Below are 115,343 nucleotides of genomic sequence, written 5' to 3'. Positions count from 1 at the left end.
GCTGCTAGATATATGCTCAAAGAAAAACTTGGTTTTGAACCTGAGGAATTATATGCAGAATATAAAGTACGCTATGACGGTGACATGAAAGAATATGGAGGTAAAGGTCCTGGTTTTTCTGGAACTTATGATAGATCTGGCTGGGGTAACAGACCTGGTTATGGTAGAGCAGGATGGTCTGCGAGAGGCGGTGTGAATTGTGATAATCAGCCTTATGCAAAAAACTCATGGTATGTTTATCATACGTATACCAACTATGATGCTCCTAATTGCCCAGGTAGTACCGACTACAGAAAGTGTAATCCTTTTCCGCATACTGTTTCTAACCCTGGATCTCAACCACACGCCAGTAAGAAAACCTGGGGTTCTGGATTAAACTGGGGAAATAAAGGAAATATGCAGTTCAATCGATGGTATAGTGTAAAACAATATATAAAATTGAACACGCCTGGCAAAAATAACGGAATACTAAAAGTTTGGATAGATGGACAGTTAGCGAATCAGTATACCAATATGAACTTTAGAAGAACTTCTGACCTGAAAATATATGCATATTGGTTTAATTATTACAATGGTGGTTCAAACACTATCAGAGAAACTGGTCACGTAAGAATAGATGACTTTAAGCTATACGGACCTAACGGTCAAGGTGGCGGTGGCGGTGGTAATGGAGGAGGTAATACTGTTTCTGTTACAGGAGTAAGTATATCTGATAGTAACGTTATACTTAATGTAAATCAGACCAGGGATCTTAATGCAACAGTAACACCTAGTAATGCTGCCGATAAATCTGTTACCTGGTCATCTAATAATACTTCTGTAGCAAGGGTGAATTCTAGTGGTTTAGTAACAGCAGTATCCCAAGGATCCGCTACAATTACAGTCACTACAAAAGATGGAAATAAAAAAGCAACTAGCAGAATTACAGTAAGAGGTACTACACCTCCACCACCACCTCCATCTGGAAGTGATATCGTTATAGAAGCAGAAGATTTTATAAATACAGGAGGTACATTTAATGATGCAAGTGCAGGTGGACCAGGACTCGGGATGAATGCTAATGGTATTGGTGTTAATTATGTCAATAACGGAGATTGGTCAGAATATACTATCAATGTAGGAACTTCAGGAAACTATAGTATCACTTATCAGATTTCTACACCTTCTGATAATGCACAAGTTCAATTGCTGATTGATGGTAAAATAGTTGCAACAGATAATGTACGAAATAATGGCAATTGGGATAATTATACTGCTTTAGTATCTTCAAGTACAATTGCGAACTTGAGTTCAGGGAGACACACTGTACGTGTAGTAGCCTCTGGATCTAATCCATGGCAATGGAATCTAGATAAAATTATTCTGAAAAGAATTAGTGGCAATAATGGAGGAAGCGGTCAATCTGCCACAGCTACATTATCGCCAATTCATGACGTATACTTAGAGAATTCTAATAGAAAAAATATTAATTTAATACGTATTGAAAAAGGCAAAAGAGAAGGTTATTTCTTGTTTGACACTTCATCAATTAATGGTAAAATTACTTCTGCACAATTAGAATTAACGTGTACTTCTGATGCTGGAAACGGAAGTATCGAAATCAAACAAGGTAATTCTGTAAACTGGACAGAAACTAATTTATCCAATTCTAATAAGCCATCTGGTAATAGTACGCTAGGTAGTCTTAATGAAAGTTATAAATTGAATACTACGTATAAATGGGATCTTAAGAATATTAATAATAAAGGAAATAAACTTTGTTTAATAGTTACTCAAAAAAATGGGAATGACGTTGCTTTTGCTTCCAAAGAAAATGCAAATTCGATACCAAAATTAAAGATAACATATACAAAAGGAACCAGAGATAATGACCTGAATTTTGATAACAGAAAGTCTTTTGTATATCCTAATCCTTTCTCAGATACTTTTACCATAAACTTATCAGGTCAAGATTATAATACAATAAGAGTCGTAGATATACACGGAAAAATTATACGTGATAATGCTATCTCACCAGATGCTAAAATTCAAAATGAGTCTTTATTTATAAATCTACAAAATGTACCAACAGGTATGTACTTTATAGAACTTTTAGGTTCATCAGAAAAAGAAATCCTTAAAATTTTCAAAAAGTAGATTTTTATTTAGATGACCTAAAAGGGAAAAATAGTATTTATTATAGAAGTAGAAGTGGTTTAAACAGAAAAGTTTAAACCACTTTCTATATTATAACAATTCATTTATCACAAAACAACAATAAATGCCTAGTGTTTATAGGATTATTAGTTTTATATAATCATGAATGAGTCCTTCTTTTTTTGTACTTTTTTTATTGTATTATAATTGTGTCTTTGTATTTAAAAAGCACAAAAACTCATAGCACATAAATTTATTAAAGCAGGCGATGATAATGATTTTGAAGACTATAAAAAGATATTCTAGGGCAGAGGAGTTACCAAATCAAAACGATTCATTTGGTCAGGAGGCGCTTCTTAAGATTATTTGTACATCGTATGCTAAAAACTAATACAATTGAACCTACGGGCAATGAAAACTGGACAACAACAGTCAAGTGCTTTTTAAATAAAAATGGAGAAGAATTTACAACCTCTCAACTTCAACACGCTAATGGAGAAAGCTATTTTCCACTTAAAATTGGATTTGAGAAAAATATTGCCTAGAGAATTGCAGGATCAAGATCAAATATTAAACCAACGCTATTCAAAACTAGAGCCAATTTAAAATGTGACTAATTGCAATTGAATTGATTTTTAGATTAAATACTATGGAACAATTTAAAAACATCTTTTCTATGGGCTTTGCTTACAGGGATTTTTTTCTCTCCAAGAAAAAGCATATTTCCTTCAAAACCATTAACTAGATCAATATTTACGACATAACTTCTATGGGTACGTAAAAATTGATTAGAGGGTAATTCGGCTTCAATTTTTTTTAATACCATTGAGTACATAAATCGTCCAGATTTAGCATGTACTGTACAGTAATTGCTATCTGCCTTTAAAAAATAGATATCTTTAAAAGGTACCCGTTCAAAATGATGATCTTTTTTTAAAAATATGCTGTCTTTGATTTGTAATACTTGATTATCAGGAGCATTAAAATTTCTACTTTTAAGGAGTTCTTTTTCTGGCGTTTTTTTGGAAAAATTTAATAATGCTAATTCTATTGCAGTGCTTACTTGTCTGTCATTAAATGGTTTAAGAATGTATGCATAGGGGTATACGTTCTTCGCCCGCTCAATTAATTGATTTTCTGAATGCGAAGTGAGAAAAATAAAAGGGATATTATACTTAGCATTAATTAGTTCAGCTAATTCAATTCCGTCAAGATTTCCCTTTAATATAATATCAATTAATATGATATCGACATCTGGATTTTCGGCAATTAATTTTAGGGCCTTGATGGCAGTAGGGGCAGTGCCTATTACTTCATATTCAATAGCCGTTAATCTATTAGAAATATCTTGAGCTAATAAAATCTCATCTTCTACGATTAATATTTTTACTTTTGGAATTTTGGGAGTCATAATATTTCTAGGGTATATTATAAAATTATGTTATTTTCAGGTTGATATCCCAATGCGTTCCCTTACTATTTTTTTGTATTATTACCCCTTCTAATTGTTCAACCAAAGAAGTGATAAGTTTAATCCCAAAAGAATTGTTTTCTCCACTTTTTTTAATATCAAAACCTATTCCATTATCTATTATTTGTATATGTAAATAATCTTCGACTTCTTTTAATACTATTATCTGAAGTGTCGGATGCTTTGTTTTTTTATAGGCGTATTTGAGTGAATTTGTGACCAGTTCATTAATAATTAGCGCTAATGGGATAGCCACATCTACATGAATTCCAATATTAATAATATCAAAATGAGGATTAAACTTTGCATCATATCCATGAAAAAGCCCTAATACCAATTCTTCTAAATATTCTTTCATCATGATTTTAGTATCTACACCTTCCTGATATAATTTCCTGTGTACAAGTGATAGCGCTTCTACTCTATATTTTCCAGAAACAATAGCATCTTTTGCCGGGTGCCCTGTAAGTTCATGACTTTGAAGATTAAGTAAGCTCGAAATCATCTGTAAGTTGTTTTTTACGCGATGATTCAATTCTCTTAACAATAATGCTTTTTCTTGTTCTCGTTTGGTAATAATTTCTTTTTGATCAGATAAAATAATATTAGTCCTTTTGATCTTTTTATTAATACGATAAAGCAAATAAGCAAAAAGAAGTAATATTATCACTCCTATAATTAATGAGACAACGGCGAATTTTTGATTCGTATTGATGGTATTAAGAAGTGCTATTTTAGATTCTCGCTTGTCGATTTCATAACCGGATTTTAGTTGCTCTATTTTTTGAATATTCTCCTTGTTAACAAGACTATCCTGATAGGTTTGAAACATTTTTTGATACAGCAGCGCTTTTTCATATGCTTGTCTTTCTTCATAAAAAGAACGGAGTATCGCACTGAAATCTCTAATTTGTTCTTTTAATCCTGCTTCTTTGGCCATTTTCATGGCTTCCAGATATTTTTTTTCGGCAAGTTCAGGTTTCTTCTGTTTGCTATAAATTTCTCCTAACTCGGCCAAATATATTGATGTTGAGTATAGGTCCCCTAATTTCCCGAGAGTAAGAATAGCTGTATCTAAGCTTTTTTTTGCAATACCAAATTCGTTTTGGGCAGCGTATACCATACCTAAGTTGCCAAGAGAATACCCAGAAATCAATTCATTTTTTATTTGATCATTATATTTTATTGTTTGTCGAAAACAAGTAGTAGCACTATCCAAGTGCCCTGCCAATCGATATGCTTCTCCAAGGTTAAGGGTTGTAATAGCATAATTCTTTAAATTGTCAGAATTGCTATAGATATCCAAAGATTTCTTCAAATATAGAATAGCCATTTTATACTCTTTATCACTAATATAATTACTGGCCAATTGTGCATAACTGGCGGATTGATGTTCTATTAATTTTAATGATTCATAAATTTTTAAAGCCTTTAAAGAGGCTTCAAATGATTTGCTGTTATTTCCTAACCTCCTTTCGACATGACTAATCTCTTCAAGAGCATTTCCTTGTAATAAAGGATCTTTTATTTCTGCAGCAATTTTTAAAGATTGTTTAGCTAAAAATAATGCTGTATCTAAATCTTGATGGTTAAAAGCAAGTAAACTTAAACTTTTTGACCGTTCCTTTTTTGATAGGGTTTTCACCTTTAAAACGGTAATAAGGCTATCAACAATTTTTGTGGTTTGAGAAAAAGATGTATTAAAAATCAGAAATAGAGATAGAAATAAAACTTGTTTAATTTTAATACTATTTTTATTCATTCTAAGATCAAGTACTAGAACTTATTTTCATCAAAGGATCGATACTAAAAAAAAATGACTTGCCATTAGGATTCGTATAAGAAAACAAAATTGTATATAATAAATCATATCCAACAGTAATGGTATCGTTAATAGTCAATGAAATACTACAAGCAGTACTGCCATCTGATGAAGAAGGGGTTATAAAAAGTGAACCATCAGGTGCTTGAGTAAATTGAGGTTCTGTAGTGTTCTGAAAAATTGAATCCCAAGAAATATTAGGGTCACTAGACTTACTCCCATTTTGAATTTTTATATAATAAAGTTGAATTTGTTCACCCTTAGTAACATTTTCAAGTTGTAATGTTATCTTAAATACGTCACTGGGACAGAACTGAGGTATCCCTTTAATATTTTGTTCTACTAAGCTATCTATTGAAATAGGTGAGGACATTGTACCAATTTTGGTATTAAAATGATTCAAAGCTCTATGCATTACTTGCGTATAAAGACAAAACGTTACTTCACTAGGACTCGTGGGATTAATACTATCTGGTTTTATGGTCGTTAGATTTTCCATGATGTGTGTGAGATTTAAGAGTTTAAAACTTCTATTGCTATAAGAAAGGAGTTAGATTTGTTAGAGTAAATATAAGACATTAACACTTATCATTATATCCATATAAAGTTTTCTTAATTTCTTTAAACGGAGTAGTATCTCGGTTTAATTATCTATTCTATGAATGTTTAGGATTTTCGACTGCTTTTTTGTGACGGCCTCTTTGTATTTAAGAGCTTGTTTAAAAACCTTACTTCCTGAAAACAAATATTTTAAGAACCGTGAGCTTACTTCAAATAATTAAAATATCTCAATATTCTCATCATTTCAAGTGTCCTCAGAACCTTAAACTATTGATTTTCAATTTGTATTCTTTTTAAACATACTCTAAAATAGATACGAAGTTAACAAGAAGTTTAGTTTTTTGAAAAATAATAATTTCTAATGAACCAAAACTAAAAATAAACGCTAGTCTAAACTTGAATAAGCTTTTATAGATTCTAAAATTAAACTGTACTAGAACTTATTTTCATCAAAGGATCAATACTGAAAAAGAATTTAGCATTGTTTTTGAGAGTATATGAAAACAAAATGGTGTAATATAAATTATATTCTTCGTCCCCAATATTATCCTGAACAGTTAACGAAACGGTATTTTTATCATCGCCTGATTTATTAGGAGCAACATAAAGTGAATTATCAGGAGGTATGGTACATGATTCGTCAGATGATATGTTTTTAAAAACGGAGGACCATTGAATGGAATTATTTCTTCCAGACTTAATTATATTTTGAAACCAGATATAACAGAGTTGAATTGATTCTTCTTGCGATTCCAAAACAAACTTAATCTCTTGATTAGAGGTAAATTTTGGTATGCCTATTATATTCGTAATTACTAAACCATCTGTAGGCAAAGGTTCGCTCATTGTTCCTTTAGTGGTTTTAAAATCGGTGACAACTTTTTTTAATGTTTCAGAAAGAAGAACAAATATTAATTGTTGGGGATTAGTGAGGTTAATAGTATCCGGTTTTTTTGTCATTATATTTTCCATGATATGTATAAGTTTTAAGAAGTTAAAATGGCGTATGACTATTTTATGAAAATTTGGTTTGGTTGATTATTCAAAGTATAATGTATTACTATTTATTAGTATAGGGTTATAAAGTTTTCATAATTTCTTTAACCCGTACTATGCTTTAAATCTTAATGAGAACATTCTAATACGATTTGTGATTAAAAAATTCGTATAAATTCATTGAATTATTTTTTCTTTATGCAAGGCAAAAAAATCAAGCATAGCTATAGCTACGGTTTATTTTTTAAACGAAGTAGAAAGGAAAAAGAAACGATGAATATGCGAAATTTTTAGTTATAAATCGTATAATACATAATCTGTCTTAAATTCCTGACGAATATAGATGTTTACTAAACCGTACATACTGGTTACGTTTTTCATTCTTAGGATCTTATATGTCATACTTTGAAAGTAAAAATGTAAAACGTTTTACTCATTTATAAGTGATATACACTCAATATATTAGTCCATTCACTCATTACTTTTCTTTTTAGGATGATAATTGAACAAATTTGAACCATTGTTAGACAGCAATTACAGGATAATGTATTCAAAAAATCAAAATAATATGGCACAGAAAGAGATAAAAAAGGATGTTAGTTTTGAAAGGCTTAATAAGTTTCTTAGGCAAAACAAAAAGATCGATTGGCAAACGATAAACTTAGTTGATAAAAAAGTAAACGACACCCTTAATTGGAAGGGGGTAGAAGATAGTCAAGAAGATGTGTTAAAAAAAGTAAAAGGGTATCAACGGATGGTAAGAGTCTTAGGAGAAGATAATCCCAAAATAATAAAAGCGCTCCTAAAAAAAAATATTCACTCAGCGATTCAAATTGCAGCAATGACTCAAAAACATTTTATAAACGAATGTTCAAAAATTTTTAAGAATGATGATGAGTATATAAAAGAAGTACATAAAAAAGCGGTGGCTATTAGAAGCAAGTTATTAGTGCGATATGTAGAACATACCCAAAACAAAGAGCCTCATGTACAGCAAGTAAAAACCTTGTAAGTATTAGCTAGACGATACTGTTTATTTTTTTCTAATAACTACTCCGCTAGAATAACTTTCACAGTAATCCCCAATTAATTTATCCAAAATATTTAGGTCAATAGTGTTCTCCTTTTTAGGAAGGATTAGGATTCTTTTTGCCCGATTTAATTTTAAAATATTTATATAAGATGTATAATAACAACGACTTACCAGATTATCAAGAGCTTTTTGGTGATCTAGATTTTAAAAAAGGCGAAGATGCCAGATCTGTTTATTCTCCTGCTGCCTATCTGGCAGATTTATTACAATTAATGGAGGACGAGTTTAATGAATCAAATACAGGTGTAAATAATCGTAGATCTGATATTAGAGAAATATTATTAAATGAAGAAAACACCTATACCGAAGTACCTTTTCTGAATATAGCAAATGAGATTTTAGAAAAGAAAATTGGTAGTAAAACAACAGAGGCTGAAAATAAGGAAGAGGTATATCAAAATATCTTACCCAATGTTAAATATCCTTTTAATACCCCTTTTAATCTTAGTGAAGAAGAAATAAAATTATATCTAAAATATTTGGGCATTTCTGCAGAAGAGTTGCATAAGCTGTTTGCAACTAATCAAGAATTCGATACTGTAGCAATTGTACGCGAGTATTTAGGGTTATCATCAGAAGAATGGGAAATCGTTATTGGGTATAATAATCATGATGGTGATGAAATAGAGGCTTATTATAATTACTCTGGAACTTCTTTTATATCAGTAATGTCTAATGTAACTTCTTTTATGGAAGCTACAGGGTTAACAGGAGTTGAAGTTAGAGAATTACTATTTCAAAAACTAGAGGATAAAGAAATTGAAGCGGGATTAGCATCAGGTTTTTTTATTAATAGAAATGGTAGTACCTATGCTACTTTAGATGATACCGAAGAAATGATGGTATACCAAGATGGTGCAAATCAAAAACCATTAGATTATGCATGGTTTAAACGCACTAACGTGTTTATTCGTCTCGCTAAAAAAATAGGGATGAGCTTTACAGATCTAGATACCATCCTGAGAGTTTCAGGAAAAACAGAACTCAATCTAGAAACATTTCATCTTATAGCTGTTGTTCAAAAGCTTCAAAAGAAAACAGAACTTCCTGTTACTATAATAATGGGAATCATTAGTACTGTCGATGAGGTAGGGCATACCGATCAAGACGAGCCTCAGGACGTATTTAATAGTGTTTTTAATACTAAATATGTATTGCAAGACGGCCAGTATATTGCTAGTGATCAGAATTATCTGATTCCTCAACAATATATTGATGAGGGGTATTCTGAATTGACGTATCATGATGATTTATTCTCTGAAGACAATGACACATTTAGAAAACGAATAACTCATGCATTGGGAATTTCTAAAATGGATTTGGAAAAAATCGTACAAAGATTAGATGATGCAGATGTTAATAGCAATCTATGGATGAAAGCAACTTCTAAGAAATTCTTATTGAGTTTCTTATATCGTTTTGTAAAACTTTCCGAAATACTGGATGTTACTCACGAAGAAGTATATACACTTTTTGATGTATTGGAGCAAGATTTTAGCATAGTAAGATATAGTCAACACACTACTTTAATTAATGAAAAACCAAGTACTCAAAACTGTTACGATATCTTTTTAGAAGGAAGCATAGAAGATAGATTGTGGTTGATACAAACCTTGAGCGCCATTGCAGAATGGATGATGGAGTATGATTTTACGGCAGATTTACTTTGGTATATTACTACAGGAAAGTTTAGAACCGAAAAAACAGAGATAACAGCCAAAGAACTAACCATTTCTCAGTTAGATGGATTGTTGAAGGCATATAAAGAAGTGACAGCCAGTTCTGCCATTTTTCAAAAAGGAGTATTCGATACGCGTAGTGCTTCTGTAATTTTTAAAATACTAGAGCAGCATGATCATATGATGTGTAAACCAGCACATAAAATGATTCATGATCGTTCAGACAAAGCACAGAAAGTGGCAGAGAAAGCTATCCTGGCCTTGGGAAAAGTACATCCTACGGATTTTCAAGGATTAGGATTAGAAGAACCATTGGTAGAAAAAATTAAAAAGAACCTTACCTATAAAGGATATGTAGCAGAAAATGGTATTATTAATATCGCAAATTTACCAGAAAAAGCAGAAGATTTTAAGTTAGAAACTGATTTTGGGTATTATCTGGAAAGTGTATATGAGATCATTCATAAGATATATAAAAATGAGGAAGAGAATATTCCCGAAGAGGATGAGGTGTCTTTTTCAATATATCTTTCTGATCTACGTTCCTTACCACTTTTTGAAGAAGAGCTAGAAGAATTATATGACAATCTGATCTTTAATCATTATATCGACGAAGAAGGAGTTGTTAAATACAGTAACTTTTTCAGTGATCCAGAAAACTTTAATTATTTCGATGTAAATACACATATCGCTGAGCATTCAGAAGAGGTCTATAAATTATTAAAAAAACAGACAGAACAATTCAAAGATACCCAACTAAAATTAACTACGGGATTGTTTGACGAACTCGAATTATCAAAAGTAGAATTAGAAGACCTTATGTATAACCTTACTTTTAATGGATATACCAATGAACAAGGTTTAGTAACGGATAAAGAAAAATTATTATCAGAGGATATTGAGAGCTTCCGTATAGCATTGCATTTCTATCCTAAACGGAAAGCGATTCTAAAAATTATTCAGGATAAAGTAATACAGGTTCAGAAAACGCACTTAGTGACCAATACGAAAACCCTTAATGGAATTGCAGATATCATTATATCGGGTTGGGCTTTTCAGGATTTACAAGGAGATTATCTAGATGGAAATATGATAGTATCTGAGACTAAAAACTTCTTTTTGGATACCGAAAATCAAAATAAACTCATATTAGGTTATTATTTTGAAGATGCCACAGGTGCGGCAATTTTTCAAAGAATGCAAAGTATAATCAAAATAGCCGAAACCTATCAGTTTATAAATACACCTCTAGAAAATCTAAATTTTTCTCCTCAGGAGCGTAATGAACTCACTAGTTTATTAATTGAAATTGGGGTCTTATCCAACACTCGGCATATAGCTCAGGATAAAATAGATTATTTCTTAAACTCTAATAATGCCAATGTTTTTAGTATTACGGGTTTTGAAGATTTTAATAAAGAGATATTTTTTATTTTACAATCCATAAGTAAAGAGGTAAAAGCAGCTCACCAACAGATTATTGATGCGATTATAGATCTAGAAACACGCCAAGAAGATGTGTTGTGGGAACAATTACAAAGTATTTTTGGATTAGATAAAGAAACATTAATGATTGTTTCTAAGCATGTTTTTAAAGGCAAAAAAGATATAATATCAGCTTGGATGACTCCTATAATGGAGACGGCCAATTCTTTAGGGAAAATAACAAAAACACCAAAAAATAGAGCTTTTACGACTTCTTTTCAACGTATTCGTCAATATTCTGTACTGGCTAGCAAACTACAGTTAGGAGCAAAAGAAACAGAGATCGCCTTTAAGGATCAGGATCTAGTAGCTAAGTATTCAGAAAATTTAGAATTACCAGAAGGCGTTACTTCTATTGATGCTTTATTAGAGACCGAAGAATTTATGTACCTGTTTTCTAATTCAGAATATTGGACCTATAGAGCTATGGATTACGCACTTATAGATCGATATGGAATCGATCTGGATAAAGAAGAAAGCTTACAAACCGAAGAAGAAAAAGAAATTATTGATCTCTTAGAAGATGATAAAAGATTACGAGATCAATTAGAAGAAGATCCGATTCGTAAACTATTCAAAAAAGAAGGTATTCTGGATATAGATGCTGCTTTTATGGATAAAAACGGAAATACCTATATCATAAGTGGTGATCACTATCATTTATGGATAAAAGAAGGGGGTAGTTGGACAAAAAGAAAAAATGAATTTGGTAAGGTAGACAATGCTTTTACAGAAATAGGCAAGGTAGATGCATCATATGTAGATCCACTAGGTCGCTTATTTTTATTTGCAGAAGATATGTATGTTCGATATTCAGATGCTAGTGCTTCTGTCATTGATAGTGGATATCCTAAAAAAACTAATGCACATTGGAAACATGAAGGCTTAGGTATTAATTTGCCAGAAATATTCCCAGATGGATTAGACGCAGCTTTTGAAGGTCTAGATGGTGAAACCTATTTCTTTAGAGGAAACAAATTTATAAGCTCTAGGGATGAGATTATTAAGGACGTTGCAGAACATTGGGGAAAATCTAAGTACGATTTTAAGGATATTGATGCTATAGATGCAGCCTTTACTCATAATGGGATTACTTATGTTTTTGTAGATGATCAGGTAACTGCTTATATGGACTGCCTCGAAAATTATGAGGTTCGCGAGTTAGAAGGTTTTCCAAAACGTATACAGGATTGTTTTGAGGGGGTTCCCGCTGATTTTATTAATGGAATTGATGCCGCTTTTGTAGAAAAAGAACAAAATGGAGATGTTTATGGTAGTGAAAACAAAATACATTTTTTTAAAGATGACCACACCGTAGCATTTGCAATGGATGTTATGGGATCTATAATAATTGATATTGAGGACTCATTATCTTTTGAGGGTATTTCTACAATAGAATCTATAGAAACAATTGATGCTGCAATGGTAGGTCTGGATGGGTATACCTATATCTTTAGTGATACAAATTATATTCGATATAAAACTGGAAACTATAAGCAGGTAGATGAAGGATACCCCAGATTAATTTCAGAAGATTGGGAAGGGTTAAAAACAATCAAAGCTGCTTTTGTACTAGATGGAAAAACATATGTTTTTGGTAGGAAAGGTAACAAACAGGTGTATGTAAGATATTCTACCAAGGATTATAAAGAAATAGATAAAAAAGAAGAAAGTAAAGATTCTTATATCACACCTATCGGTAATTTGTTGGATGTAGACGAAATAGAAGTATTCCCAGCTGATATAGTAGATAATTTCTGGAGTCTTCCTCAACATTTGTTAGATAGAGGATTTAAAAAACCTGATGCTATACTTAATGCGCATGATGGTAAAACATATCTATTTTCAAAAAAACAAGTGATAGAATTTGATCATATCAATCGTTGGTGGTCAGAGCCCAAAAATATCTATAAACAATGGCCAGAGCTTCCTTTAGGAATTACCAAAATTGATGCCGCATTGGCAGGAAAAGATGGAAAAACATACTTGTTCTTTAACAATCAATACATACGGTTTTCGGATAAATCCGCCTGTCATATTGATCATGGATATCCCAGAACAATTAGTAAGTATTGGGGGTATGTAAAAAATAATCTGATCGAAAATTGCAAGGTCGATGCAGCAGTCACTTTGTTATCTAGAGAAGATGATGAAGATTTAGAAGGATATGATTTAGAAAAAGTAAAGACAATCCATACCTATTTGTTTTCTGGAGATCAATTCTTCAGATATAAAGAAGGAGATTATAGTCAGGTAGAATCTGGGTATCCCAAACCCCTAAAAATGCTTAAAGAAGAACCACGTTTTAAAGCACTCCAAGATCATATGCCTAATCGCGTTAATGCCTTGCTGGTAGATGAGCGAACAGTATATCTTTTTGATGGGACAACCTGTCACGTAATCTCAGAAGAGAAAGAAGAAAGAGGAGAAATATATACCAAAGGTGAATTTCAAAATATTAAAACAGCACTGATCGAAGAAGGAGCAGTATATACACTGAAGGGAACACAATGGGAACATATTTCTGCTCTGGAAGGAGAAACCATTAGTAAAGAGGATAAGTTTCCAAAACTTCTTAATGAAGCCCCTATAGATTTTACAACCAATTTGGATACCGTTTTACAAGGGGCTGATGGCAATACCTATTATTTTAAAGGTGAAAAATGTTATAATACGTTGTTAGAAACCGAATATTATATCAAAAACCAATGGGGCAAACCAGAAAATGCCATTTATGAGACAGAACATATTGATACAGGGTTTGTAGGTAGAGATGGTAATACTTATCTATTTAGTGGATCTCAATATTATACCTATACAGGTGATAGCTATATAGGAGTTACTATGGAAGAAGCTCCAAGGAGAATCTTTAAGCATTGGGCAGGACTTACAGAAGTAGCATTTGCCTATGTTATGGATAATAAAACCTATTTGTTTGAAAAAGAAGATGCAGACGGTAACTTTAGATATGTCATCTATCATACCGATGATTACATATTAGAGCAACCAGAACTATACTATGGAGACTTTTCTTTCTGGGGAATTCCACAAGCACAGCAACGAGCGGGATTCAATACTTTTGATACGATATTACAACATGGTGATAACTTAATCTTTATTAAGGACCAACATTTTATACGATATCATCTTCTTGAGCAAAACTGGTCATATCCTCAAGAAATTCAATTATTATATCCAGGGATTCGTTTTAATAAAACGACATTTAAGAATATCCAAACAGCCTTTAAAGGAACAGATGGTAAAATGTATTTCTTTGACGAAGCCTGTTTTGTGGTTGGTGTGAATAATAACGATGGTACCTATACGTATTCTAAAGAGGATGAAGTCGCTTATTATTGGGGATTGTTTGAGAATACCTTACACGATCATATAGATGCTGCTTTGGTACACCAAGGGGTAACCTATCTATTCTCAGGTAATCAGTATGTTCGATATTCTGGTACTATATATACGTCAGTAGATGAGGATTACCCAAAACGAATTGATAAGCACTTGCGTGAAGAAACTCCTTTTAAACACATGACAGAAGAGTTTCAGTACGAGTTGGATAAAATTTATGAAGGCACTACATCAGGAATAACTGCTGTAATCACAAATAACCGTAATACATATGTTTTTATTAATGATCAATTACATGTTGGTAGCGTAAACGAATATGATGTCTTTACTATATCACAATTGCAAGATCGTTACAATGCTTTTAGAGATAAAGGACGAATCGATGCGGCTTTTGTAAAAGATAATAAAACCTATTTGTTTTGCGAAGATCAGTATATCGTATATACAGGAAATAAATATCATACTATAGATGCAGGCTATCCAAAATTTATTGAAGAAAGTTTGGCTACAACATTAGGAATAGCAGATCTACCAAAGAATTTTAGATATGGTATTGATGCAACCTATGTAGCGGATAATTCGGTAATCGTTTTTAGAGATGAAAACAGATACGTTTTGGGTAATACCATTAGTACTCAGGATATTTCTGATTACGTTGAGGTTGACAACAATTTTGAAGGCAGTACTACTATTGATGCGGCTTATGTTGATGACCAAGGGAAATTATATGTATTCAAAGACAATCAATTTATATGCTATAGTGATACCGATCAATTATTTAGTTGTGAGGATGAGGCATCAAAATTTGTAGATCCCTCATATCCTAAACTTATAAAAGACCATAAGTTACATCTTCCTAATCAATTTAGTTCAGGGATCAATGGAGCTTTTACCTTAGAAGATAAACTATATACCACTAAGGGGAATCTGTATGCAGTGTCTAAAAAAGGTAAGATGTATGACCATCAAAACTTCTACCCACAACGGTTTGATAAACGATGGGGAGATTGGTCAGATTATCTGGTAATGGATATTTATCTTTTGGCCAGATTAATGGATCTTAACAACCGGTTTAGTAGTAGTGAAGAGACCTTGATTAGTGTATTGTCAGATCGAGGCTATACCAAAGAGCCCTATTATATGCTAGCTGAGATTTTTGGATTTGATAAAGAAGAAATTCGTTGGGTAAAACAGCAAAATGCCTTCTTGTCACCAACCAATGCTATAGAGCAAGACATTACAATCGAAACAATTATTAAATTATTTGATATCCTGTCGACAACAGAGCGTATCAAAGTAGATGTTAAAGCACTATATCAAAATGTTTGGCAAGTATTGTATGAGGTAGGCAGAGATGTTAAAAGTGCGGCTGCTAATATATATGCAATGCTCGCAGAGGTAGACTATAATGATAACTATGTTACCTTATTTGATCAAATAGATAGAGAACTCAATGTAATCAAACGTGATGCGCTCGTACCCTACGCAGTAGCGAATGATGATGAGGTCGAAAACACACGAGATCTCTATCAAAAACTGTTGATCGATACACAGATGGAAGGCGATGCCACCACTTCTAGAATCAAAGAAGCAACAATGGCGATCCAATTGTTTTTTCATAGATATTTCCTAAACTTAGAAGAAACTGAGCTCAAAGGGAACCTAAAAGAACACGAACGAGAAGCGCTCAGACAACAGTGGGAATGGATGCGCAATTATAGAGTTTGGGAAGCCAATCGAAAAGTATTTCTATATCCAGAAAATTATATTAGACCAGAATTACGTGACGAAGATCAAAAAACACCAGCTTTCGAAACCTTAGAACAGGATTTGATGCAAGAAGAGATCACAGAAGCCAGCGTAGAACGTATCTATAAAAAATATCTGGATGAGTTTACCGAAGTATCGCGATTAAAAATTGTCGGAGGGTACTTATATGATGGTGTAAGTATTGATGAAGGTAATAGTACCGAGATAAATAAAAGACTGGTCGTCTTAGGCAGAACAAAAACAGATCCATATCGCTATTATTATCGTTTTGGAAATTTCATTAACGGTGAAACCAATAATAATAGTTGGGAACCCTGGGAAGCTGTTAATATTACCATAGAATCTGATCGGGTCTATCCAGTATATGCGTTTAATAAAGTATTTATATTCTGGACTCGGGTAGAACCAGTGCCTAATGAGGATACCAGTTCTACTACCATAACCGATAATGATGATGGTACGACCCATGAAATATCATCAGAAGAAGGAGAAAACAAATACACAACACGTATCTACTATTCTTATTATAACCTGAATAAAGAATGGATCCAGCCACAGTTGTTAAAGACTAGCTTTGAAGAAGATGTAACAGGTAATGGCGACCTGGTTACTATAGATCACTTGCTATCCAATGGTCAAATCGTCGATGTAGAATTATTTGTAGAACACTCTAGTAAATTGGGAGATGAGGATCATGATAATATTATAATAAGTTGCAAGTATACACGTGTACTAGTAGATAATTTTATTGACTCTGAGCTTTTAGGTTTTCCAATTTTTTACCCGTTTCTCAAATCCGTAACCAGGGCATTTAACCTTACTCCAGAATTGTATAGCCAGAAAAATACAGATCCGGTTGATTTTGATACTAAAGGTAAGGAGACTTTTGAGCGCTTGTTTGATGAAGGAAGTATCGAAGATGATAATGTAGTGACATTACATACCTCAGAAGAATCAATCGATGCACCTTGGTTTGCTTACGACCATAAAGGAGGTAGCTTTTTATGTAAACCTGATATAGCAACACTAGACTTAAATAATTGGCCTGTTAACATAGGTAACGCACAAAATAATGACCAAACCCCAGGTATCAGTTCAATTGATGCAGCCTTTAGTGATGGTAATAACGACTATTATTTTTCAGGAGAAAATTATTTTCTTAATAATAATACCGTAGGAGAGTCTATTGAAAGCAAATTCGGAAAAATTAAAAGTTTTACCACAGTATCCGCTGCCTTTACCCATAATGATTGCGCATACCTGTTTGATAATTCACATTTTGTTAAGTATACAGATGATGACTATGATACCATAGAAGAAGGTTTCCCAAAAGATAATAATCTAAGCATAGTACTCCAGGAACTCGGAGCAAATAATTATAACGGAATTGATGTCGAAGGGTACGTGGTTATTTCAGCGTATAATATCCAAGATGAAGTCTATTTTAACGTCGAAAAGAACGGTGATTTCATGGATCTGAGATTAGATAGCAGCGGTAGCCTTACCGAGAATCCATTTGTAGACACCACTACACCAGCAAAAGAATGGAACTCAGCTTTAGCATTTTCGTATAGTGGAGATCAGTACGTTATTGGATTTTTATTCGAAGACGATGCACAACGAGTACATGTATATAAAAACGGAGTTAGACAAACCTTTACTCAGGGAGATGAGATTACCGATAGTCCAGAAGTTTTTAGAGAAATTACTGCAGTCTTTTCAGGAGTCGAAGGAGACGATCATCTCTATATATTTAGCAATGATACTTATATTAAAATAGATAAAGATAAAGATCAGGAAGTCATTAATACTATGATCTCTGACTGGTCAGATGAAGAGTCACCAATTGACGAAGACTGGAAAAAAGGAAACAAAAATAGTTTTGATACATACAAAATAGATGCAGCCTATATCTCTTATGATAAACTTTTTCTACTACTCGGTGATCAATATATCAGGTTTACCATAACCTCAGGGACAATAGATGACGAAATGGATTCGGGATATCCAAAATCACTACCAGATGGTATTCAGGATTTGGGTGCAGCTTTTTCCTTAGGAGGTAATGTTCACTTTTTTAAAGAAGATCAATACTATACCCTTTCGGGTACTGATGAACCAGATGCATTAGAGAACCCAAAACCTATTAAGGGAAATTGGGGTAATATTCCGAAATCCTTTAGAAAAGATATGGACGCAGCACTTAATCGAGGTTCAGAATTATTGTTTTTTAAAGGGAACGAGTACATCAAATATGAAAATATAGGAAACGATAATAAGGCAAAACCATTCGAAATAGAAGAAGTGCATTACGAAATCATTCGTTTAACCTCGAGTACAGCTAAGGATTTTAATAGGCTTCTTTTTACAGGAAGTATAGATGCATTATTACAACTCAGTACACAACAGATCGATGAAGAACCTGCTTTTAGTTTTGAAGATAAAAACGCCACAACTATTAAGGTAAAGGATAATTATGTACAATCATTACCTGTAAGTTCACATATCGATTATAATAGTGCTAATGGTATATATTATTGGGAAGTGTTCTTTCATGCCCCTTTCCTAATAGCAATGTCACTTAATACAGATCAAAAATTTGAGGAAGCCAAAAAATGGTATGAACACATCTATGATCCAACAGCAGCAAAATACTTTTGGAAATTTCTTCCCTTTCAGGCAGTGGATATCGATGCACTGATAGAACCTGCAAAAGTATTAGTAAAAGAGCTAAATTCTACAGCCTTAGAAGGTAACATCGATAATTTAGCGGCTGAACTAAAAACATATGATGATGAATTTTTAGGAATGAGTACTGAGCATGCTATTAGTGATCTGGAAGATTTTTTAGATAACTCGGTATATTTGTCTGAGGCTTTAGAAATAGTAAAAAATGCAATCAATGATGATACGGATTCAGAAAGCCCGGAACAACAGTTATTAGAAATTTTGCAACTCATCCAGCGCCTGCCAGAGAATTATGCGTTAATGCAAAATACAGAGGAACAGATCACGAGTTATCTTAATGACCCCTTTGATCCACATGCAATAGCAGGCTTACGTCACATTGCATACCGCAAAGCCATTGTGATGCATTACATCGATAATTTGCTGGATTGGGGAGACATGCTTTTTAGACAATATACGCGAGAGAGTATTAATGAAGCACGAATGCTTTATGTGCTGGCCTATGATTTACTTGGTACAAAACCAGAAAATTTAGGAGAAAAAGCACTTTCTGAAGATCAAAACTATGAACATTTGGCTCATAATATTGGGGAAGATACGTATGATTTTCTATTCTTATTAGATTTAGAAAATGACGGCGAAGCCATATATGATAGCTTAACTTTTGCTGGTCAGCAACACGATACGCTGGCAACGCTTAATGCTTCGGTAATTAATCCATATTTCCATATTCCCGAAAATCAGGTTTTTATGGAGTATTGGGGTCGGGTAGAAGATCGTTTGTTTAAGATCAGGCACACCCTTAACATAATGGGACAGAAACAACCCTTACCACTCTTTCAGCCACCGATCGATCCTATGGCATTGGTTAGCGCAATTGCAGGAGGAGCAAGCCTGAGTAGTACATTAAGTATGTTGTATACGATGGTGCCACATTATCGCTTTAGTTACATGATCGAAAAAGCAAAGGAATATACCGAAAGAGTATCACAGTTTGGAGGAGAATTGCTTGGTACCATCGAGAAAAAAGATGCCGAAGAGATGGAACTACTCCGAAACAAGCAAGAAGGTTTGATTCTCGCATTAAGCACACAGATCAAAGAAGATCAAATCAGAGAAGCCAATTATCAGATCAAAAGTTTAGAAGAAAGTCTCGATGGAGCCAAAAACCAGAGAGATCATTACCAACGACTATTGGATAATGGGATGCTAAGCGAAGAAGAGGTTCAGATTGCACTGATGATTACAGGTACCATATTAATGGGAACCGCAGCAGCGCTAAAGATAGCATCAACCATATCGTATTTATTACCTCAGGTATTGATAGGACCCTTTATTGCAGGTACTCAGGCAGGAGGACGCCAACTAGGGGATGCTTTAGATAAAGGAGGAGAAGCTCTGGAAATAACAGGAGAAACCCTGATGACAGCTGGCGAAATTGCAGGAATCTATGCACAACATAAGCGTTCAGAAGAAGATTGGGAACTACAAAAAGCTATGGCCGAGAGTGAGATCAAACAATTAGAGTACCAGATTATGGGGGCTCAAATCCAAAAAGCAATAGCACGACGAGAGTTACAAATCCATGATCAGGAAATCAAGAATAACAAGGCAATAGAAAAATTTATGAAACAAAAATTTTCGAACCTCGAGTTATACAATTGGATGAGTAGCAAATTATCAGGCTTGTTTTATCAAACCTATAAAATGGCACATGATATTGCTAAGAAAGCAGAAAAAGCCTTTGTTTTCGAAACTGGAACCAAAGAAGCCGAAATACAGTTTATTGGAGGAACCTATTGGGACAGTCAGAAAAAAGGATTACTCAGTGGAGAAACCCTTGGTGTAGATCTTGCCAAGATGGAAAAAGCCTATATCGAACAGGATAGCCGTGGGATGGAGATTACCAAAAATATTTCTATGCTAGAACTCGACCCACTCGCTTTTATCCAATTAAAAATGAAAGGAGTATGTGAGTTTCGATTAACAGAAGAACTATTTGATCAGGATTTTCCAGGGCATTATAATCGCCAGATGAAAACCATTTCCTTAGCCTTTGATATTGGCGAGGGTAAAACGATTAATGCTACCCTCACACAGTTAAATAACAAACTGGTTATGGAACCAGATCCTAAGGCAGTAAAATATTTACTAAATCCTAAAGGAGATCAACCATTAACCATACGTACCGATTGGAAAGTAAATCAACAAATAGCACTATCCTATGTAGATCAATATACCGAAAACAATGGCATGTTTGAGCTAAGGTACGATGATGCACGCTATTTACCCTTTGAAGGTACAGGAGCCGTATCCCTATGGCGATTAGAACTACATGGTAAATCGGGGAGTTATGATATCAATGATTTGTTAGATGTAACCATTAAGCTGCGATATACTGCAGAGCAAGGAGGAACAGCCTTTGCCAATTCCGTAAAAGGAGCTTTAAAACCATACAGAGCCACCAGTTTCTTTGATCTTGCATATACCTTCCCTGAGCAATGGAATGAGCTTATGATAGGAGAAAGTAATACTATGGAACTCACCTTTACCAGAGATATGTTTCCTGGTATGACAGGAAGCAAAGTTATGGGAGTTATGGTCCGTTATCAATATGAGGATGGTGGTTCGGCGACTTTTGAACTCAACGATGAGTTAAAACTGACCAATAACCAATACCTCGAAGCCTCGAACCTAAACATTGCCAGAAATGGATCCAACTGGAAATTTACCGTCAAAGGGGATAAATCACAGATCACTAATGTAGAAATGGTGGTCATTTACAAAGCCAAAGTTTAAGGTTTTAAAAAGAGCAGTATAATTTATCTCTTTCCTAATAGATTGTAAACTCTTACAACTCGATTTCAGGAACACTTCAAGATCGTGTTTTGGGCAGATCTGCCCAAAACCGATCCCTGAAATCTGTAGGTGAAACAGGAAGCAATACCCTTAAGTAAAACCCTAATAGTTACCCAACAATAGCTAAAAATGATACACAAATGAAACCATCCATAAAAAGAAGAAAACAACAACCCAGATTAAACAGGTTACTAGGTATAAAACGGAACCCCAAAGCAGGAAATATAAATAGTCCTGAGCATAAAAATCGCAGAAAAGCCCGAGCAAAAAAAGTAGCCAATGCCAAGATAGTATTACGACCACAAAACCCTAAAATGCCAATATATGATGTGCTAAAAGGACGAAATGTATATCTGACCACGGACAGCAATGGCAAACAACGATATGTACCCAAAGAGAGTCAAGCTACTGCCAAAGAGAAGGCAAAGGGGCTTTTTATTAAAGATAGAACGGTTATTAAAAAAGGCAAAAAAGCACTGAACAAAGATGCGCAACCTAAACTAGATAGTACGGGTAGGAATACCTATCCCGTAAAAGGAGAAGACGATACAACACAGTACTTACCCAAGGAAAGTGATGCTACTCAAGAAGAAAAAAATCAGGGGCACTATGTTGAAGAGAGCTCTTTGAACTCACCAGTGAAAGCTAAACAAGCCAGCGAAGGAGGACTACCGATTCGTGACCTTGGCAAGGGCAGAAAAGTATATGCAACACTATCAGAAGATGGAGATCAAATTTTTTTACCCAGAGAACGTGATGCCACTCCTTACGAAAAAAGGAAAGGACTTTTTGTAACTAACGAGAGTGCGGTAATGCAAACTAAAGGTAAGCAAATGGCAGAAGGAAAACCTATTCCTGACCTGGGTAAAAACAGAATGGTATATCCTACAGAATCGACTGATGGAGAAGTTGTTTTTTATCCGCGAGAAAGCGAAGCTACACCCAATGAAATCAATAGTGGGCAGTTTGTAACCGATGAAAGTGTCAAAGACCAAACAGAAAAAAAAACAAGTCAAAAAGAAGAGGCAAAGTATAACAAAGATAAAAACCGATTTGAGTACCCCTATGAAAATCAAGAAGGAGAAATCACCTATCTACCCAAAGAAAATGAAGCTAGTGAAGAAGAAAAAGCCAATGGCCAATTTGTAAATAGCAAAAGCACAGAGAATCCTGCTGATCAATGGACACTTATAGTCAACGGAAAACCTAAGTATGAAGCTGATCGTTATCTGTATCCAGTTACAGAAGCAGCGGGAAACCTGGTATACTTACCCATAACAACAGAAGCAACTCAGAGGGAGCTAGAAAACGGCTTGTATCTACCCTTTGAAAGTATAGAAACTTCTGATCGAATCATAGATCGTGTAAAAAGAACGCAACGACTGTATCCGATAGATCCAATTAGTATAAGTGATGTAACTGATCGGGATAGGCAGTTATATCCCAAAACTGATCCAAATGATGAGGTACGATACTTGCCCAAAGCTAGTGAAGCCACAGCAGATGAGATTGCTAACAAACAATTTATACCAGATGAAGAAACAGATCCTGCCGCAGCCAGACGGGACCCGGGTAGAAAACCCTTTAGCGAGGCTAATGATGGCACAATTTTGTGGGATGGTAAAAGTTTACCAGCGCCTACAGCACTACAACAAATAGCACTATTAAGAAGTTTAAAACCCAATTTTGACCCACAACATGGGCGCATGTTATATCCCATAACTAATACCGATGGGACACAACGGTATATACCCCTGATCGAAGATGCTACGGTAGAAGAAGTAATGCAGGGTAACTATGCAAAATTTACTACCGAGCAACCTTTGGAAGATGTAATACAACAACACCTTGATGAACAAACCTATGAAGTAACTACTGGGAAGATCAGCGCCATTGCCATTGCTGATTTAGAAAAGGTTTTTACAGAAGTACCGCTTAGACTAACTAGTAATACGGATTTAGAAGAGCTATTGAATAATGAGAATTCCTTGCAGCAGCAATGGACCCTATTGACAATCAATTAAACTTTAAGATTATGAGAAGATTAAAAATAAGAAACAAAGCAAGAATTAAAGCAGAAAAAAGAGAAGGCTCAGGTTCTGAATCTGAAACAAAAAAAAGAAAAAGATCTAACAGCGATATAGGTAGTAAAGTTTCTAAAAAGAAGAGAAGGTTAGAACAAAATTTAGTTTTTTTCAATAAAGCAAGCGAAGCAATCAATAATGGAAACGTCAATGATTTTTTAAATGCAGTTGAGAGTGTAATAGCCAATAAAGGACTCAAAAGTCAGGCATATAGCCAATTGACCATTGACAACCCAAATCATCGTAGAGTCCTTATAAATTTAGAAACGCGAGGACAAAGAGTTGCATGGATAAATAGTTTAGGAAAAGGAGGAAGAGCACTTCAATTAGCAGAACTCGATGCCATTGGTGATAGCGATAAAATAAGAGAGTTAGGATTAGAAACTCTTTATATTCAATTAAATAGTAAAGTAAGAGTTGATGATGCAGGAAAATCAGGGGGAGTAGGAGCTCCAGGATTTACAACAATCAATATTCAAAATGCTGCTAAAGCAACTGCAAAAGATATAAGAGTACACATTCGAGATCAAATCTTAGGAGATAAAGGTGAACAAGTACGTCAAAAAATAAGGAAAAAAGGTAAGATTTCCTCTGAATATCAAAAAGGATTAGATGATGCAGCTGCATTAATTATGGCAATAGAGTACCCAGTTAATCATTTATTAGAGGGAGAAATACATGCTGTCGGGGTAGCCAATGATGTATTGGCAGGAAGTCTTTATAACAATAAAAAACACGCAGCACCCTATACCGATCTGGCTATTGATCTTGATCGTATCATAGAAGATAAGAAGTTAGGTGATGCGAATGATGTCGCCTCTATTATTGCATATTATGCAGGTTTCACAGATGTTCTTCCAGAGGGAATTACTACAGAAATATTACAATCCATAGAAGGAGCTAAACTAAGAGAATTTGCAACAGTTCAGATTACAGAAAAAGGTAGGGAATTAAAGCGTATTCAAGAAGTAGGAGAAGAAACAAAAGATGATCTACAACTAGTTGAAAAAGCCTTAATAGCGGCTGCAAGAGATGGTTTTACAGCGACTTATGCGCAAAAGAATAACAAGAATGCAATTTTTGCCAATAAAGGAGGGCAAGATGCTTTACGGGAGAGATATGCAGCATAAGCAAAAGAGGAGACAGAATAATAATAAAATACCCCCCAGTACTAAAGAACTAAAAAAACTACTAAATGATCAGGATACTTTGCAGCAGCAATGGAGGGTATTAACAGTTATTTAAAATTTAAGATTATGACAAGAATAAAAGGAAAGCGTAAAAGAGAACAGGAGGCTGATAATGAAGAAACAAGAGAGGTAAAACGACCTCGAAAATCAACCAGAGATAGAAGACCTAAAGCCGAAAAGGCAAAAGATAAAAAAAGTAAAGAAAAAGAGGAAGCAACAAAGATTGAAGATTCCATTCTGAAAATACGGTTATTAAAAGATAGAAGAAAAGAATACAGAAAATACTCAATTGAGAAGAATAGAGATATCATAATAAATTTTAGAGACACAATAAAGCGAAGCTGGGCAGATTCTTTATCTCCAACAGAAAGAGCATTGGTTAGGGAGCAGATTGAAAATGATGAGGATTTTATAGAAGGTCGAATACCAGAGTTAAGAAATCTTAATCTCCAAATAATATATTCACAAGGCAATAATAATGATTTTGCGTCAAGTGGTGGAGTAGGCACTCCTGGGATGTCAAAAATTAATATAAGTGTTGCTAATGCAGTAAGTGCATTGGAGGGGGTAGCACATATTAGAGATAAAATTTTAGGTAATGAAGGTGTGGAGATTAGAAGATTACTTAGATCAGGAACAGATGTAGAAAAGAAAGAAGCGCGTGAGATAGCAATAGGCTTGATTCGAAGGATACAATACCCAGATACACATCTGCTAAAAACAGAAGGTAGAATCAAAGAGGTACATGCAGTGGGATTAGGCAATGATGTGTTGGCAGTTCGTCTCAGTGGCTTAGATGAAGAACAAAGACTTACTGCAGCTCCTTATGATAGTATTGCCCTTGAAATAGATGAAATAGAACGTTGGGATAATCAATTAAAAACAAGGATTATAGCATATTACGCTGGATTTCAAGAAGCTTTACCGGATGGAGTAACAATAGAAGATTTAAACTCAGAAGATGGTGCAAAATTAAGAGAATTTGCAACTATACAAATAGCAGAAAAAGGGCGTGAACTTAGAAGAGTTGATGAAGCTAATATAGTTCCTGTAGGTGAAAAAGGAAAAAAAGAAGAGATCGAAGACAAAAGAATTGTTGAAAAAGCTTTAGAAACAGCAGAGATTCGGGGATTTGACGAAGTTTATGTAAATAATGCAGACGAATTAGCAGTTTTTGCTCAAAAAGGAGGACAAAAAAAGTTACGAGATGTTTATGGTATTACTGAACTAGAATCTATGGATTTAACTTAGGTAAAGGCTGCTTTGACTTGCTAACTCGCTACCGCTAGTCTGCGACTAGTGGCGATAAGAGTGAGCAGTACATGAAAGATGTTCAGATTGCAACAGTGAAGTTTATAACCCTCACTACCATTAGCTAGCACTACGAAGTTTGCAACTTCCTAGTGGTTTGTAATTCGCTACCGCTAGTCTTTGACCACTGGCAGTAATAGTGAGCAGTACAAGGAACATATTCAGATTGCAACTAGCTCTGCCAAGTTTACAACATTCGTTACCGTTAGGCTGTGACTAGTGGCAGTAAGAGTGAGCCGTATATCAAACATATTCAGATTACAATTAGCTCTGCAAGTTTATAACCTCATAAGTTGATAATACAGATTGTAACCCGCACCAAATTAAGACATATAGCTATAGACTAATATTTAAAATTTTAAAAGGATGAGACGATTAAAAATAAGAGATCGGAGTAAAAGAAATATCAGAGAAAGGCAACGTAGAAGAGAAATAAGTAATCTCGAATCTGATATACAAAAGCTAAGAAGAATACATGCTCCTATACGAGATATCCGCAGCTTAGAACGTAAGATAGAAGCTCTAGAAATAGAAATCGGTGATAGAGTATCTGTTCAGCGATCAGACCAGTTAGCTCTGGTAAGAGCAGAAAATGCTCAAAGGATAAGAAGAGAATTAAGAGATACTGCCCTAGAGGTGTATGACACTGTGGACCCATTTATCAGGATGGCGATGGAAATATATCCTATAGAAGAATTTACAAGATTAAGTGATGACCAAAGAATAGGATTTTTAGGAGGACTTAACAGCAAATTACCCAATCTACAGGCAATGATTCAAAAAAACGGGAGGGGAGTACAAATTGAAGGGAATATCTTGAGCCAATCACAACTCAATGAGTCTTTTATATACCTGAATCCGGATTTTATAGGACAGGCAGTACGATTGTTTAATGGTCAAATGGCACAATTCAATTTTCTTCATGCTTCGGGGTCTCCAGTCACTTTAATTACCAGTCCAATGGGAGTACTTACCGATCCGAAAACCGTAAGAGGCTTTCCGGTTCCTCAGCTATTAGATTCAGAACAAACCCTTCAGCAGTTAACTATCGAAGAGGTGATCAAGGAAACAGATTTAAGCAAATTTATGAAAGCTCAGGAACTATTTCAGAGTCAAATCAAACTCATGGATGGATTAGATAGTTCGGGTAGCGAGTATGAGTTTGCTTCCTTTTTTCGGGAAGGGAAAAGATATTCTGAAGAAGAAATCATACCCTCGCATCAGGTACTGGCAAGTTCCAGAAAATTCGGAAAATTTGGATTAGCCTGGAAACTAGAATCAGACTCAAGAAACACATTAGAGTTAGTTGCTCCACCATTAGTATTTCCTCGAGATATCAAAGGAAAAAACAAACGCGAAGAAGTTAGCGGTAAACTCGTAGAAGTCTTGCAAACAGTCAATAAAGGCGATGAACCTTTATCTCTTGAAACTGTTATGTTAAAATTGGCAGAAGCCGGTCTGGGAGAAGCATGGGAAATCAAACGACCAGAACTAAATCTGGTGGTCATTAAAAAACAAAAGTCTGGTGATACTGTATATGTTCAGGAAAATGTCTCGATGTTCCCGACTGAAATAGGAGATCTTCTTATCCAAAAAATAGAAGGCTTCGAAAGCAGTTCTCTGGAAGACCCCATGATTACGAGTTTAAATCGAATGACCAATAGTATCTATAAGGAACTTACCCAAAAAACTGGAGATGATCCTTCTGTAGCCATGAAAAGAGCCATTGCTGTTTTTGCCAGGTATGTAGTAAACATAGCAGGAATCCCGGGCATGTTAGAAAGACAGGCAACCGGAATACGAAGAGATTCAACCCCCACCTCAATCAAAGAAATACATGGAGTCTGGATAAAAACAGATGCTTTAAACCTGATTAAAAACTTTTTTACAAATAAAGAAGATCTAGATCGATTTAAGAAGGTAATTGATGGAGGAATAAATCCTAAGGTGTTTGATGAACTTGTTGTGACCAATCAGGAAAAGGCTAAGTTTTTTCAGCAAGCTTTAGCACAGGATTTAAGCCGTGTAGGTGGTCCAGGGTTGGTATCAAAAAAGGAAGCCCATTTCAAATTTTTAAGACGGAAATTATTAAACAAAGAAATTAATCATAAGGAAATATCTGAAGTTAAGCGATTAGGAGATAAGATACTCGAAATTAATGATGCACTTTCTATTGAAGAAGCCTTTAATCTCACTGGAATAATTTTAAAACATTCAAACTCCAGGTTAACCAGAGGACGAATCGAATTGGTAGTTGCTAAGTATAAAGAAAACGGAAGAGTAACTCCGGAAGATATGGCGACCATTTCGACCTATGATCCTATCGAAAGAATAGAAGAATTTCATGGGATCATGTTTGGTGAGCTAAAGTCCTTTACCCAAAGAATACAAGAGATGGATGGTACTCGGGAGTTTGTTCCGCAAGAAGAAGAAACCACAGCCAAGTTTTTAAGTGAAGTATATGGTGACGGTCGGGGAGTAAGAAAAGGAACACGCTTACCTGCTATAGCAACCAGTTCGGGAAATATGTATGTGGTAGAGTTAAGATAAGATTAGGAAAAAACATAATACTAGTAATGATTTCTGTAAGAATCAGTAATAAGAATGCTAATCAAGAGAAAAACTAATAGAATAACAGATGAAAAGAACACAATCTTGACATAGAAAAGACCTGCTTTGCGAAGTTTGCAACTTCGTAGTAGTAACAGTATCTAGGAGCTAATAGTTACAGTTTTGCAGAGCAAGGTCTGCTAATTTTCATTTGAATTTACTTTGATTACATGCTGATTGGCAATCCATATAGTATTGAGCAGGAAGTAAGAAAATACCACGAAGTAATACCATCTAAATAGTAGAACTTAAAATTGAGCCCAAGCAGGTTTATTAATTTAGATTCTATCTCTTCAAAAAAAAATAAAGGAAAATTTAAAATAATTAAAAATGAAATTCACAACACAACAAATACAAGATGTTTTAGAAAATAAAGGGTATCATTTTTTTGATAAAAATTTACCATTTAATTTAAACATCATAGGGGTACGCAGTGTTAATGATCTTGCAAATAACTTTGATGATTGGTTGTATGTAGTCTATCGTGATAACCTACAAAAAATGATTACAAAAGAATTCTCTATCACTACAGATCCAGGAAGGTATTGGCTTAAAAATCCATTAAATATAAATGGCACTGCTATTTTGGTGCCAGGACAGTACAAAGGATCCCATCGTATAGGATTACACCAAGGAAAATATGAAGCTTTAAAACAAGTAGGCAACGTACGTGTTTGGAGAGATAATGATCGAGACAACGCACTGCACAAAGAAGGAAAAACCTATGAAGGTATATTTGGAATAAATATTCATCGTAGCAATGCCAATGGTAGCGCTACTGTTGTAGAAAAATGGTCTGCCGGATGCCAAGTATTTAAAGATGTACAGGATTTTAATTTCTTTATTGAAATCTGTAAAAAATCTGCCAGTATTTACGAAAACTCTTTTACATATACACTTTTGGAAGAAGCAGATTTTATGAATTAATAGAATACTAACTACTAGTACAGATTTGTAATGCGTACTCTACCGAATAAGAAAATACTGCAAAGTAACAATTACAATTGGGTTGGGTTCTGCTTTCTGAATCTATTGAAAATTGGGAACCAAGACGGACGGCTAGATGCCTTTGTAACGACCGATAAGGATTTTATTGAGCAGTTTGCAGGCAAAATTGTTGAGGATAGTACTACGGCTTCACCCGATATTTATCAGTATCTCATCCAAGATTTATCAGAAAATTTTAAATCCAAATTGGATCAACCAGGTATTGATCAGGCTTTGTTTAGTATCTAATGATGAAGTGTGCAATGCATAAAAACTTATAGCATTGATTATGCCGTGGTTTAAAACATCTATAATGTTGATATAGAAAACAGTATAAGAATAATAGAGACCAAACATTCTCTTCTTTATAGATGAAACTAGACTCAATATAAAAATGTATACAATCCATCCCGTAAAAAACAAAATCGGAATACAAACAACTTAAAACAAGATTAAAATGGAAGAACTAAACATATTTACAAGAATCTTAAATCAATTTGGGCATTATATCAATCAATTGGATTGGGGGTACATTTTTACTTTTATGATTATGGCGTATGCCAGTAATAAGATAAATACAAAAAACAAGATCTGGAAGTGGGTTCCTAAGTACATGTCGGTAAAATGGTGGCCTGTCATAGTTGGTCTATTATACGCTTGTGCACTCTTTTTTGTGAGGGATCATACATTTATCCAAGGAGAGATGCTTTTTAAATCCTTTGTTTTTGCAGTAGCATTTCAACATACGATTCTCGAGAAGTTTTTCAGTTTGTTGGAAAACAATAATTCCCACCAAAATAAGGATACCGGTAAAGGGACAAAATAATAGAATCAATACATATCGGGCATTTTGAAAGATTACATATCCTTTGAAGTGTTGTTAGAAATAGATACGAATGTATTTGATGTATCAAGCCTAGAAGCTGGAGTATATTTTGTATAAATAGAAACCAATAGAGGAAATATGTTGAAGCGATTAATAAAAAAATAGAGAATTTTTAGAAATGTGTTTACAAAGGTTTTTGATTTTCTGTTATTTTACTAAGTAATGTATAAATAACTGATAATCAATTATAATTTGTTCGATTAATTCAAAAATCCGGCTCGGATTCGTAAGAAAAACCTTAAAATAGATGCTGTTTCTTACAAGAGTAGTGTTTTGAGAATTGGTGGTTTTATTGAACTTCAGGTCAGAAACCAAGTAATAAAAGCTGTCAAGTTCAAAAAAGCGGTTCATTTTATAAGTTTACAATTAGTAATAATACTTTTAAACTCAGTATCTAAACTTATATTAGTATACTGAGTTTAATTTTCAGATATCAAGCGTAGATACATCTACCAGTACCATTAGAACAACATCTACCAAACTCAATGAGTGTACGTGTTTGTCCTGGAGCGAAACATGTTGTCACAGCACATTTTGGTCCAACCTGAACGCAAACTCGAGAGCCTACTTGCGCTCCACTACCTTTTGATAAGATCAATTCTTGTTTAGTTAATTTTTTAACACCTTTTAATTCTAAGAGATTTTTTAACATAATATTGAATTTTAAGATTATTGATTAATAAGATAACCCTAATTTATTATTATATATCTTATATCGTGGACGAACGTTTTGATTTAGTGGACTAATGTATTTTTAATGAGGATCATGGTTATTGTTAGAGTTTTTAAATATAATAATCCTGATGAGTTTGAAATAGAATTTTTGGTAAATTAGTATTTATTCTATGGGAGAAAAGGTTCAATGTTGTTGACTCCCATAGAATAAATACTAATTTGTGAAACATTACGCTTCTCTTAGAGAATCATAAAAAAGAACGTTACAACAAAATATCAAAAGTTCAATAAAACGATGGAAAAGAAAGACGTAGTACTAGCTAAATTAATAAAGGATCTAAAAAAGATATCTAATATTTGTCAAGAAGTTAAATCAACTCAGACAGATCTTTATACTTTAAGCAAGGTTAGAGAGATATCAAGTATATCGTTATTAGCGATCGATGATATAGAAATGTTAAATCTTTAAGTTAATTCAACTAAAGTCTAAATAAACGATGAAGAGTATTGAAGAAAAAATTGAAGATTTAGAAGATGAAGTTTTTCGTAAAGTCTCTTATTTAATTTTAAAAGATCTTGAAAGATATGGCCCGGAAAAAGTTGCCAATGAAATAAATGAAGGCTCACAAGGAAACTATTATGTAGTTCCAACAGATGAAGGGGTTCGTGAGTGTGTAAGCAATTTAATTAACAAAAAGTTCAATTAATTGATGAATAGTATTTTAAAAAATAAAATTGTCGAGGTTTGCAATACTAAGATAGCTTCCAAAGGAGATAATGTAGGTCTTTCATTCTATGCTTTTTTCACTAACAAGAACGATAATCCTGAATTGTTGATGGAAGCTGCAACTTGGTGGATTCAGGATCATAGATTTGATCATTTTGAAAAAGCTGTTAAGATTAGGAACATAGTCTTAGAAGAAAACGAAAGTTCGGTAAACCGATGATTAATGGATGAAAATAAAATGATTGATACTTTAATAAATATTTCGAAAATTGGAATACGAAGCATCTTTACGGTAAAAAAATACGGTACAGAAATTTTAGAAGAAGATTTAGAGCTAATACTATTTATAAGGAATTATTTATACGATTTATAACTAAAAATTTCGCATATTCATCGTTTCTTTTTCCTTTCTACTTCGTTTAAAAAATAAACCGTAGCTATAGCTATGCTTGATTTTTTTGCCTTGCATAAAGAAAAAATAATTCAATGAATTTATACGAATTTTTTAATCACAAATGGTATAAGATAGGGTATTTTCATTTTCAACTGTTATATATATATAAACAGTCTTAAAACCTTTAATAATATGAAAACTAAACCTTATTCATTTTTATTATTACTCAGTTTTTTATGTGCGTGTTGGATGTCAACAGCACAAAGAACTCTTAATAAAACAAAAGAAAAATCTCTTAGGGCTTATGGCTTAGAGAACGTAAATACTACTTTATTATCCAAAAAAGATGGAAACGATAACGTATTAAATTCCAAGCTCATCCTTAAAGACCAACAAATCAAAATTTTCGCTCGACCAAATTCTGATATAAATTTATTATATAATGAATTGAAATCTTTAGGTATTACAAAAGAAAAAGTTCACAAAAGTGGTGTTACTGGTTATATCCCCATAAAAAGTGTGAGTAAACTAGATAATTGTAAATATCTAAAAGTTGCTATGCCTTTGTTTCGTCCTAAAGTTACAGATCAAAAGGATTTGCAAAAAAGAAAAAATGAAACACCGCGTACTCATAAAATAGTACCTCAAAACTCAAAAACATTCAATACTGGTATAATAAGTGAAGCAGTACAAGTTCTAAGAGTTGATAATATTAGAGACAAAATGCCTAACCTTGATGGGACAGGGGTTCGTATCGGTATCATATCAACAGAATTTAACACTAATGATTTAGACCTTACTTCTTCTATTTCAAATGGAGATTTACCTGGAGCTAATAATCCCAATGGATACACTCAAGAGGTTGTTGTTATATCAGATACAAAAGGGAGTGTTTCTGGAATCACTGATCAAGGGAGAGCCATGACTGAGTTAATCCATGATATAGCTCCTGGGGCTCAATTATATTTCTACGGTACTGAAGATTATTTTGATTTTACTGATGGTGTACAACAATTAGAAGCGGCGGGTTGCGATATCATTATAGATGACCTTGCTTTTTCTGAAGAGCCTTTTTTTCAAGATGGTCTCTTAACCCAATCCTTAGATAATTTTATAGCCAATGGTGGGCATCATTTCACTGCAGCAGGTAATTATTTTAACGATGGATATGAAGCTTCTTTTAATTCAGGAAATTTTACATTTGAAGGTGAGAATGTACAGGCACATCAATTTAGCAGTAATCAGTTTGAATTAGGATTAGAAGTAAATAGCTTCACCTCTTTAGTATTGCAATGGGACGACCCTTCTATTTTTGCCGGATCAAATAACCCAACTCCTAAATCAGATCTCGATTTTTATCTATTGAATGAAAATAATGAAATCTTAGCAAAGTCTGAAACAGTGAATGCTACAACGGGAGCTCCTTTAGAAATGATGTATTTTGAAGAAAGTACTACTCCAGGAAACCGAAATACCCCTCCAGCCCCAGTTGCTTATAAATTAGTAATTATTAAGAGAGCGGGTCCTGACCCAAGTAGAATACGTTTACTGGATTTTGGCAATGGATCTATAACTGAAGATGTTGCAGGTATAACACCAGCTAATTTGGTAGGGCATGCAAATGGAAAAAATTCTATTGCTGTAGGAACAGTTAACATGTTTAATACTCCTTTTTTTGAGGAAAAACTAGCCTTGGCTAATTATTCTGCGGTCGGTGGTGTAAGCATCACATTAGATGTTAATGGAAACAAAATAGAGCCAGAGTTAAGGAATAAACCAGATTTTTGCTCTATTGACCAAACTAGTACTTCTTTTTATGGACTTCAGTTTCCCGGTGATGATGGTTTTTTATTCGGAGGAACCTCTGCAGCAGTAACAAATTTAGCAGGTTTGGCGGCATTAGCATTACAGCAAAAACCCAATCTTGAATCTGACGAAATGAAAAGCCTACTCATCAAATCTACCATAGATATGGATGGTTTTCGTACCCCGGATTTTGATAAAGGTTTTGATTTTGAAACCGGATATGGTTTTGTCGAAGGAGATACATTTATTGCCAACCTTTCTGACATACCTTCAATCTATAGAGTAGAAGTCGTGAATGCCCAAACTAATGAGGGGTTATTTCAGATCAATGCTGGTGATACGATTGATTTAGCCAATACAGGAGATGGTGCTCGCTTAAACATTAGAGCATTGACTTCTTCTAATACAGAAAGTGTACGATTTAAATTATTTGGCTCTCGTTATCATAGCAGGATAGAAAATATAGAACCCTATGCTGTATTTGGCGATATCGATTCGAATTATAATGAATGGGATGCTCCAATTGGTTCTTTTAAATTAATTGGACAGCCTTTTAGTGATGATAAGGCCAAAGGAATTTCTGGTGAGAAAGAAATTATTGATTTTAAAATAAAATACTCTGGAAAAATATCTGGTTATAATGTGGTTAGTCTACAAGACCCAACTAAATCATTCCCATTAGAAGAACAATTAGATTTAGCAGCTGTAGATGATTTCTTTACCCAAAATCTCGATGAAGAATTTGACGGTAGATTTTCAATACAAGGGAACATTCCGAAAACGCCTAATCCTTTTTCTCCTTTTTTCCCCGAAGAGGTTATCACTAATTACTTTAATCCAACTCCAGATATACAGGTTGGTAATGCCCGCTTTTACTTATCTGGACCAGAGTTTAACCTAAACAATGATAATGCCGCTCCTTTTAGCATTTTTAATGACAATTCTGATTCGACAGAATTTTGGATAAATCCCAAATTAGGAACCTATCGTGTATTTTCTATTCTGTTTGCCAGAGAGAATGACTTTAGAACTAGAGGTACTACAAATAGTTTTAAATTTGAAGTCATTGATAGTAGAATAAATAATTCTAATAAAGAGAATGATATACCAAATTTTCAAAAAGAAATCTCAGTGTATCCAAATCCTTCAAAAGATCAAATTAATGTATCAACTCTGAAAGATATAAAATCACTTGCCATATATGACTATACTGGCAGAAGAATATATCATAAAGCATTGAAGACGAAACTAAAAACTAACAAGCAGAGTATCGATATTTCTCAACTTAATAGTGGACTATATGTAGTAAAAGTAGTAGATAGAAATGATAAAGACTATAGTAAAAAATTAATAGTTAAAAAATAATCCTAACAACTAAAAAAATAGAACTAACTCGTTCATATTTATTGAGAATAAGGTTTTCATTTGATCTGGATATAGCTTACTTTTTTTGAACGATTATGAAATCCTTCCAGATTTTGATACTGGTTAAAATTATAAAATCCGAGTTATTTTTATTCTTTTCAATATAGTATATTCATTGGGGGACATATCCCCCAATGAATTTTATGTACTAAAGCTGTTATAATCTTCTCTCCAAATATCAACTTTACTTGGGTCTCTCCCATGGAAAAAGAACTAATTTGCGTTAAGGTATTCACTGTTTGGGGTCACCTACAATGAAAGTCATACGATTTGTGATTAAAAAATTCGTATAAATTCATTGAATTATTTTTTCTTTATGCAAGGCAAAAAAATCAAGCATAGCTATAGCTACGGTTTATTTTTTAAACGAAGTAGAAAGGAAAAAGAAACGATGAATATGCGAAATTTTTAGTTATAAATCGTATTAACACTTATTACAGATTAGATTAAAAAAATGATGAGTAATTTTATGGCTATAAAAATTCAAACAACAAATGGCAGGCATTATAATCGTTTCGTCATTGGTATCGAAATTATTATCATAATAATTGATGCTAAAATAAGTGGTGCAATTCCTTTTATTGGCTCTAAAGTTGTTTTTGTTTTATAATATTCTGGTATAAATTGATTCCAATTTATAGTATCTGCATGCTGACTTTCAAATATTTTTGGGTAGAAAAATAATCTTAATTTTTCATGAAATGCATTGGTAGCGTTCAGATATTCCATTTGTTGACTCATACTAGTTCCTGCCAATTGATTAAAAGTTAATTGCAGATGCATATTAGGAATTACAGACGCGATTTGGCTGCTAGTGTGTTCGCGCAATTTAATCTTCTCATTAAAAGCATCCCGTTGTTTTTTTGAATCGTCGTCTCCCATCTGCTGCATCGCGTAATACCATAACCAATTGAATCCGACTGTAGGATATCCATATTTCTTAAATTGCGGATAATGTTGATAAAACTTCTCAATAGTAGCTCTTTTGTCAGTGTCCCATTTAACGTGATAGCCATCTCTTTGTGCTATTGCGGTGCTCAAAGCTTCTGGAATGGGGTATTTTGAAGTTACATATGCATTGATTCCAGCCGGTAAAAGAATAATCAATACCAACCAAACAGATAAAAGTAATAATGCATTAAAACCAGAAGGTTTTTTAAAACTTATGACAAAAAAGCTAATTGTAAACCAGAAAAATATATAAAGTACGGATAATCCGAACATCCAAAAAAAGTGAATATCCAAAGATGAGTTAAGGACTAGTTTTGCAATAAAAAAAAGAAAGATCAATACTACATATAATAGCATCATACGTACCAAAAGTTTGGAGATAATAAATCTAAGTTTAGATTTTGATTGAATAGCTACCAGCCTCCAGGTACCTGTTTCGGTTTCTTCAGAAACTACATTAAAAGTCAATACAATTACCAATAATGGAAAGAGGTAAATTATCACAAAAGAAAGGTCGAGATTGCCGGATTGCAAGTTCATTGGGTTTACCAAATCGGTATCATACTTTTGGGCTTCAAAGGTTTTGATTGTAATTCTTTTTACCGTTGGATGTACATCTGATTGCCCAATTGATAATACAGCTAATGGATTTAAGTTATTGATATAGGCAAAATTCGCATAATATAACAATAGCCCTAAATCATCATTATGTAGTGATACTTGTCGGTCAAAATGTTGCTCTTGATATGTCTTTACTTCGGCAATTGCATCTTGTTGTCTTTCTAAGTGTTTATTGCCAATGATGATTCCTATTATGCCTAATACTGTTATTAATACCAGGCTGATCCATACTTCTTTGGATCGAATACACTGTTGTAAAAATAATTTATATAACCTCATATTGCTTTTGCTTTTTTTGAAATGAATAGTATTACTCCTATCGTACTTATTGCCCAAAACAGGATAGACAGTAATGCAAAAAAAGCTTCTTTCATAGAATTAGAAAACGTCATGGGTTCATGTTTAAAATCCTGAAAATCTTCCCAATGTTCATGCCCAACTACATGAGCTTTCCCTTCAGAACCACTTTCTTTTTTGGGACTGATATATTCCATTTGCAATTCATTCATGGTTTGAGCTAATTTATATCGATAATCATCTGCTTTATCTTGAAAATCGATATAAGATGAAAAATCGGTACCAGCCATCGTCATTGATATTAATTTTATTGCGGTAAAAGGGTTCACAAATGATGAAAATCGAGTTACATTATTTTGATTTTTATAAATATCAACCAACTTAGCTTGATGTTTTCTGTACAAAGCAGATGTTATTTTCTCCCCCTCACGCATTACAAAACCCGAATAATTAAATGGCAGGTCAGTTACCTTAGTTACCTTATGAACTGTAAATACAGAGTCTTTTAAGTGGTTATAATGTGGGTCATTAGGATTGTGACTGTCACCTTTTTGGATTGCATCTTTTTCGATAGCAGATTGAAATGCCAATTTACTAGGAATAGGAAACCAGTAGTTTCCCATAGCTTGTGTAGATTTTGGTAATAGGATTACTAACAATAGCCAAATTCCCAATAATCGCAATAAAGCATTTTTGGGTGCATTACTGCTGGTCGATATGACAACCGTAATAGAAGATATAATAAAAAAGAATACCAAATAACTTGTACCAATTATGAAGAAGCGTAACCATCTAAAGTCATTTACTACTGAATTTTCGAATAGCAAAAGAGCAATAATTACTACGAAAAGAATGGGGATTAAAAACAGTAAAGAAATCGCAAAAAGCCCAATAGATTTTCCAAATAATATCTCTTTCCAGGTAGCACCTTGGGATAAAAGTATTTTTAAAGTTCCATTCTGTTTATCTCCTGCAACGCACGAAAAACCTGTAAAAAATAAAATCAAAGGTAATACCAGTTGTAGTAATAATGCTAAACTCAATTCACCAAATCGTAGCATGCCTGTAGAAAATGTCGCTTCAGAAAAATTAACACTATTTTGCCGATGTGCTTCTAAGAAAACTGTGTTTCCCGTAAAACTTTCCAATCCATAATCAAATATTCCCAAAGCAGGGTGTGTGCGAAACGCAAAAGTTCCAAAATGTGCCATTCTGTGTGGATGCTTATCGGGATTTGCTTCCCAACTCTGTCTTGCCTTAGTTTGGTGTTCTTGCCGAATATTATTTTGTGTGATATGATTTTGTATACCGCTAACAGCCGAATAAGCTGTTAGCAGTATAAAAATTAGAAACAATGCATAAAAACTTTTGGGAGCTGTCGCATTACGCCAAAAGTGGACTGCGAATAATCGAATGTTTGCCCATTGCATCTTTTTAGAATTTATACGTTGTAGTTAGTAATACATTTCTGGGAGCTCCCGGAAATAATCGGGTTGCATTTAATGCTCCATTCCAATACGTTTCATTAAACAGATTATTAAGTTTTATAGCAATCTGCATGTCGATGCCCGTTGGGCGATAATAAACGGCTGCATCAAAAATTGTATATGATGGCAATAATAATCGATCTCCGAACCAAGAAAAACGATCTCCACGGTATTCCGTACCGAAACCTACACCTATATTTTTAAGTGCGCCGTGCATAAAATCATATCGACCCCAAAAATTGGCACTATGTTCTGGTGCTCCACCAATGCGCTCACCTATTAAAGCAGGATCATCATCTTCTATAATTTCTGCATCAATAAAGGCATAAGAAGCACTTAGCTGAAGATTAGATAATACATATCCGTTAACGTCTAATTCAAATCCACGACTTCGTTGCTCTCCTCTTTCTATCAATATGGACTCATCATTTGGATCTTGCTGTAATAAATTCTTTTGCGTGATTTGATATAATGCGGCGTTCATCGTAAGTTTTCCTTTAAAAAACTCTCCTTTGGTACCAAATTCTATATTATTACTTTCCAGAGGATCAAAGCTGGCAGGAGTATCGGCAAAAAAGAAATCACCTGTAAATGGTGATAACGTTACGGTGTTTGATTGCGGCTGAAAACCTGCCACATAAGAACCATATACGCTAATAGCATCAGTAGCTTCATACGTTATACCTATTCTAGGAACAAAAGCTTCATTTTTAAAGGATCGTTCGTCACCTGACTTATAATCAAATATATCTTCATACCAATCATAGCGTAGATTTAACAGTGTCGAAAATTTACCAATCTTAAATTGATTTTGAATATAAATACCGTTTGAAGTAGTAAGGTTTGCTGGAATTGCGAATTCAGAGATGATATAACCAGAAGTTTCTCTTGCTGTATTATTAGGATTGGCAAGATCGAAATGATCAACATTAGGCGTTGGAGCAGTTACACCATCAATTTCTATAGTTTCGAATTGATCTGCTTCAGCAGGATTGAATGAAGTCGAAGTACCATTCAATCTTCGGTAACGACGAGCACCATTAGAAGCTCCACCAACAGTTCGTTCCCATCTGCTACCATCATACCCAACCAGAAGCTTATTGGTAAAAGTGTCATTTTCAAAATCAAAATTAATATATGCGGTATAGTTATCCGTTATCCAAAACTGCTGTCTTTCTGTGTAGCGCAGTTCAGCAAGGGTTGGAATTGCATTCCCATCTATGTCTACAGCTGCAGAACCTGCCACGCGGTGCTCTGCAAGGTCTTCTTCCCAGGTTTGTTTCATATAAGAAGCATTGAATCCTATATTATCAGTAATCTGCTTACTAAAATTGCTAATCACCATAAACTCTTTTGAAGCATAAAAATCATTGGCGGCAGCTACATTTGTGGCAATGTCAGTACTATTTAGATCAAATTGACCATTGATAGCTCCAAAGAGCGGTTGACCACGATCAAGATTTCCTACTCCATTACTGTATATCATTTCCACATTAAGGGCAGTAGTATTATTAGGTAAAAAGGTGATAGAGGGTGCTATTAAAAATTGATTGTTTTGTACCAGATCTCGAAAAGATCTAGCTTCTTGAACAGCAGTATTAAAACGGTATAATAAGGTTCCTGAATCATTTAATGGTCCTGTAAAATCTGCGGTTGCTCTTAAGGTTCCGAAACTTCCCACTGTGGCACTTACTTCACTTCTTTTTTCTTTTAAAGGTTTTTTAGTTACTAAATTAACCGATCCACCAGGATCGACACTTGAAAAAGTTACCGAAGACGGACCTTTAATAACTTCTGCTCTTTCTATATGAGATGTAATAGGTTGTAAAAAATAATACTGTCGTGTTCTTAAACCATTAATGAGCTGACCATCCTCGGCTTGTATAATACCTCGAATATTAAAATGATTGTAGAATCCTGTGTGTGTAACACTACTAGCAGTTTTTATAGCATCTGCTATCTGAAATGCCTGACGGTCATTAAATAATTCTTTTGTGATTGTAGAAACTGCCTGAGGTAGTTCCTTATTCTTAATCGCTATTTTGGTGGATGAAAAAGAGTAATCACTATTGTAATCCGTTCGAGCACGACCAACGATTTCTACGCTTTGAAGCTGCTCCGTACCTTCTTCTAACTGAATAGTTTCTATATCATATGTAGTACTGTTTCCAATTTCTATAGTGTTTTTATAAGGCTGAAAACCTAAATAACGTACTTCGATAGTATACGTTCCCGAAGGAGCATTTATTTCAAATTGTCCTGAGTTATCTGTAAGTTTCCCGAAAGTGTTGGTTTTGTTTTGTAACGAAATTGTAGCTCCCGGAATCGGAATATTTTGAGGGTCGACGATGGTTCCTGTTACCTGTACTTGTGCAAAAGTCGTGTAACTAAATAAAAGAAATAAAAGTTTGGGTAATAATTTAATAAATTTCATTATGATAATTGATTTGTTCTACGTTTAGATAGTTTTTAAGTATAAATCTTGTAATTGAGTTGCATTGATAGTATCTGTGCTTGATGTGTGAACTAATTGACCTTCTTTCATAATACCAATTTTAGTCCCTACATTTACCGCATTAAAGATGTCGTGAGTAGCCATAAAAATTGCTTTCCCTTCATTGCTAAGTTCTTTACATATTTTGGTGAATTCTAATGTTGCCTTGGGGTCTAGTCCAGAAATAGGTTCATCCATAAAAATGTAATCCGCGTTTTTAGAGAGTGCGATGGCGATTCCTACTTTTTGCCGCATTCCTTTAGAATATGAAGACAATTTTTTTTGATGCGCCGCTTCCTGAAGCCCCGCTTTTGATAAAAAATTGGATAACTCAGCGTTCACGTATTTGAATCCAGCTAATCTACTGAAGAAATTCAGGTTTTCAAGACCAGATAGGGTACCATATAATTGAACTACTTCTGGAATATAAGCGATCATTTGAGTAGTTTTAGTGCTGTTTGGTTTAACGGTGACACCATTAACCTGAGCTTCACCACTCGTGGGCGCTATCAAGCCCAGGAATAGATTAATAGTCGTAGTTTTACCAGCTCCGTTTTGGCCAAGTAAGCAAAAAATCTCTCCTTGGTCAACTGATAAATTCAATTGGCTGAGAGCTTGGTGCTTATCATAAGTCTTAGTGAGGTCTATAGCTTTAAGCATGTGTTTAGTTTTAAAAAAAAATGGCAATCATTTTAAAAATTTTTCTTTCATTTTAATTTGATTTAAGAATCAGATGGATGAGCACAACAATTCTCATTAGTACAACTACAATAATTACGATTACAGATATGAAGAACTATCAGGGCAATTGAAGGGATATAAATTGCAGCTTCCATAATCTTTAAAATCTGAAATTTCTCATTCAGAATTATACCTGCTAGTAGTATCCAACTACCCCATAAGGAATATTTCATCCATCGTTTGGATGTACGAGAAGCAGCAACAAAGATGGCTATGCATGATACTAATAGAAAAACTAAATCTATCATTTGCCACCATAACAAATACTGCTTTCTCAATCCAAAAGTACTTGCTTGAATGGTGAAAAACAGGGGTGTCATCAGACAATGAATGAGGCATAATCCGCTGGCAGTGACGCCTAAAATATTAGGGTATTTAGTTCGTTTTACAATGGATATCATAATTAAAATAGTTCTCTTTTTTTGTTTTTGCTGATTGCTTTTGATTGGTGTTCAAAATCCTTGTTATTACGCTTCACAAATTGGATATCAATTATTAAGGCTTCAAGGTTATTTTGCGAAGTACTGTATTAAAAGTTCCGGGGATCAAAGTTCCGGTCTCATCTAATAATTCTAATTGAATTGTAATTTCTCCCATAGGAAGTCCTTTGATCACGTGTGGAACCCATTCTGTAATCATAAATTTCTCCCCATGTATAGTGGCGCGAACCTTATGTCCATTTTCCGAAAGTGTTGTGTTTAGCACAAAGAAGTCCAATAGAATCTGTTCCGCATTTTTTCCTTCATAGGTTCCTTTTGGACGGCTGTAAATAAGTGTTGGGGCTTCCATTTCTAATCCAAGAACATCTTTAGGATCATCCCCAACAGTTAGTTTACGGACAACAACCGAATTACTGTTTTTTACTGATTCGTGATAGGAACGGCTTAAAAAAGCTACCAAATGATGTACTCCTTTGGGTATTTCTTTTTTAAAAATTGGTTCATAATGTGCAGAATAGGGTTGATTGTCTAAAATAAAATGAATATGCTGACCTTTTCCCGAATTCGCCAATTTTTGAGGATTAGGTCCTCCTGTCTGTGCTCCCAATTCGTAGTTTTCTACTTTAAAAGAAAAATCCATCTCTCCTGCTTCAGCCACTTCTATGTGCTTTGGGAGATCCAATATAAGAGAGGCATCGACATAGGCCGGAGAACTTTCTAATTTTTGCAATGTAATTTTGGGAGTAGTTGTTCTTGTTTCAATTTCGGTATCGTCTGCTATAGTTTCTTCCTTATTGGCAGCTTTCTTATCCTGTTTACAAGCTGTAAATATAAAAAGAAGAGCTACTAAAGCTATGACTATATGTTTTGTGTTTGTATTCATTTTGTTTTAATTAGTATTAGATTTTTTTTAAGGATTATTTTTATAGAGTTTAGTTAAGTTCCAAATAGATTCAGTACCCTGATTGGTTATGATCAGGTTTCCTAGTTCAGTATTGCTATCATCCTCAGTATTAAGTTGACAAATGATCTTGGTAATTCTACTATATGCCGCTGTATTCGAGGGCTCTATATGGATAGTAACATCACCTCCGGCTATCGTAAGAACATTATCTTTGTTTTCTAAAAGCTTACATCTCAAATATCTCAGCTCTTGTGCAATACGACTATAATCATCTGGGGTGCAGCTTAGATAAATCTCTTTGATTCCATGGAAAAGTTTTTGATTTTCGTACGTATTTTGAAGAAAAGCTTCACGAGAATATGAGGGATAATGCTTTCCATAAAGACTATCTAAGAAAGCAGGATTGTAATACCCATACCAGGTATGTAAAGAAGTGCCCGGGCTTGGAGTGTAGAAAGCTTTAAACCAGGTATGCTGATGATCACCAAAGGGCATCTTTACCGTTTCGTTGGCATATAAAAATGAGTCATTTTCAATTTTTAATTCGGGTTGCTCCCCTAAATGGAAGTGTTTGTCATTGTCTTTTAAAGAAAAACCAATACCGCTTTTACCTATCGGTTCGTTGTATTTGTTGTTTGGACCAAGAATTTCTATGTAATGTTGGTAGCCTCTTAAGAAGCACGTAGTAGCGTGATTATTTATAGGAGCAAAGTTCGGGAGTCCCAAATCCAGAGAAGCATAGGTCTTTTTTAATTGATTATCAGTTGTTAGTTTTGCATACGTAATACTATCTACAACCACGTATAGATGATCTAACAACACTTTAGGTAAAGCCTTGCGGAAAACCGCATCAATTTTTTCTTTGTTGATAGGAGAAGTACTCTCTGATTGCTTTGTTTGCTTTTGGCAGGAAAAGACAAGAATACTGCATAAGAATAATAAGCTTACTCGATATAACATACTAAATTATTTTTTGTAACATGGTTTTTTGGAATTAGAATACACTACATCTGTTAGAAAGTTGATTAAAATGCGTTCCCTTTACTATCCTGAGGTCATAGCCGTAACTAAAATTGTAGCAGCAATCCCGAACCCTGCCCCAGAAACAAATAAGTTCCATTTAGAATGCGCACCCTTTATTATTTCTGTATAAACCCATAAGGAGATCATAAAAAGTAAAACGATAAAAATTTGACCAGCCTCGATACCCAGGTTAAATAGCAGCAAGGGCATAATAATACTGTCGCTAAAGAGCATAAATTTAAAATTGCTGGCAAAGGCCAATCCATGGATGAGCCCAAAAACGAGTGCAATTGCATATTTTAGTTTAGCGTCCGAAAAAGTGGCATACCTCTCATAATTAATGATATTGGCTATTGCAGTTATCATAATTGTAAAAGGAATAAGCATGTCTATTAGTTTAGAGTTGGCTGGAATGACATCCAAAGCACTTAGCACGAGGGTTCCACTGTGACCTATAGTAAATGCTGTAATAATGACTAATATCTGTCTCCATTGTGTTAATCTAAAGGCCGCACATAATGTCATGACAAATAATAAATGGTCATAGGCATTTATATCCACAATATGATGCCATCCATTATAAAAAAAAGAACTCAAAGTATTCATTTGTGTATATTTTAGAGATCAATAGGTAAAGAATAGTTAGTAGACATAGCTTCAAAATAGACTTCTTCTACAAAATGAGGAATACGCACCGTAACCAAGTTAGTTTGTAAAAAATCGAATTCTTCAAAAAAGAGTCTATTTTCGACACAAAGTTGATCCCCTTTTTTAATGGTTGAAATGTTTTGCGAAAACTTGAGAATGCATACATTATGTTCTTCCAGAACTTGTGATGTTACATATTTCAGAGGAAATTGTTTTCCATTAATCGTGATCACATAATATTTTTTAAAATAACTTTCGATGCTCTTTTTATCTTCATTTGATACGTTTGTAAGATTAATGTCCTTGTTGAATGTATAATTAATACTATTCATGAGATCATCTATAAAGACTCTACATTCTATTTGTAGTTCTGTTTTTTCGGCATTGTATTCAATTAATGAAGAGGTGAGTTTAATTGGGTGTGAACTTATAAAAGAGGTACAAAACAACAGTACTCCTAATGTTATTAATGTCCTATAAAATTTAAATTTCATTTTTGGATATATTTTAGTTATTTGCATGGGATGAGCTGTACTAATGTTTCTACAGTTGTTTCAAGTGCTTTGGGCGAGGTTCTATCTGGTTGATATACGATAGAAACCTTTTTTGTATTCAAATCTAAAATAGATTGCTGCACTCCTTCTTGATATTGCAGTCCTTCCTCTATAATCTTTTGGCATTTTTTACATCTGGCCTCAGGAACGTTAATGACCATCAGGGAATTATCATTTCTTTGAATTAAAACCCTTTCTTCCTTTTCAGTAAGATTACATGAAGTACCTAGTAATATTAGTGCTATGATTGCTTTTTTCATAAGACTGTTATTTGATCGTATTTTTTTGGATTTTTTTAATAGTAGATAGTCAAAAGCCTTACAACTGGTAAAACTAATGACAGACAGAAAATCTATTACAACGGTAAATGCTAACTTGTGATTAGAAGATTTAGTTATGACGAGGTTTACAAATTTCTAATTAACCAGAAAAGATAATTACGATACTGTAGAATATCATAAAAGACAATGGTTTAAAAACCACCCAAGTCCTACAATCAATAGCAAAAATCTTTGTAAATATTAAAACAATTACCCTATAAACCCAGGAGGAGGTTTATTATAGATACTTTCTGGGAGTGTAATACTGTAATTTGATAGTTCGTAACAAAAATTGGTCTTATACCTTGAAATGTCAATTTCAGGTTTTTGTACTACTGCTTCAAAAACATCATTAGTAAAAGGCGTCAGATCATTGGATAGAGCTATTATTTCGCATAATTCGCAATGTACTTGATCATCACCATCATCAGAAATATGAGAAAAAACATGGAAATTACCTATTCTAAGAAATAGAAAGGTAGAAAGGAAAAAAAGAATACTAATATTTTTCCATATGTTCTTTTTCATTTTCCAAATATAGGAATTAATATAATATTGCTGGCTTTAGAATATGATAAAGATTGTTTTTTAGAAATCTTTAAGAAACGAAAGACAGTCAAGATTACAATTCAACTAGTTTTTGTTAGAATTATCAAAAATAATTCTAAAAATCTAGTATCGGAATATGCGGTTTATATACATTTGAAGAATAAACTTAATTAATCATAAATCATGAAAACACTTAGTAAATTAATCTTAATTGCAGCAGTCTCTTTATTTTTTTCCTGTAAACAAAATCCTGCAGAAACTCCTGAGCATAAGGCTATGGTAACAGAACATAATGAGATGGAAGCATCTCATGAAAAAATGGAAACGGAACATAAGGCAATGAAAGACGACCATAATGAAATGATGGAAGCTCATAAAACTATAGAAAACGATTCTATTCATATACTTACAGAACAAAAACATCAAGCGATGTTAGCTGAACACGGTAAACTTATCGAAAAGCACCAAACTTTAATTGATGGACATACAGAGTTAGAAAAAAAACATAGTACTGGTGAAGTTACATTAGAAGAAATGAAAACGGAACACGAAGCTATGAAAAAAGCACACCAGGAAATGGAAAATCAGCATCAACGTTTAGCTTCTGAACATCAAAAAATTACCGAAGAGGATAAAAAAATGCTGAAAGAAGATAAGGAAAAAGCAACAGCAGAAGAGGCTAATCAAAAGTAAACTGCTTCGGAGCAAGCTGCGAGGCATGTATTGAGAAACAACATTTTGATTTCGTGGCAAGCCTCCTTTAGCATTTTAAAACCCTATTATCGAGTAAATACTAATAGATTATCTATTAGAAAAAAAGCCTGATAAAATTTGAAAAATCGTGCTTTATAGTAAAGTACGATTTTTCAAGTACTGAAATACATTGTTCGTATGGATTCTTGGGCTTTAATTAATTTTTTATAGTAACTACCTTGGGACAAGTCCTTGAGGCATTTATCGAGTAATACTATTTTCGATTTCCAGACAAGCCTCCTTATATTATTTTACATCTTGATTATAGAGGACATTTAAACAATAAATTATTGTATGACTTATTTCGAAAAAGATACATATTTCATTTTACTGTATTTATGATCAGACGCTATATGCTATGTATATGATCTCTTAATGAGCTTTTTTTATTAATACCTATTTTTTTTCGGAGTCTATATCGTGCTTTTTTAATGCCTTCTAGTGAGATATTAAGAATTTTTGCAATTTCTTTAGAAGATAAATTGAGTTTTAGAAGTGCCATAAGTCTCAATTCGTTTGCAGTAACATTGGGATACTTTTGCATCACAATGGTATAAAAGTCCTGATGTACCTCTTCAAAACATTTTCTGAAGTTGTTCCAGTTTTCGGCATCTTTTTGCTCAAAATTAATAGTTTGCAGAAGTTTTAAGTATTTATATTGTAAATCCTGGTTTTCTGAGTATTTGATATCTTTGACTTCTTGTTTTAAGTTCTCCAATACCGTATTTTTTTTCACAATATGTAATGCGTGTGTAGTTAATTCTTTATTCCTGAAATCTAATTCTGCTTTTAATTTTTTTCTCTCTAGCAAGGAACATTTTATTTTTTTCTTGAAACAAAACAGTTTTATGCTTAATATGAGTATTGAAACAAGTAATATGATTACTAAAAGAATAGGCTGTAGTTTTTTGTTTTTTGTTTTTTGTCTGAGAAGATTAATTTTCTTATCCTTAGAAACGATCTGCTGTTCTTTTTTTTCATTTTCATATTCAGCCTGTAATTCACGAGCTTTTTTTTCGTTTGCCAGATTTTTCAGGCTATCTTTTAATTGAATTAAATTTTTATAGTACAGTACTGCATCTTTTGTATTTCTGTTTTGTTCTGCAATTTGTGCCAGTATGATGAGGCTTTCTTTTTCTCCATCGAGATCACAAATGTTTTTTGTCATATCTAGTGCTTTTAGTGCATAAATTTTGGCAGAGTCTAATTGATTGGTTTTTACAAAACATTTGGCAAGTTCATTAATAGTAAAATTTTTTTGTTTATTATCTCCAGCAGTGGTATAATTATATAAAGCTTTTTTTTGAAAAATTAGCGAGCTACCATAATCCTGCATTTCATAATAAGTAGCACCTATCAGTGATTGGATATACGCAATTGTTTTTGGGTTGCCAGTTGTTTTTCTGTATACAAATGCTTTTTTAAAATATGTTAAAGCTGTATCATACTGTTTTAATCCATTATAACATGTTCCTATATTTAGAGTAATAGAACTCCTCAGGATTTGGTTGTTTTTTTCTAATCGCAATAATGCCTGATCCAGGTATTTCAGTGCTTTTTTATATTGCTCTTGTTTGATTAAAACAGTACTGATGTGTATATAGGATCTACGGATTCCTTCTGTTTTATTGTAACGTTCATACCAACGTAACACATAGAGGTAACACTCAATTGCTTTTTCATATTGTTCAGTACGTTTGTAAGAAACCCCTTTGTTTTCTATGGATTTAATAAAAGAAAGAGAATCGTTGACCTTTAAGAATAAAATTCCAGCTTTCGTTAAGCTTTCAATGGCTTCAGTATACTGGTCTGTATGGTTGTAGATAGCTCCTATCTGATTTAGAGAAGAAGCTTGTCCCCATATATGTTTGATATCTTGGTTAATGCGATAGGATTTATTGAAGTATACTAATGCTGAGTCATATTCTTTTTGATAATAATGGGTAACTCCCATACAGTTATTAGCTCCAGCTATACCGCGAGAATTCTGTAATCGTTTGGCAATAGAAAGCGCTTGGTGAATATAACGTTTTGCGCGAGCAGGATCAGAAATTACATATTGTATACCTAAATCATTATAAGCCTTTAGTAAAGTCGTGTCTCTTGTGTTTTTATTTGAAATAACGCGATGAAGACTATCCGTTATTTGCATATTTTGTGCCGGTAGGATGTAGTGTGGAAGTAGTGTGAAAAAAAGAATATACCAAAATAAAGGGATCCTCATATTATAATTGGGGTAGTTTAAAGGAAGGCTAAAATATAGTTTTAAGCTAATATGTCTGAGAGATTAACATATTAGTAATAGTAAGATAAAGTATACGTATTGTTTTCTTTGATATAATACTTTCCTTATGAAATGATCATAAGGAAAGTATTACTAAGATTCTAACTGGAAATCAGGAATTACTATTCTTTTGCACAATTGTTTTATGAAAGAATTAGTTACATCATTAGTTTTCATTTCCAGCGTTTTTCAAACTCATAACTTATAGTAAGTTAGTAGTATAACATAGACGTAATTCAATTCATCGCATAAATTATATGAAATACATAACTATTAACATTTTGCTCTGTTATTTTTTGAGGTAATCAGAAAGAGAACATTATTTTGTTAGTTCAATAATTTATAGCTTTATGCGATGATTGAGATGTAAGTACCCTAAGGCAGTTTACTAATTCTTTATGAGTTTGGTGATATGAGATAAACCGTTTTCGAACTGAATGGTAAGTATATAAACCCCATTTAAGTCTAGAAGGTTGATATAAGCTTCTTTCTCAATCCCCTTTTTGTAAACATAGTCTGAATGAGATAAAATTATACGTCCATTAAGATCCGTAACGGTCATTGTAACTTCTCCTTCATGAAGGGTTTTATACCGTACATTAAATGTTCTTTTACTCGGGTTAGGGTATGCGGCAATACCTGTAGCTTCTACCTCTGTTTTTAATTGTTCTTCCCGGGAATCTGATGCTATATTGTCCTGATCAGTACGGGTTTTATTTTGTAAAATAGATCTGCTACCTACAGAAATATTAGGTACCGTTTCTTCGCAAAAAGTTTTCATATGAGTTTCAAAACCATCTGTGTCTTTGGTAATAATATAGTCATCATTCCAGATTGGATTATTTTTACCATTGTATTCATCAAATATAGAAGCACCGATGCTGGAAGCCTGATCATTTAGATTAAATCCAGATACCGTATCAAAATGAAAATCGGTATTCACACTATAGGATTGTCTTAGAATTTCCCCATTCTGCTGTCCACTTTCTCCAACTCCAGAAAAGCCATAATATTCTACTTCCAGATTAACAATTATCCATTTTTTTAATTCATTTTTTAATTCATCAGCTTTGCCAGTGTATGCTTTGATATTTTCTAGCATAGTAGTTGTGTCTAGCAAAGTGGTAATATTAAAATCGGTCGGAAGTTCTTTTATATCCTGATTATCATTTGTAGGTATGATGAACATCCTGGAACGTCTGCTATCTGTAGAAACCCCTTCACGGTTATAGGTTGTAACTACATAAGATGCTGTGAAGAAACCTGTTTCAAAACCAGTAACCTGATCAATATTTGTAGTAACATATGGCTTTTCTTTTAGCCGAAGATTGGCACCTAAAGTATCATACTGATTTTCTACGACGGTAATTCCTACTTCTGGTGTGAATAATAAATTAAAGATCCCCAAAGGCTCATTATATAAAGGAAAAGAACCTTTACTACCATTCCCAAATTCTATAGGAGCTTCTTCTGCATTTATGGATCCTGGTGTAGTGATGATGACATCATTAAGTATATTGGTAGAAATAGTTAAGGTACCGGTTGCTGCCAATTCAGAGAAAACAACACTTGGTTGGGGATCAGGAAAACTCAATGGAATAGTTTTATCAGGTTGATCCGTAAGATTATCTAACCGGATTTTTAGAGCTTTTGCAGTCAAGGCACGCCCGGAACCTTTCATTGCCGTACCTGAAGCATCAATACCTTCTCCTACCGCTTTTAGAGGAGCTCCTGTATTTAAGAACCCCCAATCAGTTCCTTCTCCTACCGCTTTCATGGCTTTGCCTGTGGCAGATAAAAAATCTCCGCTAGACATTGTTACGGTACCTTGATATTGTAGTTGTAATGCTTCACGTTCCCATTGTTCTACTTTTTTACCAGGCAATATAAATTCTGTTTCATTACTCCATTCTCTATTGCCCCATTCATCAAAATTGTTAAAACTGATATCTCCCAGAGTCTGCACCTGTTCTCCAAAAGGGGCATCCAATACTCCTGTTAAGAAATTATCAGTTTGTGCCATAAAATCATCATATACAGGACTTCCTGCAGGGATACTTCCTCCTAACGTTTTTCCTACAATTTGTAGATCACCTTTAGTAACTTTATCAACTTTTATTTGCAGATTTGATTCAAAGAAACATATACATGGGTCATAATTAAAGGTGAAATCTGCATAGAAAAACTGACCGGTAGAAGAGGAGTTTAATACTACAGTTTTAGAATATGCACCAGAACTCAATGTGCGTTCATCTAGTGCTTTTCCCTGCAAAAAACTAGACCACAATCTTGGTTTACCATAAGTGCCACTAATTGTATTACTTACTTTATCTATTAGAGTTACCCGAAGGTTATTAGCAATAGATGAATTATTGATATAAATAAATATACGTAGTTTCCCTGTAAAACGATTATAAAACATCATGTAGGGTTCTCCACGTAATTTACTATCTGGTTTTGGTTTATTATTTTCGTCATATCCAAAATCCATTTTAATTAATTCCCAACCATCGAGAACGCTAAAATCTTCACCTCCCAGGTAGGTTCCGTTTGCGCTCTGTTTAGAAGCAATTGCACTAAAACGAGGATTGTCTTCATAAAATGGACTCGTTACACTTTCTGTAATTACGGCTCCATTGCTCTTATATCTTAATATATAATCTTCTTGTTGCCAGTCAAATAAATTTGAAGGCTTGTTAGGGTCTGGAGCGTGTGAAAATTGAGGACTGGTGCTATATGTGTCCGGTAATTCTTTTGTGCCAAATTCTTTACCACTGATCACAATGGCACTTGCTATATAAGACAATTGTACAGAACCGTTTCTTATTTTGGCAAGTAATCTGGAAATATTACCGTCATTATTGTTAAGTAAGATTGGTGTTGGTACACCAGTCATTTCTTTGGTTTTATCTCCTTGTTTCGCAATTAATTTACCTTGTTTGTAACCAAATAATATTGGTTTGTCTGTCTCAAAGCCAGTATACTTGACTTGTCCCTTATTAAAAAGGTAAATATCACCACCATCATCCACACTGATACCCGCAATAAGTTTTCTGGATCCAGAAGATTGTATAGCATCTTTGGTATAGTGACTGTTTACATAATCTAATAAACCAATGCTGGCGATTGATTCATTTTCAAAAACTACTCTAAACATTTCATCATCCCCTTTTTTATTCAGAACGGTGATAGCGCCAGAGCCTATGATTGCTGAATTGTTATCAGGATTAATTTCTTCACCTACTACCGAAATTCGGGTGGCTGTTTTATCCTGTAATATATTTTCTGTGTGATTAGCAGAGTCATAGAAAGGAATAGATAGGTATGAGTTTTCGAAGAAATTTGCGATTTCATAATTAAAAACAAAAGGAGTGGTGTCTTCTTTGGTAAGCTTGTTCAATGCAATACCAGAAGTAGTGTAATGCCAATAGATATCAGTATTGGATATGCTTCTTATTAGTGCATGTCTCTTTTGTTGAGTAGTATAAGGAATTTGCATCTCAAAAAAATAGCCAGGATCTATATATTCATCAATTATTTCATTGGAAGCAGTTTTGTCATTCGTTTTTAATTCTAATTGGTATGTATCAGAATCTTTACTACCCACAAAGAGCCACTGTGTTCCATCTGAAACACTTACTATAGAAAAACCTTTATGGATATAGTCTTGTAGCAGCCACCATAGTTGTTCCTTGTTATTTTTTTTTGGCGGTACTAATGAGAGTGTAATACCAGTTCTTGTCAAAACAAAATCAGTATCATCTGGAGAAATTCGTACTATTCCTCTTACAGATTGATTTCCTTTAAAATCTGGTCGATCAAAAGAGGCTATATCAATATCCTCTGTATCGGGTATAGGAAATATATCAGGCTCTATTTGAATAGGAATTTGTCCGTGTATCTGATAACAGCAGGCAAAAACTAAGAAGAGCCACGATAATTTAATATAAATTTTCATAATTGTCGATTGCATTTAGTTTTATTTTTTTGCGGTTTCTAACTGATGTACTCTTTCCTCTAGTTTTGAAATTAATTCTTGCTGAGTTATCAGGTGCAGGTACAATTCTTCAATCTTTTCTACAGATAGTACACTTATTTCTTTAAGATCTAAACCATTTTTTATCACCTCTTTTTCAGAAGGCATGCCAGGTAAATGCTGATTGGCTTTTATATATTTTTTGATGTCCGATAATGATGTTAGCTCGTAATCGTTTGCAAAAACATAATCAGGAAAAGAAGAAAGGTCCGTAATAAACGCACTTGCTTTTACCTTACCATTTATGTGTAATTGTTCTTTAGGGTTGTCAATACCGCCAATACCTACATTGCCTTGTAAGTTTACATATAGCGCATGAACTCCTATAGGGTTTTTTACTGAAAAATGAGATTCTTCTGTATTATTTAGTGCTATTTCTAATCCTTTATAGGTACTTAACTGTTGTACTTCTTCAGTATTTGTAAAAGTAAGATTTCCTTTTAATGATAGTTGCGCTTCGCTTACAATATCATTTTTAAAAGTAGTCTTACCATGAAGTATATTTTTTTGATTCCAGGCATCAAAAGTAATATAACCAATATCATCTTTTCCACGAAAAATATACTGCTTATCTCCTGTATTATCATAGTCAGCTTTAAAATTAAAAGCTGCCCAATTGGATATACTACCTCCTTTCATCCTCAGATTGGATTTGTCATTTAACAGTAGTTCATGTCCATCAATACAAGCAGCTCCGCCAGTAAGATGCAGTTTTGCAGTAGGATTAGTAGTCCCAATTCCTAACCACCCTTTGCCGGTCAAACGCATTTTTTCGGATACATTTCTCCTAAGATTACTCCCAAAACCAAATCTGATATTCGAATTTTCGAAATTTGAACTGTCCCAATTACTTACAAGGTATAAATCCCCCCAGTCCGTAAACATGCCATCTCTTGTAGCTACAGCTCCTTCTTCAAGTACTTCTAGTTTTATGTTTTTATTCCAATTGGATCTTTTACCCCAGGCTACATAAAAGTTTGAATCCCTCTTTTTCTTTTGTTCAGTATCAAATAAAATAATGTTGGTTTGCTTTGCTTCTGTATATTTTGTGCCACTACTGGGGAAAGGCCCTATAGGTCCGATTTGTGCTACCAAAACTTTTAGTGGTGTGCAGCATAATAAAGATAGAATTATTAAATGTTTCATACTAAATAAGGATTGTTTTTTGGTTGTTTTTTTGGTTTTCATAATTGTGTATTTATATTTTTTTGATGAGTACCCCAAACCTATAAGCATTTACCTTTATAAAGGAAAAAAGAAGGTGGACAAAGAGTGGACAGTTTTGTAATAATTTGATAGTAAGATTTTTAAAATCTAGCTAATTTTGACTTCTTATTTTTTAATATGACCAAAATGTATAGACTGGAAGTAATATTGGAGCATACTTAAAACAGAATTAGTAGCGTTATACTTCTAAAATGTAAATAGTATGAAAACACAAACTCTTTTATTAGCCGTATTTCTATTATGTATATGTGCAATTTCGGCGCAGGATAAAGTATTAGTCTTTACCAAAACAAATGGTTTTGAACATCCGTCAATTGGAGCTGGGGTAACGATGATTACTGATTTGGGTATTACCAATGGGTTATGGACAACAGATGAGACTGATGATGCTAGTAGTTTTACTACCAATAACCTTGCGCAGTACAGTGCCGTGATATGGTGCAATACTAGCGGTAATGGTTTGCTCAATGCTTCACAACAACAGGCTTTTGAACAATATATAGCGAATGGAGGCGGTTTTTTAGGTATCCATGCAGCTACAGATACTTATCGAGATAAAAGTTGGCCTTTTTATAATGATCTTGTTGGTGCAATCATACAAAGAAATCCGAATCATACCAGGAATAATTTTAATGCAGATATGACCGTAGTAAGCTCGCACCCATCTGTTGATTTTTTGGGAACTACCTGGAACAAATCTGAGGAGTATTATTATTGGAGAAATAATGGTGGACAACTATTTGATGGCAATATAAACATTCTGATGGTAGCCTCTACAGGATCTAATGATTATGATGAAGCGAGACCAATCTCCTGGTATAAAGAGTATATGGGAGGACGTTCTTTTTATACCGCATTAGGTCATAATTCCAGCGATTATACAAACAATGCGAATTTTATAAAGCATATAGAAGAAGGAATTAAATATGTGATTGGGAATACGCTCAGTGTAGGAGGTGTAACTGCTGAAATACCTTTTGAAATAAATCAAAATCCAGTGAGTACCGTATTAAAATTATCCACCTCGGTTGTTACAAAGGAAAAATCATTAATGATCTATGATATCAACGGACAATTAGTATATATGAGATCGATACCTTCTTCTATCGCTTCTGTCGACATAAATCTTGAAAAATTATCTAAGGGGCTATATTTAGGGAGACTGATTTCTGGACGTCAAGAAAGTAGTTTTAAGATTATCAAGGAGTAATACCATCCTGTCTTAACATTACGCATCAAAATTTTATACTTCAATAGAAAAAGGAAGCATAACGGCTTCCTTTTTCTTTTTGCTTAAAAAAATAATTGTATTTTATTTGAATAATTTTAAGTTCAACATGGTGCAAAACATAGGTTTAGGCTACTTCTTTTTTGATCCAATATGGATCTTTAATCCATAAGGTGCTTTTCATCCAACTTCCTGTAGCTTCATGCTTCTTTTTATAAGGATCTGTATTTTCTTTTATAAAATCTAATATAGATTGTGTTACCTGAATGGATTCACTTTCAGAGAGAAAAATGTAATCACTACTAATTTTTGTAGCTTTTGTATCTTCTTTGTGCTCTCCTGATACCATACTAATATCGTTTGTAAATTTATATTCTTTTAGGTGTATGGTTTTAGAATTACTACTGGCAAGGCAAGCAAGACTCTGAAAACAAAAGATTAATAAAATAATGCTGGTAATAAGTTGATTTTTGATGTATAATTTTGAAGTTTCCATGTTGTCTATATTTTTAGGTTATTAAGGGGATTTAAAAATTGAAGTTTGTTAAATACTATTTAATTTGGGTATGGGTACTAATTATATGACGTATGGTTTTTTTTATGTGTTATCTAGAGAACCGGATTCCAGATTGTATTTTCTAACCAGGTAGTTAAGTCTTTTAATTCACTTTTATATTGTGATGGATTATAGTCATTTTTGCCTTCTGCAACTATAAAAGTGATATCACAACCGATCTCTTTAGCATAAGAAACACTTTTGTAAGCTTTTTTTATCGGGAAATATCGATCTTTTGTTCCTTGTATAATATAAATAGGAGTTTTGATCTTACTAGAAAACTTAAAATTAGAAGCCATAAGAACAATGGATGAGAACAAGAAGCTCTTACTTTTTCCTAATTTTGTAGCTTGGATTGCACCATTGCTGTATCCTATTAGTGTAATTTTTTCAGTGTCGATAGAAAATGTCTTTCTGGCAACAGTAATAAAATCGACTATTATATTCTCCAAAGCTTTTTGGTTCGTCCTTTTCCAGGATATTTTTGGGCTAAAAACAATTCCTTTCTTATTTTTCAAACCAGGTAATATGAGACTGTCTCTGAATTTAGTGTAATTTTTGGTTCCTAGTCCGCCTGGTAGTACTATATATAAAGGTAGTTTTTTATCAGTAATATTTTTCGGGATAACAAGATCGTATTTTTTATTATAAATTGAATTGAAAATTGCCATTTCTAGACCCTGACGGTCATCTATAGTATTTGCAGTAGTTATAAATGATAAACAAATGCTGAATAAGAATAGAAATTTAATTTTAAAAGAAGGCTTTAGAGTTTTCATAAATATTAATTTTACTTTGGTTACAGTGTAAAAGTAGTAGGATTAAGAGACTTAAAATCAGGTTTCTCGTTTAACGAAGATTTGATGTCGTTGAATGGTAAGTATCCTACGGTAAACGGTTTTACAGTAGTTTAATTGCGTATATTTTCCCTTAAATTGTATCGTAAAACCGATATTAAAGCTAAAAAAAGAAGAACAACAGATAAATAGAACTATACAATGAAGCTAATACAAATAGAGGCGACTCAATATTGAGATGCATATGAAAGAAAGAGAAAAGAGTTTTTATAAGCAATCATCTATGCAGCCAAACTTTATTTTCTAACCACGGTATGCTCGATTTTAATACTTCAGAATATTCACAAGCCTTAATATGAGTTTTTCCCTGAGCTTCTACAAAAGTAATATCGCAGCCTAATTCTTTTGCGGCAGCAATTCGCTTTCTAACTTTTTTTATAGGGAAAAACATATCTTCTGTTCCCTGGATCACATAAATTGGGATGTCTGGTTTCTCTTCAACCTTACAGTTAGAGGCCATTAAGATCATAGCAGAAAAAGTACTAGAATATTTTTTGGCATATTGCCAGCCAGCCAGTGCTCCATTACTATATCCCACCAATACAACTTTATTAGGATCTATTGGCCAATATTTTTTGGCAAGTTCGATAAAATCAAGAATTCTCTTTTCTAAATGATCCAATGTCCAGGTACGCCACGCTCCCGATGGGCTAAATATAAAACCTCCGGCATCTTTTAGTCCCGGAACAACCAGACAATTACTGAATTTTGTATAGTTTTTACTACCGATACCTCCATGAAGAACAATAAAAAGAGGTACTTTTTCTTCTTTCCTAATTTTAGGAATGGTAAGGTCATACTTCCATGTAGATTCGCGATCTTCAACGTTAATTGTTCCAATGATATTTCCAGGAGTTAAAGGTATGGATCTAAAAGAAGCTTCATTAATACTTGATACATAGTCAAAAGAGCTTCTGTTGCCTAATCCACTTTTACAAGAAAAAAAAGAAATTAGCACGAACAGACATATTGAATATTTAAAACATGAGTTTCTCATAATGCCATATAAATATACGGATTGAGTCGCGATTTTATGGAGCTATTGACAGAGTGTTCATAAAAAAATGAATGTAGGCGAAAATTATCTGAGTTAGGATTTCGAGGGTTGTAATTTAATTTTATTTTTGCCTATGCAAAATAACGTACTCATTTTAGATTTTGGATCACAGTATACTCAATTAATAGCAAGACGTGTAAGAGAGTTAAATATTTATTGTGAAATCCATCCCTATCATAAATTACCAGGTAATTTATCAGATTTTAAAGCTGTAATACTTTCAGGTTCACCACTTTCGGTAAGAGGAGAAGATGCCGCACATCCTGATTTATCAGGAATTAGAGGAAAAAAACCACTGTTAGCAGTTTGTTATGGAGCACAATATTTGGCACATTTCAGTGGAGGAGAGGTAGCCCCTTCCAGTACACGTGAATACGGAAGAGCAAATCTTTCCTATATAAAATCAGAAGAGCAATTCTTTAGTGATATTGCTATAGGATCTCAAGTATGGATGAGTCATAGTGATACTATAAAATCACTTCCTACCGATGCGGTATTACTGGCCAGTACAAGTGATGTTACCAATGCGGCATATAAGATAGCGCATGAAGATACATATGCTATTCAGTTTCATCCAGAGGTGTATCACTCTACTGATGGTAAACAATTGTTGGATAATTTTTTGATCAAAATTGCCGAAATACAACCAAATTGGACGCCTGATTCTTTTGTGGATACAACCGTGGCAACATTAAAAAAGAAGTTAGGAGATGATAAAGTAGTTTTGGGATTAAGTGGGGGTGTGGATTCTACCGTTGCAGCCGTATTACTTCATAAAGCAATAGGGAGTAATCTTCATTGCATTTTTGTAAACAATGGGTTACTACGCAAAAATGAATTTTCCTCTGTATTGGATCAATATGAAGGAATGGGGTTAAATGTAAAGGGAGTAGATGCTTCGGCACGTTTTTTGAATGCTCTGGCAGGAGAAAGCGATCCAGAAGGAAAACGTAAAATAATAGGTAAAGTATTTATTGAAGTTTTTGACGATGAAGCGCATCAGATAGAAGATGCAAAATGGTTAGCACAAGGAACGATTTATCCTGATGTGATAGAATCTGTATCCGTAAACGGGCCTTCTGTAACGATCAAATCGCATCATAATGTAGGAGGATTGCCAGATTTTATGAAATTAAAAGTAGTGGAACCCTTAAGAATGTTGTTTAAAGATGAAGTAAGACGGGTAGGAGCCTCTATGGATATAGATCCAGAGCTGTTAGGAAGACATCCTTTTCCGGGGCCAGGTTTGGCAATTCGAATATTAGGAGACATTACTTCAGAAAAAGTTAGTATTTTGCAAGAAGTAGATGCTATCTTTATCAATGGATTAAAAGAGAATGGACTTTACAATAAAGTATGGCAAGCAGGTGCTATTTTATTACCTGTGCAGAGTGTAGGGGTTATGGGAGATGAACGTACCTATGAAAAATGTGTTGCATTAAGAGCTGTAGAAAGTACAGATGGAATGACGGCAGATTGGGTAAATCTTCCTTATGAGTTTTTACAAAAAACCTCTAATGAAATAATAAACAAAGTAAAAGGCGTTAATAGAGTAGTGTATGACATAAGCTCAAAACCGCCGGCAACAATAGAATGGGAATAATATTCTAGCGTTTAATATAAATTATTTGGGGAATCAGGTATTATAAAGATTAGTATATGAAAAAAGTTTTGATGTTTTTTTTAGTGTTGGTGATGACTCATATTAGTTATGCGCAGCAGTATAAAAGTCATAAAGTTATACAGGGAGAAAATGTATATAGGATCGCAAAGCGGTATAATACAACTCCAGAAGCAATTTACAGGATAAATCCAACAGCAAAAGAAGGGATCAGTGAAGGACAAATTCTGGCGATCCCTGTGAGCGATGATCAGGAATATAATACGCATATTGTAGGAGAAGGTGATACCGTATACAATATTTCCAAAAAATATGATACAACACCAGAAGCAATTTATATATTAAATCCAGATGCTGTTAATGGAATCAATTTAGGGCAAATCCTAAAAGTTAACAAGCTCGAAAAAAATAAAGAAAAGGATGTAGAAGATACTTCAGGTAATGTAGCAGATGCTGTATTGGATAGTATAAAACCATTAGAAGAAATACGTAAAATTATCACTTTTAGAACGCATAAAGTGAAAAAGAAAGAAACTTTATATGGAATAGCTAAGCAGTATGGCATAGCGATAGATGATATTAAAAAACATAATAAAAGGCTGTATTCTGAAGGGATTCGTAAACGAGATAAGCTCAGAATTCCAATATATGAAAAAACCGAAACAGAAACTGTTTTAGCAGGAACTCCAATTGATACACTGAGTAGTAGAATCTCTTCAACTACAAACTATACAGTAAAGCCAAAAGAGACTAAATATGGTATCGCCAGAAGACATGGTATTACCATTGCAGAATTAGAAAAGTTAAACCCGGGAATGAGTCCAGATCTTCCAATTGGATTAGAGATTACGGTGCCTACAGTTATTTTTGTTCCTATGGAAGAAATAATTGAACCTGGATTTGAGTTGTACGAAGTGCGTCCAAAAGAAACAGTGTATAGTATTCTTAAGCGCACTAATATATCCTCGGATTCATTGTTTAAAATGAATCCTTATGTTAGGGATGGTCTGAGAGCAGGAATGGTAATAACACTTCCGCAACAAAATAGTAGAGATTCTTTGGCTATAGATTTTGAAGAACGAAAAATAGATATTCTGGAAAATATGTTGTCTAATTTTAAAACAAAGAAACTAGCAATTATGCTACCTTTTGGCTTAGATACATTAGACCTGAATGCAAGAACAGAAACAGAAGAATATATTAAAGGAAGAAGAGGACAAGGAATAAGAGTTGCACTTGATTTTTATAAAGGTGTTCAGATTGCTGTTGATTCAGCAAAAACGAAAGGACTTAGTGTAGAGCTAAATGTTTTTGATACACAACATAAAAATAACGTTAACTATATAAAAAGTCTAATAGATCAAAATAATTTTGATGAAGTAGACGCTGTCGTTGGTCCATTGTATCATACCAATGTAGAGGCCGCCGCAAAGGAATTAAAAAAATATGACACACCTGTCTTTTCTCCAATCTCTAAAAGAGAATCTAAGCTATACAGTAATTTTTTTCAAACCAGACCTACCGATGTTATGCTTCAGGATAAATTGATATCATATGTAAAAAAGGACTCTGTAGATAAAAATATTGTAATTATTGTACAGCAAGGGAAAAGATATGAAAAGATAAAGAATAAATTGATTTCAGAATTCCCTGATGCCAAAATAGCTAAGGTAGAAGATGGAAATTATGTGTACGATGTAAATCTAAATAAGGTGTTAGCAAAAAATAAACCTAATTGGGTTTTTCTGGAATCTAATGATGTTGCTATGATTAGTAATGTTACGGGTGGACTCAATGCCAAAGCAGAAAGCCATCAGGTAACCTTGTTTACTACTGATAAAAATAATGCTTTTGATGATGATTCTGTTAAGAATAACCACTTGTCAAAATTACATTTGCATTATCCGTCAATTGATAAAGAATATGATAATTATGATACCGAAAAAATGACCTCATTTGTGGCGAGGTACAAAAAAGAATATGGAACGATTCCCAGCAAGTACACAGTTAGAGGTTTTGATATTACATATGATATCTTAATGAGATTGGGGACAGCAGATGATATTTATCACGCGGCATCTTTTGAAGGAACAACCGAGTATGTAGAAAATAAATTTAATTATGCTAAAAAACTATCCGGAGGATATTATAATAAAGCATCTTATATCATTAAGTTTGACGAAGATTTAAAGTTAACAGTGATAGAATAAATTTATTTTCGATATAAATTTGGAATGTTTTTTTTATTTTTAGACCATGTTTTATTTATTATAATTATTTTAATACTCGTATTCGTTTTTTTAAAACCTTGGTACAGATGTTGATATACTAGATTTGGGATAGTTGAATATTAATGAGTACCTGTTTTGTTAAATAAAACTACTAACACATATGTGTAGATTTGTATTAGTATTTCTGTAATTGGAATAAATAAGATTATTTTAGAAAAGTTTTTTAGACCTCGCCCCGAGTCTTTAAGCTTGAATCTCAAAATATAAAAAACAACTTTTAGCTGGGCATAATTATTGCAATTATGAGTAAATTTTTTACCATTCTTTTAGTGTTAATTTTTGCTGATCATGGATATGTAGAGCGTTTTTCTTATGCAGAAAAAAGCAAATTAGATTGGTCTGATTTTAGAGGAGAGCCTAAGTCTAATAGTAATTTTGATGCTAGTGTTAATACAGGTATAACATATCAATGGTCTATTAGTAAAGAAGATTACGGGAAGATAGAATTAAAATATGAGGTTGATAGTTTTTGTTACCCATCACTATCCTGGGTGAAAAAAGGTCAATCTACAAACTATTTATTGTTGCATGAGCAATTGCATTTTGATATTTCAGAATTACACGCTAGAATTATGAGAAAGAAATTGCAAGAGTATAAGCCTGATAAGAATGTTCGTAGAGATCTAAATAGAATGTATAAAAGAGTAGAGCGGATGAGGATTAATATGCAAGAGCAATATGATATAGAGACGGATCATTCTAAAAATAAAGAAAACCAGATTAAATGGGAAAAGAAGGTTAAGAACCTAATGTGGTACTATAGGGAATATGCTAAATAAGAAATTTTTTTATGGACCTTCAACCGCAGAGAGAATTTTTGATTAAATTATCTAATACTAAAATGCCCTTTGGTAAATATAAAGATAGATACCTTATAGATTTACCAGAGCATTATATCGTTTGGTATCATAATAAGGGCTTTCCTAAAGGAGTTTTGGGTCAACAATTACAAACAGTTTATGAATTGAAAGTAAATGGATTAGAATATTTAATACGAAATATTAAGAAATTATAACCGCTATCTTTTACGGTGATTTCCAAAATTTTTCTAGTGATTTCGTTTTTTCTTCCTTCCCTCTTGTTTGATTGCTATTTACTATTGCAAAATATAAAAATGCCTTAAAGCGAATATGAAAAGCATATTTTTTCTTTGGATTAATTGGATTTGATGAATCATAAGAGAGTCAGTCAGTGAAATTCTGATAAGAGTTTTGCATCAAAAACAGGCATTTTGAGCTTGAAAATCTATTCTCGATACACTTTTTTTTTCGTCAAAGCACTATTATTGATTTGTTTGTATAAATTGTTGTTTTACAGGTGATTGATGGGTTTGATTCTTTGGTTATTCTGATGCTGTACTTCAAGATAAGTTCTATAAGAAAAATGCGTTAAATTTTAAATTTAACGCATTTCGTATATCAGCTTTGTGATTTTTTTAAGAAGTAGTTTCTGGAATTTTGGAAAAAATATCTACATCCACCTGATTATTCGTGAGATCTTTAAATGTTTCGCGTTTACGGATCAGATGCGCTTTATTTTCATGCCACAGTACCTCTGCAGGACGATAGCGAGAGTTGTAGTTACTAGACATAGAGAAACAGTAAGCTCCAGCATTTTTAAAAGCTATCATATCTCCCTCAGTAATTTCCGAAATTCTTCGATTGGTAGCAAAGGTATCTGTTTCACATATATATCCCACAATAGAATAAAATCGCTCTCTTCCAGTAGGGTTAGAGATGTTTACAATATCATGATATGAATTATACAGCATTGGTCTTATCAGGTGATTAAAACCACTATCAATACCCGCAAATACAGTAGAAGTAGTTTGCTTTACGACATTTACTTTGGCTAAGAAATATCCAGCCTCGCTGACAAGAAATTTTCCGGGTTCAAATCCTAGCGTTAATTCTTTACCATACTTTTTACAAAAAGCATTAAAGCGTTTAGTGAGTTTTTCTCCAAATTCTTCAATATTGGTTTCGATGTCTCCGGTTTTATAAGGAACTTTGAATCCGCTTCCAAAATCTATAAAATCAAGATTTTTGAAGTTTAGTGCAGTCTCGAATAAAATCTCACTGGCATATAAGAATACATCAATATCTAAGATATCACTTCCGGTATGCATATGAATACCATTGATATTCATCCCGGTATTTTTTACAATTCTTAGAATATGAGGGATTTGATGGATAGAGATCCCAAATTTGCTGTCGATATGTCCTACAGAGATATTACTATTTCCGCCAGCCATAACGTGAGGATTAATTCTGATACAAACAGGAGTATCAGGATGTTTAGTCCCAAATTGCTCGAGGATAGAAAGATTGTCTATGTTTATTTGTACTCCCATAGCAGAGACTTTCTCTATTTCTTCTAGTGATACACCATTAGGAGTGAAAATAATATTATTGGGTGTTACCCCGGCCAATAACCCTAATTGTACTTCCTGTATTGATACGGTATCTAATCCTGCACCCAACGAATTCATTAGTTTTAAAATCGCAAGATTAGATAATGCCTTGACAGCATAATTAAGTTTTACATGTTTGACTTTCTTAAATGCGCCCGTAAGGCGTTCATACTGTGAAACAATTTTTTCGGAGTCATATACATAAACCGGACTCCCAAACTCTTCTGCGATTGCTAATAAACTTGAGTTTTTCATTGGATTTTACAATTTAAGCCTACGAAATTATCAATAAAATTAGAGATATCAGCCTTAAGTATGTAAAAAATCTATTTATTGAATAGATTTTAAGTTTTTTAACGCGTGTTTATGCGGCGTAGCAGTAGTTAATTAGTATTTTTAAAATAAAAATGTTACCACTTTTCCCATTAGAATTAGTTGTATATCCAGGAGAGCGATTGCCTTTACATATTTTTGAAGAAAGATACCGACAATTAATTGAGGATTGTGAAAATGATGGTATCTCTTTTGGGGTTCCTGCATATATTAATAAAAAATTAGAATATGGAACAGAAGTAGTACTGCAAAAAATAGAAAAAAGATATCCCAATGGAGGAAGTGATGTAGTTTGTATGGGTAAAAGAGTATTTAAAATTAAAAGTTTTTATCCAGAATTATCAGGAAAATTATATGCCGGAGGAGATGTAGAATATCTTGATGATAAAGAAAATGGTGTAGAAGAACTTCAGGAAGAATTACTCAGAAATATTACTTTATTATACATAGAATTAACAATAGATAGACCTCCGGTTTTTGATATCCCCTTTATTAGTTATCAAGTGGCTCATAAAATAGGACTGGCTTTGCATCAGGAATATCACTTGTTGAAATTGCGAAGTGAATTAGAGCGACTTAATTATCTTATAGGACATCTAAAAATAACAATCCCCGTAGTAAAAGAAATGAATAGAGCAAAGGAGGTTATTAAAATGAATGGGCATTTTAAAAATTTTGACCCTTTAGATTTTGAAGATTTCGAATTATAACTACAATATTTCATTTTTCCTTCAATATTTTGATCATATTTTCTAATAATCCCAAAGCTGTTTTCTTAAAACGTTTTTTAGTCTAAAAGATTGGCACAGGAACTTCACTTTTCCTATTTTTGGAACTCCTATTCAAAAGGGTAAAAAATAAGACTATGAACTTACACGAATATCAGGGTAAAGAGATATTAAGCAGCTTTGGTGTGCGTATCCAGCGCGGTATTGTTGCACAAAATGCAAAAGAAGCAGTTGCAGCTGCAAAACAATTAACTGCAGAAACAGGTACTGGGTGGCACGTTATCAAAGCACAAGTACATGCAGGTGGTAGAGGAAAAGGTGGTGGAGTAAAACTTGCAAAAAACCTTCAGGAAGTAGAAGAAATTGCAGGTCAGATTATTGGGATGAACTTAATTACTCCTCAAACCTCTGTAGAAGGAAAAAAAGTACATCAGGTATTGGTAGCAGAAGATGTGTACTATCCTGGAGATAGTGAGCCAAACGAATTTTATATGTCTGTATTATTGAACCGTGCCACTGGTCGTAATATGATTATGTATTCTACAGAAGGAGGAATGGATATAGAGACTGTTGCAGAAGAGACGCCACACTTGATTTTTACAGAAGAAATAGATCCTTCAGTTGGATTATTGCCTTTTCAGGCAAGACGTGTTGCATTTAATCTTGGTTTGAGTGGAGGTGCTTTTAAAGAGATGACAAAATTTGTTATGGCTTTATACACAGCTTATGATAAATCAGACTCTTCATTATTTGAGATTAATCCGGTTTTAAAAACAAGTGATGATAAAATTATGGCAGTAGATGCTAAGGTAACTATCGATGATAATGCCTTATATCGCCATAAGAATTATGTAGATATGCGTGACATCCGTGAGGAAAATCCAATCGAGGTAGAAGCAAATGAAGTTGGACTTAATTATGTAGATCTTGATGGTAATGTAGGATGTATGGTTAATGGGGCTGGTTTAGCAATGGCAACTATGGATTTAATTAAGCAAGCTGGAGGAGAGCCGGCAAATTTCCTGGATGTTGGAGGTACTGCAGATGCCAAGCGTGTTGAAGAAGCTTTTAGAATTATCCTGAAAGATGATAATGTAAAGGCGATCTTAATTAATATTTTTGGAGGTATAGTTCGTTGTGATCGTGTTGCACAAGGAGTGGTTGATGCATATAAGAATATGGGTGATGCCATCAAAGTGCCTATAATAGTCCGTTTGCAAGGAACGAATGCTGACATAGCAAAAGAGCTTATTGATACTAGTGGATTGGATGTACAGAGTGCTGTTCAGTTTCAGGAAGCTGCAGATAAAGTACAAACCGTACTAGCATAAGAAACTAATTTATTCTTTGTTATATAATATGAAACGACCTATTTATTAGGTCGTTTTTTTTGTAAAAAAATGATTCGATTTAAAAAGATTTAAGCGGTGGGTTGATATAATACGATTTATAACTAAAAATTTCGCATATTCATCGTTTCTTTTTCCTTTCTACTTGGTTTAAAAAATAAACCGTAGCTATAGCTATGCTTGATTTTTTTGCCTTGCATAAAGAAAAAATAATTCAATGAATTTATACGAATTTTTTAATCACAAATCGTATAATATAGAAGCGTAAACAAAAAAGCCTGATTTTATAAAATCAGGCTTTTTTGTTTAATTCCTTGATCTCTTGGGGTATGGAGGTCTTTTGTATTCCTTCGAAGGGTTTTTCTTTAATGCTTCGAGGGCTATTTCAATTGCTTTTTCTAATTGAGGGTCATTCCCTTTGATAATCTCAGAAGGCAATTGTTCTACTTCTATATCAGGAGCTACTCCAACATTTTCGACTATAAACCCATCTTCGGTCCAGATAGCTACATTAGGTGCAGTAACACTAGCCCCATCGATAAACTCAGGAAAACCTAATACGCCAACCAAGCCGCCCCAGGTTCTTTTCCCAACAAGCGTTCCTACATTAAATTTTCTGAACATCCAGGGAAGCATATCTCCACCAGAACCGGCAGTTTCATCAATAATCATGACTTTGGGCCCCTGAATTGAAGCACTGGGAGTCTTAAGATCTTTACCATATCTAAAGTTCCAATGCGATTGATAAGGATTTAATAAAAGATTGATGTAGTAATCTGCTATTTGTCCACCACCATTGAAACGTTCGTCTATAATAATTGCCTTTTTATTGGCCTGCGGGAAGAAGTATCTTTTAAAGTATTGATGACCTCTATTCGCTGTGTTAGGGACATATACGTATGCAACCTGGCCATTAGTTGCCTGATGAACTTTCTTTAGATTCTTTTCTACCCAATCACGATTTCGCAAATTATATTCATTTGATATAGGGGTTACTTTAATTATTTTAGAATCTTTGCTATTAGGGTTTGGTCCTACAGTAAGTTCTACTATTTTATCTGCTGTATTTTCAAAGAAACTGAATATGTTGTCATCGCTTAGTATATTTTTTCCATTTATAGCTAATAAATAATCACCTTCATGAACCTGGATTCCTGGTGCTGTCAATGGAGATCGTAAATTGGGATTCCAGTTTAGTCCACCATATATTTTTTTGAATTGATATCTATTGTTAGAAATCAGATAATCAGCTCCTAGAAGACCACCAGAGATACGTTCAGGTTTATTTAGCCGTTCTCCTCGCCCTTCTAATCTATGATGTCCTACAGATAGTTCGCTGCACATCCACTGTATTACCCGGTTTAAATCATTTCTGGAAGATAGGTGTGGTAAGAATACTTCATATTTCTTTTTCATTTCATTCCAGTTAGCCCCGTGCATTCCAGGGTCATAAAAATAATCTCTGTTAACTCTCCATGCCTCGTAAAATATGTTTTTCCACTCTTCTAAAGGATTTATTTTTACCTGAATCGAATTCGTTTTCAGTATTCCTTTTCCAGTTTCAGGCTTTTTACCAGTATCAGTAATTCCCCAGCTATCATCTTTTTGGTATAACATCTTTTGACCATTGCCAGAGATGATATAGTTGTCAAGTGACATTACTACATCGTCTTTACGCTTTATGATGTCATACTGATGTAGCATAGAGGGTTTAGATACATCACTATTATTAAAGGATATATAAAGAACTTTGTTTTCTTGTCCGGATTCTAATCCATAATAACTTCCTGCTTTTATAGGGAGATCAATAATACGATTTTGAATATTTTCTAGATCAATTTCTAGGTCTTGATCATTTTTTTCAGATTCCTTAGTATCATCGTTTATATCGTTTTTTTTCTTTGTATCATCTATCGGCTCCTCATCACTTTCTTTTGCAAAAGGAGATAAAATATCATTTCTTAAGGTAGCTAAGTATATTGAATTAGTTAGAGACATATCTTGATTGGATTGATCAAACCAGTTGACTACCGGGCCGGCATCTGTCGATGCAAAAAAATAGATATACTTACCATTGGGGTCAAAAACTGGATTAGTAGCATTGCTTAATCCATCACTTATAGGATACGATTTATTGTTCTTGATTGAGTATAAAAATATTTGCTCAAAATTGGTGTCAATAATTTTAGAATACAGCATCCAGTTGGCATCAGAAGACCAATCGCCAAATAAATTCCTAAAAGCCCCAGGGAAATAATATTCGTCACTATTAATTTTAGTAATTTTTTCTGAATCAATATCAAGAATATAAAGATTTCGACCATTATCAGAAAAACTTATTTTTTTACTATCAGGAGACCAATTGGTATAAGCATAGAAACCGGTGCCTGGGACTTTAATTTTTTGAGTACTTCCTTTGCCGTCTTGCGGTTTTATATGTAATTGATATTCTCCGGATTCATCAGAGAAATAAGCAATATGTTTTCCGTCTGCGGACCAGGCAGGGTATTTTTCGTGAGCGCCGGGACTTGTTGTGATGTTTCTGGGGTCTCCTTTGTTTTCGGGGACGGTGATAATCTCACCTCTGTAATCAAAAACTACTCTTTTTCCAGAGGGAGAAATGTTGGCAGATCTTATGTGATCTCCACCTTTTATATAACGTTCTCTCAATTCTAAAAGATCTGTAGCAATGCCAATACTAAGTCTCGTATTGGTTTTTTGTTGAATATTATAGATGTGAAGGTATCCTGACTGTTCAAAAATAATTTCGTTTTGTCCGATTGAAGCATTTGTAATTGGAAAATCATCGAATTGAGTCAATTGATCAATTCCTTTTGTTTTGGTATTATATGAAAATAAATTAAATTCCCCATTTCTATCACTCAAGAAAAATATATCATCTCCTTTCCACATAGGCTGTACATCGTTACTTCCTTGGTCTGTCTGGGGGATTTTTACAATTGATTTATCTTTAAAAGAGAATAACCAAATATTGGCAATCGTGCCTCCTCGATAATTCTTCCATTGTTTAAAACGATCTGGAATAGGGGTGTAGGCCATATAGTTTCCATCAGGTGAATAGGCGGCGTGATAAGCATTTGGGATTTCTAATTCTTTCGGAAACCCACCCTTAATATCTACCTGATATAATTTAAGTAGTCTATTGGTAAATGCTGTTCTCAAGGAATTAAAAACTACTGATTTTCCATCTGGAGTAAATTCGACTACTCTGTCAAAACCTGGGTGCCAAGTCAGTCTTTTGGGGATTCCTCCGGTTACCGGAATTGTAAAAACATCAATATTTCCATCATATTGGGCGCTAAAAGCGATTAGACTTCCGTCAGGAGAAAAAACAGGATTGGATTCTATACCCTCATCTATAGTGAGCCTTCTGGGCTGCGTTCCATTTTTATTTGCTATCCACAGATCATCTGCATATATAAAAGCTATGTGTGATTGACTGATAGCAGGTTGTTCCAGCATTCTGGTGTTTTCAGGGTCTATAGCAGTAGATGCTGCTGAGGATAGTAGTGAAATTAATAGAAATGTGTGAATACTTAATTTTTTCATGAACGTGTAAGTGATAAATGATTTTGTGGCTAAGAAGATAAAGAAAATTATAGAATAGCCTGAGCTTCTATTATTTTTTTATTCTGAAATTAAGCTGAAAAGCATAATTTTCTCATATCATAGAAATTACCTTGATTTTTATTTTTAATCGAAAATTAGCTGAAATTTGACCGGATGCGGCATTTTTTGTAGTCTATAGTAACACTACAGACGAAAAAAGCAACGAAATATGGACGAACTTCAACCATTTTTCAGGAAATAGTAAAGTCAAGATGAGATCATCAATAAATTCAAATAACAAGTGGTATACCAGCAGGAGATTATTTTTGCCGTATATGTCAGTTCGATGCACAAAATTTATGGAATTATTACCAATAATGGTGTGCGTATTTTTTTATGTAAGTCTCGTAGATATTTTGAATAATTTTCATGTCCTTGTCAGATAGATTAGAAATTTCACTGGCAGAAATATTCGATTTTAATTGTTCTTTGTTGGATGCTCCTGGTATGACACAGCTTATCTGTGGATGATTTAAAATCCATTTCAGTGCCAGTATGGGTAATGATATATCTGGAAATTGTTGTTTGAGTAATGCTACAACCTTTAATCCTAATTGATAATCAACTCCGGAAAAAGTTTCTCCTTTGTCAAAGACTTCTCCATTTCTATTGAAGCTTCTATGGTCGTCTTTGCTAAAGGTCGTTTTAGAATCATACTTTCCACTCAATAATCCACTTGCCAGTGGAACTCTTGCGATGACTCCAATATTTTTCTTCTTAACTTGTTCAAAAAACAACTCATTAGGTCGCTGTCTGAATATGTTAAAGATAATTTGTACAGTGCTCACATTATCATATTCTATTGCTTTTAATGCTTCCTCAATTTTTTCTACACTGACCCCCAGTGCTCCAATTTTTCCTTCAGATAATAGTTTGTCAAACTCTTCAAATATTTCTGGACGATAGTAGACTTCTGTAGGAGGGCAATGTAGCTGAATAAGATCTATTCTTTCTACAGCAAGGTTTGTAAGGCTATTTTCGACATAGTTTCTTAGTGCCTTTGGGGTATAGTTTTTATTTATATGTGGATGGATAAAGCGACCACATTTTGTGGCTACATATATTCTTTCTGATCTTGATTTTATAAGTTTGCCAACAGCTTTCTCACTTTCTCGATTACTGTATACATCTGCAGTATCGATAAAGTTGATTCCATGATCAACTGCAGTATTTAAAATATGTTCTGCATTTTTGTAATTAAATTCTGAGCCCCATTTACCACCAACTTGCCAGGTGCCTAAACTTATTTCTGAGATGTTGTAGTCTGTTTTTCCTAATATTCGATATTTCATGAATTGTTTGATTGAATTATATAGTTAATGCTTACGGTAGCAAGATCCGAATTTGGGTACTTAGAAAAGTATGTACTATCACTTGTTAGTCCTGCTTCATCAATGATTTTGAGAAAAGCATCTATTTCTAAAATATACTGATCAGAAAAACCGTGAGTGGTGTTGTACGCAGTAGCTGCTGTTTTTCCTATGTTTTTTGCTATTAGAGCAGGAGAAATTGTATGAAGTTCAATAATGATTAATCCAAACTTAGCAATATGTGGCGCCCATTTAATAAAATGATCTTTTAGGTTTCTTTCTACATCGTCATTTTGTAGAAGTTTTCCTCTGTATACAAATGCACCTGTAGAGCTACTTGGAGTGTTTAGTTTTGAAATAGGTTCGCTCCACACTCTGTTGTGATCCAAAAAGGTTCTTACGGATAAAAGATCTCTTAATTGAATTGAGTAATTCTCTTTTAAATCTTTTTCTATAGCATCGGGATTGCTGATATCTCCCCAGATTACTTTTGCCCAGATATCAGCCTGAATTAAGTTGGTTCTGGTAACTTTTAGGGCAGCTTTATTATAGTCAGCGCCGACTAGAAATAAGGGATTGTTATCCAGGTGTTTACCTCTTAATGTTTTGGATTCAATTACATCAAAAAGGTGTATCAAAAATGCTCCATTTCCACATCCCATATCCAGAATCCCCTTGGGTTGTTGTTCTATTGGTTGGTTGAATAAGCTAATAATAATCTCATCTATCTTTTTGAAATATGTAGCATGTGCACCACCGCTTCCCCAAACATTCATTTCGCGATCTACGTGAGTTTCATCCTCCCCATTTTTAGTATTCCACAGGACAGTGGGATCACCAAATAAGAGGTCATTTATTTTTCTAAACATCGGAATATAAGAGACCGTAACTCCATATGAGGTAGCTCTTTTGGCAAAGAATAAACCTTTTTTGGTAAAGGTATACTGTTGATTCTTTTTGGTAAACCAGCCTAAATAGCTCAAAAATGATAAGATTACATCAAAACTTTCTGGAGAGCCGTGATATTCATCGGCACTAAATGAAGCTTCCATAAAATATTTATGAAACATTCCTCCCATTCCCAGATGTACAATTGTAGGGCCGACCAATATACCTTCTATATGCTTTAGTATTTGTTTTTGAATAGTATTGGTTATCGTATCATCAGAAAGAGTAATATTCATCTTTTTTTGATAAATAATCAATAATTTTTCTAATTTATAAAAAGGATCTAACTCAAACTTTCTGGGATGGAATTTACCAGAATATTCTAAAAGATCAACAGTGTCTTGATATAGGTAAAAAAGATCAAAAGCTATTTTAGTTCGTTCATTAATAGCTACATTTACTGAGTTTTGAGTTATTTCATAATTTAACCATCCCTGAGAAGATAGCGTTCTTAGTGCTACGGTAAGATATCCTTCGTTTCCATTAAATACTTTAGCAATTTTTGATATTGTAATAGTCTTATGAAGAATAATATAGTCTGTTATTTTTGCTCTGAACAAGGCGAATGCCAGTGGAGCAACTACAATACCATCAAGATGCCTGAACAATTCTTCTCTGAATATTTGTTTCTCTTGTTTCGTAAGCATGCTTAAAAGGATAGTTAAAAGAAATGATTTAATATCTCTAAATTAAGCATTTATTTTTAGGTGCAGTATACTATTTAGTATTCTTGTGTATTGTATTCTTGTCCTTTTTTTCTGGCATTGGACCTCTGAGGTGGATGATTAATCCATTTAAGAAGTTACGTAACACTTGATCACCACATTCCATATATTTTGGGTGGCTTTCGTTTCTAAACATAGCTCCAAGTTCACTTTTGGTGACCTTAAAATCAACCAGAGTACAAATTTTTACAATATCGTCATCACGAAGTTTATGTGCAACACGTAATTTTTTGAAAATATCATTATTAGTTAATCCCATAGAAGGCAAAGGTAGTTCTTTTAATGGCTTAAGAAAAAAAAATCGGTTATGTTATATACACCTAATTTGTTTGTATGATATTTGCATGCATTTGCCTGATAATATCCCAAAATGATTAGTTGTTGAATTTTTTTTAAAAGAGATGCATGTATAGTAAAGAAGAAAAATTGAGTTTGCTTGCTGAGATGATTGAGTTTGCTAAAGCAGATAAAGAAATAAAAGATGAAGAATATAATTTTATTCTGGCGATAGCCTTGCAGCTGGGGATAACAGAAGAAGAAATAGGAGATCTGGTGAGAAATAATGCTGCCAGAAAACATCTCCAGCCAGAATCACAGCGAATATTACAGTTTCATAGATTGGTATTGTTAATGAATGTAGATAAGGAAACCTCTCAGTCCGAAATTCATAAAATTAGGGAAATGGGGTTAAAAATGGGGTTACGACCTGAAGCGATTAATACTGTGTTAAAAGAAATGCACAAGTATCCTGACAAGGTAATCCCTCCAAAAGAATTGATGTCAATATTTGCACGTTTTTATAATTAGGATAATAAATAAATTACGAACTCATCTTGACTTTTTTCTATTTCCTAAAAAGTTAAGATGAATTCTATTACAAAAAAAAGACGTTGAGCAGAACTCAGCGTCTTTTTTTTGTGGTAATTGTCATATATCTATATGTTTTTTTGACAAAAAGTCATATTTTTAATAATAAAAACGACATTATGTCTTGTTTTTTATATTGGAATTCTAATTGCTAGCTATTATTTGAATTTAAAATTTAAAATAACTTAAAAAAAGATATTATGAGTTTAGTTAAAAGAACAGACAGATTACCGTTTATCCTTGAAGATATTTTTAATACAGATTGGTTTGGAGGCACATCCAGTGTTAGCAAAATTGGTCTTAATACACCAGCAGTTAATATCAAAGAAACAGATGACAGTTTTACTATAGATTTAGCAGCTCCAGGTTTGACAAAGGAAGATTTTGTTATAGAATTAGATACTAATGTATTGCTTATTTCTTCTGAGGTAAGTAAAGAAATCAAAGAAGAAAGAGAAACATATACAAGAAAAGAATTTGGCTACAGTACTTTTAAGCGTTCATTTACTTTGCCAGATACTGTAAAGACTGTTGATATTTTAGCTTCTTATGATAATGGGGTTTTATCAGTTAAATTACCTAAAAAGGAAGAGGCTAAAGTACAGCCTAAGCGATCAATAGAAATTTCATAAGTTGATATTTGAATTAGTTAGTTAATGTTACGTAAAAGAGGGTGTTTTTTTTTAAAAACACCCTCTTTTTGTAGACTAAGTATTTTATTGAGCTGTCAAAAATAATGCAAGAATACTTCCGTTATTTTTTAAAATATTATTTCTATAACTTATTACCATAATAACAATCCTTAGCGAGCGCTTTAGAATAACTTGTTTTTGTTTTTAAATCCATAATAAGATAGATTTCTTTTTTTAACTTTATTTCTATCCGATCTTTTTTCCAGTAGATTTTAATGTCTTTTGCGGATAGACTTTTAATATAGCTATGTTTGTTAGCATAAGTAGCGGTAAGTGGCGTAGCATTTCCATTTTTAGTGGCTTCCTTAGGGTCGATTTCCATTGATTTTGGATCTATGATCGAGCATAAAAAACCATCAAAATCAATTCCTTCCATATTAGGTTTTAATACATATGCCCATATAGAATATTCATCTTCTTCTATCATTAGCGTTCTTCCTGATTCTGAATCTGTAGAAGTAATGAATATTTTTTCAATTGTGGTTTCTGATTTAATTTTGGAAGTATCTATAGAAAATACTCCTGCAAATAGCGATAGTAATATTAGCTTCATTTTAAGGTGTTTTTAGGTTTATCTAACTATGTGTTTTTAAATCAGAAATTGTCAATAGAAGAATGTATAAAAATACTATTAACGTAATCAGCCCAAAAAATAGAGAATTATGTATTGGTGTCTCCATAGCAATACATAAAAGTAGAAGTGTGTGGTTACGAAAGTAAGAAATTATTCTGTAGATAGTATGGTAATAAATGAGATTTATTTGTAAGTTTTTTTACCATAATTTACAACGTAAAATCCTACAAATCTGATAATTAAAGTTGAGATGATAACAAGAGAATTATACATTCATTTTTTATTCTGAAGATTAAATACGATTTTGTTTTTACTAATAAGAATGTACGTTACGATAAGGTTTGGAACCCAACATAACCAGGCAACGATTCTATAAGCAATTATAAAATCACCAATAGAAATAGAAAGAATTGGTAACCATATCCGTAGTGTAACTGCTGCAAAACATGCGGCATAACTATAATACATCATTTTTTGATGTAGTAGGATTTCTCCATTTTTGATATCTACGTATGCTTTTATTGTAGTGTATAACCATACAACTCCAAGACATATAAATCCTAGAGATACTATGATACCTCCAGTGGCAAAGAATCCTATGTATATGCCTGACATTCCGCCAAATATAGCATTTACTACATATATATATCCTATTAACTGATGTAGTTTTGGTTTTTTGATTCTTACTTTATGGTTGAATTGTATCCAGCCGATTAATAGTGCAATCCCACTAAGGATAATATGAATATAAAAGGCAATATTCCAGATTGTATCAGATAGAAGTTCTGTGTTTTTGGACGCTAGTAGTCCAAAGGTTCGATCTACAAAAAAATAAGCTAGAGGATATAGACCGACTAAAATAGATAATAGCACAAAAACTATTGTAACAAACCGTTTCATAAATTAAACAATATTTAAATTAAGGACACTTTCAGCGCAAGCCAGCACTGCCTCTTCTACAGGGATAGGTTCCCATTTTAATAATATTTTAGCCTTGGTCGCATCTACTTTTCTTTGAGTACCTAATTCTATCAGAATTGGTTTTATTGCTTTGTCGAAATTCGAAAATATACGCACAGCAAAATCTGGTAGAGAAATTTTGGGTATTTTCTTGTGTGGATATTTCGCTCTGAGAATAGCCGCAACATCATTAAAATCCAGAAAGCCTGCAGCACCAATAAAACGCTCACCAGCTGCTTTTGGTTCTTCCATAGCTTTGATATGCAATTCGGCAATGGAGCGTACATCTACCATCTCGAATCCTATTTTCGGAATTGCCGGAGTACTGCCATCCAGACATTTTATTACAATATTAGCAGAAGTGCCAAAATCTTTTTCTAATACAGGCCCCAGTATAGCTACAGGGCATATTGTAGACAGTTCTAATCCACTAGTATCATTTTTGATAAAATCCCAGGCAGCTTTTTCTGCAATAGTTTTACTTCTGAAATAAGGAGTAGTATCTTTTTTATTGCTAATATCTGTCCAATCATTTTCATTAAAGGTAAAAGACCTTTTTGATTTTTCTTTTCCATACACAACAGCTCCAGAAGAAGAAGTAAGCACAACTCTTTTTACTTTATTATTAGCAGCAGCTCTAAGAACATTTAGAGTACCTGTTTTGGCTGGAATAATCAGATCATCTTCTTTTTTTGGTAATTCTCTGGGAAACGGAGATGCAATATGCAGGACATAATCCATTCCCTCTGTAATAGTTTCCCATATCTTAGTGTCCATCAAATCTGCTTGAGCAAAACTTAATGAATCGATATAGGATACACGATCAGAAATAACTTTTTTAATTTCTTCTGCTCTCTCCATATTTCTTAATGTTCCAGTTACTTCATATCCTTTATTGAGCAATTGGATGGTGGTATGAGATCCTAAAAAACCAGTAACTCCCGTTACTAATACTTTTTTTTTGTTCATTTGATACTAATATTTTTTGATTTTATAAATCCAGCCATTTCTTAAAATTGGAAGTTCTTTCTCTGGAAACAATTACTTGTTCATCTTCTTTTGGATTTAGTTTTAATAATAATCTACTGTTGAAATAGCTATGAATTTCTAAAACAGCATTTACAGATACCATAAATTTTCTGTTGATTCTAAAAAACTGTACAGGATCTAAAATTTCTACCAGTTGATCTATTGAATATTCTATAGGAAACTGTTGTCCAGAATGCGTGTGTAAAAAAATAAGACCTTCATGAGATTTGAAATAAGCGATATCTTCAACACTAAACGTATTGAATTGATTTCCTACCTTGATCATAAATCGTTTCTTATACTCTTTATGAAATAGGTTTTTGATTTTTTTAAATTTTTGTTCATCAAAAACCTCATTAGTATTTACTTTAGTTTTTCGGTATTTATTCAATGCATTTCTAAGATCATTTTTATCAATGGGTTTTAGTAAATAGTCCAGACCATTATACTTAAAACCTCTAATAGCATATTCATTATAAGCAGTAGTAAAAATTACAGGAGGGTGATTTTCCAGCATGTCCAAAATATCAAAACCATAACCATCATTAAGTTGGATATCTAGAAATATAAGATCTGGTAATGGGTTTTTGTCAAACCATTGTTTACCGTTTTCTACAGAGGTAATTTGCCCAACAATCTGTATTTCAGGAGCAAGCTCTCTAATTAAAGAAGCTAATCGTCTGGAGGCTATATTTTCATCTTCTACTACTACTGTGGTCATATTAAGGGAACTTTTGTAATCGCAATTTCTTTTATGTTTTTAGGAAGTAATGGAATGGTTACTTTAAAAAAACTATTGCTGCTTTCTACTAATACATTTTGATTGGTATAAAATGAATATCTCTTTTTAATATTTTTAAGACCTAATTTAGTTGAGTTTTCTGTTTCTTTTCTCATATAGAGATTATTCTCAATAAGTAAACTAGTATCATTCAAAGAAATGATGCTAATTTTTAATGGTTTTTCTTTAGAGAAATAATTATGTTTTAATGCATTTTCTACTAGCATTTGTAGTGAAAGTGTGGGGATGTTGTAATCTTTTGGGTGTATAAATATTTGAGATGTGATACTTAAAGCTCCTTCATGTCGTATATTCATCATAAAAATAAATGAATCCATAAAATTCAATTCTTTTTCTAAGCTTACCAGATCTTCTTCTCGATTGTCTAAAATATATCGGTAACAGGAAGCTAATCTAGATACAAAATCTGATGCCAGATCTCTGTCTTCATACATAAGCGAGGTTAATGTATTGAGACTATTAAATAGAAAATGTGGACTTATCTGATTTTTCAGTGATTTATATTTAGAAGTCATGACTTCTTTCTGTAATGCAATCATCTTATTTTCTATATCTTTTTTTTGTTTCAGAGAATAGTAAAATAGATTAAAAATTATTACGGTAAAACCAATTAGTGTGGCTCTAAGGAAATCAATTCTAAACCGTAACCATGGTGTATCCGCATTGATTTTACAAATGTGATTAAACTCAAAAATAGCCAGATAGTATATGAGAGCAGTAATTGGTATGACCAAAAGGATATTGATAAGTAGAATTCGTGTGCCTGTAGTAAGATCAAGACTTTTGTCGGTTTTTGATAAACGTCTTACTAACCAGTCATTTGTTTCCCAGGCGAGCATAAATAGGAAAAAGGCACTAGTATAATAAAAGATATTCGTAGGGCTATAAAAATCGTGATTTTCATCGTGTATAATGGTGAATTTTATCAATGTATATGCTACATTGATGATAAGAATACGAATACCAAATTTTTTTATAGTAGCTATTTTTACCACCTGGATACTATTAGTTTACTCGATAATCGAGATTTAAATGCTCCGAGGCTTGCCTCGAAATCAAAATGTTTTTTTCAATAAATGCCTCGTGGGCTTGCCCCGAGGTAGTTTACTAATTATCGGATTAAAGATACATAACTAAAAATCAATTTATATTTTGTATTCTGTTGAATTGTCAAAACAACTTCTGAATCGTATTATCAATCATTTAACCTGAAAACTAGCATGAATAATTCCTGTTTTGTCAGACTCAATGTTGATTTTAGCAGTTCCAATAAAAAAATGATCAACTCGGCTATTTTGGTTTTATATATAAAAGATAAGAATGCACATTTGAAAAAAAAAGTGCTAGTATGAAAAAGCGTATTCTTTTATTAATTGCCATATTTCCGATTATCATTAATGCCCAAACGGGAGTGATAAAAGGGTTGATAACTGACAAGCAATCTGATGCGCCATTAGTCGGCGCTACAGTAGAATTATTAGCTATCGGAAGTGTCAATGGAGTGATTACCGATATCGATGGTTACTTTACATTGAATAATGTACCACTGGGACGACAGGTGATTAGAGTAAGTTATATTGGTTTTGAATCTATAACCTTACCTAATATTGTAGTAACATCCGGTAAAGCTGCTGTTGTAAATCTATCTCTTATCGAATCATTTGATCGGTTAGATGAGGTGATTATAACCTCTGAAACGGCTAAAGCAAAAGCGATCAATAAACTAGCTTCTGTATCTGCGAGACAGTTTAGTCTGGAAGAAGTTACCCGTTTTTCTGGAGGTAGAAGTGACGTAGGACGACTGGCAGCTAATTTTGCAGGAGTATCTGCTCCCGATGATAGTAGAAATGATGTTGTTATTAGGGGGAATTCTCCTACTGGTTTATTATGGAGGTTGGAAGGAGTGCCTATTCCCAGTCCTAATCATTTCAGTACGTTAGGTACCACAGGAGGTCCTGTATCTGCATTGAATCCTAATTTATTAAAGAATTCTGATTTTATCACATCTGCTTTTCCTGCAGAATATGGAAACGCGATTGGAGGAGTGTTTGATTTAGGTTTTAGAAAAGGAAATATAGATAAGTATGAATATACGGCTCAGGTTGGTATTTTTACAGGAGTAGAAGGAATGGCAGAAGGTCCTATCGGTAAAAATAATGGTTCTTTTTTGATCGCAGGAAGATATTCATTGGTGGGGATATTAGGAGTAGGAGCAGGAGGAACATCAGCAACACCTAATTATAGTGATATTTCTTTTAATCTTGATCTGGGGAAAAGCAGGCTGGGCAACTTTTCATTGTTTGGAATACTAGGATTTTCGGATATTGATTTCATGGGTGATGACATTGATGAAGATGATCTTTTTGCTGCAGAAGATGAAAATACTTTTGTAGAATCACAATTTAGTGTCATAGGATTAAAACATCGTGTTAATATAACAGATGCATCGTATTTAAAAACAATTATCTCAGGTTCTTTTACCGGGAATGATTTTCTGGTAGATCGGTTTATTAATAAAGAGACAGAAAATGAACGTATTATAAGGTATACTGAAGTAAATAATACTGAAACCAGAATAACATTTTCTACATTTTTTAATACAAAACTTAATAATAAGAGCACTATACGTACAGGTGTTTTATTTGAGAATACAGGTGTAGTGTCTTTATTGAGTGATCGATTAGAACAACCTGATCTTAATGGTGACGGAGACCCTGATCTATTTACTTTTCGTGATATTGAAGAAAACTTGAGTATTGTTCAGCCTTTTATACAAGGACAGTTTCGGTTGACTAAAACATTAACTTTTAATGCAGGAGTTCATGGACAATTTAGTTCATTGAATCAGCAATTTGTAATAGAGCCCAGAGTTGGTATAAACTATAAAATATCCAAGAATCATCGATTAAGTTTTGGATATGGTTTACATCATCAATCCATCCCCATCCCTTTATTATTTCTCAATGAAAATGTAAATGGAAGATTGACACAAACCAATAGGAATCTCGATTTTGTGAGAAGTAATCATTATGTATTGGGCTATGATGTTACAATAGGAAGTAATTGGAGAAGTAAAGTAGAATTGTATTATCAAGATATCGATAATGCAGCAGTTGAACCGTTTTCTTCTAGTTATTCATCACTGGTTGAAGGAGCTGATTTTGGTTTTGATACTAGTCGTGTATCTCTTGTCAATCAAGGAACAGGAAATAATCAAGGTATAGAAATTACATTGGAACGGTTTTTTAACAAAGGATATTATGGACTATTAACTACTTCTTTTTTTGAAAGTGAATATAAAGGAAGTGATGGTATTGAGCGTAATACGCCTTTTAATAATGGATATGTTGTAAATCTATTAGCAGGAAAAGAATTTGTAATAGGAAAAACGAAGAAAGATGTACTTTTCTTTGATACCAAGCTTACTTTTTCTGGGGGTAGATATTTTACTCCAGTCGATTTACAGGCTTCTCAGGCGGCAGGTTTTGAGGTGTTAGAGGAAGATTTAGCCTTTAGCGATCAGAGTGATGCTTATGTTAGATGGGATATTAAGTTTGGCTATAAGATAAATAGTAATAAAAAGAAACGTTCTCATCAGCTATATATAGATCTTCAGAACATAACAGCGAATGAAAACCTGTTTACACGTCGCTATAATCGATTGACGAATGAGGTCAATGAGGTTAATCAAATAGGATTCTTTCCTGATTTCGGGTATCGATTTGAGTTTTAACAAAAATATTATAAATTCATGTACAATTAGAAGTAATAAGTAACGTTTTTGGTTATCTATGGTACGGCTTTCTATTGGGCTTTTGAGGGTTTTAATGTCGTTATGATGGAGATTATGGATAGCCAATTAAATGATATAGCGTATTTGATTCAGTTTAGAGATCGTATAAATACGAATGTTTCGAGAAAATCAGTCGCCTGGCATTTAGATCATAGCCTAAAAGTAATTAATACGATATCAGAAGTTTTAATAAGTTCAGATCCAGAGCGTTATCAGCATAGGTTTAACTGGATACGTTTCATCCTGTTTACACTTAGATATATGCCAAGGGGCAAGGGGAAATCTTCAGTATTTGTATTACCACCGGATAAAATTAAAACAGAAGACCTTTTATCCCAACTGGAAATAGCCAGGAATCACCTTGATCAATTAGAATCATTGGACAAAAACTCGAATTTTATTCACCCGTTATTCGGACAGCTTAATAAAAGGCAAACCAGACGCTTCCTAAAAATGCATACAATACATCATTTGGGAATTGTGATGGATATCCTGAAAAGTTAGACGTATAGTAGTTATAAATCGTATTATACCATCCTGATTTAAAATTACCCCTTAAAATTTACTCAATAATAGAGATTTAGATGTTAATCTAAAGGAGGCTAGCCTCGAAATCGAAATGTTTTTTCCCAATCAAAGTCTCGGCTTGACCTGTCGTAGTTTACTCAATAAAGCGGTATCTCTTTACCTGATACTTATGAATAAATTCAATTCAGAATTGATATTATAATCTACAATAATACTAATCATAAGATATTATTTTTTGAGTTGTTTTATTACAAAATCCATTTCAATATCTTTTTTGTCAATCCAATCATCAAGTGTTGGTTCTATAATAAAATCAGGGATTGTTCCACGTCCAAAATTTTTATTCATATCTACAGCATTGGTATATTTCTGAAGTGGGATTGTAATCAACATATTGGCATAAATTTCTGACACAGGCATCATTCCACTTGTATTTCCCTGAAAACCTCCACCACTTTCCTGACCTACAATAGTGGCTTTTTTGTTATGAGATAGGATCGCTACCAGATCACTACAGGAGGATATGCATAGACCATTGGTAATTATGTATACATTTCCTGTATAATTATCTTTTGCAGGTTTTTGTAATTTATAATAATTAAACTCCTTTGTAAGCCACGATCTAGCTCCTCTCCAATGATATGTACTATCTTTTTGTATTGGTTTTTTAAAAAAAATAGTGTTGATGCCTTTGATTTCTATGGCTATTTTGTCTGTAACTTCAATCTTATCCCAATACTTAAAAGGCTGATCAAAAAAATGAGAAGCAAGAAAGGCAGCATTGCCATCTGTTCCTCCTGAGTTGTAACGAATATCTATAATAAGGTTTTTTACTTTCTTGTTCCGTAAAATTTTAAAGCTTTCTTTTATGAATTTTTTATAATTCTGCCCGTTTTTCTTTATAACCGTTTTAGCAAAAGAGTGAATTGTAAGAAAAGCAATAGAATCTTTAATTTTAAAATCTAACTGTTTTTTATTTACTAAAACAGACTCTAATGAAGGAAAAATTTCTTTTGAAACACCTTTTACAATATGTTTTTCAATACTGTTATTTAGTTTTATTTCAATTTCATAATCCTTATTTAATTCAATTATTGATTGATACCAGAAAGCAAAACGATGATTCAGCAGAAGTGTTTTTAATGTTTGGTTAACTCCATCAGATGGGACTGCCAGTAACATTTTATTTATTATTTCTGAAATTGGTTTACCATTTATAGAGATAATTTCACTTTTAATTGCTAAAGATTTTTTGTCTGAATAATCTTTGGTAATGAATACGTGTTTGTCTTTGTCTATAAAAACCGTTATCGGAATTAATTTTGATTCTTTAGTAATATAAGTTTTATAGTGTTCTGATAAGTCGACAGAAGTATGTAAGCACCCTATTTTTGCAAATAAAGGTTTAAGTTTTCTATAATAGGCCAATGTAGTGAGTGAATCTTTGATTGTATAATTCGTAGAGTCAATTATAAAATTAAATCTTTCTTTATTAGTATATCGATAGAAACCAGGATGCGCTTTGCTAATTTCTGACATCAGCTTAATTGTCCAGGTTGTTAAACTATCTACAGAAAATTTTTCTTCTGGATTAAATTGTTTGTTTTGGGCATTAAGTTTTTCCTGATTGATAATAGATACTATGCAAGAGATCAACAGAATTTTGATTAATTTTTGTAGACACATTCTCAATTCGCAGTTATGATTACTGATAATGACAATGTTTGTTCCAAATTGTTGCAAATAGTGCTACAAGCCTCATATTTTGCGGTATAAATATATTTTTTCTATTGATCCATCCTTTTGTAATACTTCTTTCTCTATTTCTGCACTCCACCCAGGAATATCAAACTGATGTGTTGCAATTCTGGCACCTGTAGGGAGTTCATTTTCTAGTTTGCGAGATAATACACCAAGTACACTTCTCGAAAAATAGAGGATTAAGGCATCAGCTTCAGAAATATCAGCCTTATAAATATCTTCTATCTTGATTTCTATTTGATCCGATAGCTGCGCATCTTTTATGTTTTTATTAGCATCTTCAATTGCTTCGGGTAGTATTTCATACCCTATACAAGTTACGTTAGCCATAGCACAGGCCATTATCAATTGTCTGGCATCCCCACAACCAAGGTCAAAAACGGTTTCCCCATCTTGTAATGCTAATAGGTCTAATTTGTGCTGTACAACCTCAGTAGGAGTAGGAGCATAGGGATCATTTACCGGGATAAAGGAATAATTCATATTTTTAAATTCAGATATCTTTTAAGCGAGTGTTTTTATGAAAAAATAAAAATGCTATTTTGTGGTTAACTGGCTGTTAGAAATTATTTCTCGAATCCAATCATTAGGGATCATATCTATCGTCAGGTTAACACGTTCGCTATCTCCAAGATTATGTACTTTATGAGGATCACTAAGTCGCAAATACCAGCATTCTCCAGGCTGCATGGGCACTGGAATCCCGTTTAGAAAAAACTCAATTTTGTCCTTATTAAGAATAGGAATCGTAAGTCGAATTACAGATTTAGAAATTTCTAGTGCCAGGGTAGGATCTGTATGTTCTTGAACCACAGCGCCAGGAGCCAGTCTTAATAAACGAACTAAGGTAACTTGTGTGTGTTCCCGAAAAGTATCTACAACACGCGTTAGGTATGGAGATGTTTTTAGTTCATTGGTGTCCAGCCAGTGCGTCCATGAACCATCGGCATAATCATCTGCGGGTGGAGGAAAAGGCAGTGAGGTGTCTACCAGATGTGCGGGAGACCGTAAAGGAATTGCATCATAATACTCAAAATGACCAAGTTTTAAAGCCTCAAATTCTAATAGCATTTTAGTTACATCAAAAGAAAATGGTAGTTTAATTCGGTCTTCGTATTGTGTTTTCGGACTGGCGTAGTGATTCATTATCTGGTGTCTTTTCATAGATAGAAAAATACTAATTTCTATGTTTTTAATATGATTCAATGAGTTGATAACTAAGATAGTAAAAAGGTAGTGGAGATACTGAAAAATATACAAATATTTTGCAGACGAAATAGCGGATTTTTTTTATGGCTTTACGAATAAATAATAACTTTTTTGATAAAAACAATGCTTTATGATGTAGTTAGTGGGCTTTAAAAGAGGATAATGAATCTTATGGAGTTCTTTTTGGTAATCAATTTTTTTATCAAAATAATTTCTCTCATTTGTCTGTCAAAAAAACAATAAAAATTAAATAATGAAGATTCCATCAAGGTAGATGATAGCAAACATTATAAAGAAATAATTCCGGATTCTTCTAGATTAGTTTTTATTTGAGAGAAGTTTAAAAAATGAATGTATGACCATTAACGACTGAGCCATCTATTCGATTAATTACAGTTTTTCGCTATTCCGTCAATAACTTTCTCATATGATTTTTTGATTGCATATCTGTTTTTAATAGCTTGGCTTTTTTTGCTGATTTTTTCGCGTTTTTACAATTTAAATTCCCATTTATATATAAGTCAGATGAAGGTTTGCATAGGCCTTTCAATAGTCAGATTCACATTTGATCAACATATCTTTCAAAGTTTTTTCGGCACTTTTAAAATGAGATTCTAAAATAAATATTCTTGACTTATTAATATGACCTGGCCAATAACTAAGATCTTGTTTTATACTTTCATTATAATAATTTAAGGCCTTTTGACGGTTTTCTTCATTTAATGCAATTGTTCCAAGTTCATTTAATATAATAGGGCTTTGTTCGATCTCTAGTGCCTTTTTTAAATAGGTTTTTGCTGAATCCAATTTTCTTTGTTCTAGTAGTTCAATACCTTTATTGTAGAAGTTAATTGCTTTCAAGTTTTTTACCTTTTGGATTATATGCTTTGAATGATCGTGTTTTTTTAGAAGCTTATTTGATTTGTCAGATTTACAAGATACTAGTACGAATAGAGAAAACAGTAATAATAAGTTTTTCATATGAATTTCTGTTTAATTTTTAGCGTTATATATATGTCATAATAACACAAAATGTTACCATTACTTTTATGTTTTTTTCTGTTAATTACTATTCTTTCCTTCCTATAAAAATTGCGTTGTTGTAAAATGAACTAATCCCTCAATCCAACACTTGCTTCATAATGATATATCTGTTGTGCATATGTCTAATAATACTTATAGTTTTCATAGAAAAATGCCACAATACAGGGTTTAGTACATCAATATTGGGCTTTGACTACTAATATAATGAGAACCTTATGAATCGAATAGTTTGCGTGCAGTGAATAGCATAGGGCTGAGCTCTCCTTTGTACAGATGTTTTTTTTGCAAATCATCAAAATCAATCCTTTAATGATAATTCGTGGTCGTTTGGAATATGGTATTGATTACACAGTTTCTTTATGGAAAAATAATCGTCAGGTTTAATATGTGCCCAATAGCCGCTACCCAAAAATTTAAAAAAGTAACGCTTATCGATATGTTTTTGAAAAAGATTTACTTATTTCTAAATAATGGTTATGTTTAGTTTTATTATCTATTTGCTCGATGATCGAGATTTAAATGCTTTGAGGCTTGCCTCGAAATCAAGATGTTTTTTTTAATACACGCCTCGTGGGCTTGCTACGAGGTAGTTTACTGGTCTCAAATTTGAGTGAAAGCCCTGCAGTTTCATTGCGGCACTTTAGTAATGCGAAAAAATCTATATCTTAGATTTGATGGATTCAAAAATAAGAAAAGGGACTCATACAGTTATTCGATTGACCTGTCATATAGTTTGGTCTACTAAGTATAGGTATAAAGTGCTTCGAGGAGATATTCAAATTCGTTATAGAGAACTTTTGATTCAGATTTGTGAAGCAGAAAGTATTGAGATATTGAAAGGTTTTGTTGGTGTAGATCACGTTGATATGCACATTGAATATGCTCCAAAGTTGAGTGTTAGTTATATAGTAAAACATTTAAGAGGAAGAACATCAAGGAAGTTACAACAAGAGTTTTCTAGTATACGAGATCGCTATTGGGGTAAACATTTTTGGGCACATGGTTACGGTGTTTGGAGTAGGTGAAACATCACAGATGAGATGGTCAATGAATATTTGGAACATCACAGGCGAGATGGTAGTGATAATTCCAATTTCATAAAGGAATAGGCAAGAGGGGACTTTAATCCCTAGTAAAATCAAACCCCTGCACTTTAAGTGCAGGGTGGTTTAGTTTAAGCTTTCCTTTTATTTTAAAACCTAAATTATATTGCTTAGTTATAAAAGAATATATGTTCTACCGGCGTTTTGATATTTTCTTTCTGGAGTAGCACATCTAATACCTAAAACAGAAATAGGTAAGGTGTGTTTTTTTGCAATGCAATTTAAAAAGTAGCACAAAGGTAAGCTCATTATTTTAAGAAATCTTCTTGCTCATACGCTGGGTTAGGATAATTATAAAACCCTTTGCCTGTAGGAATACCGAGTTTTCCTTTACTAATAAAGTTTTCCTGTAGTTCTTTGACTATCATTTTGGAGAGCTCATCTCCAGTATCTGCTAATATTTTGTTGATATTACAGATAGTAGTGATCCCTACCACATCACAAATACCAAATGGTCCCATGGGAGAACCAGAAGCTTTTATCCAGGTTTTATCTATGGTTTCAGGATCTGATATGTTATTTACATATAGATGCAGAGCACTTCGAAGGAATGGAGCTAGTAACGAATTAAGTATATAACCTGATTGTTCTTTATGGATAGGCAATGCTACCATACCGATCGCTTTAGAAAAATCTACGATAGCCTCAAATACTTTTGGGCTGGTTGTAGGATGCCCCATAATTTCGGCAGTGTTATGTTTCCAAATTAAATTAGAAAAGTGTAATGCAAGAAAACGTTCAGGTCTGCCAGTTTCTTGTGCAAACATGCTAGGGAGTAATGTAGAAGAATTAGTGCAAAAAATACTTTTGAGAGGGGCAACCTTGGCTAGTTGTATGTAAAATTCTTTTTTTACTCGTATGTTTTCTGGGATGGCTTCTATAACAAGATCAGCATCCTTTGTTGCTTCTTTTAGGTTTGTAGAAAATTTGATACGAGCTATTGCAGCATCTACTTCTTTTTGCGTAGCACTTATATCTTTTTTGTAAGTTTTACTCAGGAGTTTAAATTTTATTGTGGCTTTTTCTAAAATTTCATTGCTAATATCATAAATAGTGACATTAAATCTATGAAACGCAGTTTGAAAAGCAATTTGACCGCCCAATACACCTGCTCCACAAACCGTAACATTTTTGATATTGATTGTATCCATTTTATGATCTATAAATGTAAAGTTGTTAAAAAAGACTATTTTTTGTTATGTATTAGTTTTTATCTCGCAATACTCTAACCATTTTAGAGGGGCAGTGAGTCTGTGTTTGTTGAACTCCAAATGAATTACTCTTCTCCTTTTGTTATTAACTGTTCTGCCAGATGCGTGTAATAATAACGGCTTCATGAGCATAATTCCACCTTTTTTGACTGTACAAAGGTATTCGTTTTCTGTTATGCAGCTTTTAGAATTAACACGAATTACCCCTTTTATACGATTTATAACTAAAAATTTCGCATATTCATCGTTTCTTTTTCCTTTCTACTTCGTTTAAAAAATAAACCGTAGCTATAGCTATGCTTGATTTTTTTGCCTTGCATAAAGAAAAAATAATTCAATGAATTTATACGAATTTTTTAATCACAAATCGTATTAGATGTGATGTAGGAATTACTTTTAACGCGCCATTATTTTCATCAGTATCGTCTAGATGTATTCTAATGGTTATAGTATCCTGTAATATTTTGATTGGTGGTTGTACTCCATTTTGTCCTTTTTTTAAAGTCCAGTTCTTATAACTCTCTACAGTCTCTTTTTTATCTACAGAGATACTGATATCCTTATGATATCCAACAAACCAGTTTGATGCTTTTGGTTTGTCAAAATAGATAGCTTTTGTAAGAAAGTAATTGGATTCAGAAAGATAAGATATTAGTTCTGTCAATTTTTTATTGAATACCATTTTGGTGAGTGCTGGAATTTTTTTTATGAGTTGACGAATTGCAAATAGCTCTTTTGTTTTTAAAAAAGAATTCCCTGTTTGATTTACATTTTCTATACAGCTTAGCATTTGGCTAATTTCTCTGTCTGAATATATATTGGATACTATAGCGTATCCGTTTTCTTCCAATGCCATTTTATTTTTAAAATAATTCAATTTGCTTTATATCAGTCACTTAAAAAGTGGTTGTTTTATGTGTTATAAACCTAATAGTTATACATACTCTAATCTAAACATTTTTTGTAAAAATAGTACATGATCAATTCAATTTTTTGAGAGAACCAGATGATGGTTACTTTACTCAATTCCTTTTTGAAAATATTCGAATAAATGGCAGTAATTTCCTGTTTGAGAAAAAAAGCAAAGTATATTTCATAGCCTGTAACTTCTTTTGTTTTTAAGTTTCACAAAAAAGAGGGAATTCTAATGGGTATTTTACATCAAGAACGATATTAATCAGGAGGTATTAGTATTCATATTGAAATGTGACAATGGATCTGTAACTATAAGAGCTGCGATATTAAGAAACAAAGTTTGAAAAAATAAGAGCAAGATGCAATCTCATTCAGTTTTTTTGAGCTCAAAACCATATGATTTGTGTACTATTCGGTTTAAACTAGCTATTTGTCCGCAATGCCACATGGTATGTTTTATATTCCAGTCGATGGCTTCGAATTTGGTTTTAGCTACCGGGTGTTCGACTTTTCCCGGAACCAGGTCAGAAGTAAGATCTTTTTGCGATAAAGAATTAAGTACTTCTATAGATTTCTTTTCTACAATATCTAAATGATTGCGTAATTCTTTTGGACTTATTTTTCCAACCACTTTTTTAGGAGATGAGTTAAAAGTATATAACTCTAAATACTTTTGTAACGAAAGTTGTTTTAATACATCTTCCTGATGTCCCTTTATCACCAGAATTGAATGATAATAGATGCTTATAACCAGATGTCCAACCTGCCAGTTTATATTTGAATCCAGTACATCAGCTATTGAGTTCCATTTTTCATCAGGTGTGGTATCAATCAATTTATGAACCCATAAATATGTATCTAATGTTTGTTTACTCAGCATTTCGATTTTATTCATTTTGACTGCATATTTTTAAATAAAATTATTGATGTAAGGTAGTTTAAGGTAACCAGAAACCATAAATAACCGTGTTTTTTTTAATAGAATAGGTTTTTGTTGTAGAAGTGATTCGATTTTTTTTCAATTCGTTATAAAAACATGCTCTTTTTGACTCAATTTTCAGCTTTTTCTTACTTCGGGACACTGCTATGAGGTGCAAAACACATTTCAATTGATCAAAAAACGACTATTTTTCGCCAGAATCAAAGAACTATAAATCACTTCATAAATTCACAAGTTTTCGATACGATATTCTATCAAAAATCACTTAGACCTAACGTAAAGATCCGTAACACGAACTCACGCTACATAAATCTATATTATTTATACACTTTAAATTTCTAAAAATAACGTGAAATTCCCTTATTTTTTTAAAAGCACTAGAAATTCTTAATAATATCCAACATTTGTTTTGCTGTATTACGGATGTCCTCAAGAGTGTTATTTTCGTTTAGAGTTGTTAGTTTTCCGCCAACACCAACACCCTGAATGCCTGCTTCAAACCAAGCTTTGATATTATGTAGTCCGATACCACCTACGGCAAATAAAGTAATGTTGTCCAGAGGAGCAGACACTGCTTTATAATAAGGAATCCCAATATTCTCGGTTCCAGAAGGGAATAGTTTGACCACATCTGCACCCGCCGCTTCTGCCTCACATATTTCAGAAGGAGTAAGAGCTCCCATCAATACGGGTAATTCATGTAAGTGAGCATATTTGATAACTTCGGTATTCGTATTAGGAGTGACTATAAATTGTGCACCCGCATCCACTGCTTGTTTCGCTAATGTAGTATTAGTAATAGTTCCGGCTCCCACTAATATATCAGGATATTTTGCTCTGGCTTTTTTTATCTCTTCCATGAACCCGACGGTATTAGAAGTTATTTCCAGTGCTTTAATTCCTGAAGAAGCCAGTGCTTCAATAATCTGATTTACATCAGATTGTACCTTTGATCGGATAATGGCAACAATCTTTTCTTCTAAAATAAGTGTTAATTTTTCTTGTCTGTTCATCTTAATACGTGTCCTGAAGTGTGACCATCTGCAATGGCATTAATTTCTGATAGTGTACTTGTGTGCTGATCGCCATAGATGGTATGTTTAAGAGCAAATGCTGCGGTACCAAATTCTATGAGTTGCTGTGGAGTCCATCTTTTTCCTATACCGTGCAGGCATCCCGCTGCAAAAGCATCACCTGTACCAAAACGATCTAAGATATCTACGGTATATTTTTTGGATATTGAGCTGTTATTTTCAGTATAAAATACTCCCTGAAGCTCATTTTTACTTGCTGAGAGATGATTTCTAATGGTAAATGCATATTGTTCAATTCCGAAATGTTTTTTAGCAATGTTGATAGATTCTAAAGTAGCTTCCAGAAGATGCTGAGTCTTGGGTTTAATACCATATACATCATCCAAAACACCAGAGTTTCCAAAGAGAATATCGGTCATTGGCAAAATTTTATCAAATATAATACGAGCTTGTTGAGCATCTTTCCAGAGTTTACGACGGTAATTCATATCAAACCCAATGAGTATATTATGTTTCTTCGCTGTTTCTACACATTTGATAAGTTCTGCAGCGCATTGATCTGAGAGGGCGGCTGTAATGCCAGAAATGAATAGGTATTTCTTGTCTCTAAAAATAAGATCCCAGTCAAATTCTGATGTGCCTATCTGGCTAAAAACAGAACCGGAACGATCATAAATAACACTTGAGGGGCGTATGGAAGCGCCAATCTCTATAAAATAGGTGCCAATTCTTCCTGAACCTCTTATAATATTCTTGGTATAGATACCATATGAGTTTAGTGATTGTATGGCATGATCTCCAATAGCGTGATCAGGAAGTTTGGTGATAAAAGAGACATCGTTTTCCAAAACGGCCAGAGAACTGGCTACATTGGATTCTGATCCCGCAAAATTCACATTAAATTGCTCTGTAGTACGAAGCTTTTCTCCATGTAAAGCCGGAGTAAGTCGCAGCATTATTTCTCCAAAAGTTACAAAACTCATAGTATAAACGTATTACCAATTGGTAAATGAACCATCTTTTTTAGATAAATGGGGGACTTCTTTGATTTTAAATTCTGATTGAGAAGCAAGTTCTTCATTAAACTCTACACCAAGTCCCGGCCCATCAGGAATCTTATAGCAAGCTCCTTCTATAACGGGTTGAACAGGGTAAAATTTTTCACTATTGGTACCACACCATTCTACGGGAGTATTGATTTCTTCTAACCAGGCTACATTGGCAGAAGCTGCCAGCATATGTATGGTAGCAGCAGTACATATTGGACCTAATGGATTGTGAGGCATTACATCAATATAATTAGTTTCTGCCAGAGCAACGACCTTCATAGCCTCTGTTAATCCACCAACATTGCAAACATCTATGCGGGCATATTGTGTTATATTATCCTTTAGATAAGGCCAAAACTGCCATTTACTTGCAAATTCTTCACCTATTGCTAAGGGTACTTGTATCATTTTTCTCAATTCCTGATATACTTGTGGATTTTCATCTCTTATAGGTTCTTCCAGAAAATCCAGCGTACCTAGGGGCATTCTGTTTATAAAAGATACAGTTTCTGGTATGGTGAGTCTATGATGATAGTCCATACCAATCGTCATGGCATTTCCCATTTCTTTTCTCAGTGCAGGTAACCATTCTGTAAGATTAGCAATTGATTCTCTGGCTACATAAGGTGCTGATCCTTCACTGGCTTCGTATAAGCGTATGGCAGAAAATCCTGCTTCTTTTAGCTTTTGTGCTTTGGTAATCAATTCTTCCTTTGATTCGAATTTTAAGGAAGCAAAGCATTCTATATGATCTCGCTGTTTACCACCTAATAATTCATATACAGGTACTTCTAATAATTTTCCTTTTATATCGTGTAAAGCAATATCAATTGCAGAAATTGCAGCCGTTAGTACGCGTCCTCCTTCAAAATACTGACTGCGATACATTTCTTGCCAGAGTGCTCCAATTTTTCGAGGATCTTTTCCGGTTAAAAAATGAGCGTAGTGTTTTACTGCTCCTACTACGGCAAGCTCTCTGCCGCTTAATCCGGAAGCGCCCCATCCATAAATACCTTTTTCATTAGTCTCAACTTTGATAACTAATTGATTACCATTTTCAACCCTAACAGGAAACGTTTTGATATCGGTTATTTTAATCATAAATCTAGCTTATTCATTAGTAGGGATTTCAATTCTTTCTACTTTACCAACAAGAAAAATATAGGCAAGAAAACCAATTATGGCAATTATTCCTATAAAGAACAATGCTGGTTCAAAATTACCATCTTTGGCTAATATTCCTATGGCAATAGGAACAATTACAGCAGATAGTCCTCCCATTAGATTAAAGACACCTCCTATAAGTCCTATATGTTCTTTTGGGGCTATGGCAGAAACAAATATCCAGGCAATACTGGCGAAACCAGTACCAAAAAATGCAAGTGTTAAAAACATAATAGTAATTTGTGGACTAGTCGTATAATTGGCAAATATGATTGATGACGATAATAAAAGCCCAGCCAGCACTGGTGCTTTTCTTGCAATTTCTTTAGATACTCCGGATTTTATGAGTTTGTCTGAAAGTAAACCTGAAATGATAACACCCAGAAACGCTCCTAAAAAAGGAACAGATCCCATAATTCCTGATTTCATTAAATCTATTCCTTTTTGTTCCTGAAGATAAGTGGGAAACCAGGTGAGGAAGAATATAAATGTTGATCCCAAACAAAATTGACCAAGATACAACCCCCAGAGTTTTTTATAAATAAATGCATGTTTTAGATCCTTCCATTGAAAAGGTTTTGGCTTTATTTTGACTTTAGCTTCTCCTTTTTGAATATGATCAAGCTCTTCCTGATTAATTTTTGTATGATTTTCCGGATCCCGATAAAATAAGTACCAGACTACCGCCCAAACAAGCCCCACAATCCCTGAAAGAACGAATAAACCTCGCCAACCTAATTCACCTTGTATATATGCCAAAAGGGGTGTCAGAAAAGCTAAACCGATATATTGTCCTGAGGTATAAAAGGCGATAGCAGAGGCTCTCTCTTCTTCTGGAAACCATTTTGTGGCGATTGCATTATTTATAGGGAAAGATGGTGCTTCAAAAATACCAATACTAGCTCTTAATCCTATTAACCCAGCAAACGAGCTAATCAATCCCTGTAACAAGGTGGCGATTGACCACAAGGTTAAGATTATAGCATAAAGCAATCGTGCTCGTATTTTATCAACAATGACACCTCCCGGAATTTGTAAACTGGCATATGTCCATCCAAAGGCAGAAAAAATAAGCCCCATTTTAACTTTATCCAGGTCTAACTCCTCAGAGAGGGCAGAGGCGGCGACAGATATGTTGGATCTGTCTAAATAATTTATGACTACTGATATAAATACTAACCCTAGTATTCCGTATCGTTTACGGGTCGGACTGGTGGAGGAACTTACAATTTTATTATTCACAGGAAAAGAGAAAATATTCAACAAAAACTACAGAAGCAATTTAAACTAATAATAATTCATATTGACAAAATAAGTAGTTTAAGTAATTATTTTTGTCATTTAGAAGAAATATAAGCACGTAGAGTAAGAATTAATTAATTTTTTGATATTTGATTTTGATACGCATAAAAATCAATCTCTTTTATTATTCTTTCTTTTTCTTCCTCAGATAACCAGCTGGCTTTAAAACTATTCTTGACAAGTGTAGTTATTTGCTTCCTGGAGAGGTTGAGTGCTTTGGCAGTTTCCAGATAGTTTTTATTTATATATCCTCCAAAATATGCAGGATCATCAGAATTGATGGTTACCAATAAATTTTTGTCCATCATCTTTTTTATAGGATGATCTTTTAGGTCTGTTATTACTTTTAATTCCAGATTAGATAGAGGACATAAAGTCAATGGTATTTGTGAAGCAACTAGCTTCTGTACTAACTGTTCATCATCAAGACAGCTGTTTCCATGATCGATTCTAGTAACCTTTAGCAAATCCAATGCTTCCCAAATATAGGTTGCAGGACCTTCTTCACCAGCATGCGCAACAGTTTGATATCCTTCTGCTCTGGCTTTGGTAAATACACGCTCGAATTTTGAAGGAGGATTTCCCAATTCAGAAGAGTCTAATCCTACTGCGGTAATCCATTTTTTATAAGGGATTGCATGTTCCAGAGTTTTAAAGGCTGATGATTCATCCAGATGTCGTAGAAATGACATAATTAATTTATAACTGATCCCCAATTTTGATATTCCGTCTTCGAGGGCATTTCGAATTCCATTGATCACAATATCAAAAGAAATTCCTCTTTCTGTATGTGTTTGCGGGTCAAAGAAAATTTCTACGTGGGTTACATTTTGTTTGTGTACTTTGGTTAGATATGCCCAGGTAAGATCATAAAAATCTTGTTCCGTTATTAATACACCAGCGCCTGCATAGTAGATATCCAAAAATTCCTGAAGGTTATTAAACCTGTACGCATTCTTTACTTCTTCAATAGAGTTGTAAGGTATTTCTTTATGATTCCGCTGTGCAATCTTGAACATCAATTCAGGTTCAAATGTTCCTTCTATGTGTAGGTGAAGTTCTGCTTTGGGAATGTCTTCTATAAACTTTTCTATTGAAGTGGTGTACATATCGATTTAGTGTTTTAGTTTTAGCCTATGTCTATATAATACAGCTGTATTTTTATAATGAGAACTTATACTTTTTGATCCTGAACCTTGGCTTGTAGCATTTTAATTTCATCTCTGAGCCTGGCTGCAGTCATAAAATCCAATTCTTTTGCAGCTTTTTCCATCTCTTTGCGTACATTTCTTATACGAGTTTCTAATTGTTCTTTTGTGAAGTATGCAGTTTCTTCTTCTGCAGCCTGCAATGTTGGGGCAGTTTCAAACTGATATGGCTCTGCCTTTTTACCAGCCAATGCGCTATCCATCGATTTTTTAATAGCCGTAGGCGTGATACCATTTTTTGTATTATAGGCAATTTGTTTCTCTCTGCGATAATTAGTCTGATCAATAGTTGCTTGCATGCTTTTGGTAATTTTATCGGCATACATAATAGCTTTACCATTTACATTTCTTGCTGCCCTTCCGATTGTTTGGGTAAGGGATCGATTATTACGAAGAAACCCTTCTTTATCAGCATCCAGTATAGCTACTAATGATACTTCCGGAAGATCCAGTCCTTCTCGCAGGAGATTAACACCTATGAGTACATCAAAAAGCCCTTTTCTCAGGTCTTGCATGATCTCTACTCGCTCAAGTGTATCAACATCACTATGGATATATCTACATCGGATATCAATTCTGGTTAGATACTTAGTCAATTCTTCTGCCATCCTTTTGGTTAGTGTAGTCACAAGAATGCGTTCGTCTTTTTCAATACGGCTATGCATCTCTTCGATCAGATCGTCTATTTGGTTAAGACTTGGTTTTACCTCGATAATGGGATCAAGCAATCCGGTAGGTCGTATGATCTGTTCTACATAGGTTCCTTCACTCTTCTGTAGCTCATAATCTGCAGGAGTTGCACTAATATAAATTACCTGATTTTGTATTGCTTCAAACTCTTCGAATTTTAAAGGGCGATTGTCCATTGCTGCCGGAAGGCGAAAACCATATTCAACCAGATTTTCTTTCCTGGATCGGTCTCCTCCATACATAGCATGGACTTGAGATACGGTTACGTGACTCTCATCAATAATCATTAAAAAATCATCAGGAAAATAATCGAGTAAACAGAAAGGTCTGCTACCCGGGTCTCTGCCATCAAGGTATCGGGAATAATTCTCAATACCCGAACAATACCCTAATTCTTTGATCATCTCCAGATCAAAATTAGTACGTTCTTCGAGTCGTTTAGCTTCCAGATGTTTTCCTATTTCTTTAAAATAGTCAACTTGTTTTCCTAAATCTAATGCAATTTGGTCAATAGCACCATTCAGTACTTCCGGAGAAGTCACAAACATATTTGCAGGATAAATCGTTAACTGGTCATACTTTTCAATTACATTATTAGTTTGTATATCGAATGATTCTATTTCTTCGATTTCATCCCCAAAAAAATGTATTCTAAAAGCAAAATCTGCATATCCTGGAAAAATATCTACAGTATCTCCTTTTATTCTAAAATTCCCTCGGTTAAACTCTGCTTCTGTCCGGGAATATAAACTCTGAACTAATTTATGTAATAGAGCAGTTCTGGAAATAACCTGATCTTTGGTAATAGAAATTACATTTTTCTGAAATTCGATAGGATTACCAATACCATAGATACAGGAGACGGATGCAACTACCAAAACATCTCTTCTTCCTGACAGCAAGGCAGAAGTAGCACTTAATCGTAGTTTTTCAATTTCATCATTGATAGAAAGGTCTTTTTCTATATACGTTCCAGATGTAGGTATATAGGCTTCGGGTTGATAATAATCATAGTAAGAAACAAAGTATTCTATTGAATTCTTAGGAAAGAATTGTTTAAACTCTGAATAAAGTTGTGCTGCCAATGTTTTATTATGCGCCAGAACTAGAGTAGGACGTTGCACTTCTTTAATAACATTTGCTGCAGTAAATGTTTTACCAGATCCGGTAACTCCCAATAAGGTTTGGTACTTTTCACCATTCTCTATGGCGTTAACTAGCTGCTTTATAGCGTCTGGCTGATCTCCGGTGGGTATAAATTCTGAAACAAGTTCGAACTTCATTATAATCTCTTTCTTTTTATGAATAAAGATACTGAATACTGCCAATAGATTTTATACAATATGAAGTTTTAGTGAAAGTTTATCGTATTAGAGAAAAGCTTCCTTTACGAATTCTACCATCCTCTAGTTGTACCCGAAACCAATATTGCCCGGAAGGCATTATTTGTCCGCCATAGGTTCCATCCCATCCGTTACTATTAGGAGTTAATTGTTTAAGAAGTTTCCCCTTGCGATCAAAAATATAGATTATAGAATTGCCTAATATCTCTGTCGCTATTCCCTTAATATTCCAGGTTTCGTGAAAACCATCTCCATTAGGGGTAAAATATTTAGGAAATCCAATGACAGCAATATCTTCTGTAGCTTCAGGTTCACAGCCATTTTTATCCCGAATATATACACGATGAAATCCAGGAGGTACATTTGTAAATGTTGGACTATCCTGATAATTTTGTATCCCACTGTTATTAAGCGTAATAGCATATTCATAGTTTCCTAAACCTGTAACATTTATAGTAACTGTATTGTTATCAGAAGCATCATTAATCACAATCTCCTGAATCGTTGCCGGAGAAGAGAGGTTTACAGTAACAGTTCTGTTTTTTGAACAATTACTAATGCTATTGGTAACCATAACGGTATAGTCTGTATTCTGAGTAACGATTATACTTTGTGTAGTTTCTCCACTGGGCATCCATAAGTAATCAAAGTCGTTAATATCACCTGATTGCAGACCAGCATCAATTGATATACTTTCACCTTCACATAAAAAAACTTCTGTCTGCCCTTCTATATCAGGTAATGGATTTACGAATAGTGACACCTGATTGATCCCGAAACATTGATTGAGGTTATTTTCTACCCTTACATATACGATATCCTGCCCTTGAGTTCCTGAGGTTGTATTGATATAGCTTGTTATAGGATTATTTTCGCTCAATGCTGCTTCAATAGTTTCGTAATATGCTACTGATAAGTTTGGACTTGCAATCCCCATCAGTACCTGAGGATTTGCCAGCGTAAGATCGAATTCTCTAAAACCATCTTCAGTACCATCATCATCACAGAGACTTAGAATAGCATCATTGGCAGATGTGGTACTTACTGTCAGATCAAGTGTAGTTATTCTAAAACATCCTGTAAGATCATTAGTGACACGAACAAAAAGTTGCTGATTCGCAGCAACATTCTGATATGCCTCGGTATTAGTAATAGCAGGAACTCCTGTATTGGCTGTTGCCTGATCTTCAAAGAATACTACTGTTTGATCTGGTATACCTCCTGTAATCTGATCGATAGCCTGATTAAGATTAAATAGCGTAATACCGTCTGTTGGGTTCATATATTCATCACATTGCATCAAAGAAGTTGCATTAGCAATGGGTAAAGGGTTTACTTGTAAGTCCAACGAAACTATGCTAAAGCATAGTGAAGAAGATGCATCTTGAACACGGGCATATATCGTTTGAGGATTAGCAATATTCGTATAAGGAACTGCTGTATTTATAGTATTAACTCCTGAGTCTGCATCTGATTGAGATATGTGATAGGTAAGAATATTAGCCAGTGGATCTAAGCCGTTGAGAATTTCAGGATTCTTTTCAGTTAATAAAAACGAGGCAAATCCATTAGTATCATTACCATCATCTGTAGTGTCACAGAGTATAAACGGGGTGGGCGCACTAATTAAAGTACCTGATTGCGTGATTAGGTTAAAAGTATCTACAATAAAACAACCCGTAATTGTGTTTTCGATGCGAGTGTATATTATCTGATTATTTTGTGTACTTGTATAAGGGCTTACTAATGGATTTAAATTGATATTAGCATCTTCTTCTGTAGCATGGTAGGTAATTACGGTATTACTTTGTGTTCCTAAAATTGCCGCTGTATTACTTTCTAAATCAAAATTTGTCATTCCGTCATTACCATCTCCTATGATATCACATTCTGTTAAATCAAGATCAATAGCGATATTAGTATCTGCGTTATTAATAGGGCTGTCTGGTAGTAATGCGGTTCCTGTAAATTGAAGATCAAAACCTCCATTTTGAGAGAAATTATCGATTAATATATAGTACTCTTCTCCTGCAATGGCATCAATAGGACGAACAAAGCCATTTCCCAAAGAACCTGGACCTTCACTTTCATCAGTTTCAGTATCTCTTAAACCTGTCAATGTAGATACTCCTGCTGCAGGAGGGTTGGTAGATGAGCAACGTATAGAACTACCCAGAGTAGTACATGAAACATTTGGGCCATATATAGCAAAATCATAATCTTCATTTGGGTTTACAGATTCTGGGGTAATTGTAAATGCTAAAGTACCGGATTGTACAATATTTACGCGTATCCATAAACTTTGACTCTCCATAAAACCACAGTCTGGAGCATTATTTCCAGCTATTGAAAAATCATTGATACCTACGCCATTGGAGTTTAATTCTAAACTGGTATTTCCGCAAATAATAATCGTATTAATACAATCAGTAGGTTCATTTTGTGCATAAACAGAAAAAAAAGGGGTAAAAAGTAAAAGTATTATACGTATTGCTTTTCTCATTTGCTAATTTAAGTACAAGACGAATATACTAATATACTGGCAAACTATTGTGTATGTATATCGCGTGAAAATAAATCATTATTATTATCTGATCAAAGAAAAGCTTCCTTTACGAATTCTACCATCCTCTAGTTGTACCCGAAACCAATATTGCCCGGAAGGCATTATTTGTCCGCCATAGGTTCCATCCCATCCGTTACTATTAGGAGTTAATTGTTTAAGAAGTTTCCCCTTGCGATCAAAAATATAGATTATAGAATTGCCTAATATCTCTGTCGCTATTCCCTTAATATTCCAGGTTTCGTGAAAACCATCTCCATTAGGGGTAAAATATTTAGGAAATCCAATGACAGCAATATCTTCTGTAGCTTCAGGTTCACAGCCATTTTTATCCCGAATATATACACGATGAAATCCAGGAGGTACATTTGTAAATGTTGGACTATCCTGATAATTTTGTATCCCACTGTTATTAAGCGTAATAGCATATTCATAGTTTCCTAAACCTGTAACATTTATAGTAACTGTATTGTTATCAGAAGCATCATTAATCACAATCTCCTGAATCGTTGCCGGAGAAGAGAGGTTTACAGTAACAGTTCTGTTTTTTGAACAATTACTAATGCTATTGGTAACCATAACGGTATAGTCTGTATTCTGAGTAACGATTATACTTTGTGTAGTTTCTCCACTGGGCATCCATAAGTAATCAAAGTCGTTAATATCACCTGATTGCAGACCAGCATCAATTGATATACTTTCACCTTCACATAAAAAAACTTCTGTCTGCCCTTCTATATCAGGTAATGGATTTACGAATAGTGACACCTGATTGATCCCGAAACATTGATTGAGGTTATTTTCTACCCTTACATATACGATATCCTGCCCTTGAGTTCCTGAGGTTGTATTGATATAGCTTGTTATAGGATTATTTTCGCTCAATGCTGCTTCAATAGTTTCGTAATATGCTACTGATAAGTTTGGACTTGCAATCCCCATCAGTACCTGAGGATTTGCCAGCGTAAGATCGAATTCTCTAAAACCATCTTCAGTACCATCATCATCACAGAGACTTAGAATAGCATCATTGGCAGATGTGGTACTTACTGTCAGATCAAGTGTAGTTATTCTAAAACATTCTGTAAGATCATTAGTGACACGAACAAAAAGTTGCTGATTCGCAGCAACATTCTGATATGCCTCGGTATTAGTAATAGCAGGAACTCCTGTACTGGCTGTTGCCTGATCTTCAAAGAATACTACTGTTTGATCTGGTATACCTCCTGTAATCTGATCGATAGCCTGATTAAGATTAAATAGCGTAATACCGTCTGTTGGATCCATATATTCATCACATTGCATCAAAGAAGTTGTATTAGCAATCGGTAAAGGGTTTATGGTAACCGAAATATCTGTAGTATCAAAACAACCTGTATTCAGATTGTTCTCAATTCTTATATATATCGTCCTTATAGTATCCGACAGAATTGTATTTGTTGGATCTATAATTAGATCCGTATTATTTTGGGCTCCCAGTAAGGAAGTATGATATGTAATGGCAAAATCTGATGTGTTTTGTCCATTATAAATAGCTGTATTATTCGTGGTGATATCAAAAAGAATCATCCCGTTGGTACTGTCGCCATCATCATCGTTATCACATAACACTATTGGAGGTACGGGAAAAGCTACTGGAGTATCAAAAGTTTCTATCTGAAAACTTGTAGTATTGTAGCAGTTAGGGTTGCTACTATTTTCTATTCTGGCCACAATTGTTTGTGGATTGTTTTCTGTAGTAAAATTTTGAGATAAAACATTTGTATTAGTATCGGCATCGGTAATAGATCTAAAGTATCGTACCTGAAACTGATTCGGATCTTGCGTTCCTAAAAAAACAGCATCGTATATAGATAAGTCTACATTTGATATACCATCATTATTGTCATCACAAATATTTTGGTCTCCAGGTGTGTTTTCTATTATAGGTACAGGGGAAAAGATTACATTAGCAACACCAATTAATGGGCAACTTCCATCATTAAGATCAACCTCTAATCTGTAATTCCCTGTGGTAGTAACATCCAGAAAAAAATTAGTATTAGTTGATTGTAGATCATCAATGAACCAGGTATATGTTGCTAAGGGAATGTCTTGATATTCAAGCCTGTAAGATTCTCCTTCACAAAGCATAAGATTAATAGTAGCAGGTTCTCCATTATTAATGATATCAATAGTTTGCGCAAAAATTGATTGTATGAAAGGAGGTAGCCCTATACGAGAACTTCTGGCTCCATCAATATTCACCAGAATACCTCTCTCATTATATATAATATCAGGAGTTAATTCTTCCGGGTTTTGTATGACTCCCAGATAATCTCCCTGAGCTGTATTAAAATCAAATAAAGCTCTATAGATTCTTCCGTCAGGTCCTAATTGCAATGCTCCTGCACTAAAGGTAGAAGTATCCTGTCCATTTTCATTACCTATTCGAGTACCGCTCATAGCAATCTGAATATCTGGTAAAGATAGATCGAACTGCATTAAAAATCCATTGCCAATACCATCATCTTCGAGACCTATAGTTGTATATAGACGTTGCCCGGTTTGTGAAAATTCGATGCCATAAGGAGCTCCTCCATTATAAAGTTCGATTTCATTACTTACAATCCCGGTACTATTATCAAAATCATATAATAATACCTTACCGGGACCATTACCTCCCGTTATGTTTGTCAATCCAAAGTGGACTACTGCCAATTTATCTCCTTCGGGAGAAGCTTTCAAATAGCCTAAGGCATTACGCCTGTATCCGGATATAGGCACTGTAACTCCTACCTGTGATGTTACAGGGGTTGGATTAATCCCCGTTTGATCAATGCTGAAGGCATAATAGGTATCAATAAAATGAGTAATCACCCAAAAAGAATCACAGTCATCACTTTTTACCGCTGTTATTTTTTCAGAACATTTATATAAGCTTTCCAACGCATTAGCCGTATCATAGGTAGTTAAAGGGATGTTTTTTTGACCGGTAATGACAGCTCCGTTTCCTCCATCAAGAGACATATCGACTACGGAGTATAATAATCCATCATTCACACCATCGCCATCAGATATAGTAGGATCATTATCCGCATTAAAATGATGTGGTTCATCTACCGTAAACACAATATAAATATTGGGGGTATTGGGTTGTGGGACAATTAAAGCTGATGAGGTACTGGAAGTATCTCCTTTAAGTCCCATACCGTTAAGCATTACTGTATGATTTTGGGTAAAAATGGTAGAGCCATCAGTATAAAATAGTAAGGTTCCCGTAGCATCAGATATTGTTGTACAACCTTCGAGAGTATTGATCCTTCCGTTTGTAAGAGCGGTAGGAGGCGTGGTGCTAAAATTTATTCCAGCGTTTTGTCCAAAATACCAATTGTTGGCTTCTCCTTGTGCAAATGCAGAAAAGCCAGTAATAATGAAGAAGACGATGTTTATAAATTTCATGCAATGGGTTCAACAACCCAAATATATTATAAATCTCTCTTTTTTAGAAGATAATATGAAAGTCTTACAAAGATTGCTGTCCAAATTAACACAATTAAAACTTCATACCAATGTACAGCATAATCCCTTTGGAAGTTTTCTCCTAGCTGATTTGCCGCTGACTGAATAAAATTTAGCCTGGTAATAGGCTCATTTATCAGATTATTCATACTGTCTAATGGTAAGAACGGAATTATTTTATCTACAAAATTAGTATCGAATTTCCATTTGAATAATCCTGAAATCAATCGAACTCCCCCTTCGATAAGTTGCCAGAAAATTAAAAAACCCAATGCAAAAGCAGACCTTTTTATTAAGATACCTAAAAACATGCAAAAAGAGAAAAATCCTACTAGCTTAATGAAGTACGCAAAAATAAACTCCATATCAGAAAAGATAATAGAAAACTCATTATAATCTGAAAATATCAACCCAAGTATTAAAGATATAATGAATAAAAATAAGGTTGATATAAATGAAAAGACAATAACCGTGAGAAATTTAGAAGCTAAAAATTCTTTTTTACTTAATCCATCGATCAGATTTTGTTTTAGGGTTCTATTCGTATATTCATTTGCCATAATGGAAACAATAACGATGGCCAAAAATAATTTTAACCAGGCTGCAATCCAGGAATTAAAATGCCATATATATGGAAAATTAAAGATCCCCTGATCAGCCAATCTAAAATTAACTCCACCAAAACTAAATTCATAAGAGGCAATGAGCGAAATTAACAGAATCAATACAAAATAAGTAATGGTTAGTACTTTTGCAGCTCTGTTATATCGTAATTTCTGAAATTCTATATTGAGTAATCGTAGCATGTTCTTAGTTTAAATTATTGGTTAATTGTAAGAATTGTTCCTCCAGGCTTTCTTTTCTTTTTACGAGATGTGTAAGTATGATTCCAGTATTCAATAATTCTTTATTTAAACTTTCGGCATCTAATTCGGATATTAAAAAAGCAATAATTTTACCTTCCTCTTCCTTAATATTTCCAAAAGCACTGTGTTCTGAAAGCCATTTTTTGAGTATACTATTCTGATTACTATTCAATTCAAAGAAGCCGTGACTAGCATTCATTTCATCTACGGGACCCGAGTATAGTTTAATACCTTTTCTGATAATTACTACGTGACTACATACTTTTTCCACTTCATCCAGAAGGTGAGAAGCTAATAGTATTGTTGTTCCTTTAGAGGCAATTATTTTGATGATCTCTCTAATTTGATGAATCCCCTGCGGATCAAGGCCATTAGTAGGTTCATCAAGGATTAAAATTTCAGGATCATTTAATAATGCAGAAGCAATTGCAAGGCGTTGTTTCATCCCGAGAGAGAATGTACTGAATTTACTATCTTTTCTATCTAATAAACCAACAAGCTCTAGTTTTTCATCAATTTTATTTCCCGATACGCCTTTGATCTGACAAACAAGCTTTAGGTTTTGAGCAGCAGTCATATAAGGGTAAAAATTAGGACGCTCTATGATAGCACCTACTTTTTTTAACGCTTCGTGAGTAGATGTGGTACCATCAAACCAGGTAAACTCACCAGCTGTTTTATTTACTACATTAAGAACGATTCCTAGTGTTGTGGATTTACCACTTCCATTAGGGCCTAAAATTCCATAAACATTTCCTTTTTTTATGGTAAAGGAAAGATTACTAACAGCAGTAATCGGACCGAATTTCTTGGTAAGGTTGGTAAGTGTTAAAATGGTTTCCAATTTTGATTGATTTTGACAGTTATACTAAACTAGACGACTACTATAGTTTTTTGTTACAAGAATAATGGATAGTTATAAGAGCTGATATGAAATTTTGTAAATTGCTTTTCTTACAGAAAGTTTATTATGGAAGAAGAACTGATGTCTAAAAAGAAACCTACGTATCCTATAAATGATCAATTAGATGCGTATTTAAAGGAATGTAATCGTAAGATTAAGATTCCCGTTTTTTATGATGATTTATTAAGGTTTTCGGGTTCGATTGTGGTTTATGATACTAATGATGAAGATACCTTGTGGGTACGTGTGTATTATGAAGAACATGAGCGTCCTGAAATAGAATCTAGTTTAAAAAAAGTGTATACTATACTGCATTCTGATGGTAATGAAGATGCCATAGAATTTCTTAATATAGATGCAATTGATTACTGTACTTTTGGCAATTCCAAACCTTTTAGAATCAAGATTAGAAATATTCTTAATGATAACTATACGTATATTTATGTAAAGAAAGCTGACGCATCCCGTATTTATGGATTAGAATTAGAACATATGTTCTCACCAAACAGGATCAATTTTTTGGTATATAAAAACACATTGATCGAGGAACATATTGCGGGAATTGCAGGAGATGTGTTTATCAAAGATTTCCTGCCGGATCTGAGTGATCAGGCAAAGGCTCAGATAGCAAAAGAATTCGTGAAATTTAATGAGCGCTGCCAGATGCGGCTGTTAGGTGATATGCGCTCCTATAATTATGTGATTATTCCTATCCATGATTTTGATCATGTAGAATATAAGATTAGAGCTATTGATTTTGATCAGCAGTGTTTTGAAGGGAAATTGAAAGTATATCAACCTCAGTTTTTTAAGGAAAATTTCACGATGGTTGATGTTGTCATGAGTAAATTACAACCCCGATCTGTTGAGCAATATAAAAAGGAAGAACGATCTATTCTGGCAAAACGTATTTTAAATTCCAGATCGCGGTACGAAACTTTAATTGCTTGTATGTGTCAGGATACGATTTCTACGCGAGAGAATTTAGAAGAACTCCGGGAACATCTATATAACTTTACATTAGATTTAAAATTTAGAAGAAGTGATTCTATGGGCGAAGTCCTAAAAACGGCTATGGATTTTGTAAAACGTAATTACGAAAATGTAAATATGAAGAGGTTGTTGGAAGGGTAGGAGTCAGCAAGTTTTAAATAAAAATAAAAATAAAAATAAAAAAAGGAAGTTTTGATTTCAGGTATCAGATTTGGGAGTGAAAATGTTAAAGTTGAAAGGGAGTTCAACAAATTTATACCATTTTTGCTTTAAAATTACCCAAATAAAATACAGTTGTTTTTTCTTTAGGCAAAAAAGAAAAGTTCAGCATAGCCTACGGTTAATTTTTATTTTGAAGTATAAGGGGAAAAGAACAAATTTTAGTGGGTAATTTTAAGATAGAAATGGTATTAATACTTGATTAGCCTTAAAAAAACAAATTCCCTTATAGAAGAGGACTGTGAGGGAATTCGTTTTTATTAAGGAGGCATCGAGTCAGGAAAAACGGCTAATAAGCGCTACCTTTATATTTCCGACGCATGTCTTCAATCTTTATGTCATTTTGTGTTTTTCTTTAATGATTCTATTTCTTTCTGTTGTGCTGTAACTATTATTTTAAGTGCTTCCGTCTTTTTATTTTGTTCGATCATATATAATGTCAGTTCCTCTATTTTCTGAAGTAATTTTGCATTCATTTCTCCTAATTGAATACCATTTTCTGTTACTTCTGCTGCAGAAGGAATGTTTTCTAGATGTCCTTTTTCTATGATATGATCTTCTACTTGCTGTAAAGTGGGTAGTTTGTAATCATCTTCAAAAACATAGTCGGGCCATCCATTAAGATCTACTTTTACTTCTTTAGTGTGGATGTTCCCATTTACTGCTAGTGTAGCATCTGGATTATTTGTTCCAATCCCCACGTTACCACCAGCAAGCACTGTTATTCTTTCTTTAGAACTTGAAGCATCTTCAAAAAGCCCCCAGCGATCTGCTGTGATTGTTCCTGTTGCCCAAACACCATTGGTAGAAGAGCTTTGAAATAAACTAACTCCACTAGGTGATTGTAGATTTAGTTTTTCATAATTTGATGTATCTGTTTGAGAATAAACTCCTAAAGAAACTAGTGTTATAATACTGGTTAATACTCTAATTTTTTTCATTTTTTTCTGATTAAATAATTTAAATATCGGGCTTATCTATAAGTAAGTGTCTGTAAGTATATAAATGTTACCCGTTTTTTCTGTTTTTTTTCAGGTATTAGAAAATATAGTAGGTTTTAGAGTATCAAAATTTTAGAATGCAATCCCTTTAAGTAATGGTGTATTGCGAGATGTTTGTGTATTTCAATATTAAATATATAGTTCAAATATGTCTCAGAAAATTTGATGTAGTATTCTTACTTAGAGAAGGCTATAACTTTTCGAGGTGATATATTGACTCGATAATCGAGATTTAAATGCTCCGAGGCTTAGCTCGAAATCGAAATGTTTTTTCTAATAAATGTCCTCGTGGGATTGCCCCGAGGTAGTTTACTTCATTCACTTTTCTTTTCCAGATCAATGTCTTCTCACGGATTTTCTTAATCTTTCTGCTCTTTATTAAAATACACAAGGTAGTAATACATCTGTTTTTCTTCATCCCATCCTTTTTCTACAAATTTTTCTGCAGATTCCGGATTAATAAAATCCATTTTAATCTGAATGTTTGTATCCAGATTAATGGTATTTTTTATTTTTTTTCTGGCGGCAGAAACTGCTGTGTTAGCAATAGGGAATTCAGTTAGATCTTCAATATGATATTTAGGCGCTTTTTCTGATTTATAATGTTTGAACTCCGGGATAAGTTCTGGATTATCAATTACTTCTTCTAAAAAAGCAGACTCTTCGAATGTGTCGTTTTTGGCAAAGTGATTTACAGCTCTGTTCATAAACATCACTTCTTCTTTTTTATCTTCTGCCGGCAATACAACATCTTTGGCAAAATCCTGACAAAACTTCATATACTTTTTTGTATAAAAGTTTTCATCTTCAAAAGCCTCAACACCCAAAAAATGCTCCAGCCAGTATTTGGTATCATATCGGTTAGAATCTACAGATAAAACCTTGTATCCTTCTTCCTTTTTATGATTAAAAATCAGACATCCTTTGTCTAGTTTATTCAGATTGACTCCTTGTTGATGTAATAATTCTATATCAGAACCTTTTTCTGCAAATTGAAGAAAATCATATTTTAATTCTGATTTGAAAATCCCAATAGCAGCTACCTTTTCATTATCAATGGTAAGATTTTCTAGGTAAGTAATATATACTTCTCCACTTTTAATATGTGGATGCTGTGATTGCTCATAAAGCAGGGATGCAATTCTTTTTGATTTTTCGTGAGCAGAAGAAGGGTTGTTGAAAATTTCTGTTACAATTTTATATAAAGGGTTGAATTCTACATCTACTTCATTTGCAAATTGGAAGTAATTTTCTTCTTTTTCTCTAAAAGGCTTAAAAAAATATTCTTTCAGGAGCGCTGTTAACTCATCATTCAGTATATAAGGAGAATCAGAAAGAAATATATTCTCATTTCTACTTTTATTACCAATTTTATGAACGGATAATGATTCTATTTGTGTGCTATAAAGATTGATCATTTTTTAGTTTTTAATTATAAGGAAGCAAATTTTCAAAAGCTTTTATATGTAATTCTAATAAAGGCATCCTTAAATGCTTTTTTGCATTAAAAGATACATAGGGATTACTATAATAACTAAAGTTATCGATTTTTATATTGCTTTTAAGTTTTAAACATCATTAATTTAGATAGTTATACCGATAAAACCAGGATTAGTTCCAGTTTTCATCAAAGCCTAATTCTTCATAATCATCAAGATCTAAGGAGTCATTATCTTTATCATCCTCATTAGTGTTATCTTCTGTTTTAAACTCTTGATTTGGAGCAACTTCAGGTAATTGTCCATGTACAAACATTACATTAGGATACTCCCTACCATTTTCATATTCTGCAATTTCTGCCAGTTCTACCAAGAAAGTCCACATACTCAAAAAATCATAGATGTATAATAATCTGGGCGAAGCTTCATGGACTACATCAATCAATGTGGTTTCATTCATTAGCCTGACAGGTTGATTGCCATCGCTCATATCAAATAGAGAAATTTCTTCTCCTTGATTCCATTGCTGATCACTGATATAAAAGGAGGCCATTTCCAAACCATCAAAACCAAAAGATTGGTTGATAACATTATGAAACTGCTCTAAAGTGGCGTCTTGCTCAATTTCAATATCTCTAAAGACATCTTCTTCTGTATCCAGAATAATTCTGAAACGGTAAATCATGGTATATTAATTAGAATATGCAAAGATACTACAAATGAGTTGTTATTTACTAAAACGATGTAATGAAAAAGTCATAGTCCCTAGCAAGAAAAAAGCAACTATCTGGTGTGATATCCCTAATGATATTGGTACTCTGTAGAGTAGTGTGAAAATGCCTAATAAAAATTGAACGCAAACAAGACCCAATAGTATATTAAGGGATTTTTTTTGAGTTGTATCTATCTCTATTTTTTTACTTCGATACCAGATAAAAATTATAATTCCGACGACAAGATATGCTAAATTTCTATGGATAAACTGTACACCACTTTTTCCTTCAATAAAGTTTTTTAAGAAAGGAGATTGCTCTATGTACACAGATTCATGAATAAGCTCACCGTCATTCATCAAAGGCCAGTGATTATGTAGTAAACCTGCATCCAATCCAGCCACAAAAGCGCCATAAATAATTTGAAGTATTACTATGCCTAACGCTACTCTTATCAGGTTTCTGAATTTTTTGTTGACCTCTTTTTTAGTTTTATAAATTATATCCAACGCAACCCAAAGAGTATATGAAAAGGTTATAAAAGCAGCTGTTAGATGCATTGCCAGTCTATAATGGCTAACATCCGGCCTGTCAATCAATCCGCTTTTTACCATAAACCAACCCAAAAAACCCTGAAATCCTCCTAAAAGCATTAATGTAATTGATTTCTTTATAGTGGATTGAGTAAGCTGTTTTCTGATCAGAAAATATAAAAAAGGAAGTATAAAAACAATGCCAATAAATCTTCCAATTACACGATGTAACCATTCCCAAAAGTAAATATTTTTAAAATCTTCCAATGAGAATTGATTGTTTATTTTTTGGTACTCTGGGTACTGTTTGTATAAATCAAAGGCCTCATTCCAAGCTACTTCATTCAGAGGAGGGATTGTTCCGGAAATAAGTTTGTAGTTAGAAATTGATAATCCCGAGTGAGTGAGCCTGGTGATACCACCTACCACTACCATAATAAAAATTAATAAGCAACCAGTTAATAGCCAGTATATTACTTTTTTATTATCTTTTTCCATAGTATAATATTGAAAAATTCAATTTTTTTAATTTTTAAGGGTAACATTGAGTCCCAATGTTTTCCCTTTGTCAATCATAAAGTCAAATGCAGCTTTATGTTCATTGGGGATTTTACCTTCCAGAATAGCCTCTTTTATGGCTTCTTTTATAATTCCTATTTCGCGCGAAGGTCTAATGTCAAAGGTTTTCATAATTTCTTCTCCGCTCACAGGTGGTTGAAAATTACGGATATGATCGCGTTCTTCAACTTCGACCATTTTTTGTCGTACGATCTTAAAATTATTGTGATATTTCTTAAAACGCTTAGGGTTTTTAGTTGTAATATCTGCTTCGCAAAGTGTCATCAGCTCTTCAATATAATCGCCAGCATCAAAAATCAATCTTCTTACTGCAGAATCCGTAACTTCTGAAGCAATTACGATAGGGCGTGAGCTCATTAATACCATTTTCTGAACAAACTTCATTTTGTCATTCAAAGGCATTTTCAATCTTTTAAATAATTTAAATACCATTTTTGAGCCTACAAACTCATGCCCATGAAATGTCCAGCCTACTTTTTTGCTAAAACGCTTCGTAGGTGCTTTTCCTATATCGTGCAATAATGCAGCCCAGCGTAACCATATATTATCAGTGTTTTCTGAGATATTATCAACTACCTCCAGCGTGTGATAAAAATTATCTTTATGGCGTTGTCCTTCTTTCTCATCAATACCTTTCAGCGCAGTAAGTTCAGGAAGGATGTATGGCAAAAGCCCTGTTTTTTCTAATAAAATAAAACCAATTGACGGTTTCTGACTACCAATTATCTTATGTAATTCGTCAACGATCCGTTCCTTGGTAATTATTTTAATGCGATCTTTATTTTTGGTAATTGCCTGTAGCGATTTCTCTTCAATTTCAAATCTTAACTGTGTTGCAAAACGAATCGCTCTCATCATTCTAAGAGGATCATCAGAATACGTTATATCCGGATTCAGGGGAGTTCTGATAATTTTTGAATGAAGATCTTCGATACCATCAAAAGGGTCTAGTAATTCTCCAAAATTATCTTTAGAGAGATTTAGCGCCAAGGCATTAATAGTAAAATCACGTCTATTCTGATCATCTTGCAATGAGCCGTTCTCTACAATAGGATTTCTGCTATTTTCCTGGTACGATTCTTTTCTGGCGCCCACAAATTCTACCTCGATGTCTTCTGCCCTAAGCATTGCCGTGCCATAGGTTTTGAAGATTTGTACCTTTGGAGTGTTGGGTAGGAGTCTGGAAACTTCTTTAGCGAGTTCGATACCGCTGCCAACGGCTACGATGTCAATATCTTTGGCATTGCCTCGTTGTAACATAAAATCTCTCACAAACCCACCAATTACATAACTGTCTAATTGTAGATTTGAAGCTGCCTCAGTAATAGTTTTAAATATAGAATGTTGTAATGCTTGTTTATAATTTTTTACTTCCGACATGAATCAATTTACTTCCTGATAATTTTTACTGTGCTATCTCCACCAATTTTGATAATAGAAGATGGTTTAGCCCCTTTATTTTGTAAGGGCAAATTTACAACATAGTCTACGCCTTCCAAAATCTCCTTACTGATTTCTTTTAAGTTAGCAGGAGTTGCATTACCACTAATATTTGCAGAGGTAGAAACGATTGGTCTCTTAAATTTTCGAATTAACTTTCCACAAAAAGGATCTCTAACGACTCTAATTCCTAGTGTATTATCGCCTGCTATCATGTTTTCTGCTACCCGTAACGGACGATCGTATATAATTGTGGTTGCTTTGGTAGCATATTTTAATATATCATAAGCAACTTCTGGAACTTCTTCTACGTATTGTTGTAACATTTTAAAATCACTCACCAGGCAGATCATAGACTTACTTTCTGCTCGTTTTTTTAAAGCATATATTTTTTCGATAGCTCCTGGATTTGTAGCATCGCAACCCAATCCCCAAACGGTGTCTGTAGGATAAAGAATGAGGCCACCTCTTTTAAGTACTATTATCGTTTTTTCTATTTCTTCTCTGTGATCTTCCATCAGCTGACATTAATATTTTAAAGTGCAAATGTACCAGATAATATGTCTTTATTACAAGAAAAGTTAAAGTAATCATAAAGGCTGTTTCTTGAAGTAACATTTTTAGCGTTGGGATCATTAACCTGTATAATTGGCCAATTATTAATTTTCTGACTGTACAACAGAATTTATTTGTACAAAACAATTTTAAAACCTAATAGTATAAAAAAATCATTGTTAGTATTAACAATCGCATTGGGAATGTTTTCTTGTGAGAAAGAGAGTATAAATACTACAACCCAAGAGACATCTTTTGTAAACGAAAGTCCTAAAATTGAAGACGGAATGTTCTCTTTTGATGATTGGCAAGAATTTAGAGATCTCTATAACAAATTCGCAGAATTAGATACAGAGCAGCTGATATCTCAATCCTTTTATAGATATGATAAAGGTTTTGAAACCTCTCCGGCAATTCTAGGGATTTTGA

General features: G+C 33.6%; 83 protein-coding genes and 1 pseudogene (2 of these 84 cut by a window edge). 29 read left to right on the top strand and 55 right to left on the bottom strand.

Annotated elements, in window-relative coordinates; translation table 11 throughout:
• Together F0000_RS01520 and F0000_RS27580 are read left to right on the top strand one after the other, a co-directional pair.
• On the top strand, window positions 1-2,136 hold the 3' portion of the coding sequence (locus tag F0000_RS01520) for an Ig-like domain-containing protein (protein ID WP_149622932.1). It extends 207 nt beyond the left edge of the window; 2,136 of the gene's 2,343 nt are visible here — the last part of the coding sequence; its start codon lies beyond the left edge, outside the window; its stop codon occupies window positions 2,134-2,136.
• 377 nt (window positions 2,137-2,513) lie between these two features.
• Window positions 2,514-2,681, top strand: a complete 168-nt coding sequence (locus F0000_RS27580) for a hypothetical protein (RefSeq protein WP_188111992.1) — start codon at window positions 2,514-2,516, stop codon at window positions 2,679-2,681.
• Window positions 2,682-2,776: 95 nt separating this feature from the next.
• Here the strand turns inward: F0000_RS27580 and F0000_RS01515 are convergent, their stop codons facing one another.
• From F0000_RS01515 to F0000_RS01500, 4 genes are all read right to left on the bottom strand, one after another.
• Window positions 2,777-3,547: a LytTR family DNA-binding domain-containing protein gene (locus tag F0000_RS01515; protein WP_149622931.1), complete on the bottom strand. Its 771-nt coding sequence runs from the start codon at window positions 3,545-3,547 to the stop codon at window positions 2,777-2,779.
• 25 nt (window positions 3,548-3,572) lie between these two features.
• Window positions 3,573-5,252, bottom strand: a complete 1,680-nt coding sequence (locus tag F0000_RS01510) for a histidine kinase dimerization/phosphoacceptor domain -containing protein (RefSeq protein WP_255452588.1) — start codon at window positions 5,250-5,252, stop codon at window positions 3,573-3,575.
• Between the two features lie 124 nt (window positions 5,253-5,376).
• Complete coding sequence (locus F0000_RS01505; RefSeq protein ID WP_149622929.1) at window positions 5,377-5,928, bottom strand: hypothetical protein; 552 nt, start codon at window positions 5,926-5,928, stop codon at window positions 5,377-5,379.
• 485 nt (window positions 5,929-6,413) lie between these two features.
• Complete coding sequence (locus tag F0000_RS01500; RefSeq protein WP_149622928.1) at window positions 6,414-6,962, bottom strand: hypothetical protein; 549 nt, start codon at window positions 6,960-6,962, stop codon at window positions 6,414-6,416.
• Window positions 6,963-7,554: 592 nt separating this feature from the next.
• Between F0000_RS01500 and F0000_RS01495 the strand changes: the two genes are divergently transcribed.
• The 12 genes from F0000_RS01495 (at window position 7,555) to F0000_RS01440 (ending at window position 35,955) form a co-directional block, all read left to right on the top strand.
• Window positions 7,555-7,998 carry a hypothetical protein gene (locus F0000_RS01495; protein ID WP_149622927.1) on the top strand — a complete coding sequence of 148 codons (444 nt, stop codon included), beginning with the start codon at window positions 7,555-7,557 and terminating at the stop codon, window positions 7,996-7,998.
• A 170-nt stretch (window positions 7,999-8,168) separates the two neighbouring features.
• On the top strand, window positions 8,169-21,860 hold the full coding sequence (locus F0000_RS01490; RefSeq protein ID WP_149622926.1) for a hemopexin repeat-containing protein: 13,692 nt from the start codon (window positions 8,169-8,171) through the stop codon (window positions 21,858-21,860).
• 200 nt (window positions 21,861-22,060) lie between these two features.
• A complete protein-coding gene (locus tag F0000_RS01485; RefSeq protein WP_149622925.1) occupies window positions 22,061-23,944 on the top strand; it encodes a hypothetical protein in 1,884 nt (627 codons plus the stop codon).
• An 11-nt stretch (window positions 23,945-23,955) separates the two neighbouring features.
• Window positions 23,956-25,134: a hypothetical protein gene (locus F0000_RS01480; protein WP_149622924.1), complete on the top strand. Its 1,179-nt coding sequence runs from the start codon at window positions 23,956-23,958 to the stop codon at window positions 25,132-25,134.
• 126 nt (window positions 25,135-25,260) lie between these two features.
• On the top strand, window positions 25,261-26,445 hold the full coding sequence (locus F0000_RS01475; RefSeq protein WP_149622923.1) for a hypothetical protein: 1,185 nt from the start codon (window positions 25,261-25,263) through the stop codon (window positions 26,443-26,445).
• A 426-nt stretch (window positions 26,446-26,871) separates the two neighbouring features.
• On the top strand, window positions 26,872-29,055 hold the full coding sequence (locus F0000_RS01470) for a hypothetical protein (RefSeq protein ID WP_149622922.1): 2,184 nt from the start codon (window positions 26,872-26,874) through the stop codon (window positions 29,053-29,055).
• Between the two features lie 390 nt (window positions 29,056-29,445).
• Window positions 29,446-30,042, top strand: coding sequence for a hypothetical protein (locus F0000_RS01465; protein WP_149622921.1), 597 nt, complete (start codon window positions 29,446-29,448; stop codon window positions 30,040-30,042).
• A 105-nt stretch (window positions 30,043-30,147) separates the two neighbouring features.
• Window positions 30,148-30,351, top strand: coding sequence for a hypothetical protein (locus tag F0000_RS01460; RefSeq protein WP_149622920.1), 204 nt, complete (start codon window positions 30,148-30,150; stop codon window positions 30,349-30,351).
• A 208-nt stretch (window positions 30,352-30,559) separates the two neighbouring features.
• Window positions 30,560-30,928: a hypothetical protein gene (locus tag F0000_RS01455; RefSeq protein WP_149622919.1), complete on the top strand. Its 369-nt coding sequence runs from the start codon at window positions 30,560-30,562 to the stop codon at window positions 30,926-30,928.
• Window positions 30,929-32,160: 1,232 nt separating this feature from the next.
• Window positions 32,161-32,370 (top strand): hypothetical protein, encoded by a 210-nt coding sequence (locus tag F0000_RS01450; RefSeq protein WP_149622918.1) that lies wholly within the window; start codon window positions 32,161-32,163, stop codon window positions 32,368-32,370.
• A gap of 3 nt (window positions 32,371-32,373) precedes the next feature.
• Complete coding sequence (locus F0000_RS01445; RefSeq protein ID WP_149622917.1) at window positions 32,374-32,610, top strand: DUF6500 family protein; 237 nt, start codon at window positions 32,374-32,376, stop codon at window positions 32,608-32,610.
• A 366-nt stretch (window positions 32,611-32,976) separates the two neighbouring features.
• Window positions 32,977-35,955 (top strand): S8/S53 family peptidase, encoded by a 2,979-nt coding sequence (locus F0000_RS01440; RefSeq protein ID WP_149622916.1) that lies wholly within the window; start codon window positions 32,977-32,979, stop codon window positions 35,953-35,955.
• A 564-nt stretch (window positions 35,956-36,519) separates the two neighbouring features.
• On the opposite strand, the gene F0000_RS01435 is transcribed toward F0000_RS01440, so the two are convergent.
• The 11 genes from F0000_RS01435 to F0000_RS01385 all read right to left on the bottom strand — a co-directional run bounded on the left by F0000_RS01435 (window position 36,520) and on the right by F0000_RS01385 (window position 47,023).
• Window positions 36,520-37,866, bottom strand: coding sequence for a DUF3526 domain-containing protein (locus F0000_RS01435; RefSeq protein ID WP_149622915.1), 1,347 nt, complete (start codon window positions 37,864-37,866; stop codon window positions 36,520-36,522).
• Window positions 37,863-39,314 carry a DUF3526 domain-containing protein gene (locus F0000_RS01430; protein WP_149622914.1) on the bottom strand — a complete coding sequence of 484 codons (1,452 nt, stop codon included), beginning with the start codon at window positions 39,312-39,314 and terminating at the stop codon, window positions 37,863-37,865. The genes F0000_RS01435 and F0000_RS01430 overlap by 4 nt, the downstream gene beginning before the upstream one ends.
• A gap of 4 nt (window positions 39,315-39,318) precedes the next feature.
• Window positions 39,319-41,805: a TonB-dependent receptor gene (locus F0000_RS01425; protein ID WP_149622913.1), complete on the bottom strand. Its 2,487-nt coding sequence runs from the start codon at window positions 41,803-41,805 to the stop codon at window positions 39,319-39,321.
• 24 nt (window positions 41,806-41,829) lie between these two features.
• Window positions 41,830-42,525, bottom strand: a complete 696-nt coding sequence (locus F0000_RS01420) for an ABC transporter ATP-binding protein (RefSeq protein ID WP_149622912.1) — start codon at window positions 42,523-42,525, stop codon at window positions 41,830-41,832.
• Window positions 42,526-42,587: 62 nt separating this feature from the next.
• Window positions 42,588-43,007 carry a MerC domain-containing protein gene (locus F0000_RS01415; protein ID WP_149622911.1) on the bottom strand — a complete coding sequence of 140 codons (420 nt, stop codon included), beginning with the start codon at window positions 43,005-43,007 and terminating at the stop codon, window positions 42,588-42,590.
• A 94-nt stretch (window positions 43,008-43,101) separates the two neighbouring features.
• The gene (locus F0000_RS01410) at window positions 43,102-43,929 is read right to left on the bottom strand and encodes a hypothetical protein (protein WP_149622910.1); all 828 of its coding nucleotides are present in this window, start codon (window positions 43,927-43,929) and stop codon (window positions 43,102-43,104) included.
• A 27-nt stretch (window positions 43,930-43,956) separates the two neighbouring features.
• The gene (locus tag F0000_RS01405) at window positions 43,957-44,910 is read right to left on the bottom strand and encodes a DUF5829 family protein (RefSeq protein WP_149622909.1); all 954 of its coding nucleotides are present in this window, start codon (window positions 44,908-44,910) and stop codon (window positions 43,957-43,959) included.
• 84 nt (window positions 44,911-44,994) lie between these two features.
• Window positions 44,995-45,579: a HupE/UreJ family protein gene (locus F0000_RS01400; RefSeq protein ID WP_149622908.1), complete on the bottom strand. Its 585-nt coding sequence runs from the start codon at window positions 45,577-45,579 to the stop codon at window positions 44,995-44,997.
• An 11-nt stretch (window positions 45,580-45,590) separates the two neighbouring features.
• Window positions 45,591-46,115 carry a DUF6702 family protein gene (locus tag F0000_RS01395; RefSeq protein ID WP_149622907.1) on the bottom strand — a complete coding sequence of 175 codons (525 nt, stop codon included), beginning with the start codon at window positions 46,113-46,115 and terminating at the stop codon, window positions 45,591-45,593.
• 17 nt (window positions 46,116-46,132) lie between these two features.
• Entirely contained in the window at window positions 46,133-46,435 is a 303-nt protein-coding gene (locus tag F0000_RS01390) for a heavy-metal-associated domain-containing protein (protein WP_149622906.1), read from the bottom strand.
• Window positions 46,436-46,705: 270 nt separating this feature from the next.
• A complete protein-coding gene (locus F0000_RS01385) occupies window positions 46,706-47,023 on the bottom strand; it encodes a hypothetical protein (RefSeq protein ID WP_149622905.1) in 318 nt (105 codons plus the stop codon).
• A gap of 204 nt (window positions 47,024-47,227) precedes the next feature.
• Between F0000_RS01385 and F0000_RS01380 the strand changes: the two genes are divergently transcribed.
• The gene (locus F0000_RS01380) at window positions 47,228-47,737 is read left to right on the top strand and encodes a hypothetical protein (protein ID WP_149622904.1); all 510 of its coding nucleotides are present in this window, start codon (window positions 47,228-47,230) and stop codon (window positions 47,735-47,737) included.
• 409 nt (window positions 47,738-48,146) lie between these two features.
• Here F0000_RS01380 and F0000_RS01375 read toward each other — a convergent pair whose 3' ends face one another.
• The 3 genes from F0000_RS01375 to F0000_RS01365 form a co-directional block, all read right to left on the bottom strand.
• A complete protein-coding gene (locus F0000_RS01375; protein WP_188111990.1) occupies window positions 48,147-49,949 on the bottom strand; it encodes a transcriptional regulator in 1,803 nt (600 codons plus the stop codon).
• A gap of 520 nt (window positions 49,950-50,469) precedes the next feature.
• Window positions 50,470-54,039, bottom strand: coding sequence for a T9SS type A sorting domain-containing protein (locus F0000_RS01370; RefSeq protein ID WP_188111989.1), 3,570 nt, complete (start codon window positions 54,037-54,039; stop codon window positions 50,470-50,472).
• Between the two features lie 21 nt (window positions 54,040-54,060).
• Window positions 54,061-55,305: a hypothetical protein gene (locus F0000_RS01365; RefSeq protein ID WP_149622901.1), complete on the bottom strand. Its 1,245-nt coding sequence runs from the start codon at window positions 55,303-55,305 to the stop codon at window positions 54,061-54,063.
• 241 nt (window positions 55,306-55,546) lie between these two features.
• Here F0000_RS01365 and F0000_RS01360 point away from each other — a divergent pair, with 241 nt between their 5' ends.
• Entirely contained in the window at window positions 55,547-56,554 is a 1,008-nt protein-coding gene (locus tag F0000_RS01360) for a ThuA domain-containing protein (protein WP_149622900.1), read from the top strand.
• A gap of 145 nt (window positions 56,555-56,699) precedes the next feature.
• On the opposite strand, the gene F0000_RS01355 is transcribed toward F0000_RS01360, so the two are convergent.
• The 3 genes from F0000_RS01355 to F0000_RS01345 all read right to left on the bottom strand — a co-directional run bounded on the left by F0000_RS01355 (window position 56,700) and on the right by F0000_RS01345 (window position 58,943).
• On the bottom strand, window positions 56,700-57,068 hold the full coding sequence (locus F0000_RS01355; RefSeq protein ID WP_149622899.1) for a hypothetical protein: 369 nt from the start codon (window positions 57,066-57,068) through the stop codon (window positions 56,700-56,702).
• Between the two features lie 113 nt (window positions 57,069-57,181).
• On the bottom strand, window positions 57,182-57,907 hold the full coding sequence (locus F0000_RS01350) for a hypothetical protein (protein WP_149622898.1): 726 nt from the start codon (window positions 57,905-57,907) through the stop codon (window positions 57,182-57,184).
• Between the two features lie 295 nt (window positions 57,908-58,202).
• Window positions 58,203-58,943, bottom strand: a complete 741-nt coding sequence (locus F0000_RS01345) for a dienelactone hydrolase family protein (protein ID WP_188111988.1) — start codon at window positions 58,941-58,943, stop codon at window positions 58,203-58,205.
• A gap of 172 nt (window positions 58,944-59,115) precedes the next feature.
• Here F0000_RS01345 and guaA point away from each other — a divergent pair, with 172 nt between their 5' ends.
• The 4 genes from guaA (at window position 59,116) to F0000_RS01325 (ending at window position 63,969) form a co-directional block, all read left to right on the top strand.
• A complete protein-coding gene (guaA, locus tag F0000_RS01340) occupies window positions 59,116-60,645 on the top strand; it encodes a glutamine-hydrolyzing GMP synthase (protein WP_149622896.1) in 1,530 nt (509 codons plus the stop codon).
• Between the two features lie 56 nt (window positions 60,646-60,701).
• A complete protein-coding gene (locus tag F0000_RS01335; RefSeq protein ID WP_149622895.1) occupies window positions 60,702-62,873 on the top strand; it encodes a LysM peptidoglycan-binding domain-containing protein in 2,172 nt (723 codons plus the stop codon).
• Between the two features lie 323 nt (window positions 62,874-63,196).
• Window positions 63,197-63,733, top strand: coding sequence for a DUF922 domain-containing protein (locus F0000_RS01330; RefSeq protein WP_149622894.1), 537 nt, complete (start codon window positions 63,197-63,199; stop codon window positions 63,731-63,733).
• 11 nt (window positions 63,734-63,744) lie between these two features.
• Window positions 63,745-63,969: a DUF3820 family protein gene (locus tag F0000_RS01325; RefSeq protein ID WP_149622893.1), complete on the top strand. Its 225-nt coding sequence runs from the start codon at window positions 63,745-63,747 to the stop codon at window positions 63,967-63,969.
• A 420-nt stretch (window positions 63,970-64,389) separates the two neighbouring features.
• Here F0000_RS01325 and lysA read toward each other — a convergent pair whose 3' ends face one another.
• Window positions 64,390-65,622: a diaminopimelate decarboxylase gene (gene lysA / locus F0000_RS01320; RefSeq protein ID WP_149622892.1), complete on the bottom strand. Its 1,233-nt coding sequence runs from the start codon at window positions 65,620-65,622 to the stop codon at window positions 64,390-64,392.
• Between the two features lie 152 nt (window positions 65,623-65,774).
• On the opposite strand from lysA, the gene F0000_RS01315 reads away from it, so the two are divergent.
• Together F0000_RS01315 and sucC are read left to right on the top strand one after the other, a co-directional pair.
• Window positions 65,775-66,410, top strand: coding sequence for an LON peptidase substrate-binding domain-containing protein (locus F0000_RS01315; RefSeq protein ID WP_149622891.1), 636 nt, complete (start codon window positions 65,775-65,777; stop codon window positions 66,408-66,410).
• 155 nt (window positions 66,411-66,565) lie between these two features.
• Window positions 66,566-67,759 (top strand): ADP-forming succinate--CoA ligase subunit beta, encoded by a 1,194-nt coding sequence (gene sucC, locus F0000_RS01310; protein WP_149622890.1) that lies wholly within the window; start codon window positions 66,566-66,568, stop codon window positions 67,757-67,759.
• Window positions 67,760-68,083: 324 nt separating this feature from the next.
• Here sucC and F0000_RS01305 read toward each other — a convergent pair whose 3' ends face one another.
• The 4 genes from F0000_RS01305 to F0000_RS01290 form a co-directional block, all read right to left on the bottom strand.
• Window positions 68,084-71,347: a S41 family peptidase gene (locus F0000_RS01305; protein WP_149622889.1), complete on the bottom strand. Its 3,264-nt coding sequence runs from the start codon at window positions 71,345-71,347 to the stop codon at window positions 68,084-68,086.
• A gap of 368 nt (window positions 71,348-71,715) precedes the next feature.
• Window positions 71,716-72,699, bottom strand: coding sequence for an aldo/keto reductase (locus F0000_RS01300; protein ID WP_149622888.1), 984 nt, complete (start codon window positions 72,697-72,699; stop codon window positions 71,716-71,718).
• Complete coding sequence (locus F0000_RS01295; protein WP_149622887.1) at window positions 72,696-74,312, bottom strand: class I SAM-dependent methyltransferase; 1,617 nt, start codon at window positions 74,310-74,312, stop codon at window positions 72,696-72,698. Before F0000_RS01295 ends, F0000_RS01300 begins: the two co-directional genes overlap by 4 nt.
• 70 nt (window positions 74,313-74,382) lie before the next feature.
• Window positions 74,383-74,649 (bottom strand): DUF1456 family protein, encoded by a 267-nt coding sequence (locus F0000_RS01290; protein WP_149622886.1) that lies wholly within the window; start codon window positions 74,647-74,649, stop codon window positions 74,383-74,385.
• Window positions 74,650-74,795: 146 nt separating this feature from the next.
• On the opposite strand from F0000_RS01290, the gene F0000_RS01285 reads away from it, so the two are divergent.
• Together F0000_RS01285 and F0000_RS01280 are read left to right on the top strand one after the other, a co-directional pair.
• On the top strand, window positions 74,796-75,197 hold the full coding sequence (locus tag F0000_RS01285; RefSeq protein WP_149622885.1) for a TerB family tellurite resistance protein: 402 nt from the start codon (window positions 74,796-74,798) through the stop codon (window positions 75,195-75,197).
• Window positions 75,198-75,457: 260 nt separating this feature from the next.
• Window positions 75,458-75,889, top strand: a complete 432-nt coding sequence (locus F0000_RS01280; RefSeq protein WP_149622884.1) for an Hsp20/alpha crystallin family protein — start codon at window positions 75,458-75,460, stop codon at window positions 75,887-75,889.
• A gap of 142 nt (window positions 75,890-76,031) precedes the next feature.
• Here F0000_RS01280 and F0000_RS01275 read toward each other — a convergent pair whose 3' ends face one another.
• The 5 genes from F0000_RS01275 to F0000_RS01255 form a co-directional block, all read right to left on the bottom strand.
• A complete protein-coding gene (locus F0000_RS01275; protein WP_149622883.1) occupies window positions 76,032-76,502 on the bottom strand; it encodes a hypothetical protein in 471 nt (156 codons plus the stop codon).
• Between the two features lie 294 nt (window positions 76,503-76,796).
• Window positions 76,797-77,423, bottom strand: a complete 627-nt coding sequence (locus tag F0000_RS01270; RefSeq protein WP_149622882.1) for a DUF2306 domain-containing protein — start codon at window positions 77,421-77,423, stop codon at window positions 76,797-76,799.
• Between the two features lie 3 nt (window positions 77,424-77,426).
• Complete coding sequence (locus F0000_RS01265; protein WP_149622881.1) at window positions 77,427-78,452, bottom strand: aldehyde reductase; 1,026 nt, start codon at window positions 78,450-78,452, stop codon at window positions 77,427-77,429.
• A 22-nt stretch (window positions 78,453-78,474) separates the two neighbouring features.
• Entirely contained in the window at window positions 78,475-79,233 is a 759-nt protein-coding gene (locus F0000_RS01260; protein ID WP_149622880.1) for a LytTR family DNA-binding domain-containing protein, read from the bottom strand.
• Window positions 79,230-80,309 (bottom strand): sensor histidine kinase, encoded by a 1,080-nt coding sequence (locus F0000_RS01255; RefSeq protein WP_149622879.1) that lies wholly within the window; start codon window positions 80,307-80,309, stop codon window positions 79,230-79,232. Before F0000_RS01255 ends, F0000_RS01260 begins: the two co-directional genes overlap by 4 nt.
• A gap of 353 nt (window positions 80,310-80,662) precedes the next feature.
• Between F0000_RS01255 and F0000_RS01250 the strand changes: the two genes are divergently transcribed.
• Window positions 80,663-83,047 carry a TonB-dependent receptor gene (locus tag F0000_RS01250; protein ID WP_149622878.1) on the top strand — a complete coding sequence of 795 codons (2,385 nt, stop codon included), beginning with the start codon at window positions 80,663-80,665 and terminating at the stop codon, window positions 83,045-83,047.
• A 48-nt stretch (window positions 83,048-83,095) separates the two neighbouring features.
• On the top strand, window positions 83,096-83,611 hold the full coding sequence (locus F0000_RS01245) for a DUF1569 domain-containing protein (RefSeq protein WP_149622877.1): 516 nt from the start codon (window positions 83,096-83,098) through the stop codon (window positions 83,609-83,611).
• A 252-nt stretch (window positions 83,612-83,863) separates the two neighbouring features.
• Here the strand turns inward: F0000_RS01245 and F0000_RS01240 are convergent, their stop codons facing one another.
• The 4 genes from F0000_RS01240 to F0000_RS01225 all read right to left on the bottom strand — a co-directional run bounded on the left by F0000_RS01240 (window position 83,864) and on the right by F0000_RS01225 (window position 87,586).
• Complete coding sequence (locus tag F0000_RS01240; protein ID WP_188111987.1) at window positions 83,864-85,291, bottom strand: S41 family peptidase; 1,428 nt, start codon at window positions 85,289-85,291, stop codon at window positions 83,864-83,866.
• A gap of 102 nt (window positions 85,292-85,393) precedes the next feature.
• On the bottom strand, window positions 85,394-85,879 hold the full coding sequence (locus F0000_RS01235) for a cyclopropane-fatty-acyl-phospholipid synthase family protein (protein ID WP_149622875.1): 486 nt from the start codon (window positions 85,877-85,879) through the stop codon (window positions 85,394-85,396).
• A 54-nt stretch (window positions 85,880-85,933) separates the two neighbouring features.
• On the bottom strand, window positions 85,934-86,542 hold the full coding sequence (locus tag F0000_RS01230; protein WP_149622874.1) for an aspartyl/asparaginyl beta-hydroxylase domain-containing protein: 609 nt from the start codon (window positions 86,540-86,542) through the stop codon (window positions 85,934-85,936).
• A gap of 609 nt (window positions 86,543-87,151) precedes the next feature.
• Entirely contained in the window at window positions 87,152-87,586 is a 435-nt protein-coding gene (locus F0000_RS01225) for a tetratricopeptide repeat protein (protein WP_149622873.1), read from the bottom strand.
• Between the two features lie 737 nt (window positions 87,587-88,323).
• Here F0000_RS01225 and tnpA point away from each other — a divergent pair.
• Window positions 88,324-88,671 (top strand): annotated as a pseudogene (gene tnpA, locus F0000_RS01220) (IS200/IS605 family transposase); the annotation flags it as partial.
• A 329-nt stretch (window positions 88,672-89,000) separates the two neighbouring features.
• Here the strand turns inward: tnpA and F0000_RS01215 are convergent.
• The 14 genes from F0000_RS01215 to F0000_RS01150 all read right to left on the bottom strand — a co-directional run bounded on the left by F0000_RS01215 (window position 89,001) and on the right by F0000_RS01150 (window position 107,382).
• Window positions 89,001-89,903: a 3-hydroxyacyl-CoA dehydrogenase gene (locus F0000_RS01215; RefSeq protein ID WP_368668058.1), complete on the bottom strand. Its 903-nt coding sequence runs from the start codon at window positions 89,901-89,903 to the stop codon at window positions 89,001-89,003.
• A 45-nt stretch (window positions 89,904-89,948) separates the two neighbouring features.
• Window positions 89,949-90,089, bottom strand: a complete 141-nt coding sequence (locus F0000_RS28065) for a hypothetical protein (RefSeq protein WP_368668057.1) — start codon at window positions 90,087-90,089, stop codon at window positions 89,949-89,951.
• Between the two features lie 217 nt (window positions 90,090-90,306).
• Window positions 90,307-90,819 (bottom strand): phytanoyl-CoA dioxygenase family protein, encoded by a 513-nt coding sequence (locus F0000_RS01205; protein ID WP_255452586.1) that lies wholly within the window; start codon window positions 90,817-90,819, stop codon window positions 90,307-90,309.
• Window positions 90,820-91,245: 426 nt separating this feature from the next.
• Window positions 91,246-91,773 carry a DinB family protein gene (locus F0000_RS01200; RefSeq protein ID WP_149622871.1) on the bottom strand — a complete coding sequence of 176 codons (528 nt, stop codon included), beginning with the start codon at window positions 91,771-91,773 and terminating at the stop codon, window positions 91,246-91,248.
• A 422-nt stretch (window positions 91,774-92,195) separates the two neighbouring features.
• Window positions 92,196-92,831, bottom strand: a complete 636-nt coding sequence (locus F0000_RS01195; protein WP_149622870.1) for a bifunctional 4-hydroxy-2-oxoglutarate aldolase/2-dehydro-3-deoxy-phosphogluconate aldolase — start codon at window positions 92,829-92,831, stop codon at window positions 92,196-92,198.
• Window positions 92,828-93,835 (bottom strand): sugar kinase, encoded by a 1,008-nt coding sequence (locus F0000_RS01190; protein WP_149622869.1) that lies wholly within the window; start codon window positions 93,833-93,835, stop codon window positions 92,828-92,830. The genes F0000_RS01195 and F0000_RS01190 overlap by 4 nt, the downstream gene beginning before the upstream one ends.
• A gap of 12 nt (window positions 93,836-93,847) precedes the next feature.
• Window positions 93,848-95,002: a mandelate racemase/muconate lactonizing enzyme family protein gene (locus tag F0000_RS01185; protein WP_149622868.1), complete on the bottom strand. Its 1,155-nt coding sequence runs from the start codon at window positions 95,000-95,002 to the stop codon at window positions 93,848-93,850.
• Between the two features lie 9 nt (window positions 95,003-95,011).
• Window positions 95,012-96,307 carry an MFS transporter gene (locus F0000_RS01180; RefSeq protein WP_149622867.1) on the bottom strand — a complete coding sequence of 432 codons (1,296 nt, stop codon included), beginning with the start codon at window positions 96,305-96,307 and terminating at the stop codon, window positions 95,012-95,014.
• A gap of 134 nt (window positions 96,308-96,441) precedes the next feature.
• Window positions 96,442-97,476, bottom strand: coding sequence for an adenosine deaminase (locus F0000_RS01175; RefSeq protein WP_149622866.1), 1,035 nt, complete (start codon window positions 97,474-97,476; stop codon window positions 96,442-96,444).
• Between the two features lie 65 nt (window positions 97,477-97,541).
• On the bottom strand, window positions 97,542-99,548 hold the full coding sequence (gene uvrB / locus F0000_RS01170; RefSeq protein ID WP_149622865.1) for an excinuclease ABC subunit UvrB: 2,007 nt from the start codon (window positions 99,546-99,548) through the stop codon (window positions 97,542-97,544).
• A gap of 79 nt (window positions 99,549-99,627) precedes the next feature.
• Window positions 99,628-102,111: a T9SS type B sorting domain-containing protein gene (locus F0000_RS01165; protein WP_149622864.1), complete on the bottom strand. Its 2,484-nt coding sequence runs from the start codon at window positions 102,109-102,111 to the stop codon at window positions 99,628-99,630.
• A gap of 84 nt (window positions 102,112-102,195) precedes the next feature.
• Window positions 102,196-105,612 carry a T9SS type B sorting domain-containing protein gene (locus F0000_RS01160; protein ID WP_149622863.1) on the bottom strand — a complete coding sequence of 1,139 codons (3,417 nt, stop codon included), beginning with the start codon at window positions 105,610-105,612 and terminating at the stop codon, window positions 102,196-102,198.
• Window positions 105,613-105,638: 26 nt separating this feature from the next.
• A complete protein-coding gene (locus tag F0000_RS01155) occupies window positions 105,639-106,478 on the bottom strand; it encodes an ABC transporter permease (protein WP_149622862.1) in 840 nt (279 codons plus the stop codon).
• Between the two features lie 4 nt (window positions 106,479-106,482).
• Window positions 106,483-107,382: an ABC transporter ATP-binding protein gene (locus tag F0000_RS01150; RefSeq protein ID WP_149622861.1), complete on the bottom strand. Its 900-nt coding sequence runs from the start codon at window positions 107,380-107,382 to the stop codon at window positions 106,483-106,485.
• Window positions 107,383-107,508: 126 nt separating this feature from the next.
• Between F0000_RS01150 and F0000_RS01145 the strand changes: the two genes are divergently transcribed.
• The gene (locus tag F0000_RS01145) at window positions 107,509-108,576 is read left to right on the top strand and encodes a hypothetical protein (protein WP_149622860.1); all 1,068 of its coding nucleotides are present in this window, start codon (window positions 107,509-107,511) and stop codon (window positions 108,574-108,576) included.
• Between the two features lie 416 nt (window positions 108,577-108,992).
• On the opposite strand, the gene F0000_RS01140 is transcribed toward F0000_RS01145, so the two are convergent.
• From F0000_RS01140 to F0000_RS01115, 6 genes are all read right to left on the bottom strand, one after another.
• Complete coding sequence (locus F0000_RS01140; RefSeq protein WP_149622859.1) at window positions 108,993-109,595, bottom strand: hypothetical protein; 603 nt, start codon at window positions 109,593-109,595, stop codon at window positions 108,993-108,995.
• Between the two features lie 419 nt (window positions 109,596-110,014).
• Window positions 110,015-111,073 (bottom strand): nucleoid-associated protein, encoded by a 1,059-nt coding sequence (locus F0000_RS01135; RefSeq protein ID WP_149622858.1) that lies wholly within the window; start codon window positions 111,071-111,073, stop codon window positions 110,015-110,017.
• 193 nt (window positions 111,074-111,266) lie between these two features.
• Window positions 111,267-111,779, bottom strand: coding sequence for a plasmid pRiA4b ORF-3 family protein (locus F0000_RS01130; protein ID WP_149622857.1), 513 nt, complete (start codon window positions 111,777-111,779; stop codon window positions 111,267-111,269).
• A gap of 42 nt (window positions 111,780-111,821) precedes the next feature.
• Window positions 111,822-112,838, bottom strand: coding sequence for a COX15/CtaA family protein (locus F0000_RS01125; RefSeq protein ID WP_149622856.1), 1,017 nt, complete (start codon window positions 112,836-112,838; stop codon window positions 111,822-111,824).
• A gap of 27 nt (window positions 112,839-112,865) precedes the next feature.
• Window positions 112,866-114,299, bottom strand: coding sequence for a CCA tRNA nucleotidyltransferase (locus tag F0000_RS01120; RefSeq protein WP_149622855.1), 1,434 nt, complete (start codon window positions 114,297-114,299; stop codon window positions 112,866-112,868).
• 8 nt (window positions 114,300-114,307) lie between these two features.
• Entirely contained in the window at window positions 114,308-114,877 is a 570-nt protein-coding gene (locus F0000_RS01115; protein ID WP_149622854.1) for an L-threonylcarbamoyladenylate synthase, read from the bottom strand.
• Window positions 114,878-115,048: 171 nt separating this feature from the next.
• On the opposite strand from F0000_RS01115, the gene F0000_RS01110 reads away from it, so the two are divergent.
• On the top strand, window positions 115,049-115,343 hold the 5' portion of the coding sequence (locus F0000_RS01110; RefSeq protein WP_149622853.1) for a hypothetical protein. Its footprint extends 665 nt past the window's final position; only the first 295 of its 960 coding nucleotides appear in the window; its start codon is at window positions 115,049-115,051; the stop codon falls past the right edge of the window.

The sequence above is a fragment of the Aquimarina sp. RZ0 genome, assembly GCF_008370685.1.
GTDB lineage: Bacteria > Bacteroidota > Bacteroidia > Flavobacteriales > Flavobacteriaceae > Aquimarina.
Note: the sequence above shows the minus strand (reverse complement) of the source record. Positions and strands in the feature narration are given on the sequence as shown.

Excerpts from the sequence above, each read along its gene's own strand:
- F0000_RS01115 (WP_149622854.1), bottom strand. The coding sequence starts at position 114,877 with ATGGAAGATCACAGAGAAGAAATAGAAAAAACGATAATAGTACTTAAA.
- F0000_RS01275 (WP_149622883.1), bottom strand. The coding sequence starts at position 76,502 with ATGAAGCTAATATTACTATCGCTATTTGCAGGAGTATTTTCTATAGAT.
- F0000_RS01195 (WP_149622870.1), bottom strand. The coding sequence starts at position 92,831 with ATGAACAGACAAGAAAAATTAACACTTATTTTAGAAGAAAAGATTGTT.
- F0000_RS01290 (WP_149622886.1), bottom strand. The coding sequence starts at position 74,649 with ATGGGATTAACTAATAATGATATTTTCAAAAAATTACGTGTTGCACAT.
- F0000_RS01410 (WP_149622910.1), bottom strand. The coding sequence starts at position 43,929 with ATGAATACAAACACAAAACATATAGTCATAGCTTTAGTAGCTCTTCTT.
- F0000_RS01425 (WP_149622913.1), bottom strand. The coding sequence starts at position 41,805 with ATGAAATTTATTAAATTATTACCCAAACTTTTATTTCTTTTATTTAGT.
- F0000_RS01165 (WP_149622864.1), bottom strand. The coding sequence starts at position 102,111 with ATGAGAAAAGCAATACGTATAATACTTTTACTTTTTACCCCTTTTTTT.
- F0000_RS01185 (WP_149622868.1), bottom strand. The coding sequence starts at position 95,002 with ATGATTAAAATAACCGATATCAAAACGTTTCCTGTTAGGGTTGAAAAT.
- F0000_RS01390 (WP_149622906.1), bottom strand. The coding sequence starts at position 46,435 with ATGAAAAAAGCAATCATAGCACTAATATTACTAGGTACTTCATGTAAT.
- F0000_RS01265 (WP_149622881.1), bottom strand. The coding sequence starts at position 78,452 with ATGAACAAAAAAAAAGTATTAGTAACGGGAGTTACTGGTTTTTTAGGA.
- F0000_RS01440 (WP_149622916.1), top strand. The coding sequence starts at position 32,977 with ATGAAAACTAAACCTTATTCATTTTTATTATTACTCAGTTTTTTATGT.
- uvrB (WP_149622865.1), bottom strand. The coding sequence starts at position 99,548 with ATGAAGTTCGAACTTGTTTCAGAATTTATACCCACCGGAGATCAGCCA.
- guaA (WP_149622896.1), top strand. The coding sequence starts at position 59,116 with ATGCAAAATAACGTACTCATTTTAGATTTTGGATCACAGTATACTCAA.
- F0000_RS01230 (WP_149622874.1), bottom strand. The coding sequence starts at position 86,542 with ATGAATCACTACGCCAGTCCGAAAACACAATACGAAGACCGAATTAAA.
- F0000_RS01325 (WP_149622893.1), top strand. The coding sequence starts at position 63,745 with ATGGACCTTCAACCGCAGAGAGAATTTTTGATTAAATTATCTAATACT.
- F0000_RS01430 (WP_149622914.1), bottom strand. The coding sequence starts at position 39,314 with ATGCAATGGGCAAACATTCGATTATTCGCAGTCCACTTTTGGCGTAAT.
- F0000_RS01405 (WP_149622909.1), bottom strand. The coding sequence starts at position 44,910 with ATGTTATATCGAGTAAGCTTATTATTCTTATGCAGTATTCTTGTCTTT.
- F0000_RS01470 (WP_149622922.1), top strand. The coding sequence starts at position 26,872 with ATGAGACGATTAAAAATAAGAGATCGGAGTAAAAGAAATATCAGAGAA.
- F0000_RS01130 (WP_149622857.1), bottom strand. The coding sequence starts at position 111,779 with ATGATTTACCGTTTCAGAATTATTCTGGATACAGAAGAAGATGTCTTT.
- F0000_RS01355 (WP_149622899.1), bottom strand. The coding sequence starts at position 57,068 with ATGGAAACTTCAAAATTATACATCAAAAATCAACTTATTACCAGCATT.
- F0000_RS01350 (WP_149622898.1), bottom strand. The coding sequence starts at position 57,907 with ATGAAAACTCTAAAGCCTTCTTTTAAAATTAAATTTCTATTCTTATTC.
- F0000_RS01215 (WP_368668058.1), bottom strand. The coding sequence starts at position 89,903 with ATGGATACAATCAATATCAAAAATGTTACGGTTTGTGGAGCAGGTGTA.
- F0000_RS01280 (WP_149622884.1), top strand. The coding sequence starts at position 75,458 with ATGAGTTTAGTTAAAAGAACAGACAGATTACCGTTTATCCTTGAAGAT.
- F0000_RS01370 (WP_188111989.1), bottom strand. The coding sequence starts at position 54,039 with ATGAAAATTTATATTAAATTATCGTGGCTCTTCTTAGTTTTTGCCTGC.
- F0000_RS01300 (WP_149622888.1), bottom strand. The coding sequence starts at position 72,699 with ATGAAATATCGAATATTAGGAAAAACAGACTACAACATCTCAGAAATA.
- F0000_RS01480 (WP_149622924.1), top strand. The coding sequence starts at position 23,956 with ATGAGAAGATTAAAAATAAGAAACAAAGCAAGAATTAAAGCAGAAAAA.
- F0000_RS01415 (WP_149622911.1), bottom strand. The coding sequence starts at position 43,007 with ATGATATCCATTGTAAAACGAACTAAATACCCTAATATTTTAGGCGTC.
- F0000_RS01420 (WP_149622912.1), bottom strand. The coding sequence starts at position 42,525 with ATGCTTAAAGCTATAGACCTCACTAAGACTTATGATAAGCACCAAGCT.
- F0000_RS01205 (WP_255452586.1), bottom strand. The coding sequence starts at position 90,819 with ATGGCATTGGAAGAAAACGGATACGCTATAGTATCCAATATATATTCA.
- F0000_RS01250 (WP_149622878.1), top strand. The coding sequence starts at position 80,663 with ATGAAAAAGCGTATTCTTTTATTAATTGCCATATTTCCGATTATCATT.
- F0000_RS01285 (WP_149622885.1), top strand. The coding sequence starts at position 74,796 with ATGTATAGTAAAGAAGAAAAATTGAGTTTGCTTGCTGAGATGATTGAG.
- sucC (WP_149622890.1), top strand. The coding sequence starts at position 66,566 with ATGAACTTACACGAATATCAGGGTAAAGAGATATTAAGCAGCTTTGGT.
- F0000_RS01400 (WP_149622908.1), bottom strand. The coding sequence starts at position 45,579 with ATGAATACTTTGAGTTCTTTTTTTTATAATGGATGGCATCATATTGTG.
- F0000_RS01145 (WP_149622860.1), top strand. The coding sequence starts at position 107,509 with ATGGAAGAAGAACTGATGTCTAAAAAGAAACCTACGTATCCTATAAAT.
- F0000_RS01295 (WP_149622887.1), bottom strand. The coding sequence starts at position 74,312 with ATGCTTACGAAACAAGAGAAACAAATATTCAGAGAAGAATTGTTCAGG.
- lysA (WP_149622892.1), bottom strand. The coding sequence starts at position 65,622 with ATGAAAAACTCAAGTTTATTAGCAATCGCAGAAGAGTTTGGGAGTCCG.
- F0000_RS01445 (WP_149622917.1), top strand. The coding sequence starts at position 32,374 with ATGAATAGTATTTTAAAAAATAAAATTGTCGAGGTTTGCAATACTAAG.
- F0000_RS01315 (WP_149622891.1), top strand. The coding sequence starts at position 65,775 with ATGTTACCACTTTTCCCATTAGAATTAGTTGTATATCCAGGAGAGCGA.
- F0000_RS01190 (WP_149622869.1), bottom strand. The coding sequence starts at position 93,835 with ATGAGTTTTGTAACTTTTGGAGAAATAATGCTGCGACTTACTCCGGCT.
- F0000_RS01335 (WP_149622895.1), top strand. The coding sequence starts at position 60,702 with ATGAAAAAAGTTTTGATGTTTTTTTTAGTGTTGGTGATGACTCATATT.
- F0000_RS01450 (WP_149622918.1), top strand. The coding sequence starts at position 32,161 with ATGAAGAGTATTGAAGAAAAAATTGAAGATTTAGAAGATGAAGTTTTT.
- F0000_RS01435 (WP_149622915.1), bottom strand. The coding sequence starts at position 37,866 with ATGAGGTTATATAAATTATTTTTACAACAGTGTATTCGATCCAAAGAA.
- F0000_RS01455 (WP_149622919.1), top strand. The coding sequence starts at position 30,560 with ATGGAAGAACTAAACATATTTACAAGAATCTTAAATCAATTTGGGCAT.
- F0000_RS01235 (WP_149622875.1), bottom strand. The coding sequence starts at position 85,879 with ATGAATTATTCCTTTATCCCGGTAAATGATCCCTATGCTCCTACTCCT.
- F0000_RS01495 (WP_149622927.1), top strand. The coding sequence starts at position 7,555 with ATGGCACAGAAAGAGATAAAAAAGGATGTTAGTTTTGAAAGGCTTAAT.
- F0000_RS01490 (WP_149622926.1), top strand. The coding sequence starts at position 8,169 with ATGTATAATAACAACGACTTACCAGATTATCAAGAGCTTTTTGGTGAT.
- F0000_RS01375 (WP_188111990.1), bottom strand. The coding sequence starts at position 49,949 with ATGCAAATAACGGATAGTCTTCATCGCGTTATTTCAAATAAAAACACA.
- F0000_RS01260 (WP_149622880.1), bottom strand. The coding sequence starts at position 79,233 with ATGACCACAGTAGTAGTAGAAGATGAAAATATAGCCTCCAGACGATTA.
- F0000_RS01160 (WP_149622863.1), bottom strand. The coding sequence starts at position 105,612 with ATGAAATTTATAAACATCGTCTTCTTCATTATTACTGGCTTTTCTGCA.
- F0000_RS01175 (WP_149622866.1), bottom strand. The coding sequence starts at position 97,476 with ATGTACACCACTTCAATAGAAAAGTTTATAGAAGACATTCCCAAAGCA.
- F0000_RS01380 (WP_149622904.1), top strand. The coding sequence starts at position 47,228 with ATGAAAACACTTAGTAAATTAATCTTAATTGCAGCAGTCTCTTTATTT.
- F0000_RS01225 (WP_149622873.1), bottom strand. The coding sequence starts at position 87,586 with ATGAAAAACTTATTATTACTGTTTTCTCTATTCGTACTAGTATCTTGT.
- F0000_RS01465 (WP_149622921.1), top strand. The coding sequence starts at position 29,446 with ATGAAATTCACAACACAACAAATACAAGATGTTTTAGAAAATAAAGGG.
- F0000_RS01125 (WP_149622856.1), bottom strand. The coding sequence starts at position 112,838 with ATGGAAAAAGATAATAAAAAAGTAATATACTGGCTATTAACTGGTTGC.
- F0000_RS01515 (WP_149622931.1), bottom strand. The coding sequence starts at position 3,547 with ATGACTCCCAAAATTCCAAAAGTAAAAATATTAATCGTAGAAGATGAG.
- F0000_RS28065 (WP_368668057.1), bottom strand. The coding sequence starts at position 90,089 with ATGAAGCCGTTATTATTACACGCATCTGGCAGAACAGTTAATAACAAA.
- F0000_RS01385 (WP_149622905.1), bottom strand. The coding sequence starts at position 47,023 with ATGAAAAAGAACATATGGAAAAATATTAGTATTCTTTTTTTCCTTTCT.
- F0000_RS01155 (WP_149622862.1), bottom strand. The coding sequence starts at position 106,478 with ATGCTACGATTACTCAATATAGAATTTCAGAAATTACGATATAACAGA.
- F0000_RS01270 (WP_149622882.1), bottom strand. The coding sequence starts at position 77,423 with ATGAAACGGTTTGTTACAATAGTTTTTGTGCTATTATCTATTTTAGTC.
- F0000_RS01120 (WP_149622855.1), bottom strand. The coding sequence starts at position 114,299 with ATGTCGGAAGTAAAAAATTATAAACAAGCATTACAACATTCTATATTT.
- F0000_RS01395 (WP_149622907.1), bottom strand. The coding sequence starts at position 46,115 with ATGAAATTTAAATTTTATAGGACATTAATAACATTAGGAGTACTGTTG.
- F0000_RS01360 (WP_149622900.1), top strand. The coding sequence starts at position 55,547 with ATGAAAACACAAACTCTTTTATTAGCCGTATTTCTATTATGTATATGT.
- F0000_RS01500 (WP_149622928.1), bottom strand. The coding sequence starts at position 6,962 with ATGGAAAATATAATGACAAAAAAACCGGATACTATTAACCTCACTAAT.
- F0000_RS01200 (WP_149622871.1), bottom strand. The coding sequence starts at position 91,773 with ATGAATAAAATCGAAATGCTGAGTAAACAAACATTAGATACATATTTA.
- F0000_RS01365 (WP_149622901.1), bottom strand. The coding sequence starts at position 55,305 with ATGAAAACCAAAAAAACAACCAAAAAACAATCCTTATTTAGTATGAAA.
- F0000_RS01140 (WP_149622859.1), bottom strand. The coding sequence starts at position 109,595 with ATGAAAAAAATTAGAGTATTAACCAGTATTATAACACTAGTTTCTTTA.
- F0000_RS01305 (WP_149622889.1), bottom strand. The coding sequence starts at position 71,347 with ATGAAAAAATTAAGTATTCACACATTTCTATTAATTTCACTACTATCC.
- F0000_RS01485 (WP_149622925.1), top strand. The coding sequence starts at position 22,061 with ATGAAACCATCCATAAAAAGAAGAAAACAACAACCCAGATTAAACAGG.
- F0000_RS01135 (WP_149622858.1), bottom strand. The coding sequence starts at position 111,073 with ATGATCAATCTTTATAGCACACAAATAGAATCATTATCCGTTCATAAA.
- F0000_RS01330 (WP_149622894.1), top strand. The coding sequence starts at position 63,197 with ATGAGTAAATTTTTTACCATTCTTTTAGTGTTAATTTTTGCTGATCAT.
- F0000_RS01475 (WP_149622923.1), top strand. The coding sequence starts at position 25,261 with ATGACAAGAATAAAAGGAAAGCGTAAAAGAGAACAGGAGGCTGATAAT.
- F0000_RS27580 (WP_188111992.1), top strand. The coding sequence starts at position 2,514 with ATGCTAAAAACTAATACAATTGAACCTACGGGCAATGAAAACTGGACA.
- F0000_RS01505 (WP_149622929.1), bottom strand. The coding sequence starts at position 5,928 with ATGGAAAATCTAACGACCATAAAACCAGATAGTATTAATCCCACGAGT.